This is a genomic window from Paenibacillus sp. GYB003, assembly GCF_036577625.1.
Lineage (GTDB): Bacteria > Bacillota > Bacilli > Paenibacillales > NBRC-103111 > Paenibacillus_AB.
The window spans coordinates 1-113420 of sequence record NZ_JARBDC010000084.1; the positions used below are offsets into that span (position 1 = coordinate 1).

At 54.4% G+C, this 113420-nt stretch carries 124 protein-coding genes, 3 pseudogenes and 1 riboswitch (1 of these 128 running past the window's edge); of the genes and pseudogenes, 101 read left to right on the forward strand and 26 right to left on the reverse strand.

The window, feature by feature from the left end:
• A partial coding sequence (locus PV407_RS26140) for a glycosyl hydrolase family 18 protein (protein ID WP_332092941.1) occupies positions 1-1246 on the reverse strand: 1246 nt, incomplete at its 3' end.
• A gap of 205 nt (positions 1247-1451) precedes the next feature.
• On the opposite strand from PV407_RS26140, the gene PV407_RS26145 reads away from it, so the two are divergent.
• From PV407_RS26145 to PV407_RS26170, 6 genes are all read left to right on the forward strand, one after another.
• Positions 1452-2864: an ATPase domain-containing protein gene (locus PV407_RS26145; RefSeq protein WP_332092942.1), complete on the forward strand. Its 1413-nt coding sequence runs from the start codon at positions 1452-1454 to the stop codon at positions 2862-2864.
• A gap of 37 nt (positions 2865-2901) precedes the next feature.
• Positions 2902-3150 (forward strand): hypothetical protein, encoded by a 249-nt coding sequence (locus PV407_RS26150; RefSeq protein ID WP_332092943.1) that lies wholly within the window; start codon positions 2902-2904, stop codon positions 3148-3150.
• A complete protein-coding gene (locus PV407_RS26155) occupies positions 3138-5306 on the forward strand; it encodes a LuxR C-terminal-related transcriptional regulator (protein WP_332092944.1) in 2169 nt (722 codons plus the stop codon). The genes PV407_RS26150 and PV407_RS26155 overlap by 13 nt, the downstream gene beginning before the upstream one ends.
• Positions 5307-5920: 614 nt before the next feature.
• Positions 5921-6424: a DUF3221 domain-containing protein gene (locus PV407_RS26160; protein WP_332092945.1), complete on the forward strand. Its 504-nt coding sequence runs from the start codon at positions 5921-5923 to the stop codon at positions 6422-6424.
• 224 nt (positions 6425-6648) lie between these two features.
• Positions 6649-7308, forward strand: coding sequence for an HD-GYP domain-containing protein (locus PV407_RS26165; RefSeq protein WP_332092946.1), 660 nt, complete (start codon positions 6649-6651; stop codon positions 7306-7308).
• On the forward strand, positions 7277-7441 hold the full coding sequence (locus PV407_RS26170) for an aspartyl-phosphate phosphatase Spo0E family protein (RefSeq protein WP_332092947.1): 165 nt from the start codon (positions 7277-7279) through the stop codon (positions 7439-7441). The genes PV407_RS26165 and PV407_RS26170 overlap by 32 nt, the downstream gene beginning before the upstream one ends.
• 45 nt (positions 7442-7486) lie before the next feature.
• Here PV407_RS26170 and PV407_RS26175 read toward each other — a convergent pair whose 3' ends face one another.
• Positions 7487-8554: an alpha/beta hydrolase family protein gene (locus tag PV407_RS26175; protein WP_332092948.1), complete on the reverse strand. Its 1068-nt coding sequence runs from the start codon at positions 8552-8554 to the stop codon at positions 7487-7489.
• A 53-nt stretch (positions 8555-8607) separates the two neighbouring features.
• Entirely contained in the window at positions 8608-9942 is a 1335-nt protein-coding gene (locus PV407_RS26180; RefSeq protein ID WP_332092949.1) for an ABC transporter substrate-binding protein, read from the reverse strand.
• Between the two features lie 473 nt (positions 9943-10415).
• On the opposite strand from PV407_RS26180, the gene PV407_RS26185 reads away from it, so the two are divergent.
• From PV407_RS26185 to PV407_RS26200, 4 genes are all read left to right on the forward strand, one after another.
• Entirely contained in the window at positions 10416-11828 is a 1413-nt protein-coding gene (locus PV407_RS26185; RefSeq protein ID WP_332092950.1) for an extracellular solute-binding protein, read from the forward strand.
• Positions 11829-11919: 91 nt separating this feature from the next.
• A complete protein-coding gene (locus PV407_RS26190; protein ID WP_332092951.1) occupies positions 11920-12618 on the forward strand; it encodes an ABC transporter ATP-binding protein in 699 nt (232 codons plus the stop codon).
• A 13-nt stretch (positions 12619-12631) separates the two neighbouring features.
• The gene (locus tag PV407_RS26195; protein ID WP_332092952.1) at positions 12632-13849 is read left to right on the forward strand and encodes an ABC transporter permease; all 1218 of its coding nucleotides are present in this window, start codon (positions 12632-12634) and stop codon (positions 13847-13849) included.
• Positions 13850-13919: 70 nt separating this feature from the next.
• The gene (locus PV407_RS26200; protein WP_332092953.1) at positions 13920-14339 is read left to right on the forward strand and encodes a hypothetical protein; all 420 of its coding nucleotides are present in this window, start codon (positions 13920-13922) and stop codon (positions 14337-14339) included.
• Positions 14340-15295: 956 nt separating this feature from the next.
• On the opposite strand, the gene PV407_RS26205 is transcribed toward PV407_RS26200, so the two are convergent.
• From PV407_RS26205 to PV407_RS26215, 3 genes and pseudogenes are all read right to left on the reverse strand, one after another.
• Positions 15296-15442 carry a hypothetical protein gene (locus PV407_RS26205; RefSeq protein ID WP_332092954.1) on the reverse strand — a complete coding sequence of 49 codons (147 nt, stop codon included), beginning with the start codon at positions 15440-15442 and terminating at the stop codon, positions 15296-15298.
• Positions 15439-16200, reverse strand: a pseudogene (locus PV407_RS26210) (NAD(P)/FAD-dependent oxidoreductase); the annotation flags it as partial. The gene PV407_RS26205 and the pseudogene PV407_RS26210, both read right to left, overlap by 4 nt.
• Positions 16201-16217: 17 nt before the next feature.
• Positions 16218-17678 carry a recombinase family protein gene (locus PV407_RS26215; RefSeq protein WP_332092955.1) on the reverse strand — a complete coding sequence of 487 codons (1461 nt, stop codon included), beginning with the start codon at positions 17676-17678 and terminating at the stop codon, positions 16218-16220.
• Positions 17679-17957: 279 nt separating this feature from the next.
• Between PV407_RS26215 and PV407_RS29665 the strand changes: the two genes are divergently transcribed.
• Positions 17958-18278, forward strand: coding sequence for a LytTR family transcriptional regulator DNA-binding domain-containing protein (locus PV407_RS29665; RefSeq protein WP_442951712.1), 321 nt, complete (start codon positions 17958-17960; stop codon positions 18276-18278).
• Positions 18279-18381: 103 nt separating this feature from the next.
• A riboswitch (cyclic di-GMP riboswitch) is annotated at positions 18382-18465 on the forward strand.
• Between the two features lie 120 nt (positions 18466-18585).
• Here PV407_RS29665 and PV407_RS29670 read toward each other — a convergent pair.
• Together PV407_RS29670 and PV407_RS26220 are read right to left on the reverse strand one after the other, a co-directional pair.
• Entirely contained in the window at positions 18586-18816 is a 231-nt protein-coding gene (locus tag PV407_RS29670; RefSeq protein WP_442951713.1) for a helix-turn-helix transcriptional regulator, read from the reverse strand.
• A 234-nt stretch (positions 18817-19050) separates the two neighbouring features.
• Positions 19051-19476, reverse strand: a complete 426-nt coding sequence (locus tag PV407_RS26220; protein WP_332092956.1) for a helix-turn-helix domain-containing protein — start codon at positions 19474-19476, stop codon at positions 19051-19053.
• Between the two features lie 157 nt (positions 19477-19633).
• Between PV407_RS26220 and PV407_RS26225 the strand changes: the two genes are divergently transcribed.
• The 24 genes from PV407_RS26225 (at position 19634) to PV407_RS26340 (ending at position 29805) form a co-directional block, all read left to right on the forward strand.
• Positions 19634-19891 carry a helix-turn-helix transcriptional regulator gene (locus PV407_RS26225; RefSeq protein WP_332092957.1) on the forward strand — a complete coding sequence of 86 codons (258 nt, stop codon included), beginning with the start codon at positions 19634-19636 and terminating at the stop codon, positions 19889-19891.
• 16 nt (positions 19892-19907) lie between these two features.
• On the forward strand, positions 19908-20657 hold the full coding sequence (locus PV407_RS26230) for a phage antirepressor KilAC domain-containing protein (RefSeq protein ID WP_332092958.1): 750 nt from the start codon (positions 19908-19910) through the stop codon (positions 20655-20657).
• A 573-nt stretch (positions 20658-21230) separates the two neighbouring features.
• Complete coding sequence (locus PV407_RS26235) at positions 21231-21593, forward strand: BC1872 family protein (protein WP_332092959.1); 363 nt, start codon at positions 21231-21233, stop codon at positions 21591-21593.
• A gap of 159 nt (positions 21594-21752) precedes the next feature.
• Positions 21753-21911 carry a hypothetical protein gene (locus PV407_RS26240; RefSeq protein WP_332092960.1) on the forward strand — a complete coding sequence of 53 codons (159 nt, stop codon included), beginning with the start codon at positions 21753-21755 and terminating at the stop codon, positions 21909-21911.
• Entirely contained in the window at positions 21908-22318 is a 411-nt protein-coding gene (locus PV407_RS26245) for a YopX family protein (protein WP_332092961.1), read from the forward strand. Before PV407_RS26240 ends, PV407_RS26245 begins: the two co-directional genes overlap by 4 nt.
• Entirely contained in the window at positions 22315-22503 is a 189-nt protein-coding gene (locus PV407_RS26250; RefSeq protein WP_332092962.1) for a hypothetical protein, read from the forward strand. The genes PV407_RS26245 and PV407_RS26250 overlap by 4 nt, the downstream gene beginning before the upstream one ends.
• Positions 22504-22665 carry a hypothetical protein gene (locus PV407_RS26255; protein ID WP_332092963.1) on the forward strand — a complete coding sequence of 54 codons (162 nt, stop codon included), beginning with the start codon at positions 22504-22506 and terminating at the stop codon, positions 22663-22665. It abuts the gene before it with no gap.
• A 49-nt stretch (positions 22666-22714) separates the two neighbouring features.
• A complete protein-coding gene (locus PV407_RS26260; RefSeq protein WP_332092964.1) occupies positions 22715-23005 on the forward strand; it encodes a hypothetical protein in 291 nt (96 codons plus the stop codon).
• Positions 22944-23681, forward strand: a complete 738-nt coding sequence (locus PV407_RS26265) for an ERF family protein (protein ID WP_332092965.1) — start codon at positions 22944-22946, stop codon at positions 23679-23681. The genes PV407_RS26260 and PV407_RS26265 overlap by 62 nt, the downstream gene beginning before the upstream one ends.
• A 568-nt stretch (positions 23682-24249) precedes the next feature.
• Entirely contained in the window at positions 24250-24732 is a 483-nt protein-coding gene (locus tag PV407_RS26270) for a hypothetical protein (protein WP_332092966.1), read from the forward strand.
• Between the two features lie 58 nt (positions 24733-24790).
• Positions 24791-25324 (forward strand): HNH endonuclease, encoded by a 534-nt coding sequence (locus tag PV407_RS26275; RefSeq protein WP_332092967.1) that lies wholly within the window; start codon positions 24791-24793, stop codon positions 25322-25324.
• 43 nt (positions 25325-25367) lie between these two features.
• Positions 25368-25733: a hypothetical protein gene (locus PV407_RS26280; RefSeq protein WP_332092968.1), complete on the forward strand. Its 366-nt coding sequence runs from the start codon at positions 25368-25370 to the stop codon at positions 25731-25733.
• On the forward strand, positions 25717-25893 hold the full coding sequence (locus PV407_RS26285; RefSeq protein WP_332092969.1) for a hypothetical protein: 177 nt from the start codon (positions 25717-25719) through the stop codon (positions 25891-25893). Before PV407_RS26280 ends, PV407_RS26285 begins: the two co-directional genes overlap by 17 nt.
• Positions 25890-26189: a hypothetical protein gene (locus PV407_RS26290; RefSeq protein ID WP_332092970.1), complete on the forward strand. Its 300-nt coding sequence runs from the start codon at positions 25890-25892 to the stop codon at positions 26187-26189. The genes PV407_RS26285 and PV407_RS26290 overlap by 4 nt, the downstream gene beginning before the upstream one ends.
• Before the next feature lie 184 nt (positions 26190-26373).
• Positions 26374-26739, forward strand: coding sequence for a hypothetical protein (locus PV407_RS26295; RefSeq protein WP_332092971.1), 366 nt, complete (start codon positions 26374-26376; stop codon positions 26737-26739).
• Positions 26736-26933: a hypothetical protein gene (locus tag PV407_RS26300; protein ID WP_332092972.1), complete on the forward strand. Its 198-nt coding sequence runs from the start codon at positions 26736-26738 to the stop codon at positions 26931-26933. Before PV407_RS26295 ends, PV407_RS26300 begins: the two co-directional genes overlap by 4 nt.
• 19 nt (positions 26934-26952) lie before the next feature.
• Positions 26953-27312: a hypothetical protein gene (locus PV407_RS26305; protein WP_332092973.1), complete on the forward strand. Its 360-nt coding sequence runs from the start codon at positions 26953-26955 to the stop codon at positions 27310-27312.
• Entirely contained in the window at positions 27309-27593 is a 285-nt protein-coding gene (locus PV407_RS26310; protein ID WP_332092974.1) for a flagellar FlbD family protein, read from the forward strand. The genes PV407_RS26305 and PV407_RS26310 overlap by 4 nt, the downstream gene beginning before the upstream one ends.
• 212 nt (positions 27594-27805) lie before the next feature.
• Complete coding sequence (locus PV407_RS26315; RefSeq protein ID WP_332092975.1) at positions 27806-28165, forward strand: DUF5406 family protein; 360 nt, start codon at positions 27806-27808, stop codon at positions 28163-28165.
• A gap of 12 nt (positions 28166-28177) precedes the next feature.
• On the forward strand, positions 28178-28525 hold the full coding sequence (locus PV407_RS26320) for a hypothetical protein (protein ID WP_332092976.1): 348 nt from the start codon (positions 28178-28180) through the stop codon (positions 28523-28525).
• Between the two features lie 57 nt (positions 28526-28582).
• Positions 28583-28768: a hypothetical protein gene (locus PV407_RS26325; RefSeq protein WP_332092977.1), complete on the forward strand. Its 186-nt coding sequence runs from the start codon at positions 28583-28585 to the stop codon at positions 28766-28768.
• 101 nt (positions 28769-28869) lie between these two features.
• The gene (locus PV407_RS26330; RefSeq protein WP_332092978.1) at positions 28870-29292 is read left to right on the forward strand and encodes a hypothetical protein; all 423 of its coding nucleotides are present in this window, start codon (positions 28870-28872) and stop codon (positions 29290-29292) included.
• On the forward strand, positions 29285-29608 hold the full coding sequence (locus tag PV407_RS26335; RefSeq protein ID WP_332092979.1) for a hypothetical protein: 324 nt from the start codon (positions 29285-29287) through the stop codon (positions 29606-29608). The genes PV407_RS26330 and PV407_RS26335 overlap by 8 nt, the downstream gene beginning before the upstream one ends.
• Before the next feature lie 11 nt (positions 29609-29619).
• Positions 29620-29805: a hypothetical protein gene (locus tag PV407_RS26340; RefSeq protein ID WP_332092980.1), complete on the forward strand. Its 186-nt coding sequence runs from the start codon at positions 29620-29622 to the stop codon at positions 29803-29805.
• Here the strand turns inward: PV407_RS26340 and PV407_RS26345 are convergent.
• Positions 29802-29948: a hypothetical protein gene (locus PV407_RS26345; protein WP_332092981.1), complete on the reverse strand. Its 147-nt coding sequence runs from the start codon at positions 29946-29948 to the stop codon at positions 29802-29804. The genes PV407_RS26340 and PV407_RS26345 overlap by 4 nt on opposite strands.
• 127 nt (positions 29949-30075) lie before the next feature.
• Between PV407_RS26345 and PV407_RS26350 the strand changes: the two genes are divergently transcribed.
• The 39 genes and pseudogenes from PV407_RS26350 to PV407_RS26540 all read left to right on the forward strand — a co-directional run bounded on the left by PV407_RS26350 (position 30076) and on the right by PV407_RS26540 (position 61890).
• Positions 30076-30231, forward strand: coding sequence for a hypothetical protein (locus PV407_RS26350; RefSeq protein WP_332092982.1), 156 nt, complete (start codon positions 30076-30078; stop codon positions 30229-30231).
• 3 nt (positions 30232-30234) lie between these two features.
• A complete protein-coding gene (locus PV407_RS26355) occupies positions 30235-31026 on the forward strand; it encodes a hypothetical protein (protein ID WP_332092983.1) in 792 nt (263 codons plus the stop codon).
• Complete coding sequence (locus PV407_RS26360; RefSeq protein ID WP_332092984.1) at positions 30998-32272, forward strand: replicative DNA helicase; 1275 nt, start codon at positions 30998-31000, stop codon at positions 32270-32272. The genes PV407_RS26355 and PV407_RS26360 overlap by 29 nt, the downstream gene beginning before the upstream one ends.
• Before the next feature lie 265 nt (positions 32273-32537).
• Complete coding sequence (locus tag PV407_RS26365; RefSeq protein ID WP_332092985.1) at positions 32538-32897, forward strand: DUF5406 family protein; 360 nt, start codon at positions 32538-32540, stop codon at positions 32895-32897.
• Between the two features lie 42 nt (positions 32898-32939).
• Positions 32940-33143: a hypothetical protein gene (locus PV407_RS26370; protein ID WP_332092986.1), complete on the forward strand. Its 204-nt coding sequence runs from the start codon at positions 32940-32942 to the stop codon at positions 33141-33143.
• 18 nt (positions 33144-33161) lie between these two features.
• Entirely contained in the window at positions 33162-33314 is a 153-nt protein-coding gene (locus tag PV407_RS26375; RefSeq protein ID WP_332092987.1) for a hypothetical protein, read from the forward strand.
• Entirely contained in the window at positions 33311-33652 is a 342-nt protein-coding gene (locus PV407_RS26380; RefSeq protein WP_332092988.1) for a DUF1064 domain-containing protein, read from the forward strand. The genes PV407_RS26375 and PV407_RS26380 overlap by 4 nt, the downstream gene beginning before the upstream one ends.
• A 286-nt stretch (positions 33653-33938) precedes the next feature.
• Positions 33939-34088 carry a hypothetical protein gene (locus PV407_RS26385; protein WP_332092989.1) on the forward strand — a complete coding sequence of 50 codons (150 nt, stop codon included), beginning with the start codon at positions 33939-33941 and terminating at the stop codon, positions 34086-34088.
• Between the two features lie 97 nt (positions 34089-34185).
• Positions 34186-35247: a hypothetical protein gene (locus PV407_RS26390; protein ID WP_332092990.1), complete on the forward strand. Its 1062-nt coding sequence runs from the start codon at positions 34186-34188 to the stop codon at positions 35245-35247.
• Between the two features lie 78 nt (positions 35248-35325).
• Positions 35326-35526, forward strand: coding sequence for a hypothetical protein (locus tag PV407_RS26395; RefSeq protein WP_332092991.1), 201 nt, complete (start codon positions 35326-35328; stop codon positions 35524-35526).
• Complete coding sequence (locus PV407_RS26400; protein WP_332092992.1) at positions 35523-36020, forward strand: sigma-70 family RNA polymerase sigma factor; 498 nt, start codon at positions 35523-35525, stop codon at positions 36018-36020. Before PV407_RS26395 ends, PV407_RS26400 begins: the two co-directional genes overlap by 4 nt.
• Positions 36021-36346: 326 nt before the next feature.
• Positions 36347-36739, forward strand: a complete 393-nt coding sequence (locus PV407_RS26405) for a terminase small subunit (RefSeq protein WP_332092993.1) — start codon at positions 36347-36349, stop codon at positions 36737-36739.
• Positions 36736-38184: a terminase large subunit domain-containing protein gene (locus PV407_RS26410; RefSeq protein WP_332092994.1), complete on the forward strand. Its 1449-nt coding sequence runs from the start codon at positions 36736-36738 to the stop codon at positions 38182-38184. Before PV407_RS26405 ends, PV407_RS26410 begins: the two co-directional genes overlap by 4 nt.
• Positions 38141-38440 carry a hypothetical protein gene (locus PV407_RS26415; protein WP_332092995.1) on the forward strand — a complete coding sequence of 100 codons (300 nt, stop codon included), beginning with the start codon at positions 38141-38143 and terminating at the stop codon, positions 38438-38440. The genes PV407_RS26410 and PV407_RS26415 overlap by 44 nt, the downstream gene beginning before the upstream one ends.
• A 43-nt stretch (positions 38441-38483) precedes the next feature.
• Positions 38484-40598: a portal protein gene (locus tag PV407_RS26420; RefSeq protein WP_332092996.1), complete on the forward strand. Its 2115-nt coding sequence runs from the start codon at positions 38484-38486 to the stop codon at positions 40596-40598.
• Entirely contained in the window at positions 40591-40779 is a 189-nt protein-coding gene (locus PV407_RS26425; protein ID WP_332092997.1) for a hypothetical protein, read from the forward strand. The genes PV407_RS26420 and PV407_RS26425 overlap by 8 nt, the downstream gene beginning before the upstream one ends.
• A gap of 91 nt (positions 40780-40870) precedes the next feature.
• Positions 40871-41836, forward strand: a complete 966-nt coding sequence (locus PV407_RS26430) for a hypothetical protein (RefSeq protein ID WP_332092998.1) — start codon at positions 40871-40873, stop codon at positions 41834-41836.
• Between the two features lie 12 nt (positions 41837-41848).
• On the forward strand, positions 41849-42283 hold the full coding sequence (locus PV407_RS26435) for a hypothetical protein (protein WP_332092999.1): 435 nt from the start codon (positions 41849-41851) through the stop codon (positions 42281-42283).
• A gap of 18 nt (positions 42284-42301) precedes the next feature.
• Complete coding sequence (locus PV407_RS26440; protein WP_332093000.1) at positions 42302-43273, forward strand: phage head protein; 972 nt, start codon at positions 42302-42304, stop codon at positions 43271-43273.
• 14 nt (positions 43274-43287) lie between these two features.
• On the forward strand, positions 43288-43626 hold the full coding sequence (locus PV407_RS26445; RefSeq protein WP_332093001.1) for a hypothetical protein: 339 nt from the start codon (positions 43288-43290) through the stop codon (positions 43624-43626).
• The gene (locus tag PV407_RS26450; protein ID WP_332093002.1) at positions 43623-43817 is read left to right on the forward strand and encodes a hypothetical protein; all 195 of its coding nucleotides are present in this window, start codon (positions 43623-43625) and stop codon (positions 43815-43817) included. The genes PV407_RS26445 and PV407_RS26450 overlap by 4 nt, the downstream gene beginning before the upstream one ends.
• Before the next feature lie 744 nt (positions 43818-44561).
• A pseudogene (locus PV407_RS26455) lies at positions 44562-44660 on the forward strand (head fiber protein); the annotation flags it as partial.
• A gap of 12 nt (positions 44661-44672) precedes the next feature.
• Complete coding sequence (locus PV407_RS26460) at positions 44673-45152, forward strand: hypothetical protein (RefSeq protein WP_332093003.1); 480 nt, start codon at positions 44673-44675, stop codon at positions 45150-45152.
• Positions 45149-45862 carry a phage adaptor protein gene (locus PV407_RS26465; RefSeq protein ID WP_332093004.1) on the forward strand — a complete coding sequence of 238 codons (714 nt, stop codon included), beginning with the start codon at positions 45149-45151 and terminating at the stop codon, positions 45860-45862. The genes PV407_RS26460 and PV407_RS26465 overlap by 4 nt, the downstream gene beginning before the upstream one ends.
• A 4-nt stretch (positions 45863-45866) precedes the next feature.
• Positions 45867-47681, forward strand: a complete 1815-nt coding sequence (locus PV407_RS26470) for a glycosyl hydrolase family 28-related protein (RefSeq protein ID WP_332093005.1) — start codon at positions 45867-45869, stop codon at positions 47679-47681.
• Positions 47682-47743: 62 nt separating this feature from the next.
• Positions 47744-49243: a hypothetical protein gene (locus tag PV407_RS26475; protein WP_332093006.1), complete on the forward strand. Its 1500-nt coding sequence runs from the start codon at positions 47744-47746 to the stop codon at positions 49241-49243.
• A gap of 52 nt (positions 49244-49295) precedes the next feature.
• Positions 49296-49856: a phage adaptor protein gene (locus tag PV407_RS26480; RefSeq protein ID WP_332093007.1), complete on the forward strand. Its 561-nt coding sequence runs from the start codon at positions 49296-49298 to the stop codon at positions 49854-49856.
• The gene (locus PV407_RS26485) at positions 49853-51268 is read left to right on the forward strand and encodes a hypothetical protein (protein WP_332093008.1); all 1416 of its coding nucleotides are present in this window, start codon (positions 49853-49855) and stop codon (positions 51266-51268) included. The genes PV407_RS26480 and PV407_RS26485 overlap by 4 nt, the downstream gene beginning before the upstream one ends.
• 10 nt (positions 51269-51278) lie before the next feature.
• Positions 51279-52043: a hypothetical protein gene (locus PV407_RS26490; protein ID WP_332093009.1), complete on the forward strand. Its 765-nt coding sequence runs from the start codon at positions 51279-51281 to the stop codon at positions 52041-52043.
• 50 nt (positions 52044-52093) lie between these two features.
• The gene (locus PV407_RS26495) at positions 52094-52588 is read left to right on the forward strand and encodes a hypothetical protein (protein ID WP_332093010.1); all 495 of its coding nucleotides are present in this window, start codon (positions 52094-52096) and stop codon (positions 52586-52588) included.
• A gap of 504 nt (positions 52589-53092) precedes the next feature.
• Positions 53093-53326, forward strand: coding sequence for a hypothetical protein (locus PV407_RS26500; RefSeq protein WP_332093011.1), 234 nt, complete (start codon positions 53093-53095; stop codon positions 53324-53326).
• Positions 53310-53564 (forward strand): hypothetical protein, encoded by a 255-nt coding sequence (locus PV407_RS26505; RefSeq protein ID WP_332093012.1) that lies wholly within the window; start codon positions 53310-53312, stop codon positions 53562-53564. Before PV407_RS26500 ends, PV407_RS26505 begins: the two co-directional genes overlap by 17 nt.
• Before the next feature lie 4 nt (positions 53565-53568).
• A complete protein-coding gene (locus PV407_RS26510) occupies positions 53569-54882 on the forward strand; it encodes an ISL3 family transposase (protein WP_332093013.1) in 1314 nt (437 codons plus the stop codon).
• Positions 54883-54943: 61 nt separating this feature from the next.
• Positions 54944-56269 carry a hypothetical protein gene (locus PV407_RS26515; RefSeq protein WP_332093014.1) on the forward strand — a complete coding sequence of 442 codons (1326 nt, stop codon included), beginning with the start codon at positions 54944-54946 and terminating at the stop codon, positions 56267-56269.
• A gap of 14 nt (positions 56270-56283) precedes the next feature.
• Positions 56284-59889 (forward strand): LPD38 domain-containing protein, encoded by a 3606-nt coding sequence (locus PV407_RS26520; protein WP_332093015.1) that lies wholly within the window; start codon positions 56284-56286, stop codon positions 59887-59889.
• A 156-nt stretch (positions 59890-60045) separates the two neighbouring features.
• Positions 60046-60627: a hypothetical protein gene (locus PV407_RS26525; protein WP_332093016.1), complete on the forward strand. Its 582-nt coding sequence runs from the start codon at positions 60046-60048 to the stop codon at positions 60625-60627.
• Positions 60584-61309, forward strand: coding sequence for a peptidoglycan recognition protein family protein (locus PV407_RS26530; RefSeq protein WP_332093017.1), 726 nt, complete (start codon positions 60584-60586; stop codon positions 61307-61309). The genes PV407_RS26525 and PV407_RS26530 overlap by 44 nt, the downstream gene beginning before the upstream one ends.
• 97 nt (positions 61310-61406) lie before the next feature.
• Positions 61407-61577, forward strand: coding sequence for a hypothetical protein (locus tag PV407_RS26535; protein WP_332093018.1), 171 nt, complete (start codon positions 61407-61409; stop codon positions 61575-61577).
• Positions 61555-61890, forward strand: coding sequence for a YolD-like family protein (locus PV407_RS26540; RefSeq protein WP_332093019.1), 336 nt, complete (start codon positions 61555-61557; stop codon positions 61888-61890). Before PV407_RS26535 ends, PV407_RS26540 begins: the two co-directional genes overlap by 23 nt.
• A gap of 542 nt (positions 61891-62432) precedes the next feature.
• Here the strand turns inward: PV407_RS26540 and PV407_RS26545 are convergent.
• Positions 62433-62951: pseudogene (locus PV407_RS26545) on the reverse strand (aminoacetone oxidase family FAD-binding enzyme); the annotation flags it as partial.
• A gap of 218 nt (positions 62952-63169) precedes the next feature.
• Complete coding sequence (locus tag PV407_RS26550) at positions 63170-64339, reverse strand: metallophosphoesterase family protein (RefSeq protein WP_332093020.1); 1170 nt, start codon at positions 64337-64339, stop codon at positions 63170-63172.
• Positions 64340-64752: 413 nt separating this feature from the next.
• Here PV407_RS26550 and PV407_RS26555 point away from each other — a divergent pair, with 413 nt between their 5' ends.
• The 4 genes from PV407_RS26555 (at position 64753) to PV407_RS26570 (ending at position 66667) form a co-directional block, all read left to right on the forward strand.
• Positions 64753-65475 carry a hypothetical protein gene (locus PV407_RS26555; protein ID WP_332093021.1) on the forward strand — a complete coding sequence of 241 codons (723 nt, stop codon included), beginning with the start codon at positions 64753-64755 and terminating at the stop codon, positions 65473-65475.
• Positions 65476-65483: 8 nt separating this feature from the next.
• Positions 65484-65618, forward strand: a complete 135-nt coding sequence (locus PV407_RS26560; RefSeq protein WP_332093022.1) for a hypothetical protein — start codon at positions 65484-65486, stop codon at positions 65616-65618.
• A gap of 15 nt (positions 65619-65633) precedes the next feature.
• Positions 65634-66056, forward strand: coding sequence for a DUF3905 domain-containing protein (locus PV407_RS26565; RefSeq protein WP_332093023.1), 423 nt, complete (start codon positions 65634-65636; stop codon positions 66054-66056).
• 176 nt (positions 66057-66232) lie between these two features.
• Positions 66233-66667: a BrxA/BrxB family bacilliredoxin gene (locus PV407_RS26570; protein WP_332093024.1), complete on the forward strand. Its 435-nt coding sequence runs from the start codon at positions 66233-66235 to the stop codon at positions 66665-66667.
• Between the two features lie 104 nt (positions 66668-66771).
• Here PV407_RS26570 and PV407_RS26575 read toward each other — a convergent pair whose 3' ends face one another.
• The 3 genes from PV407_RS26575 to PV407_RS26585 form a co-directional block, all read right to left on the reverse strand.
• Positions 66772-67239 (reverse strand): RidA family protein, encoded by a 468-nt coding sequence (locus PV407_RS26575; RefSeq protein ID WP_332093025.1) that lies wholly within the window; start codon positions 67237-67239, stop codon positions 66772-66774.
• Between the two features lie 63 nt (positions 67240-67302).
• On the reverse strand, positions 67303-68907 hold the full coding sequence (locus PV407_RS26580; protein WP_332093026.1) for an N-acyl-D-amino-acid deacylase family protein: 1605 nt from the start codon (positions 68905-68907) through the stop codon (positions 67303-67305).
• A gap of 46 nt (positions 68908-68953) precedes the next feature.
• On the reverse strand, positions 68954-69610 hold the full coding sequence (locus tag PV407_RS26585) for a helix-turn-helix transcriptional regulator (protein ID WP_332093027.1): 657 nt from the start codon (positions 69608-69610) through the stop codon (positions 68954-68956).
• A gap of 261 nt (positions 69611-69871) precedes the next feature.
• Here PV407_RS26585 and PV407_RS26590 point away from each other — a divergent pair, with 261 nt between their 5' ends.
• The 7 genes from PV407_RS26590 (at position 69872) to PV407_RS26620 (ending at position 78994) form a co-directional block, all read left to right on the forward strand.
• Positions 69872-71644, forward strand: coding sequence for a cache domain-containing sensor histidine kinase (locus PV407_RS26590; RefSeq protein WP_332093028.1), 1773 nt, complete (start codon positions 69872-69874; stop codon positions 71642-71644).
• Entirely contained in the window at positions 71641-73212 is a 1572-nt protein-coding gene (locus PV407_RS26595) for a response regulator (protein WP_332093029.1), read from the forward strand. Before PV407_RS26590 ends, PV407_RS26595 begins: the two co-directional genes overlap by 4 nt.
• Positions 73213-73239: 27 nt before the next feature.
• Positions 73240-74340: an alanine racemase gene (locus PV407_RS26600; RefSeq protein WP_332093030.1), complete on the forward strand. Its 1101-nt coding sequence runs from the start codon at positions 73240-73242 to the stop codon at positions 74338-74340.
• 15 nt (positions 74341-74355) lie between these two features.
• Positions 74356-75558 (forward strand): M20 family metallopeptidase, encoded by a 1203-nt coding sequence (locus PV407_RS26605; protein ID WP_332093031.1) that lies wholly within the window; start codon positions 74356-74358, stop codon positions 75556-75558.
• A 181-nt stretch (positions 75559-75739) separates the two neighbouring features.
• Positions 75740-77071: an extracellular solute-binding protein gene (locus PV407_RS26610; protein WP_332093032.1), complete on the forward strand. Its 1332-nt coding sequence runs from the start codon at positions 75740-75742 to the stop codon at positions 77069-77071.
• Between the two features lie 135 nt (positions 77072-77206).
• On the forward strand, positions 77207-78079 hold the full coding sequence (locus tag PV407_RS26615; protein ID WP_332093033.1) for a carbohydrate ABC transporter permease: 873 nt from the start codon (positions 77207-77209) through the stop codon (positions 78077-78079).
• A 66-nt stretch (positions 78080-78145) separates the two neighbouring features.
• Positions 78146-78994, forward strand: a complete 849-nt coding sequence (locus PV407_RS26620) for a carbohydrate ABC transporter permease (protein WP_332093077.1) — start codon at positions 78146-78148, stop codon at positions 78992-78994.
• 395 nt (positions 78995-79389) lie between these two features.
• On the opposite strand, the gene PV407_RS26625 is transcribed toward PV407_RS26620, so the two are convergent.
• The gene (locus tag PV407_RS26625) at positions 79390-80733 is read right to left on the reverse strand and encodes a hypothetical protein (RefSeq protein WP_332093034.1); all 1344 of its coding nucleotides are present in this window, start codon (positions 80731-80733) and stop codon (positions 79390-79392) included.
• A gap of 182 nt (positions 80734-80915) precedes the next feature.
• Between PV407_RS26625 and PV407_RS26630 the strand changes: the two genes are divergently transcribed.
• The 4 genes from PV407_RS26630 (at position 80916) to PV407_RS26645 (ending at position 85505) form a co-directional block, all read left to right on the forward strand.
• Entirely contained in the window at positions 80916-81098 is a 183-nt protein-coding gene (locus PV407_RS26630; RefSeq protein ID WP_332093035.1) for a hypothetical protein, read from the forward strand.
• Positions 81095-81832, forward strand: a complete 738-nt coding sequence (gene pyrH, locus PV407_RS26635) for a UMP kinase (RefSeq protein WP_332093036.1) — start codon at positions 81095-81097, stop codon at positions 81830-81832. The genes PV407_RS26630 and pyrH overlap by 4 nt, the downstream gene beginning before the upstream one ends.
• 180 nt (positions 81833-82012) lie before the next feature.
• Positions 82013-82822: an ammonia-dependent NAD(+) synthetase gene (nadE, locus tag PV407_RS26640; protein WP_332093037.1), complete on the forward strand. Its 810-nt coding sequence runs from the start codon at positions 82013-82015 to the stop codon at positions 82820-82822.
• 172 nt (positions 82823-82994) lie between these two features.
• Positions 82995-85505, forward strand: coding sequence for an O-antigen ligase family protein (locus PV407_RS26645; RefSeq protein ID WP_332093038.1), 2511 nt, complete (start codon positions 82995-82997; stop codon positions 85503-85505).
• A 63-nt stretch (positions 85506-85568) separates the two neighbouring features.
• Here the strand turns inward: PV407_RS26645 and PV407_RS26650 are convergent, their stop codons facing one another.
• Positions 85569-87458, reverse strand: a complete 1890-nt coding sequence (locus tag PV407_RS26650) for a hypothetical protein (protein ID WP_332093039.1) — start codon at positions 87456-87458, stop codon at positions 85569-85571.
• A 340-nt stretch (positions 87459-87798) separates the two neighbouring features.
• On the opposite strand from PV407_RS26650, the gene PV407_RS26655 reads away from it, so the two are divergent.
• The 6 genes from PV407_RS26655 to PV407_RS26680 all read left to right on the forward strand — a co-directional run bounded on the left by PV407_RS26655 (position 87799) and on the right by PV407_RS26680 (position 95706).
• The gene (locus tag PV407_RS26655; protein ID WP_332093040.1) at positions 87799-90147 is read left to right on the forward strand and encodes a helix-turn-helix domain-containing protein; all 2349 of its coding nucleotides are present in this window, start codon (positions 87799-87801) and stop codon (positions 90145-90147) included.
• A gap of 199 nt (positions 90148-90346) precedes the next feature.
• Positions 90347-91900, forward strand: a complete 1554-nt coding sequence (locus PV407_RS26660; protein ID WP_332093041.1) for an extracellular solute-binding protein — start codon at positions 90347-90349, stop codon at positions 91898-91900.
• Between the two features lie 91 nt (positions 91901-91991).
• Positions 91992-92909, forward strand: a complete 918-nt coding sequence (locus PV407_RS26665; RefSeq protein ID WP_332093042.1) for an ABC transporter permease — start codon at positions 91992-91994, stop codon at positions 92907-92909.
• A 1-nt stretch (position 92910) separates the two neighbouring features.
• Entirely contained in the window at positions 92911-93813 is a 903-nt protein-coding gene (locus PV407_RS26670; protein ID WP_332093043.1) for a carbohydrate ABC transporter permease, read from the forward strand.
• Positions 93814-93836: 23 nt separating this feature from the next.
• A complete protein-coding gene (locus PV407_RS26675) occupies positions 93837-94925 on the forward strand; it encodes a sialidase family protein (RefSeq protein WP_332093044.1) in 1089 nt (362 codons plus the stop codon).
• 55 nt (positions 94926-94980) lie between these two features.
• The gene (locus tag PV407_RS26680; protein ID WP_332093045.1) at positions 94981-95706 is read left to right on the forward strand and encodes an SGNH/GDSL hydrolase family protein; all 726 of its coding nucleotides are present in this window, start codon (positions 94981-94983) and stop codon (positions 95704-95706) included.
• Positions 95707-95788: 82 nt separating this feature from the next.
• Here PV407_RS26680 and PV407_RS26685 read toward each other — a convergent pair whose 3' ends face one another.
• The 5 genes from PV407_RS26685 to bioA all read right to left on the reverse strand — a co-directional run bounded on the left by PV407_RS26685 (position 95789) and on the right by bioA (position 102282).
• Positions 95789-97210: a phosphomannomutase/phosphoglucomutase gene (locus PV407_RS26685; protein ID WP_332093046.1), complete on the reverse strand. Its 1422-nt coding sequence runs from the start codon at positions 97208-97210 to the stop codon at positions 95789-95791.
• Complete coding sequence (locus tag PV407_RS26690) at positions 97207-98268, reverse strand: glycosyl transferase (protein ID WP_332093047.1); 1062 nt, start codon at positions 98266-98268, stop codon at positions 97207-97209. The genes PV407_RS26685 and PV407_RS26690 overlap by 4 nt, the downstream gene beginning before the upstream one ends.
• Positions 98249-99400 carry a glycosyltransferase family 4 protein gene (locus tag PV407_RS26695; protein WP_332093048.1) on the reverse strand — a complete coding sequence of 384 codons (1152 nt, stop codon included), beginning with the start codon at positions 99398-99400 and terminating at the stop codon, positions 98249-98251. Before PV407_RS26695 ends, PV407_RS26690 begins: the two co-directional genes overlap by 20 nt.
• Positions 99397-100437 carry an NDP-sugar synthase gene (locus tag PV407_RS26700; RefSeq protein WP_332093049.1) on the reverse strand — a complete coding sequence of 347 codons (1041 nt, stop codon included), beginning with the start codon at positions 100435-100437 and terminating at the stop codon, positions 99397-99399. Before PV407_RS26700 ends, PV407_RS26695 begins: the two co-directional genes overlap by 4 nt.
• A 474-nt stretch (positions 100438-100911) precedes the next feature.
• The gene (gene bioA, locus PV407_RS26705) at positions 100912-102282 is read right to left on the reverse strand and encodes an adenosylmethionine--8-amino-7-oxononanoate transaminase (RefSeq protein WP_332093050.1); all 1371 of its coding nucleotides are present in this window, start codon (positions 102280-102282) and stop codon (positions 100912-100914) included.
• 159 nt (positions 102283-102441) lie between these two features.
• On the opposite strand from bioA, the gene acpS reads away from it, so the two are divergent.
• Positions 102442-102837, forward strand: a complete 396-nt coding sequence (gene acpS, locus PV407_RS26710; protein WP_332093051.1) for a holo-ACP synthase — start codon at positions 102442-102444, stop codon at positions 102835-102837.
• Positions 102838-103104: 267 nt separating this feature from the next.
• Here acpS and PV407_RS26715 read toward each other — a convergent pair whose 3' ends face one another.
• The 4 genes from PV407_RS26715 to PV407_RS26730 form a co-directional block, all read right to left on the reverse strand.
• Positions 103105-103461 carry a c-type cytochrome gene (locus PV407_RS26715; protein ID WP_332093052.1) on the reverse strand — a complete coding sequence of 119 codons (357 nt, stop codon included), beginning with the start codon at positions 103459-103461 and terminating at the stop codon, positions 103105-103107.
• 288 nt (positions 103462-103749) lie between these two features.
• Complete coding sequence (locus tag PV407_RS26720) at positions 103750-104244, reverse strand: metal-dependent hydrolase (protein WP_332093053.1); 495 nt, start codon at positions 104242-104244, stop codon at positions 103750-103752.
• A gap of 400 nt (positions 104245-104644) precedes the next feature.
• Positions 104645-105763: a LacI family DNA-binding transcriptional regulator gene (locus PV407_RS26725; protein WP_332093054.1), complete on the reverse strand. Its 1119-nt coding sequence runs from the start codon at positions 105761-105763 to the stop codon at positions 104645-104647.
• 205 nt (positions 105764-105968) lie between these two features.
• On the reverse strand, positions 105969-107270 hold the full coding sequence (locus PV407_RS26730; RefSeq protein WP_332093055.1) for an ABC transporter substrate-binding protein: 1302 nt from the start codon (positions 107268-107270) through the stop codon (positions 105969-105971).
• 571 nt (positions 107271-107841) lie between these two features.
• On the opposite strand from PV407_RS26730, the gene PV407_RS26735 reads away from it, so the two are divergent.
• From PV407_RS26735 to PV407_RS26750, 4 genes are all read left to right on the forward strand, one after another.
• Complete coding sequence (locus tag PV407_RS26735; RefSeq protein ID WP_332093056.1) at positions 107842-108270, forward strand: hypothetical protein; 429 nt, start codon at positions 107842-107844, stop codon at positions 108268-108270.
• Between the two features lie 82 nt (positions 108271-108352).
• Positions 108353-109108, forward strand: a complete 756-nt coding sequence (locus PV407_RS26740; RefSeq protein WP_332093057.1) for an SDR family NAD(P)-dependent oxidoreductase — start codon at positions 108353-108355, stop codon at positions 109106-109108.
• Between the two features lie 78 nt (positions 109109-109186).
• Positions 109187-110086, forward strand: a complete 900-nt coding sequence (locus PV407_RS26745) for an SDR family oxidoreductase (RefSeq protein WP_332093058.1) — start codon at positions 109187-109189, stop codon at positions 110084-110086.
• Positions 110087-110311: 225 nt separating this feature from the next.
• Entirely contained in the window at positions 110312-112069 is a 1758-nt protein-coding gene (locus tag PV407_RS26750; RefSeq protein WP_332093059.1) for a glycerol-3-phosphate dehydrogenase/oxidase, read from the forward strand.
• A 12-nt stretch (positions 112070-112081) separates the two neighbouring features.
• Here the strand turns inward: PV407_RS26750 and PV407_RS26755 are convergent, their stop codons facing one another.
• Positions 112082-112282 carry a DUF6199 family natural product biosynthesis protein gene (locus tag PV407_RS26755; protein WP_332093060.1) on the reverse strand — a complete coding sequence of 67 codons (201 nt, stop codon included), beginning with the start codon at positions 112280-112282 and terminating at the stop codon, positions 112082-112084.
• Positions 112283-112517: 235 nt separating this feature from the next.
• Between PV407_RS26755 and glpK the strand changes: the two genes are divergently transcribed.
• Positions 112518-113420: the 5' portion of a glycerol kinase GlpK gene (glpK, locus tag PV407_RS26760; RefSeq protein ID WP_332093061.1), read on the forward strand. The gene runs 570 nt beyond the window's last position; 903 of the gene's 1473 nt are visible here — the first part of the coding sequence; its start codon is at positions 112518-112520; its stop codon lies beyond the right edge, outside the window.

The window sequence follows — 113420 nt, forward strand, 5'->3', positions numbered from 1 at the left end:
CGGAGCCGCCCGCGGCGGCCGTTTGCCCCGGCAGCAGCGCCCGGGTCAGGATGGCCGCCACCTGCGCCCGCGTCAGCGCGGCGTCCGGGCCGAACCGGCCCGCGGCGGTGCCGGTCATCCAGCCGTTCGCGGCGGCGTAGACGATTTCGTTTTGCGCCCAATGGCCTTCCGCGTCGTCGAAAAAGGCGCCGTTCACCCACAGCGTCATGTACGACCACGTATCGCCGTCCTCCTGCCCGAGACTCCAGCTTCCGGTTCCTTTCAGCCCGTATTTCGCGACGAGCTCCAGCTTGCGCTTCATCGACTGCTCGTTCTCGTGCCAGACGACGTACGTTCCCGGCGCAAGCGTACGGAAACCCGCGACCGGAAGCGTTCCGTCCGCGCCGACCGTGAACGTGCTGACGGCCGACGCTTCGTTCGCGTCATAGACGGTGTCGCCTTTGTAGCGGGAGACGAGGTCGACGACGGTGCGGCCGGCGATGCCGTCGCCGTTGATCGTCCCTTCCGCATTCCAATAGCGGCCGTAGAAAGGCAGGCCGAGCACGATGCGGTCCGCCGGCGCGAGCTTCAGCGCGTATTGGATCGAGCGCTCGACGAAGTCGAGGCTGGCGACCGGTCCCGGCTCCGGATCGCCGACCGACGTTTCGTCGTAAGCCATCACCATCAAGTATTCGCTGTATTTCGCCAGCTCGGCGTAATCGTAGGAGCCGAGCCATCCTTTCGTCGCACCCGTCGGATTGGCGGCGACCGCGACGGACACTTCTTTGTCCGCGGGCAGCAGCTGGCGCAGCTTTTTCACGAAGTCGGTCAAATCGTCGCGGGACGATTCCGTCACGTTCTCGATATCGACGTGCGCGCCGTCCAGGCCGTACCGGCCGACGGCTTCGGCGATTTGCGCGGCCAGCTCGTCGCGGTTCGCGAGCGCCGCCTCTCCGGCGGGACGATCCCAATGGTTGCTTACGAACGGCACGACTTTCACGCCGCGCTCGTGCATGTCCGCGATAAAGCCGGTATCGAGCTTGTCCGTCAGCTTCAAGCTTCCGTCGGACCCGAGATCGAAATAGCTCGGCGATACGACTTGAACCGCCCCGTCGGTGCGGTCGACGAATTGCACGTATTCGGACGTCTGTCCGGCGTATAAATACGACATTTGAAAGCGGGACGCTTCCGCGGTTGCGCCGGCGTTCGCCGCGAACAAGGCGGACGCCAGCAGTGCTGCTGCAAAGGAGCGTTTGATCCGATTCATCGACGAATAATTCCTTTCTTTGAAAAAAACAGGATACTTCCATTTTGCAAAATGGAACAGCACGACGACAATGCATAAATAATGTAAAAAAACGAATCGGAGGAAGCGGCGGTTCGGCATGAAAACGGTTGCGGTATCGCCGCGACGGTTGGTTGTGTGGTAAAATGAAATCCGGCAATGACAATATGACGCGCAGGTGATCGAGATGGGTACAGTTCCTACAGGCGTTCGCGGATTGGACGTATTGCTTCACGGCGGTTTCCCGCAAGGATCGACCATCGTGGTCGAAGGCGCTCCCGGAACGGGCAAAACGACACTAGGCATGCAATTTCTTTACTACGGGGCGCTCCAAGACGGGGAAGCCGGCATGTACGTCACGTTCGAGGAATTTCCGGACCAACTGTATCGCGATATGCTCGCCTTCGGCTGGGATTTGCGGAAGCTGGAGAGGGAAGGCATGCTTCGCGTTGTCAGCATGACGCCCGATGTGTTTATGGAGCAGATGATCGAACCGGGCGGGCTGGTCGAAAAGCTGATCCGCGAGCTGAACTGCAGACGGATCGTCGTCGACAGCATCAGCCTGTTCCGCTACGGCGCGGCCGGCGAGGAGGAGCACCGCCGCATGCTGTACCGGCTGCGCAACATACTCCGCAAGCTCGAGCTGACCGCGCTCTTGATCAAAGAACGGGATGCGGCGAACGACGAAACCGGAGGCTTCGAGGCTTATATCGCGGACGGCTTTATCCAGCTCGGCTTGAAGCGGCAAATGGACAAATACCGGGTGCGCACGCTCGAAGTGTTGAAAATGAGGGGCCGGCGCATTCGCGAAGGCGAGCATGTGTACCGGCTGACGGAAAACGGGATCCGGCTGATCCCGGCCCGTTCGATGATCGAGGATTTGGCGCTGCTCAACGGGCAGACGAAGGTGGCGACGGGCATCGCCGCGCTGGACGAGCTGCTGGAAGGCGGGCTTGCCGGCGGAAGCGTTTACTTGCTCGATACGAACAGCAAAGCGAACTATAAATATTTTATCGCCTCGATATTGGCCGGTCGCGTGCGGGCGGGCGAAAAAGTGCTCGCGCTGCTGTCCAGCTTTTTGACACCGGAAGATCTGGACAAAATGTTCGCGCTGCAAGGGCTGTCGATGAGCCGGCTGGCGCAGGAGGGACAAATTTATTTTATCGAGCATTATACGCGTCCGTATCCGCCCGGCTGCGAAGCGAACGTGATGGACGTAGGCACGCTGAACAACGAGGAATACCGCCGCGTCGTCGAAGAAAAAATCGGCTCGCTCGTCGCGGGAGGCGGCAGCTGGTTCGTTTATTACGATTTGAACACCGTCATTGCGGAGCGGGGCAAAGATTATGTCACGAAATATTTCGCCGCAGACTCGGCCGGCGTGAAGGCGCTCGGCATGACAATGATGGTGCTGTGCAACTTCAGCGAAATCGGGTCGGAGGTTTCCGCCTTTTTGGAGCGAACGTCCAACGGCGTCATCCGAACTTGGGTCGACGGCGCTTATCAATATATGCAAGTCGTCAAATCGCCGAACGGCGTTATTTCCGAGCCTTATGTCGTGGAGACGACGACGCGGGCTCCGTTTATGAGATTGACATGAAGACCGGCACGAAGGGCGCAGACGGGGAGGGCGGACGATGAACGAAGAAGATTTATGGCAGCTGCAAATGGAATGCACCCGGTTTTTTCAAGACAACCCTTACAGCATGGAGACGGCGGAAGGGATCTCGCTGCGGCTCGGCCGCAAGACGGAGCACCTCGACCCGGTGCTCGGCAGACTCGTCTCGCTGGCCATATTGGAGAGGACGGGCAATGGTTCGCGTTCCATTTACCGTTATATCGAACCGAGCTTCTCCGACAATCTCGAGGTGCAATGGAACAGCTGAGCCTCGTCCAAAGCTTGCAGGACCTATATGCGGAGGAAAGCGGCTTATCGGTCCTGTTGACGAACGATCGCGGGGAATGGTTAACGCGACCGTCCGGCGCGATCGCTTCGTCGAATGCGGAAACGGGTCCCATGCGGGTTCTGCTTCAATCGGTGCTTTCGGAAATGGTGCAGCGTTATGCCGCGGCCCGTAGCGCCATCGTGTGCGACGTCGCCCCGGGCGTATGGCTGTTCATGGCGCCGGTATTTCCGACGAAGCGGCAAACGTATTACTTGTGGGCGGGATGCATCGTCGACGGGAAGATCGTCTCCGGGTCGCGGCGGCCTTCGCCGTCCGGGGAACCGGACTTCCCGTGGACGAAGACGTGGTCGTCCGTTCCGCTCGTATCCGCGCCGCTTACGTCGGCTTCGCACACGGAAAAGACGGCCGCCCAAATCGGCAGGCTCGCCGCCGTCGTCGAAGGGCTGATGCGGCCGGGCTACGCGGCGCAGTCCTACTTGCGGTCGACGGAGCTGCTGCGGCGGACGGCCGTGACCGGCGGCTCGCCGGCCGAGCGGGTGAAAGGGCTTGCCGACGCCGCGGACGACATCGACTTTGCCGGCTTCGCCGCAAAGACGGAGGGGCAGCGGTTTACGATCGACGCATTCGCGGGACAAGCCGCCGGATCGATCGAGGGGCTTTCGTTTTCGCTCGGCGAAGGATTTGTCGGCCAGGTGGCGACGACCCGAAAGGCGGCGTTTTGGGACCATGCGGATCAAGACCCGCGAACGTTCGTTTTCGCCGAGCACGGCCTTCATCCGACCGCGTTTTTTTGCGTCCCCGTCATGCGCGAGCGCGAGCTGGCGGGCATTTTGTTCGGCGGGAGCGTGACGGAGCCGACCGTCGGCAAAGGAGCGACATCGCTGGCGCAAGCGTTTGCGGCCGGCTGGTCGAAGCAGCTTACGCTCGAGGCCGTCCGCATCGATCGCGATACGAATTTCACCCGGCTGTCGACGTTCGTGGAGACGTGCGGGGCGATCAATCAGGCGCAGGACGCGAAGCGGCTGTCGTATATTTTGGTGGACATGAGCCTGAATTTGGTCGAAGGCCCGTTTTGCTGCGTCGTGCTGAAGCAGTCCAGCAGCAAGGTGCAGCTGGTGTCGCGGGGACTGGGCGGACCGCAGGCCGAGCGCTATGTCAAGGAGGTTGCGGCCCGCTGGTCGCGCCGCGAAGGCGGAGCGTCGGCGCCGGCCGCCGAACTGTGCGAGGGGCCGGGCATGCCGCCCGTGCTCGAATGTCCGCTGTATTATCAAAGCGAGCTGCTCGGCGTCTGGTGCATCGCCTTGAAGGAGGCGGACCAGTACGTCCTGTACCGGGACTATATGACGATCGTCGCGCAGGCGGCGTCGTCCGTCATTTACAGGCTGTGGGACAAAGGGCGCGTCGACCGCGGCGACGTCGTGCAGCTGCTCAACCGGGCGCTCGGGTATTGGGACTCGTACGCCTGGCAGATGACGCACGAAGCGCAGGAGCTGGCTTTGGCGTTCGCGCGGTCGCTGAAGCTGTCCGACGGCGAGGTGAAGCATATCGGCGAAGCGTGCCTCATTTATCCGTACTCGCCCGCGTTTTTGGGCGACGACTTGCTGCGCAGTCCGGAGCTGATGGCGATCATTCAAGACTTTCACGCGCTGATCCGGCTGTCGGAGGAGCATAAAACGTCGGCGCAGTCGGGGGCGACCGCCACGGCGGCGCAAAGCTTCGGAACCGGCGGACAGCTGATCGCGATGATTTACGTCTACCTGCAGTTCAACCGCGACCCGGAGGCGCTCGATTCGCTGGCGGTGTCGGCCGAGCTGCGCTCGGCGTTCCGCGCGTTTTGCGATTCGAGGCAGGTGGTCGAGGCCGAGATCGAGATCGGCGAAGAAGCCGCCGCCGCGCGCGAAACGGCGGAGCCGGATTTGCCCGACATGCTGAAGGAGCTGCCGCCGCTTTCGTCGCGCGAGCAGGAGGTGCTTGGCCACGTACTGCAGGGGAAGAGCAACCGGGAGATCGCCGAACGGCTCGTCATCAGCGAGCATACCGTCAAAAACCATATGACGAACATTTTCCATAAGCTCGGCGTAACCGACCGGGCGCAAGCGATCGCTTTAGTGTACAAAGCCGGGTGGAACCGGTGAAAGGAATTGATAGAAACCCGGAGCCCGCTCCGGGTTTTGTTTTTGATGATCCGGCGGTATTCGGACGGCTGAACATGTTGACGCTATCGATGCTGCGGACGAGAGTGCGGGAGAGCGGGTCTCCTTACAGTTTTGTAAACGGAGAGGACGCCAAAGGATGTAGCGAGTAGCGCCTTTTGTTTCCGCGTCCGGTGTATCCTAATCCTGCCGGGCCGACTGGAATCGAACGAACGGGAAAACCTCCTGTTCACTCGCTCTCGTATTGGCGTCGGATCGAAATACCGGGAGAAGCTCCCGCTAAAATGGCGCTGTATCCGCGAAATGAACGGTATGGACGAATATAGCGGGACGTTTTCACGTTGTTTTGGCCGAAAACGGGAAACGACCGAAAATTAGCGGGAACATTTCCATTTCGTTTCCCGCTTCGTTTTCAAATGTCCCATATCCCCATGTTCCCATGCAGGCACCCCCGTACTATATGATTTTTACCCCACGTTCTATTCTTCGGTAAGAAGCCCTTTTACATAATCGAATCGAGCTTATTCGGCTTATGCAACCTAATTCCAAAATTTTACGTCTGTTCCTATATACGATTGCGCGAGGAGGAACGAATCATGTCGCCGACAAGGAAACGTTTGGCGCCCGTTTTGTTCGTATGCGGCCTATGCGCGATGCTGGCGGCTTGCGCCGCGGAACCGAACAAAGGCGCGGGCGGGTCGTCCGTTCCGACGCCCGCAACCGCACTCGCGCCCGAGCCCGGACCCGAGCGTGCGGCTCCCGCATCGGTTCCGACACCGGGCGCGGACATCGTTCCCGCTCAAGCTGACCGTGCGCGAATGCTGCGAAAAGGCGGATGTGCAGGGAACCGTAAAAGCGTCGACGGCAACCGGGTTCTCGTCGTGAACGAAAACAAGAAAAACGGAAACACCGACGATCCCGAAGCGACGTGGATTACGCTGACCGACGACGGTACGATCGTGTGCGCCGGAAACAAACCGGAGCGGCTTGCGTTCGATACGTTGAAGGTCGGCCAGCGGGTCGAAGCTTGGTCGACCGGTCTGAGGCTGTTGTCGTATCCGAGCCAATGCTCGGTCGTCAAAATCGCGGTGCTCGACTGACCATGCGCGCTCCGCGCCCCGAAGGTCGACCCGGCTCCGATATAGGAAGCGACTAGTCGGCGACGCTGCTCCGAATAGGAATGGAGTAGGACATGCCGAACATGGGGCCGCCGGAAAGATAAGAAGAGTCGGGGATACCTTTTTTCGTCCGAAACGACGACAATAGAGGTACAGCAGGACGAGGCTGAAGCGGATCGGCGGACGGATCGAAGGAGTGGATCATAATGGACATGGAACGTTTGGAGCTGGAAGCGGCGGTGCTGACGCGCAGCGAGCCGGAGACGGCTTTTTTGCTCAAACGGTTGAAGCGGCATCATTACCCGACTTATCGGCAAAGCTTGCTGACGGCGCATTATGCGCGGCGGTTGGCGGAGGCTCTTTCATATAGCAGCGAAGCGCGGCAAACGTTATATCGGACGGCGCTGCTGCACGATATCGGGAAGCTGCACATCGACAAAGAAACGCTGGACGGCCGGAACCGGCTTGTCGAGGGCGGATTGTGGCGGCTGCAGGAGCACCCGAAGCTGGGGGCGGCGATATTGGAGCGGATGATCGGGAGCGGAGCGGTAGACGGCGACGCGGTGCTGCATCATCACGAAAATTTGGATGGAACGGGCTTCCCGTTCGGCCTCACGTATGCGTCGATTTCGACGAACGCGCGCATTTTGCGGATAGCCGGCAACTTCACGACGATGACCGATGCGTATTCGTCGATCGGGCTTAGCCGCGAGGAAGCGCTGGAGGAGCTGTACCGGTGGAGCGACGTGCTGTTCGACGGCGAGCTGGTCGAGCTGATGAACCGGCTGCATCGCGAGCGGCGGCTGGGCGAATCGGAGAAGGAGGACGCAGGCTATGACGGTATTAAACGAAATCGAAACTCTTAAGCGGAAAATGTACATGCTGGTTGCCCGTCACGGCGATTTGAAGCACGACTGCGTCGTTCGGGTCAGCCAGCTTCTCGACAAAAAGCTGAACGAATACGAGCGGGCCAAGCAACAGGGGGAACGGGTCGGCTGAAGGGTCGGACACTCCATTCGGAACGGAAAAAGGCGATACGGCGGGTCAGGCTTTCGAGCCTGACCCGTCCGCGCGTTCCGCGGCATCTTCCATTAACCAACGGTCGAGGAACGCATAGGCCATTTCGCGTATTTCCGGCGGGAAATCGTGTTCGCCGTCGGTCATAACCGCCCGGAACCGGTCGCCGGCTCCGAGAAACCGATACAGCTCGCGAAGCTCGGCCATACATTCGCCGATCGCTTTCCAATGGGGGAAGATGCCGTCGTTTTGGCCGAAATAATGGAACGACGGCACCGGCGCCGCCAGCGCCGCGATTTCATGAAACTCGAACGGCACCTCGTACCGGCTCAAATAGGGCGTCACTTTCGGCAAATGCGTGTACCAATCGCGAACGCCCCAATGCGTCGGTCTGCTGTCGCCATAGAACGGGCTGAAGCCGCAGCTGCTGACGACCGCGCGAATTCGATCGTCCAGGCCGGCCAGAAAATAAGCGTTATACCCGCCGAACGAATGGCCGATCGCGCCGATCCGGCCGGGGTCGGCAAGCTCCAGCGAAGCGAGCAGGTCGATCCCCTGCCTATGATCGACGATGTTTTTGCCGACGGTGGACCAATCGGGATACCGGTCGTAAAACGGACCGCTGCGGAAAGCGGGCAGCCCTGCGTATATGCGTTCCCCGGCCGTCAAAGCGTCCGGAGCCAGCACGATATAGCCCCGCGAGACGAGCTCCAGCCCGTATTTTCGATTGATGCGGCCTTCCTCGGTCGCAATATCCCGCTTTCCCGTCTCGTTCGTCGGATGAAGCGCGATGACGGCGGGCCTGCGTCCGTCTTTGCCGGTACCCTTCACGCCGGCGTCGGGGATAAGGAGATAGGCGGTCACCTTGTCGCCGTAAACGGTATCGTACGCCAAATGCACCCGGGTATGATCCCGTTCCTTCGTCTCGCCCAGCGTTTTCCAGGAAACGGGGACCCGATCGGGCACGCCGCCGATCATGTCCAGCCACCGCCGCTCGATACCGTTTCGCTTGCGCCGCCAGCAGGCCGCGTCTTCCACGCCGTCGAGCAGCTTCGGAATGCCTTTCCGGTTCAGTTCATACAAGTTGTAGCCCATTTGCTGCGCTCCTCCGCTCTTCGGCTCATGGCCGTACAGTCGTCCTCCCCGGCTTATTTCGCCTTGCTTTTCTCTTTCTCCACTTCCTGCTTCAGAAGCTCGTCGGCCTTTCGGAGCGCCGAATTTACGTCCTCCTTGCCTTGCGCCGCGTCCATGAACGCATTTCTGAGCAAAGTGTCCGCGGTATTCGTATCGATGACCGTCATCCCTTTTTGACGCGCCGGACGCAGCGGGGCGAATTCGTAATAGCCGACCGCTTTCATATTTTTGCTTTTGAGAACGGCGTTGTCCTGGCCGAGAACGTTCATCATCTCTTTGTTCGAAACGGTCGGCAAAAATCCGTTGCGCGCGTCCTTCAGCTGCGTCTCGTCGCTGAGCATCTCAATCATGACCCGGAAAGCTTCGTCCTTATGCTTGCTCTGCTTCGTAATCAGCAAATAGCCCGGCGGGAAAATGCCGATTTTTTTGGGGGCTCCCTCCATGACGGGGACCGATACCATGTCCCAATTTTTCAGCATGCTCAGATCGAGATACGGGGAGAAAATGTCGGCATGCATCGCGACCGTTCCTTTTTGAAACATCGTCTGCTCCTCCGCGAGCGACGGAGCGATCCGGTTGTTCGGAATTTGATAAAACCGGATGTAGTTGTCGAATATTTTTTTCCACGTATCGATGCTGGACAGCTGGTCCTTGGCCGGGTCCAACGTGGAGAGGGAATATTCGTTATATGTTAAAAAGGTGGCGACGAACGCGGAAAGTCCGCGGTAAGTAACGCCGCCTTCCACGCGGGTCAGCTTCCGGGCCGCATCGTACGCTTCGTCCCACGTCATGCCGTCCTTCAAATAAGGCTGGCCGAACTTGTCGAACAAATCCTTGTTGTAATACAGCACCCGCGAAAAGAACGGCGACACCGGAAGACCGTACAGCTCTCCGTTTTGCGCGGTTATATTGACGAAACCGTCTATGAAGATCGGATTGAAGCGGCTCAAGTCGTAGTTGTGCTTCTTCGCCAGCTCGCGCAGGTCGTACGCCAGCCCCAAATTCAAATAGTTGGTATGCACCGTGCTGGAAATGTTGCGGATGATATCGGGAATTTCCCCGCGGGCGACGTACTCCTGAATCGTATTTCCGGGGCCGTTCGTCTGCAGCCACGTTACTTTGATATGGGGAAACTTTTTTTGCAACGTCTCTTTAAATCGAGCGTCGAACTCTTGTTCCGACACGCCGGCGGCGTGTATTTTCAGTTCGATCGGTTCGGGCGGCCGGTTCGTTGTCCCGGCAGGCTCCTGCCCGTCCTTGGAAATGGCTTCGCCTCCGCCGCAGGCGGCCAGCGTTACAAGGAGCGGCAAACTTGCCCAACTGCGGAGGGATCGTTTGTTCGTGGTCACGCGGATCGACCTTCCTTTTCGAATTGTTTGGGCGATCGCCGATGTCGGTGTCGGCGACGGCGACGGCTGCTGTAAAAACGCTTTCAAGTCCTCCTTTCGAATACCGCATCGACTGCGGTTTTTCCTTCTCCTGCGTTCGCGAGAGTTGTTTGGTCGTTGTGTTGATATGTAACTGATATTTATACTGCATGATTGGAATATATGTTAAAAATCAGATGTTGTCAACTTGTAAATTTTCGGGCCGGATGGGCGAAACGAACAAACAATAAATAAGCAAAAACAGTTCGGTCCAAACACGAGGCTGCACATCGTCTAGCGTATTCGATTCGAAAGTTTTTTAGTTCAAGGTCTTCTTATATTTATCTGATATGTAAATAGGATGCGAGTTTGATCTTGTCCATTACAGTCGTTTGACAAGCCTATATCGATTTACTATGATCAATAATCATAGCGCTTAAGAGGTAGGTACTCGTATGGAACGACGGCCGAGCCGCAAGCTATTTCGCCACCGGTTGGACGAAATGGTCACATCGATTCGCAACAGCATCATTACCGGAACGTTGGAGCCGGATCGCTATTTGCCTTCGGAGAAGCAATTGGCGGAGCAATACGGACTGAGCGTCCAATCCGTACGCAAAGGGCTGGATCTGCTCGTCGGCGAACAATTGATCGTCAAAATTCCGAAGGTCGGAAGCAAAGTCGTCGATCCCGCGGAGAAGGGCGCCGTCACGGTCCGTCTCGGATATCCGCCCACGCTCCCCGACGACGCGGACATTCACCGGCTCATCGCCATGTTTCATCGGGAACACCCGAATATTCGCGTTCAAGCGGTTCCTCTGGGGGACGTTTCGTACGAGCACTGTAAACCGTATCTCGACAGCGGCATGCTGGACGCCATTATTATGAACTACAACGGGTACCTCCAATTTGCCGAGAACGGCGGCTTGGACGATCTCGATTGTTTGGAACGGCGGGATGACCTATACCCGTTTTTGTCCGACGCTTTTACGGATAACGGCCGGCTCCGGGTGCAGCCGTTCGTTTTCTCGCCTCTTGTGCTTTGCTACAATCGCGCTCATTTTGCGCAGCAAAACCTTCAGGAGCCGAACAGCAGCTGGAGCTGGAAAAGATTGATCGAATGCGCCTCCGCGCTGGATATTCCGAACGAACGGGTCGGTTTCCGCTGCTACTTCTCGACCCCGAACCGCGCCAGCATTTTGCTCATGCAGCGGGGCCAATCGTTCGAGCGCAGCGAGGACGGCCGTTTGAAGCTTGCCGGCACTTCCATGATGGAAGCGATCCGGTACAGCCGTCAAATTTACGAGCATATCCCGTCTCTGCCGAACAGCCTCATGGACTGGGAGACGCAAAAAATTCAAATGTTTCGTCAAGGGAAGCTTTCCATCGCCATTCTCAGCTATTTCAAGCTGAACGATTTGCGGGATTCCGACATCGACTACGACATCGCTCCGGTTCCGCATTTCGGCCATGCCCTTACGGCGCTGATCCTTATCGGGTTCGCCGTATATCGGCATTCCAAAAACAAGGAGGCGGCCAAAAAGCTGGTCGATTTCATGGTTTCGGCCAAGGCGCAGCTGGCGATCCGGCAAAACACATGCAGCCTGCCCGCTCGGGTGACGGCCGCGGAATGGTCCGGGCCCGACGGCGGGGGGATTAACCGCCCCTCGCGCTTTTCGCTGTTCCGCGAAATCATACCGAGCTACCGATTGTTTACGGACTTAAACGTCGGGGAAAGCGAGTATCGTGCGTTGTTCGACGAGCTGCGGCTGTATTGGGCCGGTTTGGAGGATGAGGAAACGTTCGTCGGGCGGGTCGAAGGCATTCCTCCCGCGGCGCCGAAAGCGGCCGCGGGCGCCGCAAGGTAGCCGCCACGGCGAAAGGGGGAGCCCGACGATATATCGGTACGTCGGGCCTTTTTATTTATGTACGTTTCCGGGAGGGGAAGGGGCGACGCTCATGGAACTGCTGCGGGTTCGGATCGAACGGGCCGGCTACGAGGAACGGGACGATGTCGTCAAGGACGTCGGTTTCGCGCTTGAAGCCGGACGGCTCGTCGGGCTGATCGGTCCGAACGGAGCCGGCAAAAGCACGACGATCAAGGCGATTCTCGGGTTGATCAAGCTGACGAAAGGAGAGGTGAGCTTTTGCGGGCCGGAAGGCACGTACGCTTACATTCCCGAGCACCCGATCTTGTACGAGGAGCTTACGCTGTGGGAGCATCTGGAGCTGGCGGCCGCGGCATACGGGCTGACGGAGGAACGGTTCCGGAAGCGGGCGGAAGAGCTTCTCGCCCGGTTCAGGCTCGGCGACGTGCGCGACCATCTGACGACCTCGTTCTCGAAAGGGATGCAGCAGAAGGTGATGCTCGTCATCGGCTTTTTGACCAAGCCGGACGTATATATTGTGGACGAGCCGTTCATCGGGCTCGATCCGAAGGCGACGAAGGAGCTGCTCGACACGCTGAACGAAGAGAGGCGGCGCGGGGCGGCGATTTTGATGTCCACGCACGTGCTCGATACCGCCGAGCGCATATGCGACTCGTTCGTGCTGCTGAACGGCGGGGAGACGGTAGCCCAGGGCGACCTGGAGCATATTCGGCGGCAGTGCGGGAAGCCGGGAGCGACCTTGTTCGAGTGCTTCCATACATTGACGTGAACGGAGGGCGGGCATGATCGACGCAAACCGGCTGTTCGCGCGAAGGCTGCGATCGGAGTGGCGGTTTCAATACCGGGTATGGAAAATGGCCGTCGACTGGACGGTGGCGCTGTATATCGTCATCCCGGCGGTCGCGGTCGCGGTTTACCACTACGTGTCGTGGTGGCGGGACATGCCCGCGTGGGGCGCGGCGGTACCGGTCGAGGCATGGCTGGGCGCGCTGTATGTGCTGTCCGGCTTCGGCGCGCTCCGCCTGTTCGTCGAGGAAGCGGATCAGCTGTTTCTGATCCGGAACGAGGCGTGGATGAGCCGGCTGCTGCGGCTGGGTACGGCATATTCGCTGACGGTTCGGGCGCTTTCGGCGGCCTTGGCGGCCGGCTTGGCCGCGCCGTTCCTCGTGCGTGCGCACGGCTGCGACGGGCCGCAGCTGGCGGTGGCGGCGGCGCTGGCGATGGCGGCGGGGACGCATCGGCTGCTCGCCGACCGGATCGTCGCGCTGCGCCTTCCGCGGCTGGCCGGATCGCTCGCGAACGGCGCCGCGTTCGTCGTCCTGGGAGCGCTGTTCGTCGTCGCGGCGCGGCCTGCGGCCGGTCCGCTGTGGGGCATCGCGCTGACGGCGCTTCTGGTCGGCTCCACCGTCGTTTTGGCCCGGGTGCGGCTGCGAATGACGGGCACCTTTTACCGGGATGCGGCATACGAAGCGGAGCAGCGGATGAAATTCGCCGCCCTGCTGCTCGCCCAGGTCGTGCCGAAGCCGGCCAAGCTGCGGAAGCGGGCGAAGCCGCTCGTGTTCCGACGTTCGCAGCGGTTGTTCCGAAGGCGGACGCCCGACCGCGTGCTGGCGGAGACGATCGTCAAGTCGTTTTTCCGCAGCGGCACCCAGATGAAGATGTATGCGCAGCTGACGACGGCGTTCGGCTTCGGCCTGCTGCTGATGCCGGTTGCCGCCAAATGGCTGTTCTGGTCGGGCGTGTCGCTGCTGCTCGCTTACTGGGTCCGGATGTACGGCAAAGAGGTGACGGCGTCTTCGTTCGTCAAGCTGTTTCCGTGGCGGGACGAAGACCGGCGCACGGCGATCGGCCGGGCGACGCCCTGGATATTCGTCCCGGCCTACGTCACGGCCGGATTCGCGCTCGGCTGGACGGCTTACGGGCTTTGGGCGGGGCTGCTGCTCATACCGGCGGGCTGGGCGCTCGGCTACTTGACCGGAAAGCTCATGAACGGATGGTAGCGTATAAGGAAGCGCTGGCAGGAATATCCTAAAGGCTGTACCCGAATACGCACACGAAAGAGGGACGTTCATGAGCGAAGCACCGATCTATTTCGAATTTCCGGATACGCCGGCCAGGAAGATGGCGCTCGATACGCTGAAGGAGCTCGGCTACCACGCGCACGGGACGGAGCTCGGCGGCAAGCCGGGCGTTCAGGTGTTCATCGATTCGAACGACCTGACGTCGGCGCTCGAAATCGCCCAGGCGAGCGGCGGGCTGCTGGTCGAAACGGAGGACGCGGACGCCGAACCGGAATCGTACAGACTGGCGTACGACCTCGACGCCGTGCCGATTCCGGCCCATATCGTGGGCGCAGATTGGCCCGAGTCGTATTATACCGAAGGCGGCGATGCGACGACCGACGCCCGGGGCGAAGCCGACGCCGGAGACGCTCCGTTCGACCCGTCGGGCGACGATTACGACCATTTTTCGGCGGGCGTGCGGCTTTGAATGACCAAGGCCTTAGAGGAGAAGCGCGGTTTGCCCGCGCAAACGGGAGCGCCCAAATCGGCGCTCCTTTTTGATATGAATCCCCTGCAGTTTTTGGAAACGGAAAGAACGCCAAAGCGGGGAGCGAGTTGCGCCTTTCATTTCCGTGTCCGGGCGTATCCCGACCTGCGGGCAGCTGGAATCGAACGAACGGGAAAACCTCCGGTTCACTCGCTTTCCTAGTGGCATCGTTTTCGAAATACCGGGAGACGCTCCTGTTAAAATGGCGCCGTTTCGGCGAAAAGCACGGTATGGACGAAGGTATCGGGATGTTTTCCCGTTGTTTTGCCCGGAAGCGGGGAACGGCCGAAATTAGCGGGGGCATTTCCAGCTCGTTTCCCGCTCCGCTGCCGTTTCGGTGTTTGCATAGAAAAAGCTTCCGTTTTGACGGTCTTTTCATTGGGATCGCGCGGCAACCGGGATCGTGTCGCCGGTGGAACGAATCGTAGTATGCTTATCGTGGTAAAAACGATCATTTTTTCAGGCTAACGAATCCGGACATCGCTATCCAGCCCAAAATGGAAGAAAACGATCCGATTTGCCGGAAATAGCGATACTGGGGTTCGTAAACAAATTCAAACCCCCGTATTCAGCTCCGTTAACGATTGCTCGGTTCGTAAGCCGTATGTCCGAAAACCGGAAGAAGCGAATGGAAGTCGAAATCGGCTCGCAGGAGCTCGGAGGGGGAGGGGCACTATTGCGGAACGATCACGGGGCGGCTTTTGTCGCGTGTTTTTGCCGCCAAACCTCAAAGACAACAAGACTTCAACCGGCGGCTGAGACCAATCCCCATTAAAGCGTTATAGCAAAGCGCGGCATTCTTTACCAAGAACAAGCTACCGTTGAAACACGAACGTATCTCATCGAAAAGTCTTCGAACCGGAGTTTTTCTTGTACGACGTTAATCGTTCGACGCCTTAACAAATACGTACTTTTGCTGGAGTTCCGATGAGCAGAGTTAACGCCGCGACGGCTTCGGCCTGAACGCAGCCGGCGCATGAAAAACGGCGGCCGGCATCCCCCTCGATAACGAGAAATTGCCTGCCGCCGATTTTCGTTTTCAATCGACCGATTGCGCCTCTTCCGCGGCATGCAGCCCGGCCGTATATCCGGTCGAGAAGGCCGCCGTTATGTTGTAGCCCCCCGTGTACCCGTGAACGTCCAACACTTCGCCGCAAAAAAACAAGCCCGGCATCAGCTTCGACTGCATCGTCTTCGGATCGATTTCCTTCAGCCGGACGCCGCCACCGGTAACGAACGCTTCCTCGATCGACAGCGTGCCGTCCGCGCGCAGCGGGAACGCTTTGGCGAGCCGGGCCAGCTCCGCCCATGGCTGCTTCGGGATGTTGTCGTACGTAATGTCTTCCGGGACGCCCGCCTTCTTCAGCAGCAGCGGTATCATTTTTTCCGGAAAAACGGATTTCAGCACGTTTTTCACCGCTTTGCGCGGCTGCTCGCGGGCGAGCTTCATCGTTTCGGCGAAAATGTCGTCCGCCGTGCGGTCCGGAAACAGGTCGATCGTCAGAAGCACGGTGCGTTCTCCGGTCGCGCGCAGCTGCTTGACGACGAACTGGCTGCAGCGCAGCGCGGCGGGGCCGGATATGCCGAAATGGGTAAAAATCATGTCGCCTTCGTGCTCGATCGTCTTTTTGCCTTTTTCGTTCCATACCGCGAGATGAATGGCGCGCAAGCTGAGCCCTTGCAGCTCCCGGCTGCGGATGAACGCGTCCGAGGACGTGATCGGCACTTCGGTCGGGTACAGCTCCGTAATCGTATGCCCCGCTTCCTCGGCCCAGGCGTAGCCGTCCCCGGTCGAAGCTGTTTATACGTAGGTACATACTAAGCCAGTTTGATATCTTCAATGATCCATTTATCATTTTCTTTTAGAATCGTAATTTGCTGAAATAGGGATTGCATGACCTGCTTTTTTGTGGACTGTTCCAGGTAAGGCCAGTTCTCCTTAATCGCCCGTAAGGTTTCTAGCGCTTCTTCTGGTGTTATTGTAGATGGCACGGCACGCGGTAAATCGGCAAGACGTTTACTCAGTTCGGTCATACTGTCCATTTCCTCTTTCATCAACTTCGCAAAATCGTCGTAAGGCATCAGTCCATCCCCATACGCGCGTTGCCACCTGCTCCGGCGCACTTCACTCGCTGACATCTGCTTTTGGATTTCCTCACGCTCGTCGATCTGGCTCCGATTGGTTTCGTCGGTGAAAGAAGTGAGCAGATCGCCGGCCGTGAGGTTCAACGAACCGAATAGGAGTTTCGTTAGATTTAATTCAGAAATACCCGATGCATCACAACTTCCATATCTCTCATTGTTGGAACAGACGTATCCGCGGTAGATCGTGTTTTTTAATGTCTTGTTATATTTCCCCTTGTACGTGCCGCCGCACTTTCCACATTTTATGATTCCGCCGTATACGTACTCGTAGGAGTTACGGGACATGAGCCCTTCGCGACGCCGTTCAAGAATTCGCTGCACCTGCTCAAACATTTCCACTGGAATGATTGCCTCATGTTTGCCGTCCCTTACGATCCGTTCGTTTTCTTCAACGAGAGCGGACTTCCAATGTACTTTCCCGGTATAGTGATAATTGCGTAAGGTTAGCGCAACCTTATGTTGATCCCACTTGGCGCCCTTGTTTCGGTATACACCGCGGTCATTGAGCATCTTGGCAAGATTGGTAGTGCCAATTCCTTTCAAATACTGTTCAAACGTCCAATATACCCATTTCGCCTGTTCTTCGTTAATCCGGAGTTCTCCATCCTCTAATCGGTCGTATCCGAAAAGCGGAACTGTAATATTATGCAAGCCCTTCTTTGCACGCTTCTCCATGCCTTTGCGTACTTCTTCGGACAGGTTCTCACGGTACCATTGAGCGAATATGCCAAGCATAAAAATAAACATACGTCCCATAGCGGTATCGGTATCGATTTTCTCGGTGATCGATACGAATTTGACGTTATGCTTATCGAATAATTTCATCAGATTGTATAAATCGCCGATGTCCCGAGTTAGCCTGTCCAGCTTATGAACGACGAGAACATCGATATTATTACGTTCAATTTCGGCTAGGAGTCGTTTGATATCCGGGCGCTCAAGGTTTTTACCTGAATACCCCGGATCACTAAAGTACCCGACGAGTGTCCATTTCTCCCGTTCGATATTGTCGATTATCTTTTCTTCCTGCGCCTCAAGGGAGTGACCTTCTTCTGCCTGTTCCTCCGTACTTACTCGTCCGTATCCAGCTGCGCGGATGATGGTTTGGATGTCTGTTACAGTCTTCTTTTTCATGGTCGCCCTCCATATTAGAATAAGACTGGTTGAAAGGGGTAGGATCGTTCCGTTGGTACCATTGGGTAGTTATTGGCTTTCGCGATGTACCCCCATTCTACAGCGTTCCTGTAGGAGCTACAACCGCATTTTGGACACGTCCCATATTTACCTAGGTCGAATCGCCAGCGGTCTTTGTGGGAGGCGTAGGAGCAGCGAGAACACCATAAGTACATAATTAGAACCTACCTTGCGAATGATTTACTACATTTTGCCGATACTAGTCGCGAGGTGATCAACATGAAAATTCCGGCAAAATTAGACGGAAAACTTGAATTCGTGTCCTTGAAAGACATACTATGTTTCACCATATTTCAGAAGAAAATCATGTTTTATACGGATGATCACGTATACCATTCAATTAGTTCGATTAACGATTACTACGAACTAACACGGGAGCATGGATTCGAAATGCTGGATCGTAATAATGTGGTTCAGGTCGATAAGATAACAAGTTATGACCCGTATCAAAAGATTGTCTTTTTCGGGGAGAATGGGTCGAGGTATTGTACAGTATCGGGTAAGAGTCTGGAATTCCTAAAAAACCTAAAAATTAAATAATACACGAAAATGCTGACCTCGTAAAGAAAAATTCAGGGTACCTGAATGAAGGTGCGCGAATTGGGTATTGTCAGATTATTCAAAACGTGACATGATGATGGTAACAAGATAAAGGCAAAACCTACCGAAAGGAGGTGACGCAAAGCCACGGGGCTAAGTCGTAAGATATGCTCGCCGGGTTGCCGCAGGTGGTCGGGCTTTTCCATCTCTTTTTTTAGGGATGGATTTTTATTTACCCACTATTTATTTGTCATACAACTGTATGTCGTCCGCCCCAGAGTAGATACTAACCTACTCTGTTAACGGCCTACACCCGGTGCGAAGGAGGAATTTCGATCCATTCGTAGAAGTCTTCCATTGGAAGCCCGAACACTTCCGATACCGTTTTCAGCGTCCCGACGGACATTGTACGTTTGCCCGTACAATATGCGCTGTATTGCTGTCGGGACCATCCCATCTTTTCGTAAAATAGTGGCGGATCAATCTTCCGTTCGCGCAATATCTCGGGTAGTAGGCACTTCCCAGGACGGAAGGCCAATCGATCTACCCACTCCTACCATTAATTAACTGATGGTGTCTTAAGTGTAACCTTGTATCGAACATATGTTCTCATTTATAATGATGAAAACGCAAACATGACCTGGACGGTGACATATGGCAAAAGATACGTTGCAAATCACTTATGAAATGTTCATTATACTTGGAATCGATCCAAAGGAAGCTATTACATATTTAGAGAACAAAAAGGCATCTACCCTTAATCCAAACCATGTTATGGCTCTTCAGATTTTGAAACAGCAGGCTGTTCCTTCTTCCTAGATAATTGCCATCTAACGAAGGACATGAATTCTTCGATTTCTTCGTCACTAAGTTTCATGATATCAACCATAAAGTCCATACGCTCTTTTATTTGTTCATTTGTTAATCCTTGACTAATGTAATCTAAAAGCTTTTCAGCTGGATGTTTCTCTTGATCGGTTTTATCTTTCCTGATATGGCCTGCAATCTTCATCAAATCTGTATATGGAACACGGAGACCTCTGGCGAGTTTTTCAATTGTCGGAGGCTTGGGAATTCCTCGTTCTCCAGTTTCATACCTTGAGATAGAAGCTGCACTTACACCAGAGTAAACCGCCAATTGGTTGACGGTCATCCCTTTGCTCTCTCTCAATTTTTTAAGTTCCTCCCCGAAACTCATCTTTTTTCACCTCCCATTCAAATATTCTCTCACTAGTATTGACAATAGGCAATAAATCGAGATTTCATGTTACCAAAAAGTGTTGACATTAGGTATTAATCATGGTATTTTATTGACAGAAGGTAATGACAAAAGGTAATGACGGAGGTGATGAAATATGAAAAGAACAGTCGTTATCGATATCGAGTTTCTTACTAGTCTTATGAAGGTAAAAGGGTTATCTGAAAGTGAATTCGCTCATGTCATCGGTGTATCTCACAGCATGGTAAACCGCGTTGTAAACGGAAAACGCGGAGGCGGAAACAAGTTTATATTCGGAGTTCTGAATGCCTTCGCTGATGTGTCTTACAGTCAATTGGTTAAGCATGATCGACAATTACCAAAAGGTAATAAATCTCCGCAAAAAACAGCGTAAGGAGTTGATTTCAGGAATGAACTTAATAACGATCCACAATGTTCGTGGATATATCGACGAAAACGGAACGGCCCAACTTAATATCGAAGATGTGTCCCGTGGTCTTGGTTTTGTTCAATCAAAAGGCAAAGTTACTTATGTACGTTGGGAGCGTGTCAACGGATATTTAAGCGATATGGGTTTTCCCCAACTGGTGGGGAAAGAATATATCCCCGAAAATGTGTTCTATAGATTGTCCATGAAGGGCGAAACCGAAAGTGCATTAGCATTCCAGGCTAAAGTGGCCGATGAAATCCTTCCAAGCATTCGCAAGACTGGAACATATTCGATAAATATACCGAAGTCTTTGCCGGAAGCGCTCAGGGCATATGCGGCAGAAGTAGAGAAGAACCAGATACTTATGCTCGAAAATCAGGAATTAAAAGTAAAGACTCGATATGTAGAACTGATCTTGAAATCAAAAGCGACAGTCACCATTACACAGATAGCAAAAGATTATGGAATGTCGGGAGCACAACTCAATAAATTACTGCACGAAGAGAAAGTGCAATACAAACAAAACAAACAGTGGTTACTCTACCAGAAATACCACGATCGAGGTTACACCAAATCAGAAACGATCGACATTACCAGGAGTAACGGCGATCCAGACGTAACGATGAATACACGATGGACTCAAAAGGGCAGATTATTCATCCATGAAATACTGACGAAACGCGGAATAGTTCCCTTTATGGACCGTGAAACGGTGAGAAACCATGGATAAAACAATTTTCGGAATCTGCCCGACGTGCTATCTGGTTGTAACAAGCGATCAACCGAATGTATCAACAAGTGGATCGGATGGTAGCACATTCTATCATCGTGAATGTGAACCGAACCGAATGAAGTTCATGCGAGAAAATGCTTCTCGTTGGAAAGAAGATGGCGAAACGTGTAAAAAGTTGAGAGAATCTTGGAATTTCACAATAAGCGAACTCGCCGAATACCTTGGTGTTTCGGAAACCAAACTTCGAAAATTCGAAGCAGGTAAGCCAGTTACACATGCAAGATTGCTCGCGATGGCGTACCACATCTTTTTCGAACTCCAGTCCTTACGAATGGAAATTCCTTAAACATCATCCTAACGAAAGGAGCAAAACCTATGAAACTCCAAAATATCGACTTAAGCCAAAAACTGCCGCCTAAGCTGATCCTTCAAATCGTACAAGACGTACGCAAGAACAAACCGAAGGAGCAGGATAAAGGCGCATGAGCCATTACCCACAACTTACCAACAACATATCCACAATAAGCAATATTACCATATCCTACTTATTTCCTAAAGGGGAGTGACACTGTGACACGTGAAGAAATACTGGCGATGGAGCCGGGACGCAAAATGGATACCGAAGTTGCGTTACGTGTCTTAGGCATAAAAGAAGTAACTGTTGTCGGCAAGCACTATTTTATTGATCCGCTCGATACAGTTTTACCCGCATACTCATCCAAGATATCGGCTGTATGGGAAGTCGTAGAAAAATTAGCATCATCGCATTCCATCTTTCATCTAGCAAAGAAGTGGGACGAGTACGAGGCAGTATTCGTTCCCAATGGAAAAACCGAAGGTATACCGGCTCACTCCTGCAAGTCAGCGCCAGAAGCGATCTGCAAGGCGGCACTTTTTACGGAACTCGAAGGAGGCGAACCTAGTGCGAGTTGAAATCGAAAATACCGTCGTAATCGCCCCATTGCAGCCTAGAACATACGATACGTGGGTACCCGATAAGCCGGAATGCGACTGTGGAAGCCACGCGAAGTTGAAACTCAACGGTAAGTATCGATGTTGGGAATGTGCAGAAGACGAGGGGGTTGAACGAGTATGAAAACTCTCGAAGAAATGTCTCGCGGCCTAGCCGAAATCATCCGTCAATGCGACGAGGACATCGAATTCCTCCGCGAGTTTCAACGGCAAGAAGAACTTCGCAAGTGGGAGCACGAGCATAACCAAGCGATTGAGAGAGGGGCGCGTACGGCGTGAGGGAGGTTCATTTCCGTGCATTTGATAGGAAAGCAAAAGTTATGTTTCCGGTCCACAAATTGGAATGGAATAAGATTTCGAACAATCTATTGCACATAGGCGGTGTCGATATCCAAGATAAGGAATCAGACTATGCCGGCGACGTGTACTATGGAGGTCCGGCCAACAAGAAGACTGGGACGCCGCCTGTGGAACGGTACGTGTTGATGCAAAGAACCGGTTTGCATGCGAATCAACCGCTGTATTTCGACGACATAATAGATATTTACTTTGGGGATCGAAAAGACCGGCGGATGATCATTAGTAATCTTTGGGAATTAGTGGACCTGATAAACCTCATTCTTGATTATGGAGCCAAATTCGTGGTTGTCGGCAACATCTACGAGAACCCGGAGCTGATCCCATGACACCCGATCAAATCCAAGAAGGCAAATGTTACATCGGTCACAACGGCGGAATTTACGAAGTGCTCTTTATCCAGCAATCGAAGGGGCAAAAGTGGGTTCGCTTTATCAAACGTGGACCCGAAGGCGGCAATGGAAGATGGCCGATCAAGCAGTTTGCACCGCACATGAGAGAGGAGATGAAGTAGATGGACGTCAACAGCATGTACATGAAGCTACGGTATGCCCAGCGGCAAATGATCGCTGCGGCCGGTACAAAGGCGCACAGCACGTGGAAAGCGATAGTTCGCGAACTGGATGCAAATATAAGAGCGCTCACCGTGTGCGAAACGGTAAGCGCCAGTGCGTAACCCTGCTAAGGTTATGTCTATTTTACCATAACTCCGAGAAGGTGAGTATATGGAAACGAAAACTCGTTTAGCGCTGCAACATATCGAAACCGGATTGTTCCTCAGCTGGTCGTCGGATAGTATGCCGCACACGAAAAAGTTGGCACAAGCCCGGCGATTCGGCAGTAGAGAAGAACTATCGACATTCCTTGAAGTGAGTCCATATAAACCGGATGACCCGGAATCATACGAAATCATCGAAATTGAAATCACCTACTGCAAGAAGGAGGTTGAACCAAGTGAGCAAAGCGCAGCTTTACATGAAGATGCTCAAAGTCATGGAGGAAGTCGGCCAGCTTAAAAAGGATGGATCGGTTAAAGATTTTAGCGGCAAGAAGATGTACGACTACTTATCCGAAGAACAGGTAACCGGCGAACTGCAAGCGGCCTTCATCAAACATAAATTGGTTGTCTTTCCACACCAGGTCGACGAGGAATTTTTCTACATTGAAGGCACGAACGCGAAAGGTGCATACCGAAACCCGACGACCAAAGTCAATGTGAAATACAAAATCGTCGATGCCGAGACTGGCGAATTCGAAGTCATAAACAGTGTCGGGTACGGTACGGATACAGCAGATAAAGGCAGCAATAAAGCGATGACCGGTGCATTCAAATACGCGATGCGGCAATCATTCGCAATCTCGACTGGCGATGATGGTGACCATACATCAAGCGACGCCATTACACATGGTAATACGTCCGAAAAGCCGCATACAGGCCCGCAAACACAGCGGAATACCGAAACACGGTCGAGCGGTCCAGCAGCGTCTAGCGGCCAATCTGGATCGTCACATCCATCAATGAGAGTATTTGCTCTCTCGAAAGAGCTTGGTTGGAAATCGTATGACCTAAACGCTTTCGCTTCGGACGTTCTTCAAAGAGAAGTTAAATACCCCATGAAAGACTATGTCAAGACGCTTGAAGATTGGGAAAAAATCGAACAAGCACTCATTGTCACCAAAGAAGCATCATGATCATAAAATCGCTAGCCAATCAACCGGCATACACGATCACCAAACAGCAGCAGACTGAGCGTAAGCGAGTCAAACGCACCCAACGTCAACGGGGCTCTATAAGCCCCAAGGTGCGCCAAGAAGTCCGGTCAAGGTCAAAGGGTATCTGCGAGATTCGGAAGCGCTGCAGGGGCTCACAGGCGGTCGAGCAGGCACATTTACAGGGGCGAAGGCTGATCGAGGAAACGACGGCGGACATGCTTCGAGATAGCTGCAAGGAATGCCATGTATGGCTTGATGAGACCGTTGAAGGGATACGGTATAAAAAGCAACTACGAGGCTAAGAGGGGGAGAAATATACTTTCTCCCTAATCCCCCCTATACGGCTACCGGCTAAAGCCTGGGATGATTCGGCCGATTCGAAGGAATGACGAAGGAGGTAAAGCGATGTTTGACTTTTACCAGTGCGAAGAATGCAACCTGGTATTCGCGGTTCAAACTGGAGAATACGACGAACCGGTGTGTCAATGCGGATGCTCATACACATCGTACCTTGAAACAAAATCGGTACAGATCGGGGTGAATGCGTATGCCTCGTACCAATCCGAAGTACAAGGAAGCGCAGATGACGCAATACCGGAAGCCGGATGAAAAGATTCTTGGGAAAATATCCAAGCTGTACGATGGCGAATGCATCGGCTATTACAAGACAACATGGTTGGTGTACCTAGCAATTGTAAGGATTGGAGAGCGTTTCGAGTTTTGTTGGATGGATGATGGATACATTTCAACAGATGGCCCCAAAAGCTGGGGAGCACAAAAGGTTGATTATTTCAGGAAGATCGGAAAAGGTTGGGATCTTTACTTCGAACATGTTTGGTTCTGGATTAGCCCTGAAGCAATATCGGAATATTTTGATTGGGTCTTTTCACAAGAGGGCCTGATTTACGTAGAGGAATCGAAAAAAGTAGAACCTATTCCAGTTGATCCCCCGAAGGTTCGTACTCCTAAAACGAGATCGAAGTCGAATCCGAGGGATGATGGGCAACTGTATATGTTCGAAGTTGGCTAGTTTGGCCGAACGGCCTCCAATCGACTGAATATGCTTAGCGAGGTTAAGAGGTGAAACTATGAACAATAAGTATGAAATCCGAGGAGACGTAACTGCAATAAAAATTGTGAGCCGTAAGTATGGGACATTCGAAACACTAATAAGCACCAGTAAGTTGGATCTCGTTTCTGATTATGTCGATCATTGGTTCATCCAATTCAACAATCGCAACAAATCGTTCTACGTCAGCGGAAAGTCTAAACACGACAATTATAAAAAGCAGGTTTCAATTCATCGTTTAATCATGGGCTTCCCAGTTAGAAAAATTGTCGATCACATTAACCATGATACCTTAGATAACAGGGATTCGAATCTGAGGCTAGTTAGTAATTTGCAAAATCAACAGAATCGAAAGGATGCTACACGCAATAGTTCATCTGGAGTTAGAAACGTTCATTGGCACAAGGCATACGGGAAATGGGAAGTACAAATAAAAATGAATCAAAAAAAGATTACGATAGGCTATTTCACAGACATCAAAGAGGCTGAAAAGGCAGCCATAGAGGCACGCCGAAAGTTTATGCCATTTTCAGAGAATGATCGTGCTGTATAAGCCCGGAGGCCGATCCAGATCAATCAAAGAGGAGCACTAGGATATGAGAGATACAAGGATAGACGATATGATGCCGGGAAGAGAGTTGGACCAGCACTTCGCAAATCTGATCGGATACCAGTCGCTTACGACGGCAATGAATCTTGATGGATCGTACGGATATACTCCGAAATACTCGACGACATGGGAAGGTATGGGCGAAGTCATTGGGGAGATGCAACGACGGGGATACAGTTACAGTATTCACAACACCGAAAAGGGCGTATGGGTGCAGTTCGAACAATGGAGTCCAGAATACGATCTAGCCGGGTTTGGTAAGTCGGAAGCAGAATCTGCACCTTATGCCGTTGCTTTGGCAGCTATTAAGGCTCTACAAGGGGAGGATACCACGAATGAAAAAAATGGGTGAACTTATCACGGCAATCGAAAATGCCGGAATTAGAGTTAAATGTGCCAGATGGGAAAACGAAGACCATTTAAACATCGACGTAGACGACCGCGATAGGGCAGCGGCTACACTCATTGCTCAGGGATGGTACGAGGATCAAGGGGAGGATACCCAACCATGATTGAGTGGAAAAAGTACGATCCGAATAACCTTCCTACTGTCGGTAACGAATACCTTATCTCCGATGGTACGCATGTCGATATTGCCTATCTGATGGAAACCGGATACGGAGATGAAGTGAGGTTTTATCCTCCAGATAGAAGCCCCATTTGGTATGACGACATTATCTATTTCGCCGAAATCAATTTACCGGGGTCAGACGACGGATGGAGAATATGCCCGGCATGTGGAGAGGATTACCGTGCTGGCGAGGAAGTTGTAATCAATCGGGAGGATACCCATGGAACCAGTAAATAGCGAAGAATTTATACCCGGAATGCCAGTAAAGCATAAAACGCGGATACTGCATGAAGCAAGGGTGCATTCCATTTCTAAGTCAGGGAAAAGCATCGGCGTCAGACATAATGCTTATTATCCATATGGAGTTTGTTGGGATATAACGTATTTCAAGCGAGAACAACTCGAATCGAGGGTGAAATAGATGGAACCAGTAAGTAATGCTGAACGGGAAAAGAAGATAGCAGAGATTATTTCGAGGTGGTACAAAGACCCAACTTTAATCAGTCCAGCGCAAAATGTTGCGAGGCAAGCGTTTCATGATGTCCGGTTCCTCCTATCCGAACTCGACTATTGGAAAGGTTATGGCGAAGAAAGTTTAAGGATTGAAAAAGAATTGCGTGACCGGCTCCAATCCATACAGCAGGAAAGGGACGAGATAATCCAGACGATACGCCCCTACGGAGACCCACAAAACTACAACATTTGGCCCTCTCCTCTATGGATGGATGGCGGGCAGAAAATACGGGATTTGCTTCAAAAGATGGGAGTAGGGGAGGAAAGGACATGAATCTTCTTGATGCCTACGTTACCGAGGTGTTAGGGACACCCAGATTCGAAGATTACTACAAAGACGAAGGGATCGTTTGGTGGGCCGTTCCAGTCAAGTATAACAGCTATGGAGTAGTTTCGGAGACTGAACTGACCTTCAAAACTCGTGAAGAAGCCGAGAAGGTCAAGGTCGGATATCATTTTTTGTCATAAATTCGAGGGAGGAAAGGACATGACCGGAACCAATAGGTGCCAACATGGATTTGAAGTGTCGGAAAATGTTAAATGTCGCATATGCGAATTGGAACAACAGGTAAACACGCTGGCATCGGAACGAGACGAAGCGCGCGAGTATCTTCAAATCAAGCAAAATCAGGTATGGGAGCTTGATAAGCAACGGCGCGAACTGAAAAAACAGGTAAACACGCTGACAAAATCATTCGGATCAGACGTTGTGTACCAGGCTTTGAATCACTACTTCGAGCAATCGTTGTTCGACCAAGAAGATTTTGACGATTTGGATCGCGCAATGGAAGCGCATAGAGCCCTACAGTCTATAAAGGAATCCCCGAGGGAGGAGCAAGGGAAATGATTAAATTGACAAAACATAACGGTTGTCCAATATGGCTGAATCCAGATCATATTCGAACGGTATCTCAAGATAAATACGGTACGTTGGTTTGTGATAACCATGTCAATGAATCCCCCGAAGAAGTAGTACGCAAGATCATGGATTACAAACATTACAAACTGGCAATGTCAACCTTTAATTCGGCACATGCAGCATCGTTGCTACCACATGAAAGAAAGGGTCTTTATGAGTACGCCGAAGAAGAATTGAACAGGTTGGCCGGATTGGAGCAGACCCCATGAAGGATAAGCCGTATGCAACTTCTCCAACTGTTGAAATTGAGGGACGCACATACCGGGCGAAGAATCTTCGGCTTAACGGATCGGGTATTCGATGGGCCGACGTGGAATATTGGCATGACGAACGAGGATGGCGAGAATGCCAGAATTGGGGCACGATCACGAAAGTAGCAAATCTGTTATGGCCCAATAGGGGATAAAGGAGAAGAGGATATATGAACAAGTACATGGGTGAGGGCTCATACCCTCGATATGGTAAACATGTGGTTCGAGTGTTGCTTCAAGATGGGGAATACCAAGGCTACATCGTTTTAGAAATGGGCGGAAACTGCAAAGGAGGTTCGATATTGACATCCGTAATCTCAACTATCGAAGATAACGAATTCGAACCAAACATGATTTACGCAGACAACCTCAGACACATTGTCACGGACGGAGACGGCTTCCCAAGAGAATATGTTTTGTTCGACAAGAACGAAGAAGAACTTTACATCGATGCGGATGAGGATTTTATCGATTGCGTTGTTGGCGTCGAAATTGTCGACTTTATCGATGATCCAAAATCGGTCGATTAAAGGAGAATCCCCATGGAACGGATAGATAAAGCGAAACTGCTGGAATGGCTGAAGCAACGGAGCCAGAAGTCATATGCAACAACATTTATCAATTCGACTTATAAAGGAGTTATAGAAGAGATCGAACGAGGCACTTTCGACCCCGATCCTGCACCCGTACCAACGCTACAGAAAGGCGACAAGGTACGACATAAGGATAACAAATACATCGGAACCGGTGTAGTCCTCGAAATTGCAAAAAGCGGTTTGCGGGCTCATGTCGACTTCTCAGAAATCGACGATTGGGATAAGGTTCGTCTCAATTGGGCGCCATATCCATCTTATTATCGATTAGACAAATTAATCAAGGTAGAGGGGTAATATACGGCCCCCGTTTCACTGAGCGGATTCGGTCGAATCGGAGAAAGGAGAAGCACCATGGAAGTAGGAGATATTGTTGATCTGAAAACAGATAAGCGTTGGCGAGGAGGCATAATCAAACAAATTTCACATGATCGGGCTTATGTAGAGTGGCCTGAGAATGAGGATAACGGATATTCCGCCTACTCGCCACACTTGGTAAGCAATCTCATTCCAGCAGATGGGCAGCTAATGTTGTTTTAGGCCAAAGTCCATCGCTCGACAGAATAAGCTCAGCGCCAGCGGAGGCCGGAATATTTTTTGGAATATTTTCCGTTGAATTTACCAAGTTTGGAGGTAACCCCATGAAACCCAATATAGCGGAGTACAAGAAGATGCTTGCGGCGGCAACGCCGGGACCGTGGGCATATGAAGAAACGGATAGCGGACACATAATTCGAATGGGAACGGCAATTGAAAGCCCATATCATCACGATTCACAACATGCAATTGAATATGACCATTGTTGCTATTATGACGACGATGAAGAAGAAAATGATGCAGAAAACAGCCAAGCGAACGAAGCTGCGGCAAATGCCAAACTCATCGCCAAAGCTCCTGAAGCAATAGAATCTCTGATCGGGGAAGTAGAGAGACAGGCCGAAGAAATCGAGAGACTACGGAAAGCACTGGAATGGTATGCAGATAACTCTAATTACAAATTAGGCGCAACAACATTAGGTAATAGGGCTAGGGAGGCACTAAGGAGGGATACCCCAGATGCCTGAAGCCGTATTTGGCGAAAACGGAATATGTGCTGTATGCCGACGAAACCCAGTCAATCGCTGGTGCGATTATATCATCTCATATGACAACAGCATCATCTTCGTAAAAGGCAGTTACCAAACTTTCAAAGAGATGAATCAAGGCGATAAGTACGAGACGTGCGACCTGCCGATGTGCGATAAATGTGCGAACGAGGTGTCGATTGACCGGCACCTCTGCCCACATCACATGAAGCTGCACACTCAACGACATTTACCAGACGCATACCAGAAGAAACGACAGCTCGAAGAAAAACGGAAGATAAATGCGGCCATTTAGGAGGGATACCCATGAAACGTAAACAGCTCAAACTCTGGTACCACATCGCACTCATGAACCTCTACGGGATCCTCACCGACAGCATCGAAGACGACCCCGAGGAAGGCATGAGCACACCGGGCGAACGGCGATATCTCCGGTACTTTAGCAAGTATGTGCATCATCAGAGCAAGGTTCGGGAGTTGAAGGGGGCTTAATCCCCTTCTTTCTCCCGGTCCATCTTCACAGCAAATTCCTTATTGATGACCTGGCTAATATTGAGACGTTCCCGCTCGGCAATCTTAACGATGTACTCGTATACATCGCGGTCTAAGCTAATTGACGTTTTCACCTTTTCCACACTATCACCTCATGTTTGCAGTATAACACGGAGTGATAAAAGATATTGATACTTACCACAAACTACTACAAAGTATGACAAAGTATGCTATAATAAATATAGGAATTCATATAAAGGAGGGGCAGACATGAAGCCAGCAAGCGTTAACACGTTTCAAATGAAAATCCCTGATGAGATCAACCGGCAGATTAAAGCCGACGCCTCGTTGCATGGGATTTCCAAACACGATTGGATTCTGAAAGCCATCATGCAGCAGCTTGAACGTAATGACAAGGCGGTGTAGCCAATGGCGATATATCGGCAGGTTCATCTTAGTTTCTGGCAAGACGGATTCGTTCTGACGTTGCCGCCTGATGAAAAGTATTTCTATCTCTACCTGATGACGAACAGCAAGACTACACAATGTGGCATTTACGAATTACCGCTGCGTGTGATCGAACTGGAGACCGGGTTCGACGCGCAGAAAGTTTTCGAACTTATCCATAAATTCGTCGGATATCGAAAAATCATGTACAACGAAGAGACTCGAGAAATCATGCTGCTGAATTGGATCAAGCACAACATGTCGAATTCGCCCAAAGTAAAGACTCGAGTGAAGAAAGAGCTATCCGATGTGAAGCATATACCCTATGTAAAAGAGTTTTATAGACTATGCATAAAGTATGGATACAGTATCGATACCCAAACGCAAAAAGAAGAAGAACAAAACAAAGACTATATAGTATCTGATACTCTATCTGATCGAATTCGATTGATCGTAAATGAATGCGAGATCAAAAACTGCGGCGTTGACGGACTCGATACCATATGCTCGTTTGCGAAACAAGTGGATGTCGAAGTGATCGAAGCAGCTCTGCGCAAATCGAAGGGAAAACCGCTCAACTATTTCCTTTCGGTCATCAACGGGTTCATAGAGGAGGGTAAAACGACGAAGGAGTCGATGAATCCGTTTCGCGTAGTAAATGCACAAAAACAAGTGGACATCGAACTTGAGCAGAGGCGAATCGAAATAGCACGCAACAAGTGGATTGAAAACGGCGGTGATCCGAATGAATTTAGATATGAACATGGCGCTTGACGCCGAGTGCGCGGTGCTTGGTGCGGTCTTGCTAGACAACAACGTTCTTGACGACATCGTGGACAAGCTCGAATCTCGAGATTTTATAAGAGAAACCAACGGGCTAATATGGTCCGCAATGCAGTACCAATATCGAAACAACCGACCGTGCGATCTTGTTACCATAACTCAAGTGATGGAGCGATATGATCGAACAACGGAAATAGGAGGTGTTTCGTACCTATCTGAACTTGCAAATTCATGTCCAACATCAGCTAATGTCTTGTCCTATGTCGAGATCGTCCAAAAGCAATCATATCGGAAACGGGCATATGAAGCCGGAACAAAGATCGTACAGATGGCGAAGGATGGTTTCGATGATGAGGAATCGTTTTTTTCGGACATCGAACGACATGCATTAGGCGTTCGTCCAAACGATCACGGTACGATGAAGCATATTTCGGACGGTCGAGACGAGTACCTCGAGTACCTCAATACGAAAGACGACTTTATCTACACCGGGTTTAAAAAGTTTGATGAATGGATGGGCGGTATCGGTCGCGGATGGCTCTACATACTAGCAGGAAGGCCGAGCGTCGGAAAGACAGCAAAAATGTTGCAGATGGCTAGGGGGATTGCAAACCAGAATGTCGGCGAAGTCCTTATCTGGTCGCAGGAAATGAAGCGAAAGCAGCTTCTTACCCGAATGCTCTCTCCCATGACCTTTATTGGCGCAAACCGTGTTAGGCGAAAGGAACTCGATCGGTCGGAAAAGGACAAACTCATGAAGGCTTATGACGAACTTTCCCGGCTTCCTCTGCATATCGAAGACGCCAAGAATGTGACCATTGAGGAAGTAAAGGCGACAGCCCGGCAAATCAAACGCAAGTATGGACGAATCGGCGCAATCATCGTGGATTACTTGACCATCATGAAAATTAATCAGCAGAAGGGCGAAACCCGGTCGCAAGCTGTGGGATATGTGACAAGAACAGCAAAGCATATTGCATTGGAATTAGACTGTCCATTCATCATGCTGGCGCAATTAAGCCGCGAAGGAAAAGACGAACCGAAACTTGAGCATTTACGGGACTCGGGGGAAATTGAGCAGGACGCAGATGTGGTTGAATTCTTGTGGCACAATCCGGATGTAACGCACAAGGATGGGAAAGTGATCCAATCGATCATCGCAAAAGGTCGCGATGTAGGGGTGAATCAGTTTGAGTACCTATTCCAAGGCTGGATTCAACGGTATTCCGAGCTCTGATGATGAATACGCCTCCTTGCTCGAGGCAATCGTCAAGGGTGCAGAATACTTGGACAACCCGATCATTAAGCCAGAACAATACACGAAAGGAATGAGAAGGTATGAACAGTATTGCAACTGGGCTCGTGCGTATCGAGCAAAGCATAACGCGTATCGGAATGCTTCTGGATAGTGAGACGGACCCGATCAAGCGAGTACAGTACCGGCAACAACTACGGACGCTGCTGAAACAGCTGGACCAATTTGAGAAGAAGGAGCAACCGGCATGAAAAACTATATGGGTGAAGGTTATTATCCGAAGTACGGTACGCATTATGTACGTGCATATCTCCAGTGGGACGACTATAAAGGACGAGTTGTTTTAGAACTTGGGGGAAATTGCATGGGTGGTTCGATTCTTACATCCATCATCTCTGCTCTTGAAGACGGGGATTATTTCCCGGACATGACGATCGACGATAACTTGAAACACATCGAAACAGATGAGGATGGATACCCCGTAGAGTATACCCTGTTCAACGAAAACGGGGACGAGTTGTATTTGGAAGCTGACGGGGATTTCGGAGACTGTGTGGTAGGTGTGGAGATAATCGACTGGATCGAAGAGAAGAAAGCCGCGGGTTAAGCCGAATAGGGTCCAATAGGTACGAGAGAGGGGATTAACCAAATGAAAAAGTATTACACCGCAGTTGCGAAAGAAAGTCTTAAGCAGCACCCGCACACTTGGACGAAACATCTTGATTACCAAATGATCGAGAAAGGCGATCGGATCAAATTAGCATCGAATCAAGGAGACGTGAGTTACCCGATCGAGAAGCGCGCGGAACTTGAAGAGATATTCGAAATCACGGAAGGCTGGAACCCATATTAAACAAAGGGAGGGTAAACCATGATACCTAACTATGCTAAAACGCCCATGTGGGTCGTTTCCTACAAAGGAAAAGTATACTCGAAACCGATGGGACGTAAACAAGCTGAACGCTTAATCTTGCAATTACAACATGTGCTGGTTGGATTAGAGCTTGTGGAGGTGCCGAAATGAGAAGACATAAGTACGGAGCACAGAAAACGAAAATCGATGGTCACACATTCCAAAGTCTGGCCGAGGCCAATTATTACAAACAACTTAAACTACTCCAACGAGCCGGGGAAGTGACCGACATTGTTCTGCAACCGAAATACGAAATCATCCCATCGTATCGTGGTCGCAATGGGCGCAAGGTATCGGCCACGTACTACATCGCGGACTTCCTAGTAACGTACAAGGACGGCCGGCAAGAAATCATCGATGTGAAGGGTTATATCACTCCGGTCTACGCGCTCAAGAAGAAAATGTTTGAGTACCGGTACCCGGATTTGACAATCACCGAGGTGAGTTAAATTGCAAGTCAAGATCACAAACGCATCAAAGCCGTGGCAATGGTACAAGGAACTGATCGGAGAGACGTTCACGGTGCAGCCGAGTTTGTTCGGATACCGAGTCGAACATGGTCCATTCGAAGGCGAAGTTATACTGCGTCGTGATTGCATCGTTCTGGACGCGCAGAAAGGCGATTTAGGCGCGTTACAGCGTCGGGTAATGTAAAACCATTGTAGAAGCTGTGAGTCTCTTAAAACGGCGTATACGAGGCCGATAGAAGTAGACTCGGTTAAAGGGGGTGAAACTGTGTTACGAAAACTGCTTGAACAACTTTTTTCGCAAGAAAAGAAGCGTCGTCCAATCGTTGGAATCATAAACCAAGATGAAGCTGATGAGATGAGAAAGAGGATTGAAGCAGAGCTAAAAATGCAAGAAGAAATCGCCGGAAAGCCTTGATACAACAGGGATTTTGCTAGGATTATGCGGCAAAATGTGGTACAATAAAAGCAGATATTTCGAATGTTCGGAAACAATCAAACTTAGGAGGATATCCATGAGCCAAGAGCGCAAACAAGAAATCAAAAATCAAATCGATCACCTGAACAAGCAGATCGAAAGCGGAGTCAGTATGCACGCTGCCGATACGTACCGGCAACAAATCGCGGTGTTGGAATCGGAACTCGCGCAGATCGAGCAGACGGAACAAGAACATGCGGCACGGGAACAGAAGACAGAAGAACTGATGGACGAATACAACGAGACATTGAACAGCATTTTCGATGCGTTGCTGCCGGAGGATAAATTCGCGGCCATCCTCGGACTGAACGAATACGAGCAATTGCGCCAAGATTACAAGCGCGTACATAACGCATACTATTCGGACAAAGTGGCGAAACTCAACGAGGAACATGCGCAGGAAATCGAGAATTGGCGCGAGAAGTTCGGGCGACTAACGAAGCAGGCGCAGGAGACGGAAAACCAATTGGCACAAACTCGCAAGGAGCTTGAAGTTGGGCTTGAGGCGAATTCCATGTATGCCGTAGAGAATGAGGAGTTGACAAGGAAAGTAGAAGAATTGCGGCTTGAAATTGACGAGAAAGCCGATCAGTTTCTAAATATTCAAGCTGAAAACAAGCGGCTTGTATCCGAAATTGAAGAGCTGAAATCTAAACTCGAACAAGCACAAAAACCGAAAGATACAGCGAAATCAGAAGCGCTCAACAAAGTGCTGGACGAGATCAAATCACGCCAGAAAGACGACCCGGATGCCATGATGCAACGATTCCTGGCGCGTCAGCAACAAAGCGAAAAAACCGTGATGAAGATCGATCACTTGAGTAAAACCGTTGAATTACCGGAGTTACCCTTTCGTCCCCAAATGGATACGCAAATGGCTCAGCAAAGTGCCGATCCTTTACCGACAGTAGTAACACAGGATCAGTTTCGCAGCAGCGTCGGAAACATGGGCGAACAGGCAACGAGTGCCGAGGACGGAGACGGAACGCATGGAAATTTGGAGGGCCGCAGAGACGATGAAACGGTATCTCGCGCAGAATTCGAAGCGCTCGAAGCACGGGTAACGGAGTTGGAGAAACAACGCGCACAAGTAGCATAATTGGCCGAACGGCCATCGAATCGGCCGAATCCGCTTAGCGTAGCGGCGGCCGATGGGTGGCTCTTAAGGGGTGAGAGGATGAAAGAGCCATTAAAATTCACAATAGGATTCAGCGGTGATAGTAAGACGTACCACGTCAGATGTGAAGCGATCGATTATTACTTGCCGGGATTCAAGTCGACTGAAGATGCGTATTACCACGCCAAGAAAGCGGAATATGAATTCAATCTGATCCGGGAAAAACATCTTATGGGGGATAGCGAGGTGAAACCCAAATGAGCCTAGAATGGGATGACCGAGACACACGCTGCACCGTGGAAGCATACCGGCGATCCCGTAAACGCCTGACCGAAGGCACCTACAGCGAAACGGAACTCCCTCATGTGAACGCGATGATACGGAACCTCGACTTTGCGATCGATTGGATGACACATGCCAAGCAGCCAGACCGAAGGCGCGGCATCGAGAACTTGGCCTCATATCAACGCGAGATATCGGTCGACCCGGTCAAACTGGACTACGTTCACGCCCCAACTGAGACACGCTACGAACGCATATCGGACTTTTATCGGATTATGATCCAAGATGTATTGGCGCAGCTCTCGACGCGAGAAAGAGAATGCTACGAGCTGGCATATGGGCAATTATACACACACAGTGAAATCGCGATGTTACTGAACATCGACCGACGAAACGTCGCCAAGCATATCAAACGAGCAGAGCAAAAATTGCAGCAAAAACGGATTCAAACGAGCCTATTCCACGTCGGATAGGCTTTTTTTCTGCATATTTTGTACGGCAATAACCACTAATAAGTGAATAAGAAAACGAGTTTCTTATAACCTGACGTTATAAGAGTTGATGTAATGCGATGTGCTTTTTGCAATTCTGATACACACGAGAGATTCCACAAACGAAACATAACCGTATTCGCCCATTTCTGGTGCATCGAAGATCGCATGAATGAGATGGACACAGCGGATTGGATCGACTGTTTGTTGTTCGAGGATGCGATCAAAACGTACGCTACAGCGAACAAAAGTGAGCTTCCATCACAGGGCGGATAGACGATATAACGAACAAGTGAGGTGAATTGATGATGGCATTGTCAGATAAGCACATGCGTTTTGTGGATGAATACATGAAGGACATGAATGCAACCGCAGCTTATCTACGTGCCGGGTATAAGTGTACGGAAGATGCAGCTCGTGTAAGTGCATCGAAATTGCTAACAAATCCTAACATTGTAGCAGAAATTGCTACACGTCAAGCGAAAATGCAAGAAGAATCGGGAATGAGCGTTAAATGGGTGTTGGATAAGTACAAGGACATCATTGAAAACAACATCACGAGCGATCCAGCAGTGGCAAAGAGCGCTCTGGATAGCGTAGGTAAGCATTTCGGGATGTTCACGGATAAAGTGAAGATGGACGCCAATGTAACCGGAGAAGTAGGGATTACCGTGGTGTTCGATAAGGCGATGGGAACATGACGACCATACACATTCCATATAAGCCACAAGAACGACAAGCTAAGTATCACCAAGCGGAAGGTATCGACGAACTCCTGTATGGCGGTGCAGCTGGCGGAGGAAAGTCCGAAGCTACGATATGGGATACGCTCAAATACGCGATTCAGTATCCAGGTAGCCGCCAAGTTATCTTTCGCCGCACGTTCCCGGATTTGCAGCGGTCGATCATTATGCGGACCTTGCAGGTATATCCGAAAGAGATATGCAAATACAACCAATCGAAGCATGAATGGACGTTCGTAAATGGCAGTGTCGTGGAACTCGCATACTGGGACAACGATTCCAACTACATGAACTATCAAGGCGCGGAGTACGATCAGATTCGATGGGAAGAATTGACCCAGTTCGAGGAACGATGGTACCTGTACATGCTATCCCGTTTGCGCGGATCGAAACCGTACCCAAGAGCGTGTAAAAGCACGACGAACCCTGGAGGAATCGGGCATACCTGGGTGAAGAAACGGTTTATCGATATCGGACCTCCTGAAATCACGCATGAGGTGCAGGAATACGACGACGGAGGAAATCCACTATATTGGCCGGAGGGAATGCCATACGCGGGAGAGCCAATCATCCGCAAACGGTTATTCATTCCGGCCAATGTATTTGACAATAAAGCACTGATGGAGAATGACCCCGGATATGTGGCGCGCCTGATGTCGCTACCGGACAACGAACGCAAGCAACTTCTCGAGGGGGATTGGGATACATTCGCCGGGCAGTATTTCAGCGAGTTTACGCGCGCCATACACGTCGTAGAGCCATTCGAAATACCAGACCATTGGCGGAAGTTCCGCGCGCTAGACGAGGGCTATAACGATCCGTTCGTGTGCCTTTGGATTGCACTTGATCCAAAAGGGACGGCATACGTTTATCGCGAGTTTGTCAAAACGAAACTGCTTACGAGCGAGCAGGTCGAGGCCGTAAGGCAGAACAGCCCGGTTACCGAGCGATATGACTACACGGTCGCAGACACAAGCTTTTGGAACAAGGCTAAAACGGAAGATGTGACACCGGCAGATATCTTTGCTAAATATAGTGTACCGCTGATCCAGGCAAAGAAAGAGCGCGTCAACGGTTGGAAACGTCTGCGTGAGTGGCTGCATGTACAAGATGCAATCGATCACGTAACGGGTAAGCGATACAAAGATGCGAAGTTGAAAATATTCTCGACGTGTTTACGTACGATTGAATCCATCCCGGCAATGATTCACGACGAAAAGCATGTTGAGGATGTGGCCGAACACCCACTCGATCACGTTCCCGATGCATTGCGATATTGGGTAATGTCTCGACCGGATGGCGGCGGAAAGGAAAAGCCATGGTCCGCAATGCCCGACGATATACGCAGACGAGTTGACGATGATGACGACGATGATATTCGAGTGGAAAACTCTTTTTGGTGAGGTGAGAACGTTGGACAGTGAATGGATTTCAATAGTCATCCTCGCTCTATGCATCGTGCAAATGGTGAGAGATTACTTTGAAAAGAAAACGATGCAGAAGACTATCGACCGACTCACCGACAAACTGATGGCAAAGGACTACCGCGAATACGTATCCATGCAACCACGTGAGCCGGTTCAAGAACAGCCGAAGCGTAAAGCGATGAGCTGGTATGATGATCCGAACATCGATGATGACGAACGCGAAAAACACTGACGCATAGGCGTCTTTTTTATTTGCATGTTAAAGGGGTGATTGCGTGGCATCACTGATCGATAAAGCGAAAAATAAACTTCAAGGCATATTTTCCGGCGATGACGGGGCGGACTCGCAAGCCAAACAGATAAACACGCCTAAGGAACAAGAACTATACGGAAACATCATGCAAGATTACACCGTGTTCAAATCAGCGCGGCAGATGATCGAACCGTTATGGCGAGAAGAAGAACGATTCTACAACAGCGAACACTGGTATGGATTGCGTACACCGAATGTCATTCAGAGGCGCCCGAGCCCGGTAGACAATATCGCATGGGCGCAAATCGAATCAATCGTCGGAAAACTTGGCGGATGGGATCCGTTCCCCGACTTCACAGCGCAAGAACCGCATGACGAAGAAAAAGCGTCGGACTTAAACGCATTCATCCCGTACGAACTACAGCAAATCAAGTGGAAACAGAAGTATATCAAGGCTGTTCGCCAATGCGTCATACACGGTCCGTTGATCTTCAAGACCATCTTCGACCCAAACGTCGAGGGCGGACGTGGTATGAACCGATATGTCGGACGTAACGATATTGTTCCGGTAGAGTTGGGGACGTTCTTCATCGACCCGCGCATTACGGATTTTATCTACTTGCAGGATATGGGAGCGATCATTGTCCATACACGCCGAACACTGGAATATTTTCAAAGACGATGGCCGAAGCAAGGGCCGAAGGTGAAGCCGGATAATACAGCGGCCGATGTGCAGATATTCAACTACCCCGCATACGGGATGAATCAAAAGTTGTTCAACAACACCGACTCGACATGGTATCCGTTCGATGCGACAACGCAGTCACAAACAGCTGGTCTCATCGAGTATTGGTATCGCGGATTACCAAAGATGGTGTCGGAGGAAGATAAACAGCTTTTCCGTGAGCAAGCTGAATCATTGCTTGAACAGGGGAAGGACCCATCCGAAGCCTTTGCGAAGGCTGAGGGGAACATGGAAGGCGTACATTGCGTATACGTCTCCACAAGCGGCGTATTCCTTGAGCATAAGGCGTATGTCTATGACCACGGTTTGTACCCCTTCTCGGCACGTACGCTGTTCCCTAACGGTCGTAACGCATGGGGCAAAGGGTTCATGCGCGACATGATCAAACCGCAAATCGTTCTTAACAAGGCGGTTGAAATCGCGGTTGAAACGATGGCGACACAAGGTAATGGCGGCATCATGTATGAGGAAAATGCCATCACCAAACAACAAACGTGGAAAGAACAGCGATCAATTCCAGGTGCGATGTTGCCGGTAGCGCCCGGGTTCTTGGATAAGGTCAAAGAGTTGCAGGGCATCAACACGCCAGAATCGGTTTTCAAGCTGATCGACTATTATCGAACCATCCTGCAGGTCATACCGGGCCAATTCGATAGCGCCAATGGTCAACCGAACCCGAACGTGACGAGCGGCGAGCAAGCGAAAGCGTTGATATCGGCAGCGTCCACGCGATTGAACACGGTAACGGACGTGATATCGGATGCACTCGCAGATTCGTTCAAGCAATACGTCGAACTGATCGCGCAGTTTTACACGGATAAGCGTATCGCCCGGGTAACAGGCCGAAACGTAGCCATGAGCCGCGACTCGATCATAAACAGCGTACCGACCACGTTCCAGAGAACGACGGACGATGGACAAACCGAGGAAATCCCGGTGATGGAGGAATACGTCCCCGAGTTCGACATCCTGGTCAAAATCAGTGCAGAGAAGCCTGTTGACAACCAATATTGGATTCAGATGGCGTTCAATCTGTTGCCGATGACCGATCCGCTTACCGGCTTGCCGATGGTTGATGCGGAAGCCGTACGATATACGATTCAGAATGGACGCATGGAGCCGATGGACATCATCAAGCAGCGAATTGCCGCAGAGGCCCAGGTTCAGCAGAAGATCGCGGAAATGCAGGCGCAATTGCAGCAATTGGCAGCCGAAAACACGGGAATGAATCAGCAATTGACCGAACTTACGAGCCGTAAAGAGTTGCAGGAAGAAGACGACCGCCAGTTTGATCGTTCGCTGAAAGCCCGCAAAATGGACCTGGAAGAAGCAAAAACCGCGAATCAGATGATGAACGAATTCAATCCATTAGGAGGCGTGGTCAATGGCTAAGTCGATGAAGCCCGGAGGCGGCGGACGGTTCGAGAAGTTCACGAAATCGCTCGAAAGTAAGGGTATGAGCAAGGAACAAGCATCGGCGATTGCTGCAGCTGCTGGTCGTAAGAAGTACGGGAAAGAGAAGTTCCAACAGATGGCGGCGAGTGGTCGAAAACGTGCTGCACGAGGTAAATAATACGGGCCCATGGTGAGAATCCATCGCGGCCTTTTATATTGCTTATTTCTGCTCCCTGCCATAGGAGCTATTCGATAAGGAGGCATTACCCATGAGTGAACAAATCGCCAGCCATAGCGAGGACGCTCAGAAAGATATTTCCCTGGACGAAAAGGTTAACTCTATCCTCAAAGATTTCGGCATCGAACAGAAGCCAAGGGAGGAAGCGAAAACCGAAGACACCAAGGAACAAGAGCAAGACATCGACCAAGAGGACGAGGAAAAGGCACCTCCTGCCACAGAGGAACCTAAACCGGTTCGCAAAGTGAAGTTCAACAAAAAAGAAGTCGAGATTTCCGAGGATCAGATTGACGAAATCTTGCAAAAAGGTCTAGCGCTGGACAAGGAAAGGGAACGCAAATCCGAGTACGAAAAAGCCCTGCAGCGAGCCGCCAAACTCGCCGGGTTTGAATCGACTGAGGATTACTTAAAATCCCTTGATGAACTCGAGCAAAAGGCCATCCAACGGGAAAAGGACCAATTCGCGGACTTGCGCAAACAATTGCGTGAAGATGCCGAAGCCGCTGGCCTGGACCCGGATAAGGTTGAACAGTTTCTGGACAATCACCCATTACTGAAAAAGGCACAAGAAGCCGTAGCACAAGCTGAGAAACAACAGCAAGAGCGCAGCACCATCGAGCAACAAGCCGAACTTGAACGCCAATGGGCCGAACTGTTCACCAAATACCCCGATTTAGCGAAGCAGTCGCAAGAAGGCAACGACGAATGGATCACGCCGGAAATGCAAGACCGGATTCAACGCGGTTACCACCCGTTAGATGCTTACGAACTCGCAAACCGCGACAAAATCATCGAATCGATTGTGGAGAAAGATCGGCAAGCTAGGCTTAAACAGCAGCGCCTAAACAAGCGTTCGGGCGTGTTGGGTAGCGAGAAAGGCGAAGTCGAAGAAGAAGTCGATGAAAAGTATCGCCCTGTCGCTGACCGTGTTCGTGGTGCATTCGCTGCATTTGGGATGGACCCTAAAAAAGCCACAAATTACATGAGATCACGGTAAGGAGGAATATCAATGGCGTTGGCACTTTATGGCCCGGGTTTTGACTGGGCTCACAACGATATGCACCAGGACGAAACTCGCATCACTGATAAATTCTTCACGGATAACGAGGCCGGTAAAAAAGGCGAAACTGTAAAGCTTGTAAATGGTCGATGGACAAAAGCCTCCGGTACAGATGTGCCTGGAGGCATTTTAGATGCCGATGTAGTAGCTGGGGTTGACCAAGTATGCGATGTGACCCTTATTCGACCGGGCGATGTCTTCAAGGTTAAGTATACGGGCACACCTGCAGGAGGCTTCACAGAAGGCGCGAACGCCGTTGCAATTGCGGCAGATGGGCTATCTGTGAATGCAGCTACTGTCGCGGGCGGCGCTGTCGCTATCCGAGACATCGACACTACAAACCAAATGTGCACAGTTTATTTCAAACTGCGGCAGTTCTCGTGATAAAGGGGGAAAACACACATGGCAGTTCAAACATATTTGGATTGGGACCCACTAGTCCTTCAGCCGGTATTCCGTGCTATCTACCAAAACGAAATGGATCAGAAGTTGAAAAAGGATTACATCCCGATTCTGTACAACGTGGAAGGATCGCAGAAGGCTGTTGAATTGTTCGATGGCGCAGGCGGCGAAGGTTTGATGATTCCATGGAAGGAGTCCAACAACCAAGTCGCTTACGGTGAAGTTCAAGAGTTGTGGCGCGCTCAGTACGAGCATGTCAAATACTCTCTTGGCCGGGAAATTGACCGTGACTTCGTCGACGACTTGAAAGTGCCGCAACTTAAAAATATTCTTATCAGCATGGCAGATGCTGTTTACAAAACGCAGCAGTACCAAGCTGTCGAGATCTACAACAACGGTTTCAACACGACTGGTGTAAACTACCTGGGGCGACCGAAATCGTTCAAAGGACCCGATGGACAACCGCTCTATTCGGCATCGCATCCGTACAGCCCCACAAATAGCGTGGACGTTCAGTCGAACCTCATGACAAAAGAACTCACTATCGATACGTGGGACGAAGCACAAGTCATGGCACAAGGTTGGGTGGACGATCGTGGCGTTCTGATGGCGGCGAATTTGGATGAAATCATGGTTCACCCATATAACATGCGCGTCGCCTTCCAAATTGCCGGTATTGATGGTAAGGGCATCGGGTATGAACCGGGTTCTAGCGATTTCAACATTAACGTTTTCGAAGGGCAAATCAAGGTTATTGTAAACCCGTTTTTGACCAGTCAAAAAGCATGGTTTGCATTTGATTCGGGAAGACGGAGACAACATGCGATTTGGTTCTGGCGTCGTCGCGCTGAAAACGGAACGATTGAGGACTTTGACACGGAAGTTGCAAAGTTCAAGGTCGTTGGACGTTGGAGCTATGGTTACAATACGCCGTGGTATACAATCGGTTCTACTGGCGTCGATCCGGCCTAAAGGAGGGATGACGCATGAGTAAAGTGTTGAGGGGCACCTATACCGAAGGATTGGGATATAAGAAAGTCCGCAAACCTGCACAAACATACTGGTCGGAAATAATCAACGCCAAGGTAACCTACGATCCGCCTAGCGTAGCAGCTGCGGCCGGAGTCGTTTCTACGGCACTCACGGTTACAGGCGCGGATATCGGTGACCGAGTGAATGTATTCCCTCCGTATTCGACGCAAGGCATCATCGTATCCGGCTATGTGGATGCTGCAGATACGGTCAAACTGTCCTTGTTTAACCCGACAGCTGCTGCGATTGATCTGGCATCGGGTACATGGCAAATTCAGGTGGTCAAGCCATGAGTAATATTGGATGGGACCGTCTCCGAAAGAATCCAGTAGTAGCGGATGTGCAGCCACAAACCGAAATTCTCGAGCATTATGAGGGAATAAAGATCGATAAAGATGCGTCGGAAGGCCAGAAGGAATTCGCTCGGCGTTACAATGCAATGCGCAAAATGTTGATCGACCATGGACTCATGGAGAAGAAGTAGGGAGGGCTTAGGCTCTCCCGTTTCCCATATCAGGGGGTGTTATGATGAAGTTTCGAACAGAGTTAGATGCGTTGAACGCGATATATCAAGAATTTAGAAAGACCAATGAACTATTAACGGCAGTACTGAATGGGAACATAACGGCAGACAAAATTGAGCCGATCAAAGATAAAGCAAAACGTCCATATACGAGGAGGGTAAAGAACGATGTCGGCTAATTTTCCGAGCAAGCGCAATCCGGCCTATGTAGGACTTGTGGATGCGGATGGGAATCCATTGGGGACGGCTGAAAACCCAATTCACACCGTAGGATCAGCACCGGCAAATGGATCGATCACCACTGATATGCTGCAAGATGGATCGGTTACCACTCCCAAAATCGCGGACGGCGCTGTAACGGACGCCAAGCTTGCCACGCCAAAAGTAAATGTACCCGACCCTTTGATAGCTGGAATCGTTATTGGCACGACACTGTCAACCAATGTGCTAGGGCCAGTAGGATACTCGCAAACACCGATGGCCGATCAACTCGTCATGTATCAGTTTGGCGGTCAAGTGGCAACAGCAGCCCCGCAATCAGACGGAGACGCAGCTACTAAAAAATATGTGGACGACAAGACATATGACGCTGCGGCTATTACATCCGGTACGTTTGCAGTCGCACGAATCCCGGATTTGCCACAATCTCAAATTACCAACCTCACTTCGGATTTGGCGGCCAAACTCACGGCCTCAAAAGCTGCAGCACAAGCCGATAGCACAGCGACGGATGTTGCTGGATTAGTTACTGATTTTAATGCTCTACTAGCTAAACTTCGTACTGCCGGAATCCTATCGACGTAAGGAGGGGAATCGATGACAGCGAATTTTACAAGCAAAAGGAATCCAGCATATGTAGGGATCGTGGATGATGCAGCTAATCTGTTAGGGACGGCAAGCAATCCTCTTGTGACGAAAAGCGCAGGAACTCAGGGAACGGCACAACCTGAGCATGTACTTCTACCGCATACCTTCATGAATGCGTCAGGACTGCAAACGGGGACGATGGTCGATCATACCGGGAAAACGCCAGTACAAGCCACATGGCAAGGCGGTGTACCGACAGAGGTACGAATCGAGGTTCCAGAAGGGTTTTACAAAGCTAACAATCCGGATTATCCGTTATTCGCATTCGACCCGAATTTTATCGCGGGCAATATTGCGCAGGGAAAAGCGATATTCGGGCTTAATGGATCGTACACGTCCGATGCAGATGCCACAGCAGCGGATATTCGCCAAGGCAAGACGGCTTACGTGAATGGAGTCAAAATTACAGGAACGGCTGTGATCCCATGATCGTTCAAGATGTCGTCGAGGAAATCATTGAAAAAATGAACTGGGCTAACCCCGATTATGGGATGTCCGTAGACTCGATCCTTCGCAAGGTGACCAACGTTCGGGATGATTTGATCCGCAACTACGGTCCGGCTCAACGACAAGCAGACGCGGTCGTTACACAACTCGATTTGTTGAATGGGAAATCGCAGTACCCGTTGCCGTGTCCGCCCGGGAATGTGGTCGATGTCGATGTAAAAGGACTTTGGCGAGGGATGTACGGCGGATTTCTGCCGTGCGACTGTCAAGACAATTGGGTGCAGCCTCTGACGTACAATACGGGTACTGTAACCGATGATACGCCATCGGTAGGGGATATCCCGGATTGCTGGTTTCGGATGCCGTATCGACAGTTTGACGAGCATTATAATGGTCCGTACTACTACTTTCTAAGCGGAACCATTGGACTCGTTCCGAAGCCGTGTCAGGACGTTCCTGGGGGCCTGAAAATCTTCCATGTACCCGTGCTTGGTCCACTCACAAAGGAGAATTTGAACGGTCCTACAGGATTCGATCCGAACTTTGACATGGTTCTGGTATTCGGCGTGCTGAAAGACGTTTTAACAGGAGCGCAGGCGCAGGAATACGTGGTAAAGTACCAACAATGGGTACTGGATTATCAACGCGCAAGCAACGGATTTGAGCGTTTTACAGTTGATTTGAGGTGGTGAGACAGTGTCGTACGGACCTTATCCCTGGGCATACCCCCGATTACCGAATACGAGCACTCCGATCGCGAAGCAGACAGAGTCGTCTTATCTTGATTGGAAAAAGACCCAACAGTTTGATGATGTCGGATGGTTTCTTATCGCCTATGTCGTCCAAGGTGGATTTGTAACCAAAAATATCTACAGTAACAATCAAATCGATATCTCTGATACGGAATTCGTACTTGATAATGAATTGCAACATCGGGATGCCGTAATCGGTAAAATCACGCTCAAAAACGCCAATTCGACTTATTATGTGGACATATACCAGGGCGATTTTTGGGTGAATACCTCGCATCCTCCAGGCGCAGCAGGGAATGATTATCTCGCGCTTGCGACAGTTACTACGGATGTTAATGGAAACGTAACAACCATAACAGATACTGCAGGTATGCGTGGAGGATTCCGACTTAAATCGGAATACGGTTTATATGGGTATTTGCGAGGAATTATAAATGTCCTTGATTTTGGAGTAAAAGCAGATGGAGTCACGGATGATACGGCGGCAATTCAAGCGGCGATTGATGCAGTTCCATCAGGGTCATTGATCTTTTTTCCGCCTGGAACTTATATCTTGGAAGGAACCGTCAACGTTAATAGACCTGTAACAATCGAAGGATGTTCACCCGCATTAACTGTTTTCAAAACCAAGTCGTCCACTGCCGATATATTTAACATCACATCTTGGAACGTTTGGGTTCAGAATATCGGGTTGGACTCTTCTGTAGTCCGTACGGCTGGATATGGCATAAATCACGCGAATGGTTCTGGTGTCACTCTGTATAATATCGGACTGACGAATATGTGGAATGGCGTGAACCTCTCCGGTATTCTGGATGTTGCAGATTTGGTTACAGTTCGGGAATTTCGAAACAACGGAATCGAAATAAATGGGGGGACGGACCAGAAGCTAACCCGAATTCTAACAGATAACGGAACTGCACCAGCAGGTTCAGGAATTCTGATTACCCAAACCGGAGCAGTCTTTTTAGACAACTGTGATATTATCCGATCCAATATCGATTTACGCATTTCTCCTCCAACTGCCGGTACTGGAGGGGTGTACGCCACATATGCGACTAACTGTTACTTCGATACTGCAACAAATGGAATGGTTATAGACGGAGCTGGACCAGTCGAGCGGTTAAAATTCACAAATTGTTGGTTCGCCTCCCATTCTAGCGACGGAGTTATACTCAATAATCCGAACATTAAAGCGCTTGATTTTGTGAACTGCGATTTCTATGGAAATGGGGGGGACGGGATCAGTGCTCGATTTGTCAATGATTGGGGCGTAAGTGAATCTCGTATAGCCCAAAATGCAGGTTCTGGCATAAATTTAAGTGGGAACACGCCTAGATTTAAAGTTCGCGGTAACGTAATTAGTCCTACAGGGGGCTGGTCAGGAAATAATTTTGCGATATGGATTAATCCAGGAAATTATGAATGGTACGAAATTTCCGGGAATATTGTAAGCGGCAATAATTCGGGAAGCATAGTGGATAATGGAACAGTTTCCACTCGAAAATATATAAGTCAGAACATTGGATTCAACCCTGTTGGCTTGTTGACTGCACCCGCAATCCCTGCGTCAGGTGATACCGTTATCAATACGAATGGATTCTCAGTACGGGTCTTCATCTTTGGAGGAATGGTATCAACTATATGGCTAAACGGGGTTGGTTCGGGAGTAACAAGCGGCATGTTTATATTGGATCCTGGCGAATTTATTTCAATCACCTATTCGGCTGCACCTTCATGGACATGGTATGGGTTATAAAAAGTTGTCGAATTGTGGTTAAAAATAGTAACAAGTGGTACAATCCCTCATAGGATCAAGTAATGGGGGAATTAATAGTGCGACTAGCCGGGTTCGTTTTTATTGGCATTGTGTTGTTCTTTTATTATCTATCTCAAGCCATTCATACTCCTGCGAATTCTGATTATGCTGCTATTATTTTGGAAGCAAAATCGATTTTAGAAGGCAACATATTTTTATCGGGATGGCACTTATCAACAGTTTCCTATTACACAACGGAAATTCCAATCTATGTAATAGGGATTATTTTATTCGGATTTAATCATAATTTGCTTTATATTGTTCCATGCTGTATCTACACTCTGACAGTGGCAGCAGCACTTTGGGTTGTCTACAATAAGGAACAATCCAAAGGTACCTTTGCTGCATTTTGTTTACTTGGTATTCCTGTTGGGCTATTTTGTCTTGTGCTGACAGGACCTATCCATATTGTGGCTATCTGTTTTAGTATAGTTTGCATAAAGCTTTTGCAGTACGCACAACAAAACAAGGTATTTTATTTATACTTTGGTCTTCTTTTCTGCTGGACATTAATTGGCGATACCATAGCCTTATGGGTTATAGGGATTCCAGTAGTCCTCGCTGGAATATACCGAATCTATTTGAACCCGAGACAATGGAAAGGGGAAATAATTCCCCCTCTTATTATTGTCGCATCGGTTGTTGTATCGAAAGTAACACTGAAATTAATCTCTACACTGGGTGGATTCTCTGTACCTGGGACAGGCGACGCTATGTTCGCTGAATTGGCTGTAATGGGTCGAAATATTTATTCTACAACGTATGGCTTGTTAGAGATGTTTAACGCAAATTTCTTCGGAAAACCAATTGGGTCCCTACAAACCATGAAATTGCTCTTACACTTTGGCGGAATGCTTTTAGTCCTTTACATCGTTGGAATATTCGTGTATCAAATGTTCAAGAAAAAGGAAATCGATTATATTAATCAGATCTTGTCAATTTCCGTTTTTATTACGATATCTTCTTACTTAATCAGTAATATGAATCTAGGAACGGATACATCTCGGTACTTAATTCCTGTTGTCATCTTTGGAGGCATATTAGTTGGGCGACACTTTAATTCCTTTACATGGACTCTTCAAAAGCAACGCTTATATATCGCAGGAATTATATTGTACGCTGTAAGTATGTTGTCGCCCATATCGTTTCAGCGTGCTCCTAATCAATTTGACCGGGTCATACCGTTGTTGCAAAGTCATGGATTAAAGTATGGTTACGCATCCTATTGGTTGGCGTCTCCTATCACTTTGTTTAGCAACGGAGATATCCAGGTTAGACAAGTAATAGCACCTTCAGAAACCATGCAACCTTATGAATTTCTAAGTGATAAAGAGTGGTACGACGCCCCCGCGAACTTTGTTATATTCGATAAATCAGGGTGGGGGTCCGTTCATAGGAATAGTGCGGTGAAAGCCTTTGGAGAACCGTTCAAAGAACTAACATTTGAAGACATGACCATATTAGTGTGGGATAAGGATATAAGTCCATACTTGAAAAAATGACCTGTAAAGGTCATTTTTTATTCTATCACTTCATAATGCGAGGTGATTTATTTTGCTAACCCTTCAACAAATTATCGAGGAAGCTTATCAACTTGTGCCGAATGCTCAAACGGAAGGACAAGAAGTAATATGGCTCAACGCGATTAACCAAGACTTCTTCAACGTGGTCAAGATACCGAAAATTTATAGGTTTACGACCTCATCTGCAGGAACCTATACATTGCCCACAGACGTGCGGCAAAAGAACATCGATAAGGTTAATGTTGGCGTCCTGAAGTATCGAGATTTGGACAATGAAAACGTATTGCCACTTCAAAACGCATACAACTTCGATGACGGGACGAAGCAATTAACACTGACCCCTGCGCCTTATACAGGTGGACTTACGGTAACAGTGCGATATTACCGGATTGCGACGACGACGTTTACAACGTCCAATTTGAATGCCGTACCCGATGCGCCTGAAGAATATCAATGGACGTATATACCAGCACTGGCGGCTTACCTAGCACAGACAATCGATGATGATACTAAGGCAGCGAACTTTGAAAATCAAGTTCGATCCGCATGGAATGTAGCTGCTCAAAACTATGTAGGGACTGGTGCGGCATGAGAAAGCCGATCCAATATGAACCAGCTCAGTATCAAGAGATACCGGGCATATTACCTCCCATAACGATTCGGGAATTCAAAGGCGTGAACACGTTTGACGCTTTTTCTATTCCCGAAAATATGTTTACAGACATGAAAAACATGTGCACCGACGAATACCCAACCGTCACTACACGCCCAGGATACACAGTTCTGGGATCAGCAATCGGAACGAAGGTGCTCGGGATTGGTGCTCACAAGGACCAGACGCTTGTCGCTGTTTTTAACGATGGCTCGATGCGCAAATGGGATGGATCGGCGTGGCAGACGTTGACAACAGGCTTAAATACAACGGCGGAATGGTCATTCACCAACTTCCAAGGGAACTTATCCGATATCAACCTAATCGGCATGAATGGCATGGATCCAGCCAAGAAATTCGATGGTACGAGCGTAAGTAACTTAAATGGCGCACCAGCGGGCGGAAACTTCGTAACGACCTACCAAAACCGCCTATGGTGCGCTGTGAAAAAGGAACTTCACGCCTCGGCTCTAGATCAGCCCGAACAATGGACGCTGTTTGCAGGTAACGACGAAGATAGCTACGTGAAGGACATGGAATCAACAGCAGGCGAAGACATCAATATGTTAAGCGGAGGCTTGACAAAACTTACAATCGGTATGCCGTCATCGCTCCATGAACTGTACGGAGGCGTTCCAAGCGACTTCAACACGCGACTAATCACAGAAGACGAAGGACTCTCCAATAACAAAAGCGCGGTCACGCAAGAAGGCGTTATGCGCTTCATGCATCGCGTGGGAATCTTCGAATACGCTGGCGGCGTCTTGCCGGACAAAACGTTCTCGGAGATCGTACGACGGTATATCCCGGACATCGCCAACACATCCGCTGCAGGATCGGAAGGGAGTCGGCTGTATTTCTTTATTCCGCCTGGTACGATCTTGTACTACGATCCACGGCCCGGTATTCAAGCGTGGAGCGTATGGAATGACATTCCGGTCAGCTGCTTCGCTCGAATGGGTCATGACTTGTACATCGGCACGAACGACGGTCGTGTATTGAATCTTGGAGGGGAGACAGACGGCGGAAATGCGATTCAGTGGAAAATCGTCACGAAGCCATTCACGAACGGTTCCATCGCCCAAAAGATGCGCTGGTACAAACTTTGGATCGTGGTCGAAATGACGTCAGGAAGCAGCCTAACCGTGTCGCTTTCCCGTTCCGCAGATGGCGATTCCGATTGGCAGCAGGTCCAGTCCTTGAGCGGATCCGCGACGATTCAAAAGCAACGTATGATTATCCCGGTCAATACCATTGCGAATGAAGAGTATATCCGTATCAAGATCGAAGGATCGGGCTACGCGAAACTGTACGAGATCACGAGGCAACAACGCGCATTGCCGCTTTACTAGGAGGGATATCATGGCGTTACTGGATCAAACGACATCACGCGTGAAGCCATCACCGCAGACGGGGAACCTTAACGATTTACAAGAATACCTCAAGTATCTCTCAAATATCGTGGCGATGCTCGCGAAAAACCTAGATTTCATTATCAATGGTAATCTGGACGCGAACAATATCCGGGCGAATTCGATTGAAACGAAGAATCTCAAGGCAGGTGCTGTCACAGCGGATAAAATATCGGTTGATGAATTGTCCGCAATTAGTGCTAACCTCGGGCATATTACAGCTGGACTCATTGAAGCTGTTACTATGATTGCATCCACGATAACGGGATCGTTGATACAAACAGCGGAGTCAGGGGTATATCCCCGCATTCAGTTAGACTCAACGACCAAATTGTTAAGCGCCGAGTATGCTGCAGCGAACACCGTGCAGATTACTCCTGATGCTGTTACAAATAACCCCGGAATCAAATTCGATACCGGTACAGTTGCAGCATCAATCAGTAATTCATCAACGCCATCGGGTGGAATTGATGCACTTGTCATTAAATCGAATCCAGGTTTCGGTCACATCCAGATTTTTTCGGGTCGAGATTTAATATTAAAGGCCATCAATTCAGTCATATTTGATAGTTGGGCTGCTGTAAAAAATGCAAGTTCAAGCCAAACACTCCAACAGGCATTAGACGCCAAACTTAGTACAAACGGGGTATCCGGGACAATACCTGCTGGGTCATCGATCTTCGTTCAAAACGGCCAAATAGCCGGTTGGGTTTGATTCCAAATCATGGTATACTATCCGCAAATCGTTGCGGAAGGTGAGATATTATGAAAAAGTTTCTTATTGGAGTGGTTGTTGGAGCAGTAATCGCAACTGTATCATCGGCCTATGCAGATGACATCGCAAAACTGATTGGGAAGCCAGTAGATGCGGAGTTTTTGGTGTATCTTAATGGCGTTCGATTGAAGGATAATGCAGTAGGAATAGAGGGAACAAGTTACGCGCCAGTACGTTCCTTAACGGAAGCGCTTGGATTGAACGTTGATTTTAAAGACGGGAATGTCCTGGTAACAACGGCGAAACAAACCGAGGTGAAAAGTATGCAAAGTAATATCCAAACACCGATGGAACCTACTATACAATCAATAGACCGTGAAATAGAAAATCTTCAAACTAATTTGAAAACCTATCATGAACCGGCTCTTGAATACGCAAAGAAAAACAGGCCGGACGCTGTTCCTGCTGCAGAAGCAGCGATCAACGATGTGAAAGCGAAAATCGCCGAGTTGGAAAAGCAGAAAGCTGAGTTGTCTTCGAAATGAGGGTGACTTAGCGCAATTTTGCGCTTAGTATGAAAATTGAATCACCCTCGAAATGAGGGATGTTCTACTTGCACGTATATTTCGAATCGTTTATCATAAAAATAGAAACAGGACAGTGTGCCACCACTGTCCCTGTACAACACTCGGGCGAACGTTCCTCCGAGTAAAAGTCAGAGAAAAATAACCCGTCGCCTGGCAGCTAACCTGGGCGGGTTATTTTCGTTTTAAGTAGGTGAGTAGCGCGATGAGAAACATCCCGAGCATAATCACTTCCTGCAACGAAAGATTCATACGCATTCCTCCTTTCTGGAGGAAGCGCATCGCCCAAGTTCAGTTGTACAAGTCATATTTTACCACAAGTCGCCTAGGGCGGCTTATTTTATTTGGCTATTCGGAAAATCGTGTTGAAACATAATAAATGAAAATCTACATTAAAATCGGATTATCGTGTTGAAATCACCTCCATTGAGTGGTATCATTTACCTATGAAAAGGAGGAAAATAAATGCGTGAATTTAAGGGAAGCATCTATGAAAATAAGGAGCCTCTTAATCTATTTAACGTTGAGAAAGGAAAAGATATAGTTTGCCCAAATTGCAAAAATTCATTGATTCCGTTTGACGGAAATATGCCTGTCCCCATGTTTCAGGAAATAATTCATTGTTCCTGTGGCTATGATGTATCAGCCATACTTAGATCACAAGCAAAAGGTGGTGAGTTAAATGAGCAAAGTATGTGATAAACATATCTCTAAGACTGTGAAGATTTATGATCAATGTGTTGCATGTGAAATTGAAAGTCTGATATCAGAAAACACGCAACTGAAGTATGACGCCAAAAGACTTAGAGAGGAATTAGAGAAATATATGAAACGTGTAAAGACACTACTTGACGGCTATGACAAGATAATTGAAGGTGAAGGCGATCCGACAGAAATCGCGATGAATACCTGTGATAAAGCAATTACTCTAAGGTGATTTCATGAACATACTCAACCTTCCAAGTCTAAACATACTCGAAGTACACGAAACCGAAGATAGTTACCACGTCGTAGCGGAGAGTGCATCTCCGCTTCTCGATATGTGCGATCAGTGTGGTTTCGGTGAAGAACACCTATCGAAGTTCGGTACTAAGAAGCAACTGTATGCCGATACTCCCATGCACGGTAAGAGAGTCGCTATAACGTTCAGGAAACAGCGTTATCGTTGCAAGAACTGCGGTACAACGTGCTTTGAGATACTGCTTGATATGAGCGATAAGAGGCTCGCTACACAGCGTCTAATCGACTATGTGAGCCAGCAGTCCCTTAGCCGTACATTCACCAGCATAGCGAAGGAAGTAGGCATGGACGAGAAGACGGTTCGTAACATCTTCCGTGACTACGTGAACTTCCTGTATGAGCACTTCCGCAACGAAACTCCTAAATGGCTTGGTATCGATGAAATCCACATCATAAAGCCTCGTTGCGTACTCACAAACATCGAAGAGAACACTATCTTCGATATGCTGGAGAATCGCAATAAGGAGACGCTTATAAAGTATCTCAGCAGGCTTCCTAATAGGGATCAAGTACAATACGTTGCTATGGACATGTGGACCCCTTATAAGGACGCTGTAAAGGCTATGATGCCACAAGCTATGATTGTCGTAGATAAGTTTCATGTGGTTCGCATGGCTAATACCGCCTTAGAGGATATACGTAAGTCTCATCGTAAAGAGATTGAACCTAAGCAACGCAGACAACTCATGCGTGATAGATACGTCCTATTGAAGCGTCAGCACGATCTAACCGCCCAAGATATGCTTCTATTGGACTTATGGACGGCTAATTATCCTAAGCTTAAAATGGCTTACGATCTCAAAGAGGACTTCTTCAAGATATGGGACTCCAAAAGCCGTCTGGAAGCCTACGACAAGTACCAGCACTGGCTTCGACGCATCCCTGATGAGATGCAAGCTCCATTTAAACCTATTGTGACAGCTATGAAGAACTGGGAAGATGAAGTGTTCAACTACTTCGATCATCCCGTCACAAACGCTTATACGGAGTCTGTGAACAATCTCATAAGGCTTGCTAACCGTATCGGTAGGGGTTACTCCTTCGAAGCCTTAAAAGCTAAAATACTCTTCACAGAGGGCATACGCAAAACTAAGACAACGAAACATTCAATGCGTTCGCAGTACAACACGTACTACTCGATGATGTCCTACAATAGCCAGGATTACGAAGAATCTGTATTCCTTGGAACGGACATTTCAACACTGGTTGATGTGATTGAGAAGGGGAGCTTTTAGCCCCTTTTCAACACGTTAATCCGAATACCCTTTTATTTTCACTCAAACAAGGGGTGATACGATGGCAACGGAACCCTGGGAAGACGCCAAGAAATACGCACTAGCTGGAGGTTCTTCCAAGTTCGGCAGCTTCGAAAATTACCAGAATCAAACGAACTCGACAACTTCGCAAGCAGCGTCGCGCATGGCTAAGTTGTACGGGCCACCTGCACCGGCTAAACCAACGCAACCAACCGCAACGACCTTGGCTGCGCCAGCAGCACCAACGGACTTTAAATCGATACTGACGAGCGTTGCAAGCCGGTTTACAGCGCCACAGGCGCAGTTCCAGTTTAACCCTGAGACAAACGCATCATTCCAAGCAGCGGCCAAATTAGCGCGTCAGGGAGTTGGCACAGCGCAGGCGAATACGAATGCACGACTCCGGGCGACGGGTCAAGGTAGATCGTCCTATTCGGAAACCGTAGCAAACCAAATCGCACAGCAAGCGGAAAACGATATTGCAACTCGCCTTTTACCTCAATACGAGCAAATGGAGTATGGGCGATTCCGAGACGAACAGGATTTAGCGAGACAAAACGCTCTCGACCTATTGGCCGTAGGTCGGGATATGAACGCATTGGAGCAACAGGGACTGGAAAACGCACGTGCTGACGCATCCATAACCGGCCAGTACCTACCGCCGAAAGCCCGGGATATAATCGACCAAATCCTGAACCTGAAACGCCAAGCAGAACGCGGAAACGTATCGACCGAGCAAATGACCGGATATCGAAATCAAGCGGATCGTTTGCGTGCTGAACTCGCATTAACAGGCGTGGATCCGAACATTGTTGGGTACGAAGCAGATTATGACACGGCTGTGCGGAATGTGGCAGGAGGATTTCCGACATTGCAAGCGCGGACCGATCAGCGAAACTTCGATTATCGCCAGCAACAAGACGAACTTGCACAGCAAAATCTCGAGTACGAACGCCAATACCGCGAAGCTCGCGACTCCATTGAGGATGAACGTTATAAGCAGAAATTCGACGAGGACGTACGCCGGTTTGGTTTGGAATATGCACTCCAGGAAGCAGCACAAGCGAATCAGTTCGCAAACGCGGCAGCGGATAATGCGAGGGCGAATGCACAGTTAGCGCTACAACATGAGCGGTTCGAGTTTGATAAGGAGCAAGCGAATAGACCTCGAGTATCGACTCCAACACAAACACAACAGAACAATGCATTCGTTGCCGAAGTAACAACAAACCTCGACCGCATGCCAGCAAACAAAAAGGCTCAGTTCTTCAAAGACGAGAGGGAAACTCTTATTAACCAACTGGGTATTAGCGGATACAACCAGTTATACAATTTGTACTTTGATAATGAAGGTAATCCTAAGTAAAGGGGAGTGGCACTATGGCTATTGATTGGTCAAAATATGGTGTCACGGACAACAAGAAAAGCAAGACCGGGATCGATTGGAGCAAATACCAGACAACTACAGCGGAATCCTTTCAACGAGATTTAAAGGTGAAGCCGCCCACGATTGATGTGGGAAGATCCGATCTCGGTCAAAAAGTAGAACGATTCGAAGCAGAACAAGCATCCAAACCGCCCGAACCGAATCCGATCCAAAAATTTGTACAGGACGCGGTTAGTATTGTATCCAGACCGAAGGAAGTCGGAAAAAAGGCACTCGACATCATCGGCAGACCATCCGAAGTCATTGCCGAATTCGCGACGCCTACGGCCCCGATGATTCGACGTTCCGAAAGTGGGTACGTCGAGAATGTGCCAGGCACAAGCGCACGTGAAGAACTGTTGAAACGTACAGGACAGCAACCGGCACAAGGATCCGAAAAAGCCCTTAGCGCGGTTGCTGCTTCTTTTCTGCCGATGGGAGGCGGCGGTCCGCTTGGCCCGAGTGTCGGGAATTTGTATCGTGCTGCCGGAAATGTGGCTGATCGATTCTTAACCCGTGCTGGTACGGGTGTAGGCGGCAGAGTGGCTCGAGAAGCCGCGACAGAGGCTTTAGCGGGTGTACCACTTGGTATCGGTCAATCGCTCGGTACGGGCAGCGGAGACCTGCGAGAAGCCGCGACAGAGGGTGCTATAGGAGGCGCATTAGGCATCGGGTTGGGTGCTGCCGGTCCTATTCTTGGTGCGGCAGGGAGAAAGCTACTTAATCGCGCCAACGCTCCTAATACTACAGTTACAGCGGCCACACGAAACGCCGTTGAAGCACCAGAAGTACAGAATGTACCGGTTGATACTAAGATTCCAGAAGAGGCCGCGAAGCCAATGAAACAAAATTGGTTTTCAAACCTTTTCGGAGATCAAGGCGTGGGAATCTCTCCGTTTGGAACAGGGCGAAAACTTCGAAATACGCCATTGGATACCGCTGACCAAATTGTAAGCCGTTCTATTCGGAACGACCGCGAGGGTATCAAGGATGCAGTTGCGGCCGGAGCAAGGGCGACCTATCAAAATCTTGTTGACTATCTATCACCGCTTAAAAGACTTGGCGATGATGTGTATCAAAAAGCCATGGACGCCGTTCGAGCGAATAACATCGCAAATACAATCGTCCGTGACAAATTTGTAACGCCAGAAGGTGAAGTCATTGGCGAAGGTTTGGAGAACATTTTCAAGAAGGTGTCGCGCGGAAATGACAAACAATTTATCGACTATTTGACGTTGCGTCATGCGAAAACACGTATGGAACGCGGCGAAAATGTTTATGACGAATCCCTAGCCATGACGCCGGAAAAAGTAGCTGCTCGGATCGCGATGCTCGAAAAGAGGTATCCCGGATTTGAGAACATCGCAAAAGAGTGGGACCAGTTCAATGACAACATGCTGCGGACCTATGGTGTTCGTGAAGGGTTAATTACGCCAGAATTGTATCAAGCCTTACGTGAAAAGAACCAGAATTATTCTCCGATGAGACGGCAGTTTTCAAGGTCGGAGAAACCGGGTCGTAAATTCTTGCAAAAGTCCGTCAGTTCGGCCTTTTCTGGACAGAAAGCACCCATTCAAAAGGTTAGCCCTACCGGATCGGCAAGACGCATCGTAGACCCACGTAGAACGACCATAGAAGCAACTACGGCATGGACCAATGCGGCAATGCGGAACCGTACGTTGCAAGGCGTAGCACAGCAAATAGCGCGCAATCCGGATTCCTTCAAGGGTATTATTCAGATCGTACAGAAGCCCAAGGATATCCGAGATTTGCGGGACATTCTTCTGAACGAAGGCGAAGAAGAATTCTTGGAAGCAATGAACACCGATTTCGCCAAATTGTTTAAACGGACAAATCTTGACAAGGACAACATTGTGCGCGTTATGGTAAATGGCGAACCGGTTTACATGCAGGTTCACGACCCGGAAATCGTAAAGGCGATCATGGGAATGGGACCGCAAGCCTCTAATCTCCTTCTTGATGTATTAGGGGCTTTTTCCAATGCCACGAAACGAGGAGCCACAGGAGCACTCGCACCACTATTTGCGGTTAAGGGAGCCACAATGGATTTGGTTCAATCGGCTATTCAGTCGAAAAATCCGTTTCGGCAGTCGACTGACACATTGTACGCAATCCTTTCTGGTATCGGAGATCGTCTGAACATTCCGGGCCTTCGAAATTGGGCGCAAGACTTCCGACGTGCTGGGGGCGAGTATTCAGCAGCTTTAAAAGGGGATAGACGGGTAAATAAGCGACTTGGAAGCATGAAAAGATATCCGATCTTATCCCCTCAAAACATTGGACGTACTGCATGGGAGGCCGCTAAATTTCCGTTTAAAGTGCTAGAGTCCATTGGAGACATCGCTGAGAACGCACCAAGGATTGCAGCCTTCCAGCAGGAATTGAGGCGTCAAGGAGGCGCTAAGACGTCAGAGAGCGTCAGGTCAGCCATGGAAGCTGCAAGGGAGTCTACGGTTAACTACTCTCGACGTGGTGCCCTTACAAGGGATATCGAAGCAATTGTTCCTTACAATAACGCAGCTGTTCAAGGTTTGTACCGCATCGGAAAAGGGATGAAAGAGAACCCAGTTCGGACTGCGGCTGCTGTTGCAACTCTGGCCGTTCTGCCAAAGATGTACGAGTACATGCAGTTTGCCGACGACGAAGATTATCAGAGGTTACCGGCGCGCGAGAGGTTCCGTAATCTGATCGTCGCTAAAAATGATGATGGAACATTCGTGAAGATTCCCATGGAGCCGGGTTATAACGCTATTGGGGAACTGACGATCTCGGCGCTACGTACTTTCAAGGATGATGACCCTACCGCATTTAAAGGTATGGCGGATGCCCTTGCGAACGCCTATCTGCCGCCAGCTTTATCCGGTCCATTGCAAGGCGTTACACAAGGCAGCGGACCGGGAGGAAGTCTTTCGGGGGCATTTGGATCCACGACGATTTCGCCATTCTCTTCTGTGCTCTCTAACCGAGATTTTGCAGGACGTCCTATCGAGTCTATGGCGTTATCAGATCGATCGCCACAGTACCGATACGATGAACGCACCTCGGCAATAGCCAAGTGGTTGGGCGAACAAACGAAAGCATCGCCGAAGAAAATCGATTATTTGCTGAGAAGTTATGGGGGCGACCCGGCTAGACTACTGCTTCCTTTGACAAGCGAAGTTGGGGCCGGAACGCCTCGTAATGTGCTACTGAGGAACTTTATTGTGGATCCTCAAATCACGAATAACCTGACAGACGATTTCTACAAAGGGAAAGAACTTATCACACAAGCATACCGAGACAACCAAGAAGTGGATGCGCCATTGCCAAGTTGGTTTTCCGAAGATTTGCGCAAATATGTCACATCTACAGCAAAAGGGTCTGTCAGCAAACAATTGTCTGATCTGAATGATCAGAAGAAGACAATCAATACCGATAAATCCCTAACAGCACAACAAAAATCGGACAGACTGCGCGAGGTTCAGCGGAGAATGAACGATATTTATGCCGACGTGAATCTCCGAATGCTCGAAGCTGGTGTACCCCTTCCCAAACGCTAGGAGGTGACCTATGATCCATATGATCGTAAAGTGGTGCAGCGTCATGGACAAACCTGCCGACCAAAGCGAATATTACCGCGCCGTATGTGAGATGTACGACAAGGAAACCGCTGACCGCTTAACGTACGAAGTGATCATACCGCCCTTGGAGGAACCATGTACGACCTCCTTATTGAAATCGGACAAAGTTTCGTAAAACACGGGGTAAGCTACACGGCGTTAATCGCCTCTTTGTTGGCGCTGCTGAAATCGAGCGCTGTAAAGAGACGGTTACGCAGGTTCTTCCCGTGGCTATTCCGTGAAGATACGGAACGATATATTCAGAATCAGCATCGGATTGAAAGCAAAATCGACCTACTGCTACAAAAGGAGGGGATCGAGTGGAATGCAAGCTTAAATGGTACGACCGGCAATCCATCGAACGCAAGAACTGGTTTTATTGCTTCCTCGGCGGCGCGATCAGCTGCCCGTTTTGTCGCCAGGTGCATCACTTACCCTATTCGGAAAGGAAGTCGGAGCATGAGCAAATTTAAGAGTAGAAAGTTCTGGATGGCAATCATTTCGGCGATTCTGGTTGTGTTGAACGATGGACTAGACCTCGGTATCGATAACAATACGGTCCTGGCCTTCGCCGGTATCGTCATGTCGTTCGTATTCGGAGAAGCCTACGTTGACGCAAAGAGGGTGAAGAAGAATGACATTACGCAATATTCCGGTGATCACGGGCCTGCCGTTTGATATCAAACCGGTTATCGATATAACCGACCAACTACCATCGCGCAAAAACGATCCGAATGCACCGCGAACTATTGAACAAATCACCCATGTATCGGTGCATCACAGCGCCGTAGAAGGCGGTTCTCCGCAAGCCTATGCGAACTACCACGTTAATACGCTTGGATGGTATCATATCGGCTACCATGACGTGATTGTCGGCGATCAGATTTATCAGGTCAATGACCTGTTGACGTTCAGTTATCATACGTCAGGGCACAACCCTTATACCGTTGGAATATCGATAAGCGGCGACCTGTCTAAACGTCCGCTTAGCGAAATGGAGCGTAATTGCCTGTATGCTCGTCTGCTGACGTACCTAAGCGTATTTCCTAATCTGACCATAGAAAACATACTCGGACATAACGAATACCCGGACAATAAGACTGCTTGCCCATGTATTGATATGAACCGCGTCCGCAACGATGTACGTGACCTTAAAATGAAGTTGGATTATGCGAATAGAGGCGAAAGCCGCGAGCAAATTGCCTTCAAAATAGCCGAGTCCATTCTCTGGACATACAACGCAGCTAATGGAATAGACCAGTATGGAGAACACACGATAAGTCCAGAGGGTAGAGAATGGGCGAAACAGCGTTTGCTTCTGCTTGAACCTGTTATGCGCGAACACAACTTCATCTATTAACCCGATCCCCACTTTAACCGAGTGGGGATTTTTTCATGTTCATTTCCCTCCATTTTCGCATATAATAAGAACATACGTTCTTATCGGAGGGATGAATATGAACCGCCTGTTAGCCCTAATCGAAGCCACGCAAACCCTAATCACCCAAACAGACCACACCGATGACGAAGTCATTCAGCACTATTTCCGGGGTGTGGACGACGCCTTAACCCTGCTCAAACAGCAACTGAAAGGAGAGCCGGTCCATGGGCAAAAAGCTGGAAGGTAACGGACTGTTCGAGTCCTCACGCATGATGCTTCCCGAACACGTGCGTCGGATCGTCGAGCATACGGAGGCCGAAAAGAAAGGCGGACCGCGTAAGCGACCTGAAATCGACGAGTCCGAGTTGGAGGATATGAGCCGCAAATTGCAGGAGTCGAAGGCAGAGGGGCGCGATATCACACTCACGCTATGGGGCCGTGACGAGCCCGTTACAGGCGTCGTGTCGCGAATCGATACGTACTTTAAGCGGATCACGCTTACGCAATTTTGGGGCGATACGGTCGTGGTGAGGTTGGACGATATTATCGACGTAAAATGAAAAAGAGCGCCGGGGCGTTGGCGCTCTCTTTTTGTTGGACTCATATTCCTGATAATCGACCAATCGGGCGATGTTACAGAATAAGAGTCCGTTTTTGCGGCGGCAATCGTTACCCGATATTTAAACACGCACACGCGTCGGGACCTTTCCAGATTGCCGTACGGCTCTTTTTACCGCATCCGTCATGACTAACGCCAGACGGTCGACCGAGATATCCTCGATCCCTAAGCCCATCCATACTTGACCACGCATTACGTGACCGTTATAACGCATGAGACAGGCGACACGGTTTTACGGTTACCCTTTACCCACCGTCAAGGTCATCGGCTGTTTGCGGGCTGCCAACCTTTGCAGACTTCAACCGTAAAAGCTCGAATCGCGATGGTTAGCGGCTCTCGTTCCGATGAACCATCACGACGGGGAAGTGATGAAGCGCCCTGTAGTTTTCAACCGGGGCCAGTGCGCAACACCAACCGGTGCTGTCTATATTATACCATATTTAGCTTAAAATTAAAATAAGTATGTACTAGCGTATAGACGAGTGATCCCGTATGCGGCACCGAGCGGCCGCCCGTGGCGACAATCGCGCAGCGGCAGGCGAGCCGCTCGCCCGATTTCAGCCGGACTGCGCTCGTCCGGCCGCCCTCGTATTCGATCCGATCGACCGGACTGTTCGCGAGAACCTTCACGCCTTGGGCCCGCACCCGGTTCACAAGCGCGTCGACGACCGTCTTCGCTTTGTCGCTGACCGGGAACATCCGCCCACGGTCCTCCTCCTTCAGCTTGATGCCCATTCCTTCGAAGAAGGCGATAATGTCGCGGTTGCCGAACGTGTGCAAAGCGCTGTATAAAAACCGGCCGTTGCCGGGGATATGCCGAATGAGCTCGTCCAGCTCCTTGGCGTTCGTCACGTTGCACCTTCCGCCGCCGGAAATGCCGAGCTTGCGGCCGAGCTTGTCTCCTTTGTCGACGAGCAGCACGCTCGCTCCCGCGCCGGACGCCGCGATGCACGCCATCAGGCCGGAAGGCCCGCCGCCGATTACGATTACGTCATATACCACAAGCCGAGTCTCCTTTTCTTGATATACGGTTGCGAATACGATCATTGTATCGCGTTTGCGGGGAAAAGAGAAATGGCGGGGCCGCACGTACGGCACAGTCGGCTGCGGCGGCGGGAATGCCGGGAAGCGGTCGTTTCAGCATGATGCGGATGTCCGACAGGAGAACCGAGAATAGCCGCCGGACTTCTACCCGGCCGTTTCCGCCATGGCGGTTCGGCCTAGTCTTCTATCGCGATGACTGCAGGCTCCCCGATCCAGCGGCCGCTCCCGTGGTCGATCGCCCAGATGACGAGCCGCCCGGCGTATACGTCGACGAACAAGCTTTCGCTTTTGTCCGGTTTGACCGGTTCGTTGTCCGCCCCGTATACGGAGCGGACCGAGCCGCTGCCGACGGCGGCGAAAGAGCCGCGCCACAGCTGCTTTGTCGTCTCGACGTCCCAATGCGTATGTCCGGACAGCAGCACCGCGAACGGATAGCGTTCCAAAATGGCGCGCAGCCGCTCGTGCTGTACGACGCCGAGCCCGGCGGAGGTGCCGTCGAGCGTGCCCGGCAGCGGCTGATGGAGAAAGACGAGCGCGGGCGCCTTGGCCGCCGGCGCCGTCGACCTGCCTTCTCCGACTTCGGCGGCCGTGTCGGGGGAAGCGGCGCCGATCCTCGGCTTGCGCCCGTCGCGGCCCGCCGCCGCCCGTCGCGCTCGATGCTCCGCAAGCCGCGCCTCCAGCCAGTCGAGCTGGGCGTCCGACAAATAAGCGTCCTCGGCGATGGAGTCGTCCGCGTCCCGATAAGCTTCGCCGCTCATGAACAGAAACGGCACCCCGCCCGCGAACGCTTCATGGTACGGCTTCGCGTAACCGAAAAAGCCGGTAAATTGCGCGACCGCCTTTTCCGAGCTCCATTCGCGCCCCAGCCGCGTATAATCGTAGCGATCGCCGTGCCGCCACATCCGGTAATAGTCGTGGTTGCCCATGGTCGCGTGTACCGGAGCGTGCGGCACGCGGTCCAGCAATCGCCGCAGCGTATCGAAATCGGCCGGCTCGCCGTTCGTCAAATCTCCGTTTAAAACGAGCATATTCGCGTCCGGCTTTATGCTATAATGGTCTTGAAGCGCTTTCATGAACAAACGGTGAGACGTTTTGTCGTATTGTTGGATATGAATGTCGCTTAATAGCGAAAACGAGGCGAGCGGCCGGTCCGGCTCCGTCCGTACGAACGGCAAGGGCGTAATCGCGTTCGCGCCTCTGACCGCGTCCGGAGAGACCGAGCGGCTCGCCGCGGCATAAAAGCCGTCCGCGCTTCGCACGGCCGAAGCTCCGGCGGCATCCGAGGCGGTTTGCGACAAGCCCGCTCCGATGGCGAGCAAAACCGGAAGGACACGACGTCCATTCATCGTTGTTTGAACACCTCCTGAAATGGCCCTGGGTGCCCGCTCGCGGGCGCTGGTTTATGTGAAAGGATAACGGAATCGCCGTACGTTGTTTCTGTTTCTTGCCGCGATCGGCAGACGATAGCGGAACCGGAGGTCGCTATATGTCCGTCGGGGCACGTCATTTGGCGATAATAACGGGCCCTAGCGGAGTACGGTTCCTTTATTTTCGGAAAATAACGGGAAATATCGGCAAAAGCGGAATGCGGTTCCGTTAACGCCGTACGCTGTTGCCCATTCGGCCTTCCGCCGCTCGACGCGAAAGCTTCGCCAAGCAAGCTGCGTTGGACGGAGCTTGGTACGCGATGCCAGCCGTTTTAATAGGTTGTATCCGATTCGCGGACTTATACATATTTCGGAAACGGAGTGAATGCGTTTTGCCCGCGCAGCTGTCTTGGGGACCGTTTACGATTCAGACCGGCCTGCTCGCCGTCATCGCCGCGGCCGTCGCGGCGATTTTCGCCGTCCGCCTGCTGTCGCGCCTGTACGGAGCGGCCGCGAAGGAGGCGGCCGACTATTGGCAAAACGCCGCCTTTATCGTCATGCTCGTCTGGAAGTTCGGCCACGTTCTGTTCGCTCCGGCGGTCGTCTGGCAGCGGCCGCTCGCGCTGATCGTCATGAACGGGGGCACGCGGGAGCTGCTGCTTGCGGTCGCGGCGGCTGCCGTCTATGTGCTGGCGAAAATTCGGCGGGGCCGTTTGCCGCTTCCGCTTTTTCTCGATTTGTCGGCGTTCGGCGCGGTTGCGGCCGTATTCGTATACGCCTGCATCGACCGGGAAACCGGAGCGGCGACCTCGCTGCCGTGGGGATTGACCGTCAGCGATCCGGAATACCGCTACCATCCGGTATCGGCTTATTCGATGATCGTCGCCGCGGTCGTCGCCGCGCTGCTATGGATGCGGCGCGGGGCCGCCGGCAGCGGGGAGCTGGCGCGGATTGCGTCGCTGTATATGGGAGCGGGCATGCTGCTCGTCTCGTTTTGGGACGTTCCGGCGCCGACGTACTGGCTGCTGTCCGCGTTTCAATGGCGGGCGCTTGCGCTCGCCGCCGTTGGCATTATTTTCTCCGCTCGGGTGCATAATAAGGGGGAAAGGAGCTGACGAGCAGCATGTCAACGAAGCATACCGGCAGCGAGGATTCCATGGCCCAGCGCCGTCAAGCGAAGCAAAACGAACAGAAGCGCGGCGGGACCGGCACTCCGGCGGATAAAAAGCTGGACGGACCGAACCGGCCGTCGGTTTGACCCGGAGAGAGCGCTATGGCCGACAACGAGAAACGGAACGGCGAAAGCCGGCCGGAGGCGGGCTCCGGGCCCGCCGGCCGCGACGACGAATCGCTCGATCCGTTCGAAATTAACTTTTTGCCGCAGTTTCTGGAAGGAAGAGGTCCGCGCAAGCCGTTCGTCAACGAATTCGGCGTCACAATCGGGGATCACATCTACGAATCGCCGGACTCGCCGCTCAGCCAGTGGTCGAAGGATACCGATCCGATGGTGATGACGGGGGACCGGTGGGTGCATCCGTTCAAAGATGTCGGGTTCCATACGGCGGAAAACCGCGATTATTTCGAGAACGGCATCGCCCCGTCCGCGCAGGGAGGGCGTTTCATGCACCCGGATAAGGACGTGGCGTACGATCCGAGCCCGGCGGACGAAAACGGGGACGAAGACGAAGACGGGTAAGAAAAGTCCGGCCGAACAAGCGGCCGCAGACGGCCGCCGCTCCATTCGCCGCACCGCGCCTCGCCCCGCCGGATCGGCGTTGTCGGACGCGCTTTTCCGATCGAGGACTTTGCTTCCGCAAGTCGGGGATGTATAATAAGGGAAAGCGAAAGAACCTTGAAGGAGTGAAGCGTACGATGGCCATGTCATTCGAAGCATATATGCGGGATATGATCCAACCGATGCGGGACGAGTTGACCCGTCTGGGCATCAAGGAGCTGCTTACGCCCGAGGAAGTGGCCCGGGAGTTCGACAATGCGAAAGGAACGACGCTCGTCGTCGTCAACTCGGTATGCGGCTGCGCCGCGGGCCAATGCCGTCCCGGCGTCGCCAAGGCGCTGCAGCACGACGTAACGCCGGATCATCTGTTTACGGTATTCGCCGGACAGGAGAAGGAAGCGACCGCCAAGGCCCGCGAATATTTCGCGCCGTATCCGCCTTCGTCGCCGTCGATCGCCTTGATGAAGGACGGAGAGCTCGTCCATATGATCGAGCGCCATCAGATCGAGAACCGGTCGGCCGACCAGATCGCCGCCGATTTGACGGAAGCGTTCGACCGTTACTGCCGATAACTCCAAGGCACGGCAGCTTAAACGTTCGAGCAAGAAAAAGCCCCTGACGATCCCGCCAAGAGCGCGGTTCGCAGGGGCTTTGCTTTTTTTTGCCGGTTCGGGCATCAGTCGCGAATTTCGACGATAAGCTCGATTTCGACCGGCGTATGGAACGGCAGATCGCTCGTGCCGATCGCGGAGCGGGCGTGGCGTCCGTTCTCGCCGAAGACGTCCACGAGCAGGTCGGAAGCCCCGTTCATGACGTACGGCTGGTCGCCGAAGCCCGGCGCGCTGTTGACGAAGCCGAGCAGCTTGACGATTTTGACGACGCGGTCGAGATCGCCGAGGTAGCCTTTCAGGACGGCCAGGCAGTTGATGATGACTTGACGGGCCGCTTCCCGGCCCTGCTCGATCGTCAGATCGCTGCCGACTTTCCCTTCGTGGATCAGGACGCCGTTCGCGTCCCGCGCGTCTTGGCCGGACAAGTACAGCAGGTTGCCGGTCCGGTTAGCCGGAATGTAGGTGAAGCGGGGCTGCGGTGGCGGCGGAAGCACGATGCCGAGCTCTTCGAGCCGTTTTTCGATTTGTCCCATAAGAATGACCTCCGATTTTCGTTGTAAAAGTTGTAACGGACAGCCGGACGGCCGCCCGGCCGATCAATGACGGCAGCACGCCGACGCGCGGATCAGTCCGCCGACGCGCGCCTGCGTATGCGTTTCGCCGCTGATCGTTTCCACGCCGCCGACGAAGACGCGCGAGATGCCTTCCGGATATTGCCGCGGCTCCTCGAACGTCGCCGTATCGCGGATCGCGTCCGGATCGAAGACGGCGATGTCGGCGATATAGCCGGGGACGAGCAGGCCGCGCTTGCCGAGCTTGAACCGCTGCGCCGGGAACGACGTCAGCTTGCGCACCGCCTGCTCGAGCGACAGCACCCGCTGGTCGCGCACGTACTTGGCGAATACGCGCGGGAACGTGCCGTACAGGCGCGGATGCGGCTTGCCGGTTTCGCAGGTGAGGCTGTCGGAGGCGATCAGCGCCTTCTCGTAGCCGATCACCTGCTTCACGTCGTCCTCGGACATGTGGAAGTAGACGATCGAGATGCGGCCGTCCTCCTCCAGCAGCAAATCCATCATGCAGTCGGCCGGGTGCACCCCGCGCCGCTCGGCGATGTCCGCGATCGACAGCCCTTCCAGATCGCGATTGCGTTCGCCGTTCACGGCCGAGATGATGACGCTGTGCCAGCCGGTCGAGCAGACGAGATTGTCCCACGTCGTCTGCTCTTCGCCGAGCTCCTCGCGGATGCGCCGGCGCAGAGCCGGATCGCGGAACGCGGCGAGCGTCTTCTCGATGCCGCCTTCGAGCGTCCAGGGAGGCAGCACCGTCGTCAGCGTCGTGGAGCCGGCATGATACGGATAAACGTCGCAGGTGACGTCCATGCCGCGGGCGCGGGCGTCCTCGATCAGCTCGATCGCTTCCAGCACCTTCCCCCAGTTCGCCTTGCCCGCCGCCTTCAGGTGGCTGATATGCAGCGGCACGCCGGCCCGCTCGGCGATCCAGATCACTTCCTTGACCGACGGGATCAGGTTGTTGCCTTCGCCGCGAATATGCGTGGACAGCAGCCCGTCGTATTTCGGCAGCACCGAGCAAAGCTCGGCCAGTTCCTCGCGGGACGTATAGCTGCCCGGCGCGTACAGCAAGCCGATGGACAGGCCGATCGCTCCCGCGCGCATGCCTTCTTCCAATATTTGCTTCATCCGCTCGAGCTCGCCGCGGGTAGCCGGCCGGTTGTCGAAGCCGGTCACCGCGATGCGCAGCGCGCCGTGCGCGACATAGGTGGCGACGTTTTCGGAAGGGCGGTTCGCGGCAAGGTGCTCCATATATTGTCCGACCGTTTCCCAAGGCCACTCCCACGACGTATGGCCGAGCACCGGCTGCACGTAGCTGCGAAGCAGCTCGGCCCGGTCTTTGACATAAGGCGCGGGGGCGAGGCCGCAGTTGCCGACGACTTCGGTCGTGACGCCTTGGCGCAGTTTGATGTCGCTGTGCGGATGGTCGAAAATCATCAAGTCGGAGTGGCAGTGGCCGTCGATGAAGCCCGGAGCGACCACGCTGCCGCGGGCGTCGACCGTCCGCGCCGCTTCCTGCTCCAGCTTGCCGACGGCGGCGATGCGGCCGTCCTTTACGCCGACGTCGCCGTAAAACCAGGCGTTTCCCGTGCCGTCCGCGATGCGGCCGCCGCGAATAATGAGATCGAGCATATGCGTTCGTCCTCTCCCGATGAGTTGTAGGCCGGAAGCCGGTCCGTCATTCCGCGAGCTTCCCGATTTCGTTTTTGCCTTCTTCCATGTAGCTGTACAGCGTATACTTCGATATGTTCAAATAGCCGCAAATTTTTTCTCCGCCCTTCTTGATCAGAAAAGCGCCTTTGCGGTCGAGCAGCGCGATCATCTTGATCTTGTCTTCCTTCGTCATCATCGCGACCGGCTTGCCGACTTGCTCCTGCGCCTCCTGAATGAGCGCCTCGAGCAGATCGCCCACGTTCGTGACGAACGATTCCTTCACTTCGGGCTGCAAATTCGTCATCGTCATGCCGTGCAGCGTCTTCTCCGCCATCATGAGCGACGTGATGTCGAAGTTGATGCAGATCGCGCCGACCGGCTTGCCCTCCGCGTTCTTCATGTAGATCGAAGTCGAGCGTAGGATGCGGCCGTCTTTCGTTTGCGTAATGTAATTGAATTTGTTGCCGTTCACCTGATTGCCGCGAAGCAGCTCGAGCCCCAGATTCGTGCCGGGGTCGCCGACGCTGCGGCCGGTCACGTGCCCGTTCTCGATCGCGACGATCGTGCTTTCGTACGGACGGGAATAATCGTGAAGCACGACTTCGCACGATTCGCCGAATTGGGCGGCGATGCCTTGAATGAGATCGGACAAAAACGCGAATTCCTGACGCACGGATTCCATGCGCGGCCATTCCTCCTTCCCGGGCGGAGCGCCGCCCGAATCGCGCGGCGGCCGGTATGCCCGACCGGTTAACCACGTTCGAATGCTTGCGGGGAAAATGGTACCATATCCGGGCGGAAAGAATCAAACAAAAATTTTGTTTGCAACAAAAAAAGTATGGAATGCACTCCGAAGTATGCTAGAATGGGTTACGCAAGTCAGTTGCCGCGAAGTTCCTAAATTTCCGTATGCGCATACACGAGCGCCGAAATGGAGGGCATCATGAGACGTTGGCTCGACAAATCGCTGCAGCGCAAACTGTCGCTGCTGCTTCTCGTCGCCGTTGTGCTTCCGCTGCTGGCAACCGGCGTCGTCTCTTACCGGATCGCCTCGTCGCTGACGGAGGAGAAGGAGAAGCAGTCGGGAACGAATACGCTTCGCCAAATGGCGGACAGGCTCGAATTCATGATCCGGGACGCCGAAAGCATGTCGGTGTTTATCATCGGCCAAAAAGACATTCAGCTTTATTTGGATAACGAACGGGCGGATATTTCGCTGTATACGCTTAATATCGGGTTTTTGACCAACCTTGTTTTTTCCAAGCCGTACATTTCCAATATTACGATTCTTTCGGCGCACGACTATCCGACGCTGTCCAATACGACGATTTTGCGCTCGGGACTTGCGCAGCAGCTGGAACAGAATGAGGAGAAAATGAAGTCCGGCGCGAAATGGTGGACGTCGCTGTACGAAAACCAGACGTCGGCCGACGGGATGAAGCGGGTCGTGTCGCTCGTCCGTCCGATCCGCAGTACGAACCAGTTCCGCAACGTCGGCGTGCTGTCCATCAGCCTCGACGAGAACGAGATGCGCGGCGTTTTGAAAAATGCCGGCTGGGAGAAGCAGGGCTACGTGCTGCTTGTCGACGGGAACGATACGATTTTGTCCGGCGATTCGCCGGAATGGCTCGGGCGGCCGCTGCGCGAGCGGCTGCCGAACCTCGGCGATTGGAACGGCGGCGAGGGAACGTTTACGTACAGCGAGGAAGGCTGGGGAGAGGATACGGTTCTGTACCGCAGCATCGCGGGTACGGGCTGGAAGCTGGTCGGCGTCATTCCGACCCGGACGTACAGGGCGCAAAACGAATACGTGCTCGCCGTAACCGCCGTCGCGATCGGGATCGCGCTGCTCGTTTCCGTCATTTTCGTGCTTCTGTTCATTCGCCGGGTGACGCGGCCGCTTCGCGGGTTGGCCGGGACGCTCAAGGACATGAACCCGGACGAGCCGATTCCGTCGTTCCCGGTGAAGAGCGCCGACGAGGTCGGGCTGCTGCTCCACAGCTTCAACAAGCTGAGCGAGCGGATTTGGCGGCTCAAGGAGCAAGTGCAGATGAACGAGGCGAAAAAGAAAGAAGCCGACATTATGGCGCTGCAGGCGCAAATCAATCCGCATTTTTTATACAATACGCTGTCGTCGATCCATTGGATGGCGCTGATGAACAAGGACGGGCAAATCGCCGAAATGGTCGGCGCGCTCAGCGACTTTCTGCGGTTTTCGCTGAACAAGGGCGAGGAGTTTTGCGCCGTCCAGCAGGAGGTCGCGCATGCGCAAAATTACGCCAAAATTATGTCGATCCGGTTCCAGGACAAGTTCGAGTCGCAGTTTTACATCGATTCGCGGCTGCACGACAAGCCGATGCTGAAGCTGCTGCTGCAGCCCCTGATCGAAAACAGCATCATGCACGGCCTGCAGAAGAAAAAAGGGCGGGGCCAGCTGTACGTCCACGGCGAGCTTCACGGGGATTCGATGACGTTCGTCGTGGAAGATACCGGCATCGGGATGGAAGCGCTCAAGCTGGACGAAGTGAGGCGCAATTTGAACGCGGCCTCCGGAACGAGCAGCCCCGAGCCCGGCCGTTCCGGCTACGGCCTGCGCAACGTGCATCAGCGGCTGCAGCTGCATTACGGCTCCGGCACCGGCCTGCGGATCGAGAGCGAGCCGGGCGTCGGCACGCGCATCACGTTTACGATACCGATGGTGGAGGAGCTTCCATGAAAATCATGATCGTCGACGACGAAGCGATTATACGCAAAGGGCTGTGCACCGTCATCGATTGGAAGGAGCTCGGCCTGACGCTGCTGGAGCCGGCCGAGTCCGCCGAGGAGGCGCTGGAGCGCATTCCGGTCGAAAAGCCGCATATCGTGCTGACCGACATCCGGATGCCCGGCATGGACGGCATCGCGCTGGCCAAGCAGTTGAAATCGATCGCGCCCGATACCGAAATCGTCATTTTGACCGGATACGACGACTTCGCCTACGCCCAACAGGCGCTGCGCGAAGGGGTGACCGACTATTTGCTGAAGACGAGCGGTCCCGAGGAAATTATCAAATCGGCGATGAAAGCGAAGCAAAACATCGTCGATAAATGGGAGGCGCAGCGGAAGGAGCTGGCCCAGACGGCCGCACTGCGCGATCGGCTGCTCGAAAGGCTTGTGACGGGCCAGACGGACCGCGGCGCCGATCTGTCTCCGATCCTGAACCGGATGAAGGAGAAAGGAGTGTATGTCGGCGGCGGCCGCGAGCCGTCCGCGCCGATGCGCGCGATCATCGTCTCGGCTTCGGGTTGGGGCGACGGCAAGCCGGCCGGGCTTCTGCTCGGAGCGGTCGAAAACATGCTGACCGAGCTGCTGCCGTCCGTCTCGCTGCTGAAGAGCGACCGGATCGTGCTCGTCGCCCGCGCCGGGCCGGGCTTCGCCGACCGCGGCGGGCTGGAACGGGCCGTTCGCCGCGTGCGCGACACGCTGAAATGCGCCGTCTTCGCCGCCGCCGGGTCGGACGTCGCGCTGCCCGAGGAGCTGGCCCGCTCGTACGGCGAAGCCGAGCGCATCCACGCTTACCGGGTGCTGCTCGGCGAGCAGAGCGTCTGCGAGCTGCGCGACATCGCGTCGCGAAGCGGAGGGGCGACCGTCTGCCCGCGGCAGGTGGAGGAGGAGCTGGCCGGGCTGCTTATGGCCAACGTTCCGACGCAGCTGCGCCATTTCGTCCACCGGATCGTGCGCGAGCAGACGGACGACCCGGCCGTGACGCCGAAGTCGCTCCAGGCCTACTTGCAGTCGGTCGTCATCGCCGGCCATCGCTGGCTGGAGCGGGCGCGCGGGGGCGGCGGCGCAGGCGGCGGCAGCCCGGCGCAGGCGGCGGCCGACGTCTACTCGTTCGAGGACGATCCGCATCCCGAGGCCGAGCTGTTTCAAATTTTGTCGTCGCTCATGGCGACGTTCCACGACACGATGAGCGACACCCGGCACGCCTACGTGAACCGGGCGATCGCCTACATTCGCGAACGGCTGGACGGAAATTTGACGCTGCAGGAGGTGGCGAAGTTCGTCCATTTGACGCCGAACCATTTCAGCGATGCGTTCAAGAAAGAAACCGGCCAAAGCTATATCGAATTCGTTACGCGGGAGCGGATGCAACGGGCGGCGCACCTGCTCCGCACGACGCCGCTCAAAATAAGCGAGGTGGCGGGAGCCGCCGGCTACGAGGACATCAAATATTTCAGCCAGCAGTTCAAAAAGCATACCGGGCAAACGCCCTCGGAGTATCGCCAATCGCCGGCCGATTGAAAATTTAAAACAGGGGAGAGATCGTACATGCCGCATCTATATCCGGAATTGACGACGCCGGCCGTCGTCGCAGACTTGGACATCGTGGAGCGCAACATCGCGCGGATGGCCGCCCTGCTTAAGGCGCAGGGCATCGCGCACCGGCCTCATATCAAGACGACGAAATCCGTTTATTTCGCCCGCAAGCAGCTGGAAGCCGGGGCGATCGGCATTACCGTCGCGAAACTGGCGGAAGCGGAAGTTTTCGCGGACGCCGGCTTCCAATCCATTCTGGTCGCCTACCCGATCGTCGGCGACGATAAGCTGGAGCGGTTCGCGCATCTGCACCGGAGAACGGAAATGATCGCCACGGTCGACAGCGTCGAAGGCGCGCAGGGGATGTCCAAGGTAGGGGAAGCGACCGGGAAGCCGGTCCGGACGCTGATCGAAATCGACGGCGGGCTGCATCGCGGCGGACGCCAGCCGGGCGACGACGCGGTCCGGTTCGCGCGCGAGATCGCGGCTTATCCCGGCATACGCATCAGCGGCATTATGGGGTATTTCGGCACGATCTACGGGAATCGGGACGAAGCGTCGTTCCGCGAAGCGGTGCGCCGGGAGTCCGAGACGATGCGGGGCGTGGCGCGCTCCCTGCGGGAAGCCGGGATTGCCGTCGACATCATCAGCACCGGCTCGTCGCCCGCCGCCCTGCTGTGCGACGAGCTTCGCGGCGCGACCGAGGTGAGGGCGGGCAACTATATCTTTTTCGACGCCTCCGGGGTGGCCATGGGGCTTGCCCGCGAAGAGGACTGCGCGCTGCGCGTCATCGCGACGGTCGTCAGCACGCCGCTTCCCGGCCGGGCGACGATCGACGCGGGGACGAAGACGCTGACGAGCGACAAGGCCCATCACCGGGAAGGCTTCGGCATCGTCGTCGGTCGGCCGGACATTCGGATCACGGGGCTGAACGAGGAACACGGCTTTTTGCAATTCGACCCCGACGCCGCTCCGCTTCGCGTCGGCGATCGCGTCGAAATCATCCCGAATCATTCGTGCGTCATTCCGAATTTGTGCGACCGGATCAACGGCGTTCGCGGCGGGCGGGCGGAGCTGTCCATCCCGATCGACGCCCGGGGCCGCAATTACTAGGAGGGCGTGATTCGTATGGCAGCCGATTACTTGAAGCTTATAGACGAACGGCGCGTTCGGGAGGTGCTCGCCGACCTCGTCCGCATTCCGAGCGTCAACCCCGGCTTTCCGGGGGGCCACGGCGAGAAGGAGGTCGCGGCTTATGTGACACGCTTTTTCGAAAGGCTCGGGCTGCCTGTCGACGTGCAGACGGTCGAGCCGGACCGCGACAACGTCATCGGCACGATGGCGGGCTCCGCCGATCTTCATCTGCTGTGGGAAGCGCACATGGATACGGTGCAGACGTCCGGCATGACGGTCGATCCGTTCGGCGCCGAGGTGCGGGACGGCAAGCTGTACGGCCGGGGGGCGTGCGATACGAAAGCGTCGCTCGCCGCCATGCTCGTCGCGCTCGAGACGATGGCGGAGCGCAGGCTCGTTCCCGCGGCGACGATCCACCTGGCCGCCGTCGTCGACGAGGAGATCACGTACAAGGGCGTATCGGCGCTGGCGGAGCGCATCCGCCGCGGCGAGCTTCGCTGCGACGCCGCCATCGTCGGCGAGCCGACGCAGCTTCATGCGATTATCGCGCATAAGGGCGTGCTGCGGTTCCGGATCGAAGTGACGGGCGCCGCGGCGCACAGCTCGACGCCGGAGAAGGGCGTCAACGCGATCGAATGCATGGCGGACGTCATCGCGTATTTGAAACGGTACGCCGGCGAACGGTTCGCGGCGCAGCGGCATCCGCTCACCGGGCCTCCGACGCTGTGCATCAGCCGGATCGAAGGAGGCGTCGCGCCGAATACGGTGGCGGAGCGCTGTTCGATATCGGTCGATATTCGCACCGCGCCCGGGCAGGAATGGGAGGACGTCTGGACGGACGTGCGCGAGAGGCTGGCCGGGCTGGAGCCGGAATTGCCCGCAGGCGCGACGATAACGGTCCATCGACCGTTTCTGACCGACTACGCGATGGAAGTCGCCCCGGACGATCCGCTCGTGCTCGCCGTGATGGAAGCGGCGAATGCGTACGCGCCGGACCGGCAAGCCATCGGGGCGCCATATTGCAGCGACGCCAGCAAGCTGACGCGCGTCTCCGTGCCGACGCTCGTGTTCGGACCCGGCGATATCGCGGAGGCGCATACGGCCGGGGAATGGGTCGAGCTTGCCGAGGTCGTTCGCGCCGCGGCCGTCTTCGTCCATACGGCGATGCATTTCGCCGGTCGTGCGGAACAAGAATAAGAACGGTTCGAGCTCCTTGCCGGGAAATATACGGCGAGGAGTTTGTTTTTGGAGCCGGTCGGTCGGTCGGCCGGGCGAGAACCGGAATTTGTCTACCCAACAAGCGAAGGATGTCCCCTGCCTGAACTCTCGCGCGCTGTATATACTAAAGCTGTACCAAAACGAAGAGGGGAGTTTCACGATGAACAAAAAAATAGCGGCAAGTCTCGCAACCGCATTCGTTATGTCGACGCTCGCAGCATGCGGCTCGCCTTCCGACACCGGGGCGAAAACCGGCGGAAACGCCGCGGGGGCGCCGGCCGATAAAGTGAAACTGACGGTGTGGCACAACTATTCCGGGGACGATCTTCGCGCGAAGGCGATTCGCGGCCAAATCGACAAGTTCAAGGCGGCCCATCCGGAAGTCGAGCTGGACACCCAGGCGATCCCTCCCGACGGATACCGCCAGCGGTTGAAAACGGTCGCAGCGGCGAACGAAATGCCGGACGTGTTTTTCACGAACTCCGGTTCGATGATCAAGGAATTTTACGACGGCGGATTGATTCAACCGATTACGCCTCTGCTCAATAAACAGACGGAATGGAAAAACAACTTTACGCCGGGAGCGTTCGATCCGCTTTCGTTCAACAACGAAGTGTACGCGGTGCCGGTCAACGCGTCCGTCACGTCCTTGTTTTTCTACAACAAAACGTTGTTCCAGCAGCACGGCGTAACCGTACCGAAAACGTGGGACGAATTGCTCGCGGCGGTCAAGACGTTCAAAGAGAAAGGCGTTACGCCGATCTCGCTCGGCAACAAAGCCGCCTGGCTCGCGCAGTCGAGCATTTTGAGCTCGCTGGCCGACCGGGTGACGGGCACCGACTGGTTCCTGAAGGCGGTCAAGCAGGAAGGCGCGAAGTTTACCGATCCGGAATTCGTGCAGGCGCTGAGCCTGCTCAAAGGGCTCGCCGACGCGGGCGCGTTCCAGCAAGGCTTCAACAGCCTGGACAATACGCAAATGGAGCAATATTTCATCTCCGGCAAAGCGGCGATGATGATCGACGGCGCCTGGGCGCTCACGAATATGGCGTCGACCGGCACGAAGGAGCAGCTCGATCAAATCGAAGTGACGGTGCTTCCTTCCGTACCGGGCGGCAAAGGCGACCCGAACACGATTTCCGGAGGCGCGGGGGGCGGATTCGCCGTCAGCAAGAAGCTGGCCGGCAAGCAGCTCGACGCGGCGCTCGACTTGATCTACACGATCAGCGGCCCGGAAGGCATGAAAGCGGTAGCCGAAGCGAACCAGATCGTCAACTACAAAATGGACGTCGACCAAACGAAAGTGTCGTCCTTGTTCTATAAAGCTTACAATTTGACGAAAAACGTGAAATTTACGCCGGTATACGACGCTTACCTCAGCTCGCAGGGCGCGGAAGCGATCAATAACGGACTGCAGGAGCTGCTGATGGGCGGCAAGCCCGAAGATATCGCGAAAAAGCTGCAGGACGCGCAGGCCCGATCGCTCGGCAAGTAACCCGGGCGGCGCGAATCCGGCGCCAATTGAATCGGACGCGGCGGCATCGGCTTTTCTGCGGAAAAGCCGATCCGTCTTCTGTCCGGGCTCCTGCGGCGGATGCGCGCGAAAGAAGCCGATAAAAGGAGGTTGACCATGAGCTACGCAAACCGGGCAAGACGTTTCATCTTCATCGGTCTGCTTCCCGCCCTGGCGCTCTACTTGGTATTCGTGATCGTTCCGATTTTTTGGTCGGCGCTGTACGGCTTTTTCGATTGGAAAGGGATCGGGGCGATGAAGTTCGTCGGTTTCGCCAATTATATCGAAACCGTGAAAGACCCCGTCTTCTGGCGGGCGTTCAAAAACAACCTGATCATCGTCGCCGCCTCGATTTTCGGCCAGGTGCCGATCGCGCTCGTTCTGTCGCTCATCCTTTGGAAAAATTCGTGGTTTCACCGCTTCGTCCGCTCGGCGGTGTTTATGCCGATGGTGCTCGCGTCGGTCGTTATCGGCATCATTTGGGGCTATATTTACAACCCGCAAATCGGGATTTTGAACTACGTTCTCGAACAGGCCGGTCTGAGCTCCTGGATTCGCGATTGGCTCGGCGACCCGAAGATCAACATGTATTCGGTCAGCGTTCCGATCATCTGGGCGAATATCGGGCCGTACCTCATCCTGTTCATCGCCGCGATCCAAAACATTTCCTCCGAAGTGGAGGATGCGGCCAAAATCGACGGCGCCGTCGGCTTTCGCAGACTGTACCTGATCGTCGTTCCGATGATATGGGATACGATCAAAGTGGCGATCGTGCTGTGCATTTCCGGCAGCATGAAGGCGTTCGACCTGATTTTCGTCATGACGGGCGGCGGTCCGGCGCAATCGACCGAATTGCTGGCCACCTACATGTACAACAACACATTCAATATTTTCCGCTATGGCTACGGTTCGGCCGTTTCGACGCTGATCATGCTGATCAGCATGGCGCTCGTCGTCGGCAGCCAGCTGCTGATGAAACGGAAAACGTAACGCCAACGGCGATGGGGAGGCATGACGGGGATGCTGCATATAACCGCTAACGAGACGACGGCCCACATGGGCTCCGGGCCGCGGGCAGGCGTGTTCCGAAAAGGAAAGGCGTGGGCGGGCAACCTGCTGCTGGCCGTCTATGCGCTGCTTACGCTTTATCCGCTCATATGGCTGTTTATAAGCTCGTTCAAGTCGAATCAAGATTTTTACGGCAAGCCTTTCGCTTTGCCGTCCGTATGGCAGTTCGAAAATTTCGCGAAGGCGTGGAAAATCGCGGGAATCGGCACGGCGCTGACGAACTCGGTCATCGTCACGTTCGCCTCGATGGCGCTGACGCTGTTTCTCGGGACGTTGGCCGCCTACGTGCTGTCCAGGCTGGAGTTCCGCCTGAAGGGACCGATTATGGCGCTGTTCGTGCTCGGGATGCTCATCCCGATTCACAGCACGCTCGTGCCGCTGTTCATTATGATGAAAAAGCTGTTCATCCTCGACACGTATTGGGCGCTCATTTTGCCGTATACGGCGTTCGAGCTGCCGGTCGCCATTTTCGTCGTCGCCGCCTATTTGACTTCGGTGCCGAAAGAAGTGGAGGAAGCGGCGATGATCGACGGCAACGGCTACTGGGGCATCTTTTTCCGGATCATTTTTCCGCTCGCCGTACCGGCGATGGCTACGGTCGCCATTCTCGCCTTTTTGCGGTTTTGGAACGACTTCGCGTTCGCCCTCGTGTTCATCAACAAGCAGGCGCTCAAAACGCTGCCGCTCAGCCTGTCGATCTTTTCCGACGGGTTCGGCACGGACTACAGCCTGACGATGGCGGCGATGGCCATTGCCGTCATTCCGACGATCGTCATTTATCTCATTTTCCAGGAGCAAATTATGAAAGGAATGGTCGCGGGCGCGGTGAAAGGCTGAGCCGGCGGCTGCCATACAAAAAGCTGCGGCGCGCTCCGTCCGGGGACGATGCCGCAGCTTTTTTTCATAGTTAAAGGAAGTGAGCTTCGATAAGCGTTATAGCGAATCCTTGCTGCTGCGAGGGCGGCATAGCCGGCCCGACGGAATTAGCTTCGAAGCCGCTCGGCATGCTGAATATACCGGAATTTCTCCTGCTATTCCTTTTCCGAATAGGTGTTGGTCCTTACGAACGGGAAAAGCTCCCGATAAATCGGCACCACATCGACAAAAAGCCGCGATTTGGGCGAGTTTAACGGGAGGTATTCCTGAAACTTCGGGCAACTGAGGGGAAATCGGTAAAATAGCAGGAGGTTTTACCGGTAAACTTTTCCATCCTCCCGACTTAGACGTTTTTCTCAGGATGAAGCGCCCGCCGCCCGAAACAGCTCCGGCAAATAGCGCCGCGCCGCTTCCAGCAGCTCGTCATCGGACAAGCTGGTCGTCCGTCCGTCTTCGTATTGGGCGACGACCCATTCGTACATCGCCTGCACGCCTTCGGCCCGTTTGTCGATGCGCGCCGCGCCGGTCAGCTTCAGCTGGCGATTGACCCAATGCGCGACGCCGGCCGTGCCGGCTTTGTCGGTGACGAGCACGCCTAGCGGCCGATTGAGCAGTTTGTCGGTATCGAAAATATTGTAAATTTCTTCGTTCTTAATAATGCCGTCGGCGTGAATGCCGGCCGCGGTTACGTTGAACGACTTGCCGACGAACGGCGTCATCGGCGGAACCCGGTAGCCGAGCTCGCGCTCGAAATAGTCGGCGATTTCGGTCACGATCCGGGTATCGACCGACGTATCGCCCGTCAGCCCCATATATTCGAACAGCAGCCCCTCGATCGGCGTATTGCCCGTCCGTTCGCCGAAGCCCAGCAGCGTCCCGTTCACGCCCGAGCAGCCGTACAGCCAGGCCGTCGCCGCATTCGTCAGCACTTTGTAAAAATCGTTATGCCCGTGCCATTCGAGCTGCGCCGACGCGATGCCCGTCTCCGTACGGAGCGCGTGCAGCAGCCTCGGCACGCTGCGGGGCAGCGCCGCCCCCGGATAGCCGACCCCGTAGCCCATCGTATCGCACAGTCTCACCTTGACCGGGATGCCGCTTTCCTCGGACAGCCGCACGAGCCGCTGCACGAAAGGAACGACGAAGCCGTACACGTCCGCGCGCGTCACGTCCTCCAGATGGCAGCGGGGGCGAATGCCTTCGTCCAGCGCCGCCCGGACGATCGACAAATATTGCTCCATCGCCTGCTCGCGGTTCATTCCCAGCTTCATATGAATATGGTAATCCGAGCACGACGTCAGAATACCCGTTTCGCGGATGCCCATTTCTTTCACGAGCTGAAAGTCTTTCGCGACGGCCCGAATCCACGCCGTAATTTCCGGGAACTCGTAGCCGCGTTCCTGGCAAGCCCGCACCGCCTGCCGGTCTTTCTCGCTGTACAGGAAAAATTCGGTTTGGCGTATGACGCCCTTCGGGCCGGACAGGCGGTGCAGCAAATCGAACAGCTCCGTTATTTGCTTCACCGTGTAGGGCGTGCGCGCCTGCTGGCCGTCGCGGAACGTCGTATCGGTAATGAAAATGTCGCCGGGCCGGTCCATCGGCACGTCGACTCCGTCGAAAACGATCAAAGGAGGCCGGTCGTAAGGAAAATGCTCGCGAAGCAAGTTCGGCTCTTGGCGGGCGGAATGGATATGCTCGTTCATGCAAGGTCACCCTTTCGTCATTTGCATTTATTGTATTCCATGAAGGTGATAAAATAAACTTTATATATTTTATTGAGTATATAAAAATTGTTTATCGTTATGCTCGCTGGTTCGAAAACCGTTGCACTGCGCTCCGGTATCGGGTATGATCCAAAAAAGGACGAAAACGGGGAGGGAATGCGATGACGATCGGCACGAACCGCGGTCTGCAAGCCGGCGGACGAAGGGCGGACATTTCGCCGTTTGCCGCGGCATCGTTTTTTCCGTTTTCCTTTATCCGTTATCGCATGGCGCCGGAGTCGCAGCCGACTCGGCGCTATTTTTTTGCCCGTCCAACCTATTGTTACGGAGGTGCTCGTCGATGAAGTACAAGCGCATATTGGTCAAATTGAGCGGAGGAGCGATGGCCGGCAAGGAGGCCGTCGGCTTCGACCACGGGCGGCTTGCGCATATCGCGGACGAGGTGGTCGCCGTCGCGCGGCTCGGGGTGGAGGTCGCGATCGTCGTCGGCGGCGGAAACATGTTTCGCGGCAGCATGGCGGAGGCGTGGGGAATCGATCGCGCCGAAGCGGACAATATCGGCACGCTGGCGACGGTCATGAATTCGCTCATGCTTCGCGGCGTGCTGAAGGCGAAGACGGACCGGGACATCCGCGTCATGTCGGCGCTTGCCGTCAACGCGGTGGCCGAGCCGTACATTCGGCTGCGGGCGATTCACCATTTGGAGAAAGGGTACATCGTCATTTTCGCCGGCGGAAACGGGCAGCCTTACGTCACGACCGACTATCCGTCCGTGCAGCGCGCGCTGGAAGTGAACGCGCAGGCGATCCTCGTCGCCAAGCAGGGAGTGGACGGGGTGTACGACGGCGATCCGAAGCTTCATCCCGGCGCGAAGCTGTACGCGCAGCTTCCGTACGAGGAAGTCATTCGCCGCGACCTCAAGGTGATGGATTCGTCCGCTTTTTTGCTGGCGCGCGATTACGGTCTCCCGCTTCACGTCTTCAATTTCGACCGGGCCGGGGCGATGAAACGGATTTGCGAAGGCGAAAGCGTCGGCACGCTCGTGACGGCCGGCGTATGGGCGAAGTTTGCGGAATGAGGGGGCGGCTTATATGGGATGCGATGCGGATTTTGGCGGGTAAGAGTGACGCGGGTATGTCAAAACTATTTCCTTTTCGCCATTTAGGCTTGAATTCTGACGAGCGTGCACTATACTTGATGTTAGAAAGGCTGACGTAAGCAGCGACAAAATCGAATAACGCAGGAAGGTGTGGGGACGATGAGCTTGCAGCAGGACATCATCGCGCGTCTCGGCGTCAAGCCGGAAATCGACGTCGATGCGGAAATTCGCAAACGGGTCGATTTTTTGAAAAAGTACGTGTTGGACAGCAATACGACAGGGCTGCTCATCGCGATCAGCGGCGGCGTGGACAGCGCGGTGGCGACCGGCCTGTGCAAAATGGCGACCGACGAGCTGACGAAGGAAACCGGCCGCGACTATATTACGCTCGGCGTCTTCCAGCCGTACGGCGAGCAGGCCGACATCGCCGACAGCTACTCGGTCGCGGAAGCGTTCAATTTGACGCACAAGGCGGAAACGAACATCGAGCAGGCGGTCGACGAAATCGCGCTTGAGGTCGAGTACGCGTTCAAGTCGCTCGGCACCCCGCGCCATCTGAGCCGCGGCGGCAAAGGGAACGTGAAGGCGCGCACGCGGATGGTGATGCAGTATGCGCTCGCCTTCGACATGAACCTGCTCGTCGTCGGGACGGACCACGCTTCCGAGGCGATAACCGGATTTTTCACCAAGTACGGCGACGGCGCGGTCGACATTACGCCGCTCAGCTCGCTGAACAAGCGTCAAGTGCGCCAGCTGGCCGTACGGCTCGGCGTGCCGCAGCCGATTCTGGACAAGGCGCCGACCGCCGGCCTGTGGGACGGACAGACGGACGAAGCCGAGCTGGGCATTACGTACGACGACAACAGCGATTATTTGGAAGGCAAGACGATCGATCCGGCCGCGCGGGAAAAGCTGGAGAAGCAATATTTGAAAACCGAGCACAAGCGGTCCCCGATTCCCGGCATTTGATTCGAAGCCGGCGGGCGAAACGGCGCGGGCGTCCGATCGGACGTTCGCGCTTTTTCGCTTCGCACGAACACGCGTCGACACGATTTGCCATGCGTTTGCTGGACGCGTTGTTGCCGCCCATGGTATGATGAATAGTAAAAAATACCAAATAATGGGTAGGTGTGGGCGTTCCATGGCTGTCGCTGCCAAAAAAAATGTATACCGGCTAGGGCGCGAGCGCGCGGAGCTGCAGGAGCATCATTCGCTGTTGTATTGGTGCGCGGCCGCGTTCGCATTGGCGTTTTTATGGATCGCGCCGTTCCAAACCGGTTTGTTTTACGGCTCGAGCGCGAAATATGAAGGGCCGATTTACTCGGCCATGGTATGGACCGCGATCGCGTCGCTGGTGCTGGCCGTTTATTGCTTTAACCGGTGGCGCTTGAGCGAAGTGCGCGATGCGTACGCCGTCGCCGTCTGGGTCGTGCCGCTCGGCTACTTGCTGTCGCTTGTCAATGCGGTCAGCCGGCATCACGGCGAAAATTTGCTGCTGTTCCACGTCATGTACGCCGTCTTCTTTCTGACCGGTCTATGGATCGCCCGGAATCGGGTCGGACATGCGGCGCTCCGCGTCGGCATCGTTTGCTCCGCTTATGCGGTCGTCGCGTTTTGCTTGCTGAACATGTTCGGGAACGTTTATTTTTACGACGCGGTCATGCGGCAAGGAAATGAGGTGCGGCTGACGTCCGTGTTCCAGTACGCGAACGCGTTCGCCGGATTTTTGATCGTTCCTCTGCTGTGCGGCCTGCAGCTGATCGTCTCGTCGCGAAAATGGTATGTGACGGCCGTTCACGCCGTCATGCTCGTGCCGGTGCTGCTGTCGTTTTTCTTGACGCTGTCGCGCGGCGGTCTGGTCATGCTGCCGTTCATTTTGCTGGCCTTTTTGCCTTTTTTGGCGTTCGAAAAGCAAATTCGCTTTTTCGTCTACTTGCTCGTCGGCAGCGCGGCTTCCTTGCTGATCACCGATACGATCCGCGATACCGCGCTGACGGTGCTGGATACGATGACGGCGCGGCGCGGCCCGGACTTTAAAGTGAAGGACACGCTGTCCTTGTTCGATCCGCTGTCGTTCGGCGGCTGGAGTACGCTGCTTGTCGTCTCGCTGCTTGCGGCGGTCGCGATCGTTTTGCTGCATCATGCGGTCATGCCTCGGGTCGACATGCGGATCGCCCGAATCGCCGGCGCCAAGCATGCCCGCTTGTACTTCCCGGGCCTGATCGTGCTCGGACTGGCGCTCGGCTTGTTCGCCGCGGCCGGGCAGTCGTCCGTCGCGAAGGTGCTGCCGGAAGCGCTCGCCGCCCGCGTGCAAAGCATCAATCTGCAGCAGCACAGCGTATTGGAGCGGTTTACGATGTACCGCGACACGTTCAAGGCGCTGCGGGATTATCCGTTGTTCGGGGCGGGCGGCAACGCTTGGGCGAATTTGTATCCCCAATATGCCAACAATCCGTATACGGTCAACCAAGTGCACAGCTTTTTGCTGCAATATATGGTGGAAATCGGATCGGTCGGGGTGCTGCTGCTGGTCGCGTTCGTCGGCTCGATCTTGTATTTGTTCGCGAGACGGTACTTCGCCGGACGTTCGCCGGAAGGGGAGCGCGATCTGCTGTTTTACGCCGTCGTCGTGGCCATTTTGTTCCACAGCTTGATGGATTTCGAAATGAGCTACGTGTACGTGTCGGCGCTCGTCTTTTTGAGCTTGGGCGGACTCGCGTCCGGCTTTGACGGGCGGCTGCGCCGGCGGCGGACCGGGGATGCGGCGGAGCCGGTCAAGCCGGAGAAGAAGGGCAAGGAGCGAAGCTGGCGCCGCTATGCGCTTCCGGCATGCTTCGCCGTCGTATCGGCGCTGTTTCTGGTCGTCTCCGTCATTCGCTGGAGCGCGGACAGCCGGTATAACCAGGCCCTGCAGCTCGCAGGGGAAGGAAAGCCGCTGGAAGAGGTGCTCGTGCCGTTGGACAAGGCGCTTCGGCTTCAGCCGGACAACCCTTATTACGCGCTGATCCGAGTCAATTTCATGGAGCAGGTGTACGAGAAAACGAAAAACGAAGCGTATTACGCCGACGCGACGCAATGGCTCGCTTCGATCAAACGGGCCGAACCGTACGACCGCAACGTCTTCGAAGCGGAGTACGCCCATTACATGGCGAAAAACAAGCCGGAGGAAGCGTCCGTCTTGATGCAGGAAGGCCTGAAGCGGTACCCGTGGGTCATCGCCATGTACGAGCGCGCGGCTGCGCTGCATCTGCAGCTTGGCGAAAATGCGCGGCAAGCCGGGATGAAGACGGCGGCGGATTCGCATTGGTCCGCCGGCGTACGGCTGCACGAGGTAATCGTCGCGAGGTTGAAGAAGCTGGAGTCGCTGCCGGAAGGGCAGATGGCGGGGAGCGCGTTCGGCGTAACGCCCAGCCTGTCGCTCACGTTCGGGCAAATGTATTTCATCCGCGGCGACGCGGCGAAGGCGGCCGAGCTTCTGGCCGCGACGACGGGCGATCAGCTCGACGCGGCGATCAGCAGGCCGGGGACGCGCTGGTATTTGGCGGCGCTGCAAAAGGCGGGCAAGCCGGACCAAGCGCTGTACGACAAGTTTACGAGCCGTTACCCGGAGGAGAAGCAGGAAATCGAGGCGATCGTTTCGACCGTCCTGTAAGGATCGGGCCCCGGCCTGCGCACAAGCCGGGGCTTTTTCCCGTTCTCCGGCGAACGGCGGTTGTTACGCCATCTCGTTGCCGCTTGTATAGACGATCAGCGTTAACGTCGCTGCGGACACCTCTACGGCCGCCGACGTCGGGTTTTCATGATAAACGGTAATGGTGTCGGCCGCGGTCACTTTCGCATATATACGCGTGCCTTTCAGATTGCCTCCGAAAAACGCATCCACAACGTGACCGACCGACGCAAACGATTGAGCAACCGAACCGGTTGCCAGATTTACAATATTCGGGGCCGCTGTTGCGACCGCTGCGGCTGTTGCCAATTGACTGTATTGCACCATATCGGACGGCGGCTTTAAGGTGCCTTCTTGGACACAAAGACTAAAGTCAATGTTTTGCTCATGAAGTGCGACATGGCTTGAATTTGTCGTATTGACCGGATACATGAAGTCGCCGACCGCAAACTTGCCGCCGCTATAATTCGCGTTCAGACTGAATGCGTTCCGGCTGTCGACCTTCGGTTCGTCCTGCATATAAACGGGAGCAATCGGGAATCCGTTTGCGTAAGCCCCGATGTGCTCGATTTCGATACGGGCGCCGACCGGCAAAGTGATAATAAAATTACCTGTATTGACAAGCTCGTTGAGGTTACGGACCGTCGCTAATTTCCATCCGTTGCCGTAATCGACAATGTCGTCGCCGACGGTTATGCGTCTGTTCGTGCCGTTGTACTCCAGAACGTTCAGCTTAAAGTTGCGCGGATCGAAAGGCGCGATCTCCCTGTAAAGAATACAAACATATGCGTCCAGCTGCTTGTTTTTGATAGGGAAAGCAAGCTCTGCAGACTCGTTCCCTTTATTCCACAAACGAATGCCGTTCCTGCTTGTAAAACCCGTCCATGTCGATTCAAAACGCTTAACATCGTAAACAAGCTTTTTATTGACGGTATTCCCGTTCATGCGAACGCCATACATGCCGTATTTGAAATCGTACTGAGGCAGGAACTCAAAAAAATCGTCAATAAGCTGCGGGTTTCGTCCGAAGTCGAAAGCCGACGACATTAATAATTGGTTGTGCCCCTCGGTCGGGTTATCCGTCTCCGTCCAAGTTTTTGCGGCATAGTCATACTTGGCGAAGTAACCTTCCGTGAATTTAATGTAGCAATCTTCCGTTTCTTTATAAGTCACATTCGACTTGAAAGCAAAGCCGCCCCAGCGGTGGACCGGGTTTAATTCAAAGAAGCAGTTGAAATACTCGGTATACCCTCCGCCCCAGAACGAGCCGGCGCACGTATCGTACACAACCGCCTTGGCAGGTTTTACGGCGGCTCCGGCATGCGCGTCATTGAAACCGTTTACGGACAAACCTCCGCCCTCGTTGCGTACGTAGTAGTCTGCAATGTTTGCAGCGCCTGCTCCTCTGACAATATAACCGCCGCCAACCGTTAAATTGGTGCATTGCGTTACGTTGGCTTGGTTCCAGAACCCCAGCAAACATTCGTGGAATGCGCAGTTTCGCAATTCGTTTTCATAGAAGTTGCCCCGACGGGTGCCGGTCCACGGGGAAGTATCCAGCGGGTACAGATGGCAGCCGATTGCAAACCGCTCGACAAGCACATTATCGAGAACCCATTTGTAAGCATTCGCGCCATTAAAGCATCTGTTAGCGTGAACGGTCGAGGTTTTGGTGACGTTTCCAACGAAAACCCCGCCTTTGAACCGGACGCCTACTATGGTTTGCGCATTCCATCCGGTTTTTACCGCAAAAGCGTCCGCCATTTCCTCATAGTTCGGGCTAAATAAATCTCTGGATGTCGTCGGGTCGAAGAAAATCGCGGCATTACCCAAAAATTCAATAGAAGTGCCGGACCGGACATACAAGGTGTCGCGCACATAATAAGCGGCATCATGCACTTCAAATACGTGATTGACCGTTGCGCCGTACTTCATTTTAGAGATGTTGTTATTGTCAGTGTAGGCCGCGGGGCTCCGCAAGGGAATGCCGCAGCGATGACCCGGGCCCCCTCGCGATGACTTTTCTCGTCATCGTGGTATGGATGTCATCGTTGCGGTATGCGCCGCTTTTCTTGAGCGGACAGCGGCATCCGGGCAATTACCGTACGAAACGGCGCTTTCACGGTTGCCTCCTTCCGGCCGATGGGCTACTCTTAGAGTAACGCCATTATTTTGGTCATACCATCATACAGAGGGGGCGGGGCGGCTTGGCGGGAATTGTCATCAGCCCTAATGCAATCGTTTACATCATAACCGGATTCGAGGTGACGCCCGGATGCGCATGAAATGGCTTCATAACGTTCAAACGCGCCATTTTTACTACAAAGTGATCGCCGTTACGCTGATCTTGTCTTTGCTGCCCATGCTCGCAACCAGCATCGTCTATTACCAGAACGTCAAATCCTCCGTCCAGCAGGAGCTGCGCCAGGCCAACGGCAGCTATTTGAACCAGACCGCCAATGCGATGGAAATGATGATCGATCAAATCGGGAACAGCTTTCGGCAGTTGACGCTGGAAGGCACGACGATGCGCCAATTCGAGCTGTTTCCGCGCGGCGCGTACTACGAAATGCTGACGGGGGAGCTGCAGGACGAGGACTTGCCCGCGCTGGAATCTTACTTGAACGGCAAAAAACAGGCGCTAAGCAACTTGCGCGCCTTGAAGCTGTCGAACGAGTTCATCCATTCGGTCTATTACTTCGACAGCGTCAAAAAACTGATCATGACGTCCGATTTGCTGGTGTACGATCCCGACCGCTTCTACGACGAAGGCTGGAACCGGTTCCCGGCCGGCGATCCGGCGCTGCCGATGATTCTCGACATGAGGAGCGCCAAGACGGCGGAGGGCGCCGCCCTGAACGTGATTCCGCTCGTATACAAAACGTCGATCCAAGGAAACGTGCTCGTCATCAACCTCGACGCGGACCAAATTTACGAGAGCTTCGTGCGCAAAACGGGCAGCGAAACGAACCGCCCTTTCTTCGTTTTGTCGTCCGGCGGAAAGCCGATGCTCTACGATTCCGGGAATCCGGTGAACGTCCGGATCGGCAACAGCCCGTTCTGGCAAAAGGAAAACGGCGGCGGGCCGAGCTTTTTCGAGGAGGAGGCGGACGGGGAGCGTCTGTTTGTCACATGGGTCAAATCGGATCGACTCGGCTGGACGTTCGTTTTCGCTTCGCCGCTGGGCGAGTTGTACCGCAGCGTCGACAAGGTCATGAGCATGATCGCGCTGTACAGCTGCGTGCTGGCCTCCGCCGCTTGCCTGCTGGCGCTGCTGCTCGCGCGTCATTTGTATGCGCCGATCCGCCGTATGCTGCAGTTTATCAAAAGCACGGACGACCGCTACGCAAGCGTCGCGACGGGCGAATGGCAGGTGATCCGCAGCAGCTTCGAAGAGGCGTTCGAGGACCGGTGGAGCTTGCGGCACCGGCTCAAGGAAAGCTTGCCGGCCTATAAAGAATCGTTCGTCCGCTCGCTGCTCCGCCAGCATGCGTACGAAAGCGAATATATGAGGGAGCGGCTCGACTATCTCGGCTTCGACATCGAATTGGAGCGTCTGCTGCTGATGGCCGTCATGCCGGAACGCCCGGACGGCCGGCTGGCCGATGCGGAAAGCGAAAGCCTTGACAAGGTGCGCCTGACGGATACGATCGGATCGGTCCTTCCCGCGGACTGGAAACGGATCGTGTGCGAAGCTGCGGACGGGACATTCGTCGTAATCGTCAACGGCGGCCCCGACGCGCTCTCCGACTTGTTCGCCAGCGCGGACCTGTTGATCCGCACGATCGGGGAACGGCTCGGGATCGGCTGCTCCATCGGCATCGGCAAGCCGTGCGCTCACGCGAGCGAACTCGCCGGAGCGTACGCGGAGGCGGTCGAGGCGCTGCGGTACCGGGGAATCGTCGGCACGGGCCAAGTCATTTATATTGAGGACGTCAGGCTGGAAGGGACCGCGCCGCTCCATTATCCGTCCGACAAAGAAGAGGCGCTGAACACGTACATTATGAACGGGGATGCGGAACAGGCGCTGCGGCTTGTCGATCAGATCGTCAGGGAGATCAGCGGGGAGAACGGAAGGGTGCACGTCCGCCAAATCCAATACGCGCTCATGCGGCTCCTCGGCAGCCTGGTCGCGACCTCGGGCCGATCGAACGTCGATCTGTCCGCGCTGGCCGGCGAGAAAAACAACCTGTACGAAACGCTTCTCCATAAAGACGATCTTCAAGAAGCGGTGCAGTGGCTGCGTAAGCTGGTTGCGGCGCTGGCTTCCGGCTTCGGTACGGCTTTCCGGGAGAAAAACAACCGGTACGTCGACCAAGCGGTCCGAATCATCCGCAGCGAGCTCGACAAGCCGCTGTCGCTCGTCCAGATCGCCGACAGGCTTCGTCTCAATCCCTCGTATTTGAGCCGGATTTTCAAGGAACACACCGGGCAATCGTTTACCGATTACATGACGAAAGCGCGTATGGACAAAGGCAAGGAACTTTTGCTCGAAACGGATTTGAAAATCAAGGAAATCGGCGAACGGGTCGGCTATTTGAAAAGCGATTATTTCATCAAGCTGTTCCGCGAATGCGTCGGCATGACCCCCGGCGAGTACCGCAAGGCGCGAAGCGAGCCGTAAAACGTCCATTTGCGGATGCCGCAACGATGACATGCATACCGCGATGATGAGAAAAGTCATCGCGAAGGGGGCCGAGGTCATCGCTGCGGCATTCCCTTGCGGAGCCTCGCGGCCTATACTGGCAATCACAGTGCACTGTGCGTCGTCGCGAAACGCATTGCCGGCATGGTTGAAAACGATTACGAAAGGGGTAGCTTGCATGTTCGACAGAAAGAGGACAATTTCGTTGGCGGCGGCGGCGCTGCTGGCGGGAGCCGTCGCGGGATGCACGTCCGGCAACAAAGGGGAAGGAAAACCGGAAGCGTCCGGAAACGGGACGAATCAGGGCGCCGCCAAAAAAATCGAAAAGGTGTACGTGTACGCCAATTTCGGCAATCTGTCCAGCAGCAACACGGTCAGCAAACCGGAAGCGGTGGAGGAAGTCAAAAAGGTCGTCATGGACAAAATCGGCATCGAAATCGTACCGATCATTCCGCCCAAAGGTTCGGAAGCGGACAAATTGAACGTGCTGCTCGGCTCCAACGAGCCGCTCGATATTTTCGCGGGCTCGATGACGACCCATCAGGCGAACGGGGCCGTCCGGCCGATCGGCGATCTGCTGGACAAATACGGGAGCAACATCCGCAAGCTGTGGCCGGCCGAGTGGAAGACGTCGTGGGAGGCGCTGACCACTTCGGACGGGAAAATTTGGGGGATCCCGACGGGCGCTCCGGTCGCAGGCAACGGCGTGCTTTTGCGCGAAGACTGGTTGAAGAAGCTCAATCTGCAAATGCCGAAGACGATCGACGAATATGAACACGTCCTGAAGGCGTTTAAGGATCAAGACCCTGCGGGCTCCGGCCAGACGATCCCGCTGCTTACCGACCTCGCTTCCTTGAACGGCGGGTTTGCCGCGGGCTTTATGGATATCGGCTACGGCAACTGGGTCGACAAGGACGGCAAAGTGAAACCGCCGCAGCTGCATCCCGGCTACCGCGAGTTTGTCGCCAAAATGGCCGACTGGTACAAGAAAGGCTATATTTTCAAAGAGGCGTTCTCCTCCAACCGGACCCGCCAGATCGAGCTTGTGAAGCAAAACCGCGTCGCCTCGGGCGTCGTATGGAACACGACGATTACCGCGAACGAGTATCTGCTCCGGCAAAACGTCCCGGAAGCGAAGTACGGCGTAGCCGCGGAGCTGAAAGGGCCGGCCGGCAATTTGACGACGCTGGGAGGCGTCAGCACGGGCGGAATCATGATCAATAAGAACGCCAAAAACCCGGAAGCGGCCATCAAGCTGATCGACTGGGTGCACTCGGATATCGAAAATTACTTCACGCTCTTTTTCGGCATCCAAGGCAAACATTGGAAGTATACGGATAAGGAGAAAAAGATGATCGAAGGCTTGAATACCGACTACATGGGGGATTTGATACCGGGATTGACGTTCGCCTATACGGTGCAATACGAGAAAAACGATCCTTCGTTCGGACCGCAGTACGACTTTATCCGGAACTATATTACGAACATGAACCGGGTGAAAAAGACCGGCCTCGCCGATACGGAATACAAGTTCGACGCGAAGACGATCAACGAAAAAGTGCCGACATCCGGAGACATCGCCCGCATGATCGAACAGGAAACGATCAAGTTCATTACCGGGGCCAGACCGATCGGCGAGTACGACAAGTTCGTCGAAGAGCTTGCCAAGGCCGGACTCGACAAGTGGATCGAAGCGTATACGGCGGAATATAACCGGGTAAAGGGCAACTAACGCCGGCAAGCGGAGGGGGGTTCGGCCGGCAGCCCTCCTCCGGGCTTGAATCGGGCCGGCTTTGACGGGAGGAAACGGAGTTGGTCAGCCATTGAATGCAAAGACGTTGCGATTGATCAAGAAGCATAAGCTGCATTATGCGCTTGTCATTCCGGGCATGCTGTATTTTCTTGTTTTTCATTACGGACCGATGTACGGCATTATGATCGCGTTCAAGCAGGTAGCGCCGTTCGACGGCTGGAAGGGCATTTTTTCGGCGGAATGGGTAGGACTGAAACATTTTCGCGATTTCGCTTCATCCTATTATTTTTGGGATATTATGGGCAACACGCTGGCGATCAGCTTTTATCGGATCGTATTCGGCTTTCCGGCGCCGATCCTGCTCGCTCTGCTCATCAACGAGGTGCGGCACGCGGGTTTTAAACGGGTCGTGCAGACGATCTCGTATTTGCCCCATTTTTTGTCGATGGTCATCGTGGCCGGTCTGCTGACGGCTTTGCTGAGCGCGGACGACGGCTTTATCAAGGGACTGCTGCAGCAGTTCGGCGTCGAGCCGATTCCTTTTTTGACCGATTCGGCGTATTTCCGCTCGGTGCTTGTCGTATCGGGCATTTGGAAGGAAGTCGGCTGGAGCACGATCATTTATTTGGCGGCCATCGCCGGCATCGATCAGCAGCTGTACGAGGCGGCGAAAGTCGACGGAGCGGGACGCTTCAAGCAAATCTGGCATATTACGCTCCCCGGCATCAGCCACATCGCGATCATTTTGCTCATTTTGTCGATCGGCCATATAATGGATGCCGGCTTCGAGCAAGTGTTTCTGCTCTATTCGCCGCCGGTGTACGAGGTCGCCGACATTATCGATACGTACGTGTATAGGAAAGGGCTCGTCGAGGTCAACTATTCGTTCGCTTCCGCGGTCGGCTTGTTCAAATCGGTGATCGCGCTCGTCCTCGTCGTAGGCACGAACTATTTGGCCAAAAAATTCGGGCAGGAGGGGATCTGGTAGCATGAAGCCGAAAACGGCCCGAAGACGTCCAAGCGGCGGCGAAGCTGCCTTTCAGACGTTCAACTACGCGTTCCTCGTTCTGTTGTCGCTGGCGTTCGTCGTTCCTTTTCTGGCGATCGTCTCAACGTCGTTCGTCGGGGAAAGCGAGCTGATCCGGAGGGGGAATTTCATCCTGATCCCGGAGCGGCTCGATTTTAGCGCCTACAAGGTGCTGCTGTCGGAAGGCTCGATGCTGTATCACGCCTACGGGATTACGTTTCTGCGGGTCGTCGTCGGCACGGCGCTCAACCTGCTGTTCACGTCGATGCTCGCGTACGGCTTGTCCAGAAAAGATATGCCGGGGCGCAACGGGTTCATTACGATCGTGTTCATTACGATGCTGTTCGGCGGCGGCTTGATTCCGACCTATTTGCTGCTCAAGTTTCTGCATTTGACCGATACGTTCTGGGTCATGATCGTGCCCGGACTCATCAGCGCCTGGAACCTGCTGATCATGAAAAACTTTTTCGCGCAAATTCCCGAAAGCTTGATCGAATCGGCGACGATCGACGGGGCGAGGCCGCTGACCGTTCTTGCGCGCATCGTCTTTCCGCTCAGTCTGCCTACGTTCGCGACGATCGGTTTATTTTACGCCGTCGGGCATTGGAACGCCTGGTTCGACGCCACCATTTACATCAACGATCCGAACCTGATGCCGGTGCAGGTGCTGCTGAGACGGATCGTGCTGTCTTTCTCCAGCCAGGATCTCGATGCGGAGATGCTGAACGGGGTGGCCGACAAACCGACGGCGCAAAGCTTGCGGGGTGCGATGATCGTGGTGACGACGTTGCCGATTTTGTTCGTTTATCCGTTTCTGCAGAAGCATTTTGTGAAAGGCGTATTGACCGGCTCGCTGAAGGGCTAATCAACCGAAGGAGTGGAGAACGTATGGAGCAGTTGGGCAAGATCGTATTGGATTTGCGTCCCGGACCGGGAAATCCGCGAAACAGCGAAGGGGCTTTCCTGGAGCTCCGGGACGGCAGGCTGATGTTCGCCTACAGCCGGTTTACCGGCGATTCCGCCGACGATTATGCGAAAGCGTGCATCGCGGTGCGCTATTCGTCCGACGGAGGCGATTCGTGGACGGGCGACGCCGTCATCGCGCAGCCGGAAGATCATGACGCCCGCAACGTTATGAGCGTATCGCTGCTGCGGATGCGCAACGGGGATATCGGGCTGTTTTATTTGCTGCGCTACGGCTGGCACGATATGCGGCTGCATGTGCGGCGCTCGTCGGACGAAGGCGCGACATGGGGCGAGCCGGTATGCTGCGTGCCGGCCATGGGCTATTATGTGACGAACAACGACCGAGTCGTCCGGCTTTCGTCCGGCAGGCTGGTCGTCCCGGCAGGCTATCACCGGATGAAAACGGGCGATACCGAATGGGGGAAATTCGACGGCCGTTCGATTACGTTTTTCTTCCTGTCCGACGACGACGGGGCGACTTGGCGCGAAGCGCGAAATTTTGTTTCGATCGGCTCGCCGAATTCGCGCAGCGACATGCAGGAGCCGGGCTTGATCGAGCTGGCGAACGGCACGCTCTGGGGCTGGGCGCGCACCGATCTCGGCTGCCAGTACGAGACGTTCTCCCATGACGGGGGCGAGTCGTGGAGCGCGCCGATGCCGTCGGCCTTCACTTCGCCGTGCTCGCCGCTGTCCATGAAGCGCAATCCGCGAAGCGGCGAGCTGCTCGCCGTATGGAACCCGATACCGGCCTACAATACGCGCAAGCTGGAGAAGCACAGCTGGGGCCGGACGCCGCTGATCGGAGCGGTCAGCAAGGACGAGGGCCGGACGTGGAGCGGCCACTTCGCGGTTGAACGGGAAGAGGACGGCAACGGCTGCTGCTACGTCGCGATTCATTTTACCGGCAGCGCCGTGCTGCTTGCGTATTGTGCGGGCGAGGCCGAGGACGGCATTTGCCTGACGAGGCTGAAGATACGCAAAATCGCGCTTTCCGAGCTGCACGGCGAATAGGCATTGACCGGCATAGGCGGAGGGCCGGGATAAGGAGAAAGATAGGTGAAGAACCGTGGGTGTTGGAAAAAAGCCGGCGGAGATCGGCGGGAGCCGCTATTGGAAGAGCAGGCTGATGAACGGGGAACCGGTTACGGTAGTGGCGTATGGCGACAGCTGGACGTACGGCAGCGTAGCCGAAGGATGGTATGAGGCGAAGGACGCGGGAATGAATGCGGAGCTCATTCACGGCTCGTGGGTTCTGAAGCTGAGAAGGCATCTGCAGAGCCTGAATCCTAAGGCGGTCGTCCATAATTGCGGTAAGGGAGGATGGACGAGCGCTAATGGGTCGGATTCGTTCGAACGGAACGTCGGCTCGTTGCGGCCGGACCTGCTCGTCCTCAATTTCGGCATTAACGATTGGAAAAGACCGGTACCGTTGAACGACTACCGGGCCAATATGGAGCGGATGCTAACCCGTGCGGAGGAGCTCGGCATCGCATGCCTGCTCTGGACGTCGGGCCCGTTATCCACTATGTCCGGACAAACGTACGGCTGGACCGAGCCGGTAGCCGACGCAGCATTTCCCGCCACGTTTGACCGTTTCAACGACAGCCTGCGGGAATTTGCGGCCGCACGCGGCATTCCGCTGGCCGATGCCGAACGGGAGATCGTAGCGGAGTGGCGATCGGGCACGGATATTTCGGGTTGGTTTTTCGACGCGATCCACTTTACCCAGCAAGGCCATGACCGCATCTTCGACTGTATCAGAAGGACGATTGCAAGTATCGAGTCTTGTTAACGGGACCGTGCCCTAAGGCGGGCGTCGCCGACCGGTTTGAGGCCGCCCGCCTTGCACGGCAGTCGCTCCTTTTCCGCAAGGATTACCATTCGACGGCCAACCGCGGGGAAGCGGCGCGCAGCGCCTTCTCCAGCTCCGACTTGATTCGCTTCAGCCCGGCGTCCGTATCCCCTTCCGCCCGCAGCACCAGAATCGGCTGCGTGTTCGAGCTGCGGACAAGTCCCCAGCCTTCGGGGAAAAGCACGCGGACGCCGTCGACCTCGACCGTCTCATAGCGGCCGGCGAAGTAAGCTTTCACCTTCTCGATGATGCGCAGCTTTTCGTCGTCGCGGCACGGGACTCTCGTTTCGGGCGTTGCGACATACCGGGTAACGTCCGCGAACAGCTCCGATAACGGTTTATCCGCCCCGGACAAAATCCGGAGCAGCCTGCCGGCCGCATACAAAGCGTCGTCGAAGCCGTAATATTCGTCCCGGAAAAACAGATGGCCCGACATTTCGCCGGTAAACGGCGCATTCAGCTTGCGCATGCTTGCTTTAATATGGGAATGTCCGGTCCGGTGAAAGACGGGACGGCCGCCCAGCTTTTCGATTTCCTCCACGAGCGCCTTCGAGCATTTGACCTCGACCAGAGCGTCGCAGCCGGGGTAGCTCGGGAGAATTTCGCGCCAGAACAAAATCATCAGCTGATCGCCCCATAAGATGTTCCCGCGCTCGTCGACGACGCCGAGCCGATCGCCGTCTCCGTCGAAGGCAATGCCGATGTCCGCTTGTTCCCGTTTCACGGTGCCGATCAAATCGGCCAAATTGCGAGGATCCACCGGGTCCGGATGGTGGTTGGGGAAATCCGGATCCGACTTGCAGTACAGCTCCACAACGTCGCAGCCCCAGTTTCTTAACGCTTTCGGGGCGAACGGGGAAGGGGTGCCGTTCCCGCAATCGACGACGACCTTCAACGGTTTCGGGCCGAGCTTGATTTTGTCCGCCAGCATGCTCAGGTAAGGCTCCTCGATATCCTCCCGCCGGATCAGGCCGGCGCTTATGCCGAAGCTGTCCGGAAGCTCCTGTTCCTCCGCGAGCCGGACCATTCTTTTGCGCAAATCCTGTATGGCGTCGCCGTAGAGGGTCGTGTAATCCATCGCGATTTTAAAGCCGTTTTCGTCCCCCGGGTTATGGCTGGCGGTAATCATAATGCCGCACGGCTGTTTGAACCATTCGAGCGCATAGTAAAACATGGGCGTCGTTACTTCGCGGATATCGATGACGGTGCAGGACGATTGCTGCAAGCCGGAAACGAGCGCGCGGTGGAAGTCGGGAGACGATTTGCGGTTATCGTGACCTACGACGACGGCGGCGAATCCCGCCGCCTTCGCCTTCTCGCCGAACGCGCGGCCCAGCCAATAACAAAACGGAAGATCGATATCCTCGTAGGCTTTGCCGCGAATATCGTATTCGCGAAAGACGCGGGCGGGGATAGCAGAACGTTTCGTTTGCGCAAGCTTCATGTTCCTTCACCTCTTCTAGTGTCAGCATTGAGTTTGGCATAGACGGCTTCCGTCAACAAATACGAGAGGACGGACTCGGCCCCTTGGTTCAGATTCGGTCCGTTTTCGGTCAAGCCGTCGAAGCAGCCGCCGTTTCCCGGATCGACCATCGCCGCTCCGGCGTCGTTGTCGCCGTGAAACCAGCTTCTGCATTTGGCGACAATGTCGGCATAGGAGGGGGCTCCCGTGATTTCGTAAGCTTTGGAAGCGGCCAGCGCCAGCTTCATCACGTCGACGGGCTGTTGATCCCAGATCGCCCTATATTCGGGCGTGCACCATCCTTTGTTTCCGACGGGACGAATATGCCCCCGATCGTTAACCGACAGACGAATGAGAAAATCGAGGCTGTCGATCGCCATCGCCAACAGGTCGTCCCGTTTTAAAACTTCGTACGCGCAGAGCAGCCCCCACGGCAAAATCCCGTTGCTGTAGACCAGGATCGGTTCGAACCAATGCCATCCCGGTTTCGCGTGACGCTCGTAGCCGTCCGTCAATCGTGAAGCCAGCTTCTCGATCCGCGGCACGAGAGGCTCCGGAAAAGCATGGCGAACGAGCAAGCCGAAAGCGGAAAGGGCGTAAGCCCAGCCGCGCGGGGACCGCATCCGTTCCGCCTGGGGCAGAGCCTTGACGAACATGGCCTCGGCGGCCATCCGCCGTTCCCGTTCCTTGAGCTTCGTCATCGCCAGCGCGCAAGCCCACAGGCAGCGCCCGAGACAGTCGTCGGAAGCCGTTTCGTCCTCCTTCGTTCGTTCGAACGCATAATTGTTGTGAAAACGGCCGTTTTCCTGCTGGGCCCAGAGCAGGAAAGCCAAATACGTATCGATCAGCGGCTCCAGCGCGGCCGCGTCTTCTTCGCCGCCGAGCTCGACCCATTCCAGGCAGGCCCAGAGCGCTCTGGCCTGGTCGTCGGTGCTGTAGCCTTCCTTGCGGCGGGGAATCGAACCGAGAGCGTGTTCGACAATGCCGGTTTCGTCCGTCAGCTTGATCAGATGCCCGAAATTAACCGGTGACGGACTCAAGCCGGCTCACCTCGGAGAACAGCTCCTCGTGCAGCATGCCGACCTTCGGCCAATGCATCGATTTCCCCAGCTTTTCGATTTTTTTCACCCAATCCCGGAGCAATACGTCGTTTCGGAGAAGGGAGACGATTTGTTCCGCCCACGCCCGGTCGTCCTCGAACGGGATCAGCAGCTCGCGGTAATCGCTCAGCAAATCCTGCGCATAGCTGTATGGGGTGGACAGCACCGGGCGGCCCAGGCCGACCGCGTAAGCGAGCGTTCCGCTCGTAATCTGCTGCATGCCCGGATAAGGCGTCGCGTACAGATCGCAAGCCATAATATGTTTGACGAGCTCCGCTTCCTCCATGTACTTGTCGATCATGACCGCATGTCCGGTTATCCCGCTGTCTCGAATGAGCCCGGACAATTGCTCCCGGTACCGTTCGCCCTCGTGTTTTTTGACCTCGGGATGGGTTTGGCCGACGATCGCGTACAGAACGTTCGGAACGTGCCGGGCGATTTCGGGCAGCGCCTTCAGGATCAGCTCGATCCCTTTGCCCCGGCTGAGCAGGCCGAACGTCATCACGACCTTCCTGTCGTGCCAGCCGAGCTGCTTCCTGTACTTTTGCCGTTTGTCGGCGTCAGGCTCGGGCGTTCCGTGCGGAATGAAGCATATTTTTTCGGTCGGGATCCCGAAGGATCGGTTCAAAAACGAAACCGCCATCCGGTTCATGACGACGATCCGGGCGCTTTTCTCCGCGATCTCCCGCTGGATGTCGGCATAAGGGGGCTTCGGGTTTTCGAAAACGGTATGGAAAGTCGTCACCAGCGGTTTTTTCAAATTCCGCACCAAATGCAAAATAAATTGGCCCGCTTCGCCGCCGAATATGCCGAATTCGTGCTGGAGGGATACGACCCCGATATCCGAGCGGTTGATTTTTCCGGCCATCTTGACGTAATCGTCGGGATCGTTGCGCCTGATCGGCCACAGCAGGGGATCGCCGCCGAAGTCCGTCTCCGCGTCGTGAAGCGCGACGACCGGGTCTTTCCTTTTCGGGTCGCCGGCATGGACGGATTTTCTTAAATGATACGTATAGGTGGCCAGCCCGCATTTCTGCGGCACGTACGTGCTGACGTAGGCGATTCTGCTCATCCTTGGATCACTCCGTTCCGGTTCATGACCGCTTCGTACAAAATGTGCCTGGAGCCGAGCTCCAGATCGTAGCCGAAGATGCAGTTTTTCAAATGCGTCCCGTCGTTCACCTTGCACCGGTCCCACATAATCGTGTCCGAGCAGCGGACGTGCTGGCGGAGGATGCATCGATTGCCGATAACGACATTCGGACCGATGACGGAACGATCGCCGATTTTCACGTAATCTCCGATCAATACCGGGGGGACGAGCAATACGCCCGCTCCGATTTCGCAATGGTCGCCGACCCAAATCCCGTTCTCGTTTTCCCGTCCCCGAATGGGCAGGCTGTACTCGCGATTCAACAAATCCCAATGGATTTTGCGGTACCGTTCGTTCGTCCCCATGTCCATCCAATACCCGGATACGGTTTTGCCGTAAACGCCGACCTGCTTTTCGATCAGCAAAGGGAACGTTTCGCGTTCTATGGAGACTTCCCGATTGGCCGGAATGCAGCTCAGCACGCTTTTGTCCATCACGTAAATTCCGGCGTTGATTCGGTTCGAGGGAGCTTCGCCTATTCGGGGCTTCTCCACAAAACGCAATATTCGTCCGTATTTGTCCTGCTCGACTACCCCGTAATGGGAAGGGTCGTCCACTTCCGTCAAGCCGATCGTCACCGCCCCGCCGTGGCCGTTGTGGAATTCCAGCAGAGGGAGCAGGTCGATGGCGTGCACGATATCCGCGTTGACGACGATAAATCGCTCGTCGAGATACCGCTCCGCATTTTTGATGGCTCCGGCCGTTCCGAGCAGCGTTTCTTCGACGGCATACCGGATGGATACGCCCAGCTTTTCTCCGCTGCCGAAGTAATTCCGTATTTGATCCGGATAATGCTTGAGCGCGATAACGAAGTTCCGGATCCCCTGGTCTTTCAATTGAACGATCAGATGCTCCAGCCACGGCCGGTTGGCGACCAACGCCATCGGCTTGGGCAGCTGTTCCGTCAGCGGGCGCAGTCTCGTTCCGAGTCCTCCGGCAAGCAGCAATGCATTCATTCAACATCAGCCTCCCCAAAAAATTAGAAAAAAAAGAAGCATTTCGTACCCCGGGATCTTCACGCCTTTCGGTCAAAGAAATTTTCGAAATACGCGGTTCCCGAAGCAACGCTACGCATTACGGAAATTTGTTTGCGGACAAAAGCTTGTCCGGTAAAAATCGGCAGGTTGAAATTCTTCTCTCATTTGTAATGATTCGGGAGTCGAACTTGGAAGACTTCATCCCTCCTTCCTTCGGATGACCGCGGTCCGCCTGTTATCACTCGATGGAAGTGAGTGCTGATAATATTGTATCGATGCGTGCCGGAAACGATCAAGGAAACGCAGCGCGCAAATTGTTCGATTATTCGCAAAATAGACGGGTTGAAACCGTTTTTGCTGCATGTTGCTCTTCGTTTCTCGCATTCTCGTATTGCTGAGGGCGCGCAAAACGTATAACGCCCCGGCCGAAGCCGAGCCGGGGCGGTGCCGGTCTCACCGGTAGCCGAGCCGATCGAGCACGCGGCATGTCCGGTCGACGATGTCGCGAAGCTGCTCGGCCGTCGTGCAGTGAGGCAGCCAATAATAAATCGTATCCCCGAGCGGGCGCAAAATCAGCCCTTCCTTCAGCGCCTCCAAGTAAAGGTTGTAGCCTCTTCGCTGGGCGGACGGGTAGGGCCGGCCGGTCTTCGGATCTTCGACCAGATCGAAGGCGGCGACCATGCCGAGGCAGCGCACGTTCGCCACGTGCGGGCAGCTTTCGAAAAGGCGCGCTTGCTCGCGCAGCAGCCCGGCCGTCGTCCGTACGCGGTCCAGCACGCGCTCCTCCTCGAACAGACGCAGGCTTTCCAGCGCGACCGCGCAGGCGAGCGGGTTGCCGGTGAAGCTGTGGCCGTGGAAAAACGTTTTTTGCGTCTCGTAGTCGTCGTAAAACGCCTCGTAAATGTCGTCCGTGCACAGCGTGACGGCGAGCGGCATCATGCCGGCGGTCAGCCCCTTCGACAGGCAGAGCAGGTCCGGGGCGACGCCGGCGTGCTCGCAGGCGAACATCGTGCCCGTGCGGCCGAAGCCGACCGCCACTTCGTCGGCGATCAGATGCACGCCGTAGCGCGTACACAGCTCGCGCAGCCCGGCGACGTATTCGGCGGGGTGCATGAGCATGCCGCCGGCGGCCTGGATCATCGGCTCGACGATCAGCCCGGCGATTTCGTCCGCGGACGCCTCGAGCAGACGGCGCGCCGCGTCGAGCGCTTCGGCCGTCGCCTGCGCGGCGGCGTCCGGAGTCGGCCTTCCGTCCGCCCATTGCCGGATGCGCGGGGCGGGCAGCCGGAAGGCGTCGAACAGCAGCGGCCGGAACGTGGCGTGAAACAGCTCGACGCCGCCTACGCTGACGGCGCCGAGCGTGTCGCCGTGGTAGCTGTTTTCGAGGAAGGCGAACTTCGTCTTCCGCGGCTTGCCGACATGCCGCCAATATTGGAACGACATTTTGAGCGCGACCTCCACCGCCGTGGAGCCGTTGTCCGAGTAGAACGCTTTGCCGAGACCGGGCGGCGCGATGCCGACCAGCTTGTCCGCCAGCTCGATCGCCGGCCGGTGCGTGAAGCCGCTGAACATAATATGGTCGGTCTCCTCCAGCTGGCGGGCGATCGCCTGCTTGATGCGCGGATGTCCGTGGCCGTGCACGTTCACCCACCAGGACGAGACGGTGTCGTAGTAGCGGTTGCCGTCGGCGTCGTACAAGTAGATGCCCTCGGCTTTTTCGATGAGCAGATGATCTTGGCGGGCGTAGTCTTTCATTTGGGTAAACGGGTGCCACACCCGCAGTCGGTCTTTGTGCAAAAGCTCGCGCTTCGTTGCTTGGTCCATGACGATTCTCCTTTGCCGGCGAATGGATGCGGATATCGATCGATCGGGATATTGGACATATGGCCGCAATCCCTTATAATATAGCCTATTAGCACGGGAAACGTAAGCGTCCGGCGCGGCGGACGAGGGCGTTACGCGGAAAGGACGGGGATCGGTCGCATGATCGCAGGGGTCGGAATCGATTTGCTGGATATCGAGCGGGTCAGGCGGCTGCTCGAACAGCCGCACGGGGCGCGCTTCGTGGAGCGGGTGTTGACGCCGGAGGAGCGCGAGCTGGCCGGGCGGCGCGGTCGCGCCCGTTTGGCCGAATTCGTGGCCGGACGGTTCGCCGCCAAGGAGGCGGTCGTCAAGGCGCTCGGCTGCGGCATCGGGCGCGAGGTCGGCTTTCAGGACATCCGCATTTTGCCGGACGATTGCGGCAAGCCGGAATGCCGGTTGTCCGACGCCGCCTGGGTGCGGCTCGGCCGGTCGCGGCCGCTGCGCCTCCATCTCAGCATCACCCACTCGGCCACGACAGCCGGCGCCTATGCCGTAGCGGAGACGGAGGGCATGTAGGGACGCGGGAGCGGTGGAGTAGCGCTCCTTGGAGCATTAATCCGCGTGAAAGTGGCGAAACCGCGCCGGATAATGCTCCTAAGAGCGTTATTGCCGGGGAATAGCGGCGCGACGAGAGAGAAGCGGGGCAGATCGTGCTCCACGGTGCATTGCTGAGTGCTGCAAGAAGCGCAGCTGCTCTTGCGTCAAAGCGACCGGCGTCAAACGACGACGCGGCTGATTGTATCAGCCGCGTTGCTTTACGCGCCGGGCTTTGCCGGTTCAAGCTTACTTTTTCGCGGCGAGCCAGTCGGCCAGCGTTCCGATTTCCGCTTCGTTCAAACTGCCTTTGAAGCCGGGCATTCCGTTTCCGCCCTTCTCGATTTGCGTCGCGATCTGCTCGCGGGTAAGCTTGCCGCCCACCTTGGTCAAATTCGTGCCCGGACCGATGCGGCCCTGCAGCTGATCGCCGTGGCACGAGATGCACTGCTTCTTGTACAGCGCTTCGGCGTTGCCGCCCGCTACGGCCGTTGCCTCGCCGGCGCCCGTTTTCGTTTCCCCGTTTCCGCCTCCCGCTCCGCAACCGGCCATCACGGCCGACGCAAGCAGGAACGTCGCGGCAATTCCCGTCATTCGCGCTTTCATCCGCATTCATCTCCCATTCCTTCTTGTTACGCCCATCTTAGCATATTCGGCGCTGCTGCCGGATTATGGATATACGACGTCCGCATGAACTTTGTGCGAAACTTTCGTGACAACGATCCCGCACCGCGTTCTTCGCCGATTCGACCATGCAATCCGCGCTTCTCCGTTACGCCAACTTATCCCGGTTCAGCGGGACCGGGGCGTGTCCTAACCGGGCAGCGCCACGAAACCCCGAAGCGGCATCGAGCCGGTACAATTGCCGGGACCGTCCGCTCACTGTCCCTTCGCCTAAAACCAAATCGTCGAAATCGGGATCCACAAGCTGACCAGTAGGACGATCCAACGGAACGCCGTTTCGCTCGCCGAGCCGGTGTCGATCGCGATAAACTTCGGAAGCAGTCGTATTTTGCCTTTGATCGGCCAAAACAGCTGCACGCCGTTCTCGTTAAGCAGATCGATCGCCGTATGGGAAGCGTAGGCGGTGACGAACACCCAGTAATACAAAGCGGGCAATGGCGAAGCGGCAAGGGCCAAAGCCGCGATAAACAGGGCGGAGTGGGTGAGCGTGCGATGGCGGACATGCAACAGCTTCAGAAAAGCCGACAGCGGAAACAGCACCTTGGCCATCGTCGACCCCGGCTTGTCGACGTCGGCGAGCGTTCCGGCCAAACAGCCGAGCAGGATCGCACCGGCGGCTTCCCACGACAAAAAAGGAACGCCTTGGCGGACCAGTATGATTTCGGCGGCAACGAGCCCTGCCGCGCTGTGCGTTTTTTGCAGCAAAACGGTTCTCTCCTCATCGATGCGATAAATAAATGCGAATGGGCAATTATACCGAATTGTATTGTACCATATTACAGCGAACGTGTGTTCTTTTTTGTGGAAATTAATACAGTTAAAAGTTTCGGAGCACACCGTTATGGCATAGCGCATTCGTGCCGTACCGCTACGTTTCTTGGTTAACGATGCGATGCTTTAACGAGGTTGAACATTCTTAATGCGGCTCCGAGATAGGGGGGACGTCTTGAAGGAGCAAGTCCGATTGCCGCGAGTCGGTAAAAGGTTAAGCGTCCATCGGGACCGCTATGTCGGCGCATAAACAAAAATCCCGCCGCAGCGGGCATCCTTCAAGCCCGTGCGATAGCGGGATTCGCCTCGCATCGAATCGAACGCGCGCGCCGGGTTACGGTCCCGGCGCTTTTCCGGTCGTGCCTCGCTCCAAAAGCTTGACCGGCACGAGCACTTTCTCCGGAGCCGGCTTCGTACCGTTCAGCCAATCGACGATAATTTCGGCGGCTTTGCGCCCGATCTCGTAAAACTGCTGCTCGACGGTCGTCAAAGGCACGATCAAATGCTCCGTCACCGGGTTGTTGTCGAAGCCGACGATCGAGAAGTCGTTCGGAATGCGCAGCCCCGCGTCCAGGAACCGGTTCAGCATGTTGGCGGCGACGAGATCGTTTTCCGTCTGCACGGCCGTTATCCCGTCGCTTAAATACGATTCGAGCAGCTCCGCGTAAAACCGGTCGACGCCGACTTCGTCCCGGTACGGTCTCATATGCAGCCGCACGTGACGGCTGTCGACGGGAATGCCGTGATCCTTCAAAGCTTGGCAATATCCGAAGTAACGGTCGCGAACCGAGGAAGTCGATTCGATGCTGAAGCCGGACAAAAATCCGATTTTGCGGTGGCCGAGCTCGACGAGGCGGGAAACGGCTTTGTAGGTGCCGTCGAAGTTGTCCGAAACGACGGAAACGAGCGGCAGGCTGTCGTAATATTTGTCGATCGTCACGATCGGGTACTCGTACAAATAAAGCCTGTGCAGCACGTCGTAGTTCGAAAGATCGTTGCGCGGATACAAAATGATCGCCGCGATGCCGTCTTTCGCCAGCGTCTCCAGCAGGCTGCGCTCTTTCTGCGAGTCGTAATCGCTTTGGTGGATGCTCAAATAGTACCCGTTGGCGTTAAGCCATTCCGAGGCGCCGCGAATATATCCCATCGTCCCGCGGTCCGCTTCCGTCGGCAAAATGAGCGAAACCATGCTGCCCGCCGCGTCCGACCGGCCGTCCGACGGCGAGCGCCGGATCGATTTGACGAAGCTGCCGCTCCCTTTGATCCGGTAAATGTACCCGTCGCGTTCCAGCTCCTCGAGCGCCCGCCGCGTCGTGATGCGGCTTACCCCGAACCGCGCGCCGAGATCCGCTTCCGTCGGCAGCTGGTCTTCCGGTTTGTAGTCCCCGGATGAAATTTGCTTTTTCAGCTCATCGACAATGAGGCTGTAAAGCGGTTTGCTGTCTTTGGTCAAGTTCGCCCTCATCCTATCTGGCGGCCGTTTTTCGCCTTGCTTGTCCGTACTTGTTTATGTACTTAAATTATATCGTTTTCGGCTTCCCGTTGTAAATTCGGAGTCCGCTTGAGGCGGGCGTTTTTTCGCCCGGGCTTCGCTTGTCCGGAAGGACAGGAAAGGAGACCGCGGCGCGTCCTGCGTCGCAGTCTCCCGAGTCGTCCCGTTATTTCGCGCTGCCGCCCTCTTTCTCGGCGATTTTCAGGTTGATTTTTTCCTCCGCCTCCCGCAGCACCGTGTTCAAGTCTTTTCCGCCGGAGACGACGTCTTTGAGCGCGTCGTTGATCGCGCCCATGCCGATGCTGTCGTACTTGGTCGGGACGAACGATTTCGCCGGCTTCGTCTTGTAAATCGCCTGCAAATTTTTCCCTTTGGCGAAGTCAAGGTCGGCGCCGAACGCATCGCGAATGCTTTGATCCTTCAAAATGCTGAGCTTGCCTTGCCTGGAAATGCTCATCTGCACTTCGTCCGACGTAACGGTGGCGATGACGAGGAACGCTTCGTCCTTATGCTTGCTCGTGCCGGCGATCGACATCATGTGCTGATCGTTGCGCAGCGCGATGCCCGGCGCCTCCGGCCAAGTCGGATAAGTGACCATGTCCCAGTTGAAATCGGGGTATTTGTACAAATTGCCCTCGAACAAAATGTTGTTCGAAGCGAGCATCGCCAGCCGCTGCTCCTTCACGAACACGTCGTTGGCTCCGCCGTGGTAGGTGATTTGATCGTTGCCGGGAATTTGCCGGATTTTCGCCATGAAGCCGAGCACCTTTTTCCACGATTCGGTATTGACGAGCGCCTTCTTCGTAGTCGGATCGACGTACGGCAGCGACAATTGCGACGCCGGCCGCTCGGTCACGTTCGGCTCGAGTCCGCGGTACTGCACGCCGCCTTCCATTCTCGTAAGCTTTTTGGCGAGCTCGTACGCTTCGTCCCAGGTGATGCCGTCCTTCGGATACGGAACGGCGAATTTATCGAAGATGTCCTTGTTGTAATAAAGCGCGGAAAAATGCCGGGTATACGGGAGCCCGACCAGCTCATCCATTTGGGTGGCCGCCTTGACCGCGTCGAGCGCTTCGGGCTCGAAACGGTTCAAATCCATCCGATGCTTCTTGATCATCTCCGTCAAAGGGTACGTCAAGTTCAAATCGAGATACGTCTGCATGCCTCCGATGTTGTGATGAACGACAATATCCGGAGTGTCTCCGGCTCCGACACGCTCGGTCAAGCCTTTTCCGTTGCTTTTCTGGATCGTGATCCAAGGATATTTCTTTTGCACGGGCTGGGTAATGTAGCGGTCGAAATCTTCGTCCGTCAAAAATCCGTTGCTGAACGAAATCGTGACGGGGTCGCGCTTTTCCGAAGCGACGGCGGCTCCCGGCTCGCCGGCTCCCGGATTCGCCGGTTTCGCGCATCCGGCGATAAAGCCGGCGAGCATGACGACGGACAACCAGGCAATTCCTCTTTGCATAACATTCCTCCGTTTCTTGTTCGAGATAGGGACAGTCGCTCGCGCTGGGCGATCGGCCGCTGCTGCGCTTCGGCCGGCGATAACGGCGACGGGCGGCGGAGCCTCCCGTCGGCCGAGACGAATCGTATGTCGGATGATGCCGCTTGCGGCAACACCTCCTTCATCAAAGATCGGGCGGAACGATCGGGTATAGGTTATGCGCTTTCTCAACAAGATGTCGGGAATCGGTATGCTGCGGAAATCGACAAGCGGGTATGCGATGGTTGGAAGCGGAGCTTGGCATAAGACAAATACTCTTCAAGAAAGCGCATTCATCTTTATTTGTTATAACACATTTTAGAAAAGGTCGCTCGATATGTCAATGCAAATTGGCGACAAACGGAGCCCGGATGCATCAAGATGTCGCGATCTTTCATCATGATCGGTTTGGATCGTTGAATGTGTTATGACAAATTTCGTCATGAGGCAAAAAAAGAGAACCTGACGGCAACGGGCCGCAGGCTCTTCCAGCGATCATTTATATGAAAAAAGGGGGTTAACTCCAAGTATAGGCGGGCAACCTTAAAGAAACATGAAAACGATATTTCAGTTCTGTTACATCTGTTTTGCCGTTTTGTTTCGCGAAGAAAACGAAAAGCGGAACGAGACGGACGGCGGCGCTTCCGGCGCCGATTTTTACGACGGAAGCATCATGTGCGATTTCGCCCGGGACCGGACGCGTTTTTGCGATTTCGATCTTTATGCGAAAGGGCCGTTCGTGCTGCAAGCGGAACGCATTTTCGGCTCGAGCCGGTTTATGGCGCCGGAGGAATTCGTGAAAGGAAGCTTGATCGACAATCGAACGAACGTGGTTGCGATGGGGGCGGCCGCGTTCGTCTTTTTGGCGGGCGGACGGCGCGAGCGGGAAGCGTGGAGGCGACGACCGTCTGTACGGGGTTGCGCGGAAGGCGGCTTCGCCGGACCGGGAGAGCCGATACGGCAGCGTGGGCGAGTTTCGTAAGGCGTGGGAAGTTGCTTTGGCGCCGTGAATTTGTTATAAAGCGGGAAGAACCGCAAACGAATCGGGAAAGGAGCGGCAACATATGAAGCAGTTTATCGTTACCGGAGCGTCCAAAGGGCTCGGACAGGCGCTGCTCCGCGAGCTGATGCGGCCGGAATGCCGGCTGATCGGCATGGCGCGAAGCGATGCCGGGGAGCTCGCGAAGGAAGCCGCCGGCAAAGGGGTCGCGCTGCGCTGGATTCGCTGCGATTTGGGCGACGCCGCCTCTCTGGAAGCCGTCATGGAGCAAGCGTTCGCCGAAATCGACGGGGAGGGGCTCGATACGATCGGTCTGATCAACAACGCGGGCGTAATCGAGCCGATCGCGCCAGCCGCCGTCGCGTCGGGCGAGGATTTGATCCGCAACGTAAGCGTCAACCTGATCGCGCCGGTCGTCTTGACCGCCGCTTTTTTGCGGCTGACCGCCGGCTGGAAAGCGAAACGGCTCGTGCTGAACGTGTCGTCGGGAGCGGGGAGCAAGCCGTATTCCGGCTGGAGCGCCTACTGCGCGTCCAAAGCGGGACTCGATATGTTTACGCGCTGTGTCGGCGCGGAGCAGGAGGCGGAAGCGAACGGCGCGCGCGTGCTCTCGGCCGCGCCCGGAGTCGTCGACACGGCGATGCAGCGGGACATCCGGGCCGCGAGCCCCGAGCTGTTCCCGAGCCGCGAACGGTTCGTGGAGCTGCACAGTTCCGGACGGCTTGCCGGCGCGGACGAAACGGCCGCGAAGCTGCTGCGGACGCTGTTCGACGAGCGGCACCCGTCCGGCAGCGTGCTGGACGTGAGGGATTTGTATTGAAGTTCGTCCGGCGGAACATCCGGGCGATCGATGAATATTGTGCCTGTAACCGAACTTTACGGTCAGGAGGTATTCGCATTGTATCCCCATTATCCGTATTACGGGACGGAAACGACCTGCGAGCGGACGCCGCTCACGTTCCCGCCCCAGCATCAGGACCGCCAGCCCGGCATGGAATATTTGATGAAGCCGCGGCCCCTGTTCGACAATCCCGCTTACGTCGGAAGCGGCAAGCTGAGGGACAAAGTCGCGATCGTTACCGGCGGCGACAGCGGCATCGGACGCGCCGTAGCCGTCGCCTTCGCCAAGGAAGGGGCGGACGTGGCGATCCCGTATTTGGACGAACATACGGATGCCGAGGAAACCCGGCAGGCGATCGAAGCGTTCGGCCGCCGCTGCCTGCTTCTGCCCGGCGATTTGCGCGAGGAAGCTTGGTGCCGCGAAGCGGTGCGCAACACGGTCGGCCGTTTCGGAAAGCTTGACGTGCTGGTGCTCAATCACGGGGTGCAGTTTCCGCAGCGGTCGATCGCCGACATCAGCAGCCGCCAGCTCGAGGACACGTTTCGCACGAATGTATATCCGTTCTTTTATATGACTCAGGAGGCGCTGCCGCATTTGAAGCCGGGAAGCTCGATCATCGCGACGACTTCCGTAACCGCTTATGAGGGGGCGCCGCTGCTGCTCGATTATTCCTGCACGAAAGGGGCGATCGTCTCGTTTACCCGGTCGCTGTCGCAGCAGCTCGTCCAATCGGGCATCCGGGTTAATGCGGTGGCGCCCGGTCCGATCTGGACCCCGCTGCAGGTGTCGAGCTATCCGGCGGACTATATCAAGACGTTCGGCGCGGACACGCCGATGCGCCGGGCCGGGCAGCCGTTCGAATTGGCGCCGACCTACGTCTATTTGGCGTCGGACGACTCCGGTTACGTGACCGGACAAGTGCTGCACGTCAACGGCGGCACGATGACCGAGACGTGAGCCGGGCGGACGGCTCTTTACATCGCCTCACGCGTTGTGGTACTCTTGAAAGCAAGAACAATCGAATGGACGGCATCATCAATCGGGCGGAGATGAGGAGACCCCTTTTGCTGATAGACGCTTGTTGCGCGCGCGCAACGGGTGTTTTATCATGCGAAGGGGTTTTTCGCATTCCCGGGCAAAACGCCGCTTCGCCGCCCGCCGCCGTCATGGGAGGCGCTACAGATGGAACAAACTTTTTCCGCCGGCCGCAGGGAACGGATGCTGCAGCAAATGTCCGAACAGCGGCTCGACGTGCTCGTTATCGGGGGAGGCATCACGGGAACGGGAATCGCCTGGGACGCCAGTTTGCGCGGCTTGCGAACGGGGCTTGTGGAAATGCGCGATTTTTCGTGGGGCACGAGCAGCCGTTCGACGAAGCTCGTTCACGGGGGGCTCCGCTACTTGAAGCAGGGCGAAGTGAAGCTGGTCATGGAGGTCGGCCGCGAGCGGGCGCTGCTGCACGAGAAGGCGCCGCATATCGTCATCCCCGCGCCGATGATGCTGCCGATTTACAAAGGCGGCACCTACGGCTACTTCATGTCCTCGATCGGCTTGTACGTGTACGATTTGCTCGCGGGCGTCAAACGGGGCGAGCGCCGCATTATGTACGGACGCGCCAAAACGCTGGAGCTGGAGCCGCTGTTCAAGACGGAAGGGCTGAAAGGGGCCGGCTATTATTACGAATACCGTACCGACGACTCCCGGCTCACGATCGAAATCGCCAAAACGGCGCACGGCCACGGCGCGAGCCTGGTCAACTACGCCAAGGCGGCCGGCTTTTTGTACGAGGGAGGCAAGGTGGCGGGGGTGAACGTGGAGGACGTACTGACCGGGCGCACGTACCCCGTCTATGCGAAAAAAATTATTAACGCCGCGGGTCCGTGGGTCGACCGCGTCCGCCAAAACGACCACGAGGTGAAAGGCAAACGGCTGCTGCTGACGAAAGGCGTCCATCTCGTCGTCGACCACTCCAGGCTGCCGGTAAAGCAGTCGGCCTATTTGGACGTTCCGGACGGACGGATGATTTTCGTCATTCCGCGCGAAGGCAAGACGTACATCGGGACGACCGACACGTTCTACGAAGGAAAAATCGAGGAGCCGCGGACGACGCGCAAAGACCGGGACTACTTGCTGGACGCGGTCAACCACGCGTTTCCCGGCGTTCGGCTGACGGCGGCCGACGTCGAGTCTTCCTGGTCCGGTTTGCGGCCGCTCATTCGCGAGGAGGGCAAGGGGCCGTCGGAAATTTCCCGCAAGGACGAAATTTTCCGTTCGGAATCGGGACTGATTACGATCGCGGGCGGCAAGCTGACCGGCTTCCGCAAAATGGCCGAGAAAGTCGTCGACCTGGTCGAGCGGGAGCTCGGCGAGGAGGAAGGGCTGAAGGCGGTCGGCTGCCGGACCGACCGCGACTCCATTAGCGGCGGCGACCGCGGCGGCTTCGCCTCGTACGACGACTATCGCCGGCAGTGGATCGAGCGCGGCGAGCGGATCGGCGTGCCGGCCCGCGACACCGAATATTTGCTGGGCCGGTACGGCTCCAACATCGCGGTCATCTTCGACGCGTATACCGGTGCGGAAGCGGAAACGGCGGCGTCGGCGGAGTCCGCATCCGCGAACGGGACGAAGGCCGCGGCCGTTTCGATTCGCCCCGGCGCGGCATCGCCGCAGAAGAAGGACGGCCTCCGTCTGCTCGAAGCCGAGCTCCGCTATGCGATTCGGCACGAAATGACCGTTACGGCGGCCGATTTCCTCGTTCGCCGGACCGGTCTCGTCACGTTCGACCGGAAGCGCGCCGAGACGCTCGCCCTGCCGGTCGTGCGGACGATGGCGGAGTTGCTCGGCTGGAGCCCGGAGCGGGCGGAGCGCGAGCGGCAGGAGGTGCAGGAGGCGATCGAGCAGGCGTCGAGCTTTCCCGATATCGCCGATACGGCCGGGTGACGTTTGAAGCTTTTACAAGCCGGAAACAAGCAGGAAGATGCCGATGCCGATCGCGAGCAAGCCGCCGATACGCCCCATCAGGAGGGCGGCTTCGCTCGGCTCGGCGTTTTTGAATTGCCAGCCGACGTTCCAAAACCAGGCCGTTCTCGGAAAAATGACGTTAAGCAGACCGATTCCGATGAACAGAAACGGGACGATTTTCAAAAGCAGCATTCGGCAGCACCTCTTCAAAGCGGTTGGCGGTCAAGCGAATTGCAGGCGTTCGCGACAATAAGCGCTTACAACATGGTACGCGGACCGGGCCGGAAAAGTTTCGGTTCCGGGGCGTTTAACGGGTCGAACGGATAGCGGGATTAACGATTTGCGTTTTTTTGCGCCGCCCGGTATTTCCATGCAGCGCTGCGGATGGTATGGTGTTAAGTAGATCAAACCGGTTGGAGGGATGGTCATGAAACGGTACGTCATGGCGCTCGACCAAGGCACGACCAGCTGCCGAGCGATTGTATTCGGCCGGGACGGAAAGGTCGAGGCGCTGGCCCAGCGGGAGTTTCGGCAGTTTTTCCCGCGCGCCGGCTGGGTCGAGCACGACGCGAACGAAATTTGGAGCACCCAGCGGCAGGTGATGCTGGAAGCCGCCTCCGGCATCGACCCGGCCGATATCGCCGCGATCGGCATTACGAATCAGCGGGAGACGACGGTCGTCTGGGACCGGGCGACGGGCGATCCGCTTCACCCGGCGATCGTCTGGCAATGCCGGCGCACGAGCGAGCTGTGCGAGCAGCTGAAGCGGGAAGGCTGGGACCATACGATCCGGATGAAAACCGGGCTCGTGACCGATCCGTATTTTTCCGGCACGAAGCTGAAATGGATTCTCGACCACGTGCCCGGCGTCCGCGAGAAAGCGGAGGCGGGCGAGGCGCTGTTCGGGACGATCGATTCGTGGCTCGTCTGGAAGCTGACCGAAGGCCGCGTTCACGTGACGGACGTGTCGAACGCTTCGCGCACGATGCTGTTCAACATTCATACGCTGGAGTGGGATAAGGACATATTGGCCAAGTTCGGCATACCGGAGGCGATGCTGCCCGAGGTGAAGCCGTCCAGCCACGTCTATGGGGAAACGGCGCTGCTCGGAGGCTCCGCCGCCGTTCCGATCGCGGGCGCGGCCGGCGACCAGCAGGCCGCCCTGTTCGGCCAAGGCTGCTACGAAGCAGGCATGGCCAAAAATACGTACGGCACGGGCTGCTTCCTGCTGAAAAATACGGGAACGAAGCCGATCGCTTCGCAAAACGGCCTGCTGACGACGATCGCGTGGGGCTTGGACGGCGAAACGACGTACGCGCTCGAAGGCAGC

Excerpts from the sequence above, each read along its gene's own strand:
- PV407_RS26145 (WP_332092942.1), top strand. The coding sequence starts at position 1,452 with ATGGGTACAGTTCCTACAGGCGTTCGCGGATTGGACGTATTGCTTCAC.
- PV407_RS26150 (WP_332092943.1), top strand. The coding sequence starts at position 2,902 with ATGAACGAAGAAGATTTATGGCAGCTGCAAATGGAATGCACCCGGTTT.
- PV407_RS26155 (WP_332092944.1), top strand. The coding sequence starts at position 3,138 with ATGGAACAGCTGAGCCTCGTCCAAAGCTTGCAGGACCTATATGCGGAG.
- PV407_RS26160 (WP_332092945.1), top strand. The coding sequence starts at position 5,921 with ATGTCGCCGACAAGGAAACGTTTGGCGCCCGTTTTGTTCGTATGCGGC.
- PV407_RS26165 (WP_332092946.1), top strand. The coding sequence starts at position 6,649 with ATGGACATGGAACGTTTGGAGCTGGAAGCGGCGGTGCTGACGCGCAGC.
- PV407_RS26170 (WP_332092947.1), top strand. The coding sequence starts at position 7,277 with ATGACGGTATTAAACGAAATCGAAACTCTTAAGCGGAAAATGTACATG.
- PV407_RS26175 (WP_332092948.1), bottom strand. The coding sequence starts at position 8,554 with ATGGGCTACAACTTGTATGAACTGAACCGGAAAGGCATTCCGAAGCTG.
- PV407_RS26185 (WP_332092950.1), top strand. The coding sequence starts at position 10,416 with ATGGAACGACGGCCGAGCCGCAAGCTATTTCGCCACCGGTTGGACGAA.
- PV407_RS26190 (WP_332092951.1), top strand. The coding sequence starts at position 11,920 with ATGGAACTGCTGCGGGTTCGGATCGAACGGGCCGGCTACGAGGAACGG.
- PV407_RS26195 (WP_332092952.1), top strand. The coding sequence starts at position 12,632 with ATGATCGACGCAAACCGGCTGTTCGCGCGAAGGCTGCGATCGGAGTGG.
- PV407_RS26200 (WP_332092953.1), top strand. The coding sequence starts at position 13,920 with ATGAGCGAAGCACCGATCTATTTCGAATTTCCGGATACGCCGGCCAGG.
- PV407_RS26215 (WP_332092955.1), bottom strand. The coding sequence starts at position 17,678 with ATGAAAAAGAAGACTGTAACAGACATCCAAACCATCATCCGCGCAGCT.
- PV407_RS29665 (WP_442951712.1), top strand. The coding sequence starts at position 17,958 with ATGAAAATTCCGGCAAAATTAGACGGAAAACTTGAATTCGTGTCCTTG.
- PV407_RS26220 (WP_332092956.1), bottom strand. The coding sequence starts at position 19,476 with ATGAGTTTCGGGGAGGAACTTAAAAAATTGAGAGAGAGCAAAGGGATG.
- PV407_RS26225 (WP_332092957.1), top strand. The coding sequence starts at position 19,634 with ATGAAAAGAACAGTCGTTATCGATATCGAGTTTCTTACTAGTCTTATG.
- PV407_RS26230 (WP_332092958.1), top strand. The coding sequence starts at position 19,908 with ATGAACTTAATAACGATCCACAATGTTCGTGGATATATCGACGAAAAC.
- PV407_RS26240 (WP_332092960.1), top strand. The coding sequence starts at position 21,753 with ATGAAAACTCTCGAAGAAATGTCTCGCGGCCTAGCCGAAATCATCCGT.
- PV407_RS26250 (WP_332092962.1), top strand. The coding sequence starts at position 22,315 with ATGACACCCGATCAAATCCAAGAAGGCAAATGTTACATCGGTCACAAC.
- PV407_RS26255 (WP_332092963.1), top strand. The coding sequence starts at position 22,504 with ATGGACGTCAACAGCATGTACATGAAGCTACGGTATGCCCAGCGGCAA.
- PV407_RS26260 (WP_332092964.1), top strand. The coding sequence starts at position 22,715 with ATGGAAACGAAAACTCGTTTAGCGCTGCAACATATCGAAACCGGATTG.
- PV407_RS26270 (WP_332092966.1), top strand. The coding sequence starts at position 24,250 with ATGCCTCGTACCAATCCGAAGTACAAGGAAGCGCAGATGACGCAATAC.
- PV407_RS26275 (WP_332092967.1), top strand. The coding sequence starts at position 24,791 with ATGAACAATAAGTATGAAATCCGAGGAGACGTAACTGCAATAAAAATT.
- PV407_RS26280 (WP_332092968.1), top strand. The coding sequence starts at position 25,368 with ATGAGAGATACAAGGATAGACGATATGATGCCGGGAAGAGAGTTGGAC.
- PV407_RS26285 (WP_332092969.1), top strand. The coding sequence starts at position 25,717 with ATGAAAAAAATGGGTGAACTTATCACGGCAATCGAAAATGCCGGAATT.
- PV407_RS26290 (WP_332092970.1), top strand. The coding sequence starts at position 25,890 with ATGATTGAGTGGAAAAAGTACGATCCGAATAACCTTCCTACTGTCGGT.
- PV407_RS26295 (WP_332092971.1), top strand. The coding sequence starts at position 26,374 with ATGGAACCAGTAAGTAATGCTGAACGGGAAAAGAAGATAGCAGAGATT.
- PV407_RS26300 (WP_332092972.1), top strand. The coding sequence starts at position 26,736 with ATGAATCTTCTTGATGCCTACGTTACCGAGGTGTTAGGGACACCCAGA.
- PV407_RS26305 (WP_332092973.1), top strand. The coding sequence starts at position 26,953 with ATGACCGGAACCAATAGGTGCCAACATGGATTTGAAGTGTCGGAAAAT.
- PV407_RS26310 (WP_332092974.1), top strand. The coding sequence starts at position 27,309 with ATGATTAAATTGACAAAACATAACGGTTGTCCAATATGGCTGAATCCA.
- PV407_RS26315 (WP_332092975.1), top strand. The coding sequence starts at position 27,806 with ATGAACAAGTACATGGGTGAGGGCTCATACCCTCGATATGGTAAACAT.
- PV407_RS26320 (WP_332092976.1), top strand. The coding sequence starts at position 28,178 with ATGGAACGGATAGATAAAGCGAAACTGCTGGAATGGCTGAAGCAACGG.
- PV407_RS26325 (WP_332092977.1), top strand. The coding sequence starts at position 28,583 with ATGGAAGTAGGAGATATTGTTGATCTGAAAACAGATAAGCGTTGGCGA.
- PV407_RS26330 (WP_332092978.1), top strand. The coding sequence starts at position 28,870 with ATGAAACCCAATATAGCGGAGTACAAGAAGATGCTTGCGGCGGCAACG.
- PV407_RS26335 (WP_332092979.1), top strand. The coding sequence starts at position 29,285 with ATGCCTGAAGCCGTATTTGGCGAAAACGGAATATGTGCTGTATGCCGA.
- PV407_RS26340 (WP_332092980.1), top strand. The coding sequence starts at position 29,620 with ATGAAACGTAAACAGCTCAAACTCTGGTACCACATCGCACTCATGAAC.
- PV407_RS26350 (WP_332092982.1), top strand. The coding sequence starts at position 30,076 with ATGAAGCCAGCAAGCGTTAACACGTTTCAAATGAAAATCCCTGATGAG.
- PV407_RS26355 (WP_332092983.1), top strand. The coding sequence starts at position 30,235 with ATGGCGATATATCGGCAGGTTCATCTTAGTTTCTGGCAAGACGGATTC.
- PV407_RS26360 (WP_332092984.1), top strand. The coding sequence starts at position 30,998 with ATGAATTTAGATATGAACATGGCGCTTGACGCCGAGTGCGCGGTGCTT.
- PV407_RS26365 (WP_332092985.1), top strand. The coding sequence starts at position 32,538 with ATGAAAAACTATATGGGTGAAGGTTATTATCCGAAGTACGGTACGCAT.
- PV407_RS26370 (WP_332092986.1), top strand. The coding sequence starts at position 32,940 with ATGAAAAAGTATTACACCGCAGTTGCGAAAGAAAGTCTTAAGCAGCAC.
- PV407_RS26375 (WP_332092987.1), top strand. The coding sequence starts at position 33,162 with ATGATACCTAACTATGCTAAAACGCCCATGTGGGTCGTTTCCTACAAA.
- PV407_RS26380 (WP_332092988.1), top strand. The coding sequence starts at position 33,311 with ATGAGAAGACATAAGTACGGAGCACAGAAAACGAAAATCGATGGTCAC.
- PV407_RS26390 (WP_332092990.1), top strand. The coding sequence starts at position 34,186 with ATGAGCCAAGAGCGCAAACAAGAAATCAAAAATCAAATCGATCACCTG.
- PV407_RS26395 (WP_332092991.1), top strand. The coding sequence starts at position 35,326 with ATGAAAGAGCCATTAAAATTCACAATAGGATTCAGCGGTGATAGTAAG.
- PV407_RS26400 (WP_332092992.1), top strand. The coding sequence starts at position 35,523 with ATGAGCCTAGAATGGGATGACCGAGACACACGCTGCACCGTGGAAGCA.
- PV407_RS26405 (WP_332092993.1), top strand. The coding sequence starts at position 36,347 with ATGGCATTGTCAGATAAGCACATGCGTTTTGTGGATGAATACATGAAG.
- PV407_RS26410 (WP_332092994.1), top strand. The coding sequence starts at position 36,736 with ATGACGACCATACACATTCCATATAAGCCACAAGAACGACAAGCTAAG.
- PV407_RS26415 (WP_332092995.1), top strand. The coding sequence starts at position 38,141 with ATGATGACGACGATGATATTCGAGTGGAAAACTCTTTTTGGTGAGGTG.
- PV407_RS26425 (WP_332092997.1), top strand. The coding sequence starts at position 40,591 with ATGGCTAAGTCGATGAAGCCCGGAGGCGGCGGACGGTTCGAGAAGTTC.
- PV407_RS26430 (WP_332092998.1), top strand. The coding sequence starts at position 40,871 with ATGAGTGAACAAATCGCCAGCCATAGCGAGGACGCTCAGAAAGATATT.
- PV407_RS26435 (WP_332092999.1), top strand. The coding sequence starts at position 41,849 with ATGGCGTTGGCACTTTATGGCCCGGGTTTTGACTGGGCTCACAACGAT.
- PV407_RS26440 (WP_332093000.1), top strand. The coding sequence starts at position 42,302 with ATGGCAGTTCAAACATATTTGGATTGGGACCCACTAGTCCTTCAGCCG.
- PV407_RS26445 (WP_332093001.1), top strand. The coding sequence starts at position 43,288 with ATGAGTAAAGTGTTGAGGGGCACCTATACCGAAGGATTGGGATATAAG.
- PV407_RS26450 (WP_332093002.1), top strand. The coding sequence starts at position 43,623 with ATGAGTAATATTGGATGGGACCGTCTCCGAAAGAATCCAGTAGTAGCG.
- PV407_RS26460 (WP_332093003.1), top strand. The coding sequence starts at position 44,673 with ATGACAGCGAATTTTACAAGCAAAAGGAATCCAGCATATGTAGGGATC.
- PV407_RS26465 (WP_332093004.1), top strand. The coding sequence starts at position 45,149 with ATGATCGTTCAAGATGTCGTCGAGGAAATCATTGAAAAAATGAACTGG.
- PV407_RS26475 (WP_332093006.1), top strand. The coding sequence starts at position 47,744 with ATGGGGGAATTAATAGTGCGACTAGCCGGGTTCGTTTTTATTGGCATT.
- PV407_RS26485 (WP_332093008.1), top strand. The coding sequence starts at position 49,853 with ATGAGAAAGCCGATCCAATATGAACCAGCTCAGTATCAAGAGATACCG.
- PV407_RS26490 (WP_332093009.1), top strand. The coding sequence starts at position 51,279 with ATGGCGTTACTGGATCAAACGACATCACGCGTGAAGCCATCACCGCAG.
- PV407_RS26495 (WP_332093010.1), top strand. The coding sequence starts at position 52,094 with ATGAAAAAGTTTCTTATTGGAGTGGTTGTTGGAGCAGTAATCGCAACT.
- PV407_RS26500 (WP_332093011.1), top strand. The coding sequence starts at position 53,093 with ATGCGTGAATTTAAGGGAAGCATCTATGAAAATAAGGAGCCTCTTAAT.
- PV407_RS26505 (WP_332093012.1), top strand. The coding sequence starts at position 53,310 with ATGAGCAAAGTATGTGATAAACATATCTCTAAGACTGTGAAGATTTAT.
- PV407_RS26510 (WP_332093013.1), top strand. The coding sequence starts at position 53,569 with ATGAACATACTCAACCTTCCAAGTCTAAACATACTCGAAGTACACGAA.
- PV407_RS26515 (WP_332093014.1), top strand. The coding sequence starts at position 54,944 with ATGGCAACGGAACCCTGGGAAGACGCCAAGAAATACGCACTAGCTGGA.
- PV407_RS26520 (WP_332093015.1), top strand. The coding sequence starts at position 56,284 with ATGGCTATTGATTGGTCAAAATATGGTGTCACGGACAACAAGAAAAGC.
- PV407_RS26525 (WP_332093016.1), top strand. The coding sequence starts at position 60,046 with ATGTACGACCTCCTTATTGAAATCGGACAAAGTTTCGTAAAACACGGG.
- PV407_RS26530 (WP_332093017.1), top strand. The coding sequence starts at position 60,584 with ATGACATTACGCAATATTCCGGTGATCACGGGCCTGCCGTTTGATATC.
- PV407_RS26535 (WP_332093018.1), top strand. The coding sequence starts at position 61,407 with ATGAACCGCCTGTTAGCCCTAATCGAAGCCACGCAAACCCTAATCACC.
- PV407_RS26540 (WP_332093019.1), top strand. The coding sequence starts at position 61,555 with ATGGGCAAAAAGCTGGAAGGTAACGGACTGTTCGAGTCCTCACGCATG.
- PV407_RS26550 (WP_332093020.1), bottom strand. The coding sequence starts at position 64,339 with ATGAATGGACGTCGTGTCCTTCCGGTTTTGCTCGCCATCGGAGCGGGC.
- PV407_RS26560 (WP_332093022.1), top strand. The coding sequence starts at position 65,484 with ATGTCAACGAAGCATACCGGCAGCGAGGATTCCATGGCCCAGCGCCGT.
- PV407_RS26565 (WP_332093023.1), top strand. The coding sequence starts at position 65,634 with ATGGCCGACAACGAGAAACGGAACGGCGAAAGCCGGCCGGAGGCGGGC.
- PV407_RS26570 (WP_332093024.1), top strand. The coding sequence starts at position 66,233 with ATGGCCATGTCATTCGAAGCATATATGCGGGATATGATCCAACCGATG.
- PV407_RS26575 (WP_332093025.1), bottom strand. The coding sequence starts at position 67,239 with ATGGGACAAATCGAAAAACGGCTCGAAGAGCTCGGCATCGTGCTTCCG.
- PV407_RS26580 (WP_332093026.1), bottom strand. The coding sequence starts at position 68,907 with ATGCTCGATCTCATTATTCGCGGCGGCCGCATCGCGGACGGCACGGGA.
- PV407_RS26585 (WP_332093027.1), bottom strand. The coding sequence starts at position 69,610 with ATGGAATCCGTGCGTCAGGAATTCGCGTTTTTGTCCGATCTCATTCAA.
- PV407_RS26590 (WP_332093028.1), top strand. The coding sequence starts at position 69,872 with ATGAGACGTTGGCTCGACAAATCGCTGCAGCGCAAACTGTCGCTGCTG.
- PV407_RS26595 (WP_332093029.1), top strand. The coding sequence starts at position 71,641 with ATGAAAATCATGATCGTCGACGACGAAGCGATTATACGCAAAGGGCTG.
- PV407_RS26600 (WP_332093030.1), top strand. The coding sequence starts at position 73,240 with ATGCCGCATCTATATCCGGAATTGACGACGCCGGCCGTCGTCGCAGAC.
- PV407_RS26605 (WP_332093031.1), top strand. The coding sequence starts at position 74,356 with ATGGCAGCCGATTACTTGAAGCTTATAGACGAACGGCGCGTTCGGGAG.
- PV407_RS26610 (WP_332093032.1), top strand. The coding sequence starts at position 75,740 with ATGAACAAAAAAATAGCGGCAAGTCTCGCAACCGCATTCGTTATGTCG.
- PV407_RS26615 (WP_332093033.1), top strand. The coding sequence starts at position 77,207 with ATGAGCTACGCAAACCGGGCAAGACGTTTCATCTTCATCGGTCTGCTT.
- PV407_RS26620 (WP_332093077.1), top strand. The coding sequence starts at position 78,146 with ATGGGCTCCGGGCCGCGGGCAGGCGTGTTCCGAAAAGGAAAGGCGTGG.
- PV407_RS26625 (WP_332093034.1), bottom strand. The coding sequence starts at position 80,733 with ATGAACGAGCATATCCATTCCGCCCGCCAAGAGCCGAACTTGCTTCGC.
- PV407_RS26630 (WP_332093035.1), top strand. The coding sequence starts at position 80,916 with ATGACGATCGGCACGAACCGCGGTCTGCAAGCCGGCGGACGAAGGGCG.
- pyrH (WP_332093036.1), top strand. The coding sequence starts at position 81,095 with ATGAAGTACAAGCGCATATTGGTCAAATTGAGCGGAGGAGCGATGGCC.
- nadE (WP_332093037.1), top strand. The coding sequence starts at position 82,013 with ATGAGCTTGCAGCAGGACATCATCGCGCGTCTCGGCGTCAAGCCGGAA.
- PV407_RS26645 (WP_332093038.1), top strand. The coding sequence starts at position 82,995 with ATGGCTGTCGCTGCCAAAAAAAATGTATACCGGCTAGGGCGCGAGCGC.
- PV407_RS26650 (WP_332093039.1), bottom strand. The coding sequence starts at position 87,458 with ATGAAGTACGGCGCAACGGTCAATCACGTATTTGAAGTGCATGATGCC.
- PV407_RS26655 (WP_332093040.1), top strand. The coding sequence starts at position 87,799 with ATGCGCATGAAATGGCTTCATAACGTTCAAACGCGCCATTTTTACTAC.
- PV407_RS26660 (WP_332093041.1), top strand. The coding sequence starts at position 90,347 with ATGTTCGACAGAAAGAGGACAATTTCGTTGGCGGCGGCGGCGCTGCTG.
- PV407_RS26670 (WP_332093043.1), top strand. The coding sequence starts at position 92,911 with ATGAAGCCGAAAACGGCCCGAAGACGTCCAAGCGGCGGCGAAGCTGCC.
- PV407_RS26675 (WP_332093044.1), top strand. The coding sequence starts at position 93,837 with ATGGAGCAGTTGGGCAAGATCGTATTGGATTTGCGTCCCGGACCGGGA.
- PV407_RS26685 (WP_332093046.1), bottom strand. The coding sequence starts at position 97,210 with ATGAAGCTTGCGCAAACGAAACGTTCTGCTATCCCCGCCCGCGTCTTT.
- PV407_RS26695 (WP_332093048.1), bottom strand. The coding sequence starts at position 99,400 with ATGAGCAGAATCGCCTACGTCAGCACGTACGTGCCGCAGAAATGCGGG.
- PV407_RS26700 (WP_332093049.1), bottom strand. The coding sequence starts at position 100,437 with ATGAATGCATTGCTGCTTGCCGGAGGACTCGGAACGAGACTGCGCCCG.
- bioA (WP_332093050.1), bottom strand. The coding sequence starts at position 102,282 with ATGGACCAAGCAACGAAGCGCGAGCTTTTGCACAAAGACCGACTGCGG.
- acpS (WP_332093051.1), top strand. The coding sequence starts at position 102,442 with ATGATCGCAGGGGTCGGAATCGATTTGCTGGATATCGAGCGGGTCAGG.
- PV407_RS26715 (WP_332093052.1), bottom strand. The coding sequence starts at position 103,461 with ATGAAAGCGCGAATGACGGGAATTGCCGCGACGTTCCTGCTTGCGTCG.
- PV407_RS26730 (WP_332093055.1), bottom strand. The coding sequence starts at position 107,270 with ATGCAAAGAGGAATTGCCTGGTTGTCCGTCGTCATGCTCGCCGGCTTT.
- PV407_RS26735 (WP_332093056.1), top strand. The coding sequence starts at position 107,842 with ATGAAAACGATATTTCAGTTCTGTTACATCTGTTTTGCCGTTTTGTTT.
- PV407_RS26740 (WP_332093057.1), top strand. The coding sequence starts at position 108,353 with ATGAAGCAGTTTATCGTTACCGGAGCGTCCAAAGGGCTCGGACAGGCG.
- PV407_RS26750 (WP_332093059.1), top strand. The coding sequence starts at position 110,312 with ATGGAACAAACTTTTTCCGCCGGCCGCAGGGAACGGATGCTGCAGCAA.
- PV407_RS26755 (WP_332093060.1), bottom strand. The coding sequence starts at position 112,282 with ATGCTGCTTTTGAAAATCGTCCCGTTTCTGTTCATCGGAATCGGTCTG.